Genomic DNA, 104,311 nt, shown 5'->3' on the forward strand with positions numbered 1-104,311 from the left:
GGCGAAGCCACCGCCGAGATCGACGACAGCGCGACCGAAATCGAACAGATCGCCGTCCACCAGTCGCGGCGCGGGCGCGGGATCGGCCGCGACCTCGTCGAAGCGGCCGCCGACCGTGCCGACGGCGTGCTTATCGCACGGTTCCCAGCAGGGGTCCGTCCCTTCTACGAATCGCTGGGGTTCGAGATTCGAGAAACCGACTGGGACGGGGATCGCCTGCTGGGTGTGCGGCAGTAACTCTGGAACTGTCGGCTCAAATCAACGGGGCGACGAGGTCTCGACCGGCCGAGAGCAGTGCGTCGGCGCGCTCCTGGCTCGCGGCCTCGGCGTAGACGCGCACGGCCGGTTCGGTGCCGGAGGGGCGTACAAGGAGCCACGAACCGTCCTCCAGGAGGAGTTTGAAGCCGTCGAGTGTGACGATCTCAGCGATCTCGCGGCCCGCGACCTGATCCGGGAGCGCGTCATCGAGTTCCTCGATCACGCGCGCTTTCTCGGAATCGGAGCACTCGAGGCTGATCTTCCCCGCGACGATGTCGCCGTGAGCGTCGAGCAGGCGGTCGACCCGCTCGTCCATCGGTTCGGCGGCCGCCGCGGCCGCGCCGAGGAGCCCCATCAGGACGCCGTCTTTCTCGCGGACATGCCCGCGGATCGAGAAGCCGCCGGACTCCTCGCCACCAATCAGGGCGTCGTGTTCAGCCAGTCCCTCGGCGACCCACTTGAACCCGACCGCCGTCTCGAAGACCGCCTCTCCGTGCGCCTCGGCGATGCGGTCGATCAGGAACGTCGTCGAGACGGTTCGGATCGCGGGCCCCGAATCAGATTCGAGAAGGTAATCGTAGGCCGCCGCGAAAAAGAGGTTCTCGTCGAGATGGCCGCGCTCTGGTGTGACGAACGCGACGCGGTCGGAGTCGCCGTCGTTGGCGACGCCGAGATCGGCGTCGTGCCTCTCGACAGCCCTGACGAGCGGTCCGAGATTCTCGGCGCTCGGTTCCGGCGGCGTCCCGCCGAACTCGGGGTCGCGGTCGTCGCGGACGCACACGACGTCCGCGCCCGCCGAGCGGAGCAGTTCGTCGGTGACGCCCCGGCCGGAACCGTGCATCGCGTCGTGTACCACGGTCAGTCCCGAGAGATCCGCATTGATCAACTCGCGGGCGTGTTCCGCGTGTGGCGTCGCGAGATCGATCCGCCGGACGGTGCCGCGTTCAGCCTGCGAGAGACGCTCGGGATCGGCGAGTCGGTCGGCGACGGCATCTGTCACCTCGGGGAGCGCGGGCGCGCCGTCCGCCGGGATGAACTTCACGCCGTTGTACTCCGCCGGGTTGTGCGACGCGGTAATCATCAGCGCGCCCGAGAGTCCCCGATCGACAATGGCGTGCGCCACGAGCGGAGTTGGGCAGTCCCGCTGAGGGAGGAGGACATCGAACCCGTTGCCCGTGAGGACGTCCGCCAGCGAGTCTGCGAACCCCTCTGAACTGGGGCGAGCGTCGTATCCAATCAGTACGGGCGCGTCGTGCCCCTCGTCGCGGAGGTAGTCCGCTACCGCCTGCCCGACGACCCGCACCCTGTCGTCGGTGAAAACGTCGAGTGTCGCACGCCATCCGTCCGTGCCGAAGGAGATTGCGTCCATACTTCTGGGTGTTCGTCATCGAACAAAAAGGTGCGGCGCGCCGTCGTGTTTTTCGCTCTCGGGGTGCGAGTACAGACGATGCTCACCGTCGCCGCCGTCAACGGAAGCCGCCGCGAACGGAGTTACACCAAGAAGTCGCTCCGGATCGCCCTCGACGCCGTCGCTGACGAGGCTGGTGTCGAGACTGACCTCCTCGATCTCAGCGCGGTCGACTTGCCGCTGTATCATCCCGACAGAGACGAACAGGGCGACTCCGCGGCCCTCCGAGAACGGGTTCGGGAGGCGGAAGCAGTCGTGATCGGTTCGCCCGTTTACCACGGTTCGTACTCCTCGACGTTCCGGAACTTCCACGACTACTGCTCGAAGGACGAGTACCGGAACACCGCCGTCGGACTCGTCGTCACCGCTGGCGGCGGGTCATACGGCCCGACGTTGGAACACCTCCGGAGCACGGTCCGCGGCGTCTACGGCCATACGGTCCCCGAACAGGTCGGCGTCCGGAACGCGTCGAGCAAGTACGACGGCGACAGGCTCATCGACGACGGGATCCGACGGCGACTCGAAGGACTAAGCGAAGCCGTCGTTGCCGAGGCGCGGCGGTTGCACCCGGAGGCCTGAGCAGCGCCGTCGTCGCCCCGACGAACCGGCGGCGAGACGACGCGGTCAGCCGAAGTCAGAGCCAGTCAGTCCAGGCCGACGAGTCGCGCCTTCGCCGCGCGGGAGAGTTGCTTGATCTCGTGCTCACGAGACATCGCTGCCGACTTCGAGTCGAAGGACTCGACGTAAACGAGTTTGACGGGCGTCCGGCCGCGGGTGTACTTCGCGCCCTCGCCGGCGTCGTGTTCGGCGACGCGCCGCTCGACGTCGGTGGTGTAGCCGGTGTACAGCGTCCCGTCGTCGCATTCGAGAACGTAGACGTGATGATCGGAGGACATCGGCGCGCGGCCGCTATTCAACACTGATGGTCTCGATGACGTCAGCGAGCGCCGCGCTGTCGGGCGACGCGTGTGTCACGGCGAGCGGGGAAACGCTGACCGCGGCGTCGACCATCGCGCGGCGGTCCGTGCCGACCGGGTAGCGGTCGCGGTGTTCGTCCGTCGGCGGGAAAGGGCTCTCCCAGCCGACGACGCCGGGCCACGTCTGGTCTTTGAGCCGTACGACGCGCTCGTCGGGGCCGATGTCCTCGGCTCCGACGCCGTCGAGTCCCAGTTCCGCCGGGAGCGCGCTGTCGGCCTCGGTGCCCCCGCTGTCCATCTCCTCGACATCCTGCTCGTAGTCGTGGTACGGTTCGGTGAGAATGACGGGCGGTGAGGGCGCGTCCACGGGCGCGTTGACGTTCAGGAGGTCCACGTCGTCGTAGACATCAGCGTCGAGTGCGCGGGCGACGAGTCGCCGGGCGATCCGCGCGGGGCGGGCGAAGTCGTACTCCTCGGGCGGCGAGAGGAAGAAGTCAGTCGAGTGGTAGCCCGAGATCGCGAGCGCCGGCGTGCCGAGAAACGCTGCCTCGATGCCCGCCCCGACTGTCCCGGAGCGACCGACGACGTAGTTGCCGGCGTTGGGGCCGTTGTTTACGCCGGAGACGACCACGTCGAAGTCCGTCCCCAGCCCTCGGAGTCCGTACGCGACGCAGTCCGCCGGCGTTCCGACGAGCGCGTGGCCCCAGGGGTGGTCGCGGATAACTGCCGCGTGACTGCGCGTCCGTCCGACACCGCTCTGGTTCGCGGCGGGCGCGACAACCGTGACGTCACCGAGCGCCGTGAGTTCGGTACGGAGCGTCGCGAGTCCCGGCGCGTCGATGCCGTCGTCGTTCGTCAGGAGGATCTTCGGGGACGGAGGGTCACTCATCGGGCGTGCGTTCGCCGAGAGGTCAGGTAGCCCTTCCGGTCTCGGTCAGTCGGCGTGACTGCGCTCGAGTGGGCAGTGCGACCGCTTTCGGGGGTGTGGAATTGAAGCGGTCGGGCGGCGGTTCACCCGCCCGACCTCAAACATCGGAACACGGCTTCGCGTGGTGGTCTGGATCCGCTTCAGTGGTCACGCTGTGCGGGTCCGCTGTCGTGCGACCTCCGCGATTCCTGCGTTCGCCGAGCAGTTTGGACAGGCGAGCAGTCGCCCGTGCTCATCGGCGAACACGCGTGCGAAACGGTCGGAGACGTGTGACCCGCAATGGTCACAACTTGGCATACGTGTTGCCGGCAGCCACCATTTGCCGGTACTCCTCCTACGAGCGTACCCCTTATATGGCTTCCCGCGCACGCGCGCGAGTCTCAATTTTGAACAAAAATAAGAGAGATAACGAAACGCGTGTTTGGCTATTCCGGTTTCGAAATCGAATAGCGCGTCACCGGGTACGTCACTCGGTCTGCGAGCGGGCGGCGCTGACGGCACGGGCGATCAAGCCCGCTTGTGTGCCGGCGACGAACCCGGCGTCGACGTTGACGACCGAGAGCACGGTACAAGACTGGAGCATCCCCGCGAGCGCCGCTTCACCGTCGCCGCCGTGGCCGTACCCGGAGGACACCGGGACACCGATCACAGGCGTGTCGACGAGGCCGGCGACGACAGTCGGGAGCGCTCCCTCTCGTCCGGCAGCGACGATCAACGCGTCGGCGTCGCGGAGTCGTTCCAGGTGGTCGAGAACGCGGCCGAGGTGGGCGACTCCCACATCGTCGACACGCTCGACAGTCGCCCCCATCGCGTCGAGGACCACCGTCGCTTCGCCGGCGACAGCCCCATCGGCGGTGCCGCCGGTCACGACTCCGACGGTAGCGTCGAGTTCGGGCGGGTCGTGGTCGGCCGTCTGCGCGAGGAGCGTCCGCGCTCGCTCGTCGTGATCGAACTCGATTGCGGCGTCAACGTCTTCTGCGGCAGCCTCGATGACTGCGTCGACATCGGCGTCAGATGTACGCGTGACGAGCGCGCGTCCGGTCGATTCGAGGGCTGCCGTCGCGAGCACCGCCACCTCTGCCGGCGTCTTGCCGGACGCCAGGATGCCTTCAGGGGCACCACGGCGTGACTCGCGGGCCGCGTCGAACCGTCCAGCACCGGTCGTGACGTAGCCTGCGAGTCGTGCCTCGGCCGCTTCAGGCGAGAGTTCACCGTCGGCGACTGCCTCGAGTAGGTCGCGCATAGCGCCGTTCGCTGGGCAGCAGAAACGAGTCTGTCGCTTCGGGGCCAGCGCGGGCCAGCCACTCGGGGCGGGATGTCAGGTACGACTGCCGCTTCACGGTGGTCTGACCGTCTAGAGCCGGGAATTTCGGTAGTCCTGCCAATGCGTCCCCCGGGTATATAAATTATTCCCATAGGAAACGCCACAGACACCGGCTACGGACGGAGACACGGACGATTTGGAAAATATTTTTATATAGTGCCGATATAGGACCACCTGTATGGCAGACCTTATTGTCAAGGCAGCCGTGAAGGAAGCGCTCCAGGAGAAGAACGTCGCTTCTGACTTCTACGACGCGCTCGACGACGAAGTCGAAGAACTGCTCGAAGACGCAGCCCGCCGCGCTGAAGAGAACGACCGCAAGACGGTCCAGCCGCGCGACCTGTAATTCCGGTACACTGACGCCGTTTTTTTGCAACTCCCTCCCGGCGAGCAGACGCCACCGCGGTCCTCGAGCGGCCTCAATCGGCCGTACGAACCTCGACGCCGTCGTCGGTACCGACGTATGCGGCGTCGGCGAGGTCGACGAACAACCCGTGCTCAACGACCCCTGGAACCGACGCGAGCGACGAGGCCAGTCCAGCGGGGTCGTCGATCGGACCGAACTCGCAGTCGAGGATCAAGTTTCCGTTGTCGGTGACGACTGGGCCGTCCTTGTGCTCGGCGCGGCGCAGCGTCGGTACCCCATCGAGATCCACGACGTCCCGTTCGACGGCGGGACGGGCGTCGGGCAGGATTTCGAGCGGAACCGACCGCGAGAGCGTCTCGGCGGACTTCGAGGGGTCGGCGACGAGAACGAGACGGTCGGCGACGGCGGCGACGACTTTCTCGCGGGCGTGGGCCGCGCCGCCGCCCTTGATCGCCGCCAGTTGCGTGTCGAACTGATCAGCCCCGTCGATCGCGAGGTCGATGCCGTCCACGCCCTCGAGCGAGCCTACCCGAACGCCGACCTCGCGCGCGAGATGCCGGGAATCGAACGACGTCGGGACGCCCACCACGTCGAGACCGTCGTCGACTGCCCGGCCGAGCGCGCGGATGGCGTAGGCGGCGGTGCTCCCCGTTCCAAGGCCGACTACGTCGCCGTCTTCGACCGCCTCGGCGGCGCGTTCGCCGGCCCGTCGCTTCTGGTCGTCAGTGCCGCCGGTCGTCTTCATACGCGGCGAGTCGACACGGGCACCCACAAAAGTTCCGTTCCGGGAGGGTCCCAGAGGGGTGTCTCATAGCCGTTCGAGAACCGCCTCGGCGTCGTATGCAAGCGACAGCGACCGCGAGCGACCGCGCCCCTCGACCTCGGTGTACGTGGCGTCGACGACACCGAGTTGATCGAGTTTGTTCACGATCTCCGAGTAGCGGGTGTAGCCGAGGTCGGTCTCCTCGTGGAACGCGTCGTAGACCGCACCGGCCCGATCGCCGTCGTGTTCGGCGATGACGCGGACGAGGTCGCGCTCGCGGTCCGAGAGGCCCCGGAGTTGCCGCGAGAGGTGGACGTACTTCGATTTCTCGTAGGCCGCCTCGACGTCCTCGTTCGAGACGGTTCGACTGGCGCGCATCTCCGCGTGGAGACCGGCGCGGCGAAGCAGATCGATTCCCACCCGCAGGTCGCCGCTCTCGGCGGTGAGTTCGGCCACGCGGTCGAGTTCGGGCGCGCCGACGACCCCCTCGTGGAAGCCCCGCTGGACCCGCTCGCGGAGGATGTCGACGATCTCGTCGACGTCGTAGACGGGGAAGTACACCTCCTCCGGCCGGAAGACGCTCTGGACCCGGCCGTCGAGTTCGTCGATAGCGTCGAGCGCCAGGTCCGAGGAGACAACGAGGACACCGATGCGGGCTCCCGAGTGAGCCTCGTGGGCTCTGAGAAGCGAGTAGAGCGTATCTGACGCCTCGTTCTCGTAGAAGAGGTAGTTCACGTCGTCGAGCGCGACTGCGAGGACCTCCTCCTCCTCGACGAGTCGGTCGGTGATCTGGCTGAACAGTTTCTTGAACGAGATGCCCGAGGAGGGCGGTTCGTACTCGAAGATATGCTCGAAGATCCGCGAGAACACCGCATACCGCGTCGAATCCACTTGGCAGTTCACCCGGACGGTCTGGACGCCGCTTTGCACGCCGAGTTCGCCGAAGAGTTTCTGGACCGCCGTGGTCTTTCCGGTGCCGGGCGGTCCGCGGACCATCGTGTTCAGCGGGCGCGACCCTCTGACGGCCGGACGAAGCGCGTATTTCAGGCTCTCGAGTTGGCTCTCGCGGTGCTCGAACGTCTCGGGGACGTAGTCGATCTCGAAGACGTGTTCGTCGCGGAAGACCGTCTCGTCCCACGAGAGCATCCCCTCCTCGGGGTCGTCCCTCATCGATTGAACTACTGCCAGGAATCTACTTAACCGTTCCCCAGCAGTCGGAAATGAGGCGAACGCCGCTTCGCTGGTCGTCGTCGCAGTCGGGCGATGTTCGAGTGTGGCGGTCACTCCGTCGCGAGGCGATACACGCGGAAGAGCGCGAACAACCCGACGGCGACCGCGAGGAGTCCGATACCGAGTGCCGACAGCGGCGCCGACCCGCGGAGGAACGGGCCGATCCCGCTGATTACGATAGAGACGGCAATCGCCGCGAGCAAGAGATAAAACAGGAGGAGCGTCGCAGTGCCCAAGACGTCCCAGAGCGCGTCGCGGGTCGCGCGGTACACCAGGTCGTATAGCGACTCGGGATCGATATCGTCTGGCAGGCGATCGCTCCGTCCGGAATCGTCTGGTGCGTCCAGGGCAGGAGAGCCGGCGGTGGTGTCGGTATCGGGGACCATACTGGACGATGAGCCAGTGACCACAAAAGGGTTGATAGCGACTCGGTAGCGGCCGCAGTCTGGACTCCTCGAAAGCAGACGTCCGACCCTCGCTATCCGTGGATCGATCGGGCACGATCGCCTGTCGATGGCTACAAACGGATCGCCGGTGATAATCGCATATGGACGGGACCGATCTCGAAGCCGAACTGCGCACCGACCACGAGACGGCCTTCTCCCGACTGGGTTCTTCGAAGGCGATGTACGCGCTCACCGCCGGCGAGATGGACGGTGACAGCGTCCGAACCGCGGCCGCCACCGACGCGTTGGCGCTCGCGTCGGTCCTCGAAGACTGGATCGATGACGCCGACGGCGACGAGACGTCGCTCTACGACGACCTCGCGGCGGCGGCCCGCGCACACGCCGACGACGTGACCGACGAACCGTCGCTCGACGCGATCCCGGAACTGTACGACCGCCTCGGCGAGCAGGAGTCCACGTCGGCCCGCCTCGGTGGACTCCTCGGGCGGTATCTGGTGTCAGTCGAATACGTCGGTCAGATGGTGGGCTTTTTTGTCGGCGACGCCGACCCGATGGCGGCCGATAGCTTCCGCGGACTCCGCTCGGATCTCGAAGCCGAGCGCGACCGTATCGTCGAGACACTCGACGCGGCGTGTGACGGTGACGACTGGGACGCCGCCCGCGACGCCGGCGACGCAGTGGTCGAGGCCGCCTACGACGACTACGTCGAGACGTTGCAGTCGATGGGGATCAAACCGAAGAACGTCTGTTGAGACCGGCTTCGACTCTCACCGGTGGGCGACCGTCCGCTCACGCAGTCGCCACGCCGAGTTATGTCGACGTGTCATAATCTCCAACCGAAACAGAGGGGCTCCGACGACGAGCCAGGCAGAAAACCGGGCGGCGAACTCAGACGCCCTCGACGCCCTCACGGAACGTCGAGATCTTCTCTTTAGCCTCCATAATCGCCTCGTGGGCCGTTCCCTCGGTCTCGTCGGCCAGTTCTTCGAGCGAGTTGGTGTGACGCGCGAGGCGCCCGTGGTCCGGGTCGCGATCGCGCGCTGCCAGCGACGCCAGCGCGTCGGACTGGTCGTAGATGCGTTTCTGTGCATCGCCGCTCGCGGCCTCCGCTGCGTCCCTGAGTCGCCCGCTCGCCTCTCGAAGCAGTTCTCGGGGCATAAACGACGGTTTTCCGCGGAGGGACAATGAATGTTTCATCGCCGCGCCGATCAATAGCGCTCCTCATCGGTGGTCTGTATCCAGAATCAGCAGAGGCAGCCGATACGAACCGCGGAGACGGCACCGGTCCTCAGAGCAGACCGAGTCCGACCCCCGCCGCGGCGCCGACGATCAGGGCGTTGGTCACGGGGCGCACGAGACTGGCCGTCCGCGCGTCGGTGCTGACGAGCCCGACCAGCGAACCGACGCCCGCTCCGACCAAACTCATCGTCTCGACGATGGCGACCGCGTACGCGCCGACCGGTGGTCGTTCCCGAGTTGATCGTCGCCCCCGACGGGGAGACCGTGAGCGAGTGGCTATTCGGCCGTCATTTCGACGCCCGTGATCTCGAATCGGGGCCCGCCCCGGGACCCGTCGATGACACTGATCTCCCACCCGTGCGCTTCCGCCACTCGTTTGACGATGCTCAGTCCGAAACCGGTCCCCTCCTGGTTGGTCGAGTAGCCGGCCGCGAACACGTCGTCGTGACTGTTCTTAGCGATTCCGGGCCCGTCGTCCTCGATATAGAACCCGTCGGCCATCGCACCGACAGTGACAGTCACGTCGTCGCCCCCGTGCTCGATCGCGTTTCGAAGGAGGTTCTCCAGGAGTTGTCGGAAGCGGTCGGTGTCGGCCTCGATGGTGAGCGTCGAGAGGTCGTTGTCCGGGAAGCGGAGGTCAGCTGCGCTCTCGGCGTCGGCCACGATGTCCCACACGGTGGTGACGACCTCCTGAACGGCGACAGAATCCATCGACCCGATGTCCCGGCCTTCGCGTGACAGTGTGAGCACGTCCTCGATGATGGAGTTCATCCGGTCGAGTGCGGTCTCGACCGTGTCGAGGTTGTCACTCCTGTGCTCCTCTTGAGCGAGTTCCAGTCGGCCCTCCGCGACGTTCAACGGCGTTCGAAGGTCGTGGCTGACGACGCTCGCGAACTCGTCGAGTCGATCCCGCTCCCGTTTGAGTGCCTTTTCGCGTTCCTTACGCTCGGTGATATCCCGGTTGTTCGTCACGATGCCGTTGATCGGGTCGTGATCGAGTCGGTTCGTCCCCCGCAATTCGAGCCAGCGCCACTCGTCGTCGGCCGTCCGGAATCGGCACTCGGCAGTCACCGTCGACCCGGGTTCGACGAGGAGTTCCGCGAACTTCTCGCGGACCGCAGTCACGTCGTCGGGGTGGATGAAGTCGAACCCGTTTTGACCGATGAACGCGTCCGGTCCGTAGCCCAGAACCCGCTCGACCGCAGGGCTCTGATACGTGATCGTCCCGTCCTCGGCGATGACCGTGACGATGTCAGAGGACTCCTCCAGATACGCCTCGTACCGCTGCAGTTCCCGTTCCCGGTTCTTACGTTCGGTGATATCGCGACCGGACATAAACACCGAAACGACAGCCCCCTCCTGGTCGGTCACGGGTCGGAAGACGCCCTCGAACGTGTGCGATTCACCGTTCGGTTGGTCGAGGTCAGCCTCGAACTCGACGTAGTCACCGCTTACAGCGCGGTCGATCCACTGTCTGGCCTCCTGACGAGTCTCGGCCGAGCGGTCGAACCACGGCGTCGTCCAGAGCGGATCGCCCACGACATCCGCCGGGTCGGCGTCGACGTACTCCATCGCCATCTGGTTGATTTCGAGGACAGTCCCGTCCGTATCGACGAATCCGACAAGCGTGTTCGGGTCGTTGAACACCGCCTGGTACCGGCGCTCTTTCCCCCGGAGATCCAGTTCCCGCCCCTTCCGTTCGGTCACATCACGCGTGATACCGACGGCCTGACGCGAGTCGTCGGCCGAATCGGTTTCCACGGAGACCGTGTCTCTGACCCAGCGGACGCTGCCGCGGTCGGGGTGCGTCCGGTATTCGAAAGTACCGCCGCCACGTTCGCCGTCGATCAGTTGCTCGTAGAACTTCCGGAACGGCTCTCGGTCCTCGGGATGGACCGTGCTGTCGAGATACGCTTCCCACGTCGTGATGTCCTCGGGGTCGAGTCTGAAGTACTCCTCGAAGGACCCGTGCCGGACGACCTCGCCGGTATCGAGGTCGAGGTCGAAGACGATCGACCGAGTATGATCGAGGGCGAGCCGCATCCGTTCTCGAGTGCGCTGGATTTCATACTCCCGTTGCCGGCGCTCGGTCACGTCGATAGCGATGCCGAGGACGGCCCGCTCGCCGTCGCCGAGGTCGAAGGGAAGCAACTGCGGTTCGAATAGGTGATCCTCCCCGTCCGCGTCGGTGACCACGACTTCCCGGAGGCGTGTTCGCGTCCCCGTTTCGATGACTTCGTCGAACGCCTGCTGGAGCCGGCTGGCAGCGCTCTCGTTGACCACCTCTCGCATATCCGTCCCTTCCAGTGCGTCGACTGTGGTCTCGTGAAAGGAAGCGAGCGCTTCACTGGCCAGCAGATACTGCCCGTCCGCGCTCACGACGTACAGCGGGTGCGGCAGGCCGTCGATGATCTCGCGAAGACGCTGTTCGCTCCGCTCGACCAGCTGCTGGGACCGGGAGTGCTCGATGGCGTTCGAGACCCGGTTCGCTAGGACCGTGTACTGATCGACCCCGTGCTCTTTCTGGAGGTAGTCGGTCACTCCGGCCGAGATGGCCTCGCTGGCGACTTCCTCGGATCCTTTCCCTGTGAACAGGATGAACGGAAGGTCTGGATAGTCCACACGAACCGCTTCGAGGAGTTCGATCCCGTTCAGGCCCGGCATATCGTAGTCCGAGACGATACAGTCGACGTCGGCCTCGGCGAGAACGTTTAGCGCCTCGTCTACGCTGGTCGCCGTGGTGACCTCAAAGCGGTCGTTCTCGCGTTCGAGATACGTCGCGGTCAGATCGGCGAAGTCGGGTTCGTCGTCGACGTGAATGACGTGGATGGACTCGGCCGGGGTGTCCACCAGCGACTGAAGGGCGTTCATTCACTGTCCCCCGTCGGACCCTGAACCGGTCAGTCGGTCGTCATCGGTTGAGACGGTCGCCTCATCGTCGGCTGAGACAGTCGCCCCGTCGTCGACTTTGGAGGGGAACTGTGAGTCGGAGACGACGGCTGCAGGAGTCGTCACATACAGCGTCGGTGCAGTACTGCTGTCGAATATGCGGCTTGGGTGAGTGTCAGACATCGTACTCAGGGGGGCGAAAGCAAAGTGTGGTCCGGCAGCGTTCGCATTTGGTGACCGGAACTCGCTAAACACGTGATTCTGTGTCTGTACGTGCGCCTCTCGTAAGAAAGTTACATCGTGAATCTCTGCGATGATATCAGCGGGCAGAGAACTGGTGCGGGTAGCGGGTCGGACGGGTGGGAGTGTCGCTCGAGACGCGAGACGGTTTCCGCTCGGTGGACAGCGTCAGTGGTGGTGTTGTGTCAGCCGTTGAGACTCACTGGAACCGCGCGATCAGCCACTTCCCGAGTAGCAGCCGAGCCCACTGCCCGCAGAGCCAGGCGAAGCCGTCGAGGATGGCCAGAACGAGGACGACCGCCAGGATGCCGCCGATCGACATCGCCACGGCATCGACGAGCGACGTGACCTGCCAGGAGGAGAGTCGGACCACGAACGAGACACCGACGAGCAGTTCGTTCCACGGGATGTACAGCGAGAGTTCCCGGGTCAACTCCGTCGGGAGAAAGACGCCGACGCGGACGCCGGGATTGTCGTAGTACAGTGGCGTGGCGACGACCGCGAACGCCGGAACCAGAAGTCCCACCAGGAGAGTGAACGCGATGACGCCGACGACGAGTTTCGTCGCGAGGAACCCGAGTCCGAGCCAGAGCGCCGGGTCGCTCACGAGGCGCTTCATTCCATCGAGGAGGCCGTCGGCGTCAACGACCCGCCACGGCGGAGACTCGATCTCGGTCCCGAGGAGCACTCTCGCCAGGCGGCGCTCGAAGGTCACGAACGCGATGCTCGTCGCCAACACGATCAAAAACAGCGGGATTCCGAGCAGGATGAAACTGAGGCCGATACTCACCGACAACCCGACCGAGAGAAATATGAAGTAGCCGAGTCCGAGCGGGAAGGCGAGGAGAAGATAGAGCAAATTCCCGTAGGTCCGGAGTCGGAACGGCGTGGTGACGACGGTGCGCAGGGAGGGTCGAGGGAGGGACGACCGGAGGCGGGCGACAGCGTCAGGCATACTACACGTTCGAATCACGGCCTCTGCGTCATAAGTATGCGGCCTGCGCGCGTTCGTGCGAGGTCGGACGGGTGACGGACGTGTCGGGGAGGCCACCATTTTTCACCGACGCACCGAAACGCGGAGACGATGCGTTCGGGTGACGGGCGTGGTGAGGACGAGGAAATCATCACCCTGATCGACGACGACTACGCCCGTCGAATTCTCATCGAGACGTACGGAGAGGCCCGTTCAGCCGAAGCGCTGAGCGACGCGTGCGACGCCTCCGAGTCGACGATCTACCGGCGCGTCGAACAACTTCGCGAACGCGATCTTCTGGAGGGCGTACAGCGACTCGATCCCGGCGGCCACCACCACGAGGAGTACGTCGCGCGGATGGAGCGCGTGACCGTCGAACTCACCGACGACGGATTCGTGGTGGACGTCGATCGAACAGAGAAGGAGGAAGCCGCCGACCGGTTCACGCGACTGTACGAGGAACTCTCGGGATGACTGAACACACAGAAACTGGACACGCGGCGGTGCGCGCAATCGGCGCGAGCGGCGACGTCGCACAGATCGACGTGGTCGGCGGCGCAGCGCCGACGGCGATCCTGGCGATTCTGGTGTTCTTCGTCGCCGTCGTCCTGTCGGTCCTCGTCACCTATCGGTACGCGGCGGGCTACCTGCAGACGCGAGAGCGCCCGTTGTTGTTCCTGACAGTCGGAATGCTCCTGCTCGCACCGGCGCCGATGTTCCTCCGACTCGTCCTCGGGAACGCCCCGGTTCTCGGCGCAACCGAGCGGGCGTTCGTCGTGAACGTGAGCAAACTGTGCGGCCTGCTCGTCATCCTCACGGTGGTTCATAAACAATGATTCCCGACCCCGTCACGACGGTTGTCGCCGCAGCCACCGCCATCGTGGGCGGATACGTCGCTTTCCTGGCGTATCGCGGGTACCGACGCAACGACAGCGAAACGATGCGCGTACTTGCCGTCGGTGTGCTGTTCATCGCCGTCGTGCCGTTCCTTGTCAGCCAGGTGCTCGCACCGGTGTTACGGTTCAGCGACGCCCAGGCGATTCTCGGCGTGACGGTCGCACACACCGTGGGGCTCGTCGCGATCTACCGGTCGTTCGATTGAAACTTGTATTTGAAACTTTTGGGGAGTCGCTCCCTCAGCGAGTCGGGTCCTATTTATACGGGATTCCCGCCCGTCGTCCCAGGTGGGACGATGAACCGAGCCCTCCGCACGGGACCCGGAACTGTTCTCAAGCAGTTCTTCGGCGTTCCGTTCCGCAAGCAGACGTATCGTAACATCGCATACCTCGCACTCGCCTTCCCACTCGGGTTGCTCTACTTCGTCGGCCTCTCGGTGGGGCTCTCGACGGGGTCGAGTCTCCTCGTCACCGTCGTCGGGGTGCCGCTCCTCGTGCTGACGCTCGTCGCGGCGGTTGGAGCCGCCGGCTTCGAGGCCAAACTGGCGAGGTGGCTGGTCGACGTCGACGCAACGCCGCCGGCAGCACTCGAGACGCTCGATTGGAACGTCGACAGCCTCGACGACCTCCTGACGACGACGAAGCAGTTCCTGACCGAACCTTCGACGTGGACCGGTCTGCTGCTCGTCGGGCTGAAGTTCGTGTTCGGGATTGTCGCGTTCACGGCGCTCGTCACGGCCGGAACGCTCGGCGCAGTGCTGCTCACCACGCCGGTGTTCTACGACGCCGCCGGCGTGAGCTACACGATTGGCCCATACCTCATCGACACGCTCGGTGAAGCCATCGCCGTCTCCGGCCTCGGGGTGTTCGTGGTCCTGGTTTCGCTGCACGTCCTCAACGGACTCGCGAAACTCGGCGGCTACACGACGGCGGTGCTGCTCGGAGCCGACGGCGAAACCGAATCCGAGGGCGCATAGAGGCGCTTAACCAATGGCACCCAACACCGGCTCCGACTCCACGGAGCCGTCTCGGTCGACCGGCAAGACGCTCAGCCGACGGTCGCTCCTCGGTGCGGCGGCCGCCATCGGCACCGCCGCTGTATCCGGCTGTACCGGGTCGTTCGTCCGGATAGAGAGTACCGAGACGACTGTCGAGCGTCAGTTCGAGGCGAGTGCGGTCGAACGGCTCGTCGTCTCTGACGCGACTGACGACGTGAGCGTGCAACGGGCCGACGGCGAGGTCGTCACGGTTCGCGTACACAAGCGAGCGCGAGGCGAGACGAGCCTCTCGGACCTCCAACTGCAGTCACAGATTGACAGCGGCGCCCTACAGATAGCCACAGAGGAGCCGGACGTCGTCGGGATCGGCGGCGGCAGTATCGCGCTGGAGGTCCACCTCCCCGCCTCGGTGCCCGTCGATCAGATCCGGACCACCGACGGAGACGTCTCCGTCAAGGGAACGGCCGGCGACGCGGTCATCGAGAGCGAGGACGGCGACCTCACCGCCAAGGACGTCACGGGCGGCGTCTCGGCAACGACGCAGGACGGAGCGATCAGTATCGACAGCGCCGGCGGCGTGGTCTCGGCGCGGTCGCGAGACGGTGATCTCTCCGTCGGCGGTCCTGAATCGATCCGAACCGTCCAGACGGACGACGGCGACGTCGTCGCCGAGGTCCCGGCAGTCACGGACTCCGCGACCGTTCAGTCGTCTAACGGCGACATCGTGGCCCGGATCGGCGAATCGCTCGACGCGACGATCGAGATCACTACCGACAACGGCGAGGTCGCCGTCGCCGATGCCCTCGGTGGACTCTCGATGACCTCCGAGCGACGCGTCGAGGCAACGCTGGGAGAAGGAACCAACGACCTGACGATCCACACCGGAGACGGCGACGTGACCGTCACGAGGATCTGACCGATGACGACGAACTCAGCGACGCCGCTGCCGCGCCAACCGACGGTCGAACACACGCCGCAGCCGGCGACGACCGTCGATGTCGATCCCGACGCGTCCACGGACGCACTCGACGCGTTGCGGTCCGAGACGGCGCGAGATATCGTCTCGGCGCTCGGCGACGGGCCGGCGACCGCGTCCGACCTCGCCGACCGCGTCGACACCTCGCTCCAGAACGCCTGTCACCACCTGCAATGCCTACAGGCGGCCGGACTCGTGACGGACGCTGGCTGCTGGTACTCCGCGAAGGGGACGGAGATGACCGTCTACGGCCTCACCAGCCGCCGACTCGAACTCCGACTCGGCTCGGGCGACTGAGTCGGTCGGGTTCGGCGGAGTCGCCGCCTCGGCGCTTATGAGTCGAACCGGATAACGAGTTCCGCAGTCAGCAGTCCGTACACGGTCATTTCTCTGCCTTTCGCCGAATACCACGTATCGACGGGTTCGACGAACCCGGCCTCACAGAGGCGTTCGATGTGGTATCGCGCGTTCTGGAGCGACGTCTCGGCGGCCGAGGCGATCTTGGAGACCGGTTTCGGACCGTCGCGAAGCGCCGCAAGAATCCGTCTGGCCGTCTCCGAGGAAAGCGCCGAGAGCGCCTGTCCGGAGTCGTCGCCGTCGACGACGACCTCTTTACGCGTCGATGCTGGTGAGGCGACCGACTGGCGGGTGGGGAGGAGACTCGCCATTGCTCACGAGCCACCGAGTCGGTCAGTCGCCCGTTCGAGGGCGAGGAGTCGCTCGGCTGCCGAAGCGCAGTCGGAGTCGGTCACTGCAGTGGAGGGGTCGCATCTCGCGTCGATCAAGGCCTTCGTGGGGACCATCGTGTTCGGTGGGACACACCACAGCAATAAGACATCGCCCGTGGAGTTTCTCACGGAGAACCCGCACCTGAAGATATAAGTGGCTGAGTGGGAGGCGGCGTCTGCAACCGCCGAGGGGGTCGATGAACGGGATCACTCTCGCGAGTGCAGGGAGTACGCGATGAGGACGACTCCGAGGAACTGCAGGCCGCGAGTCGCGAGCGTCAGCGGCTGCTGGTACTGCAGGCCGAGATAGCCCTCCCGCAGGAGGAGCGACCCGACGAACGCGAGGCCGAACGCGACGGTCGTGAGAAGCAGCAGGCCGAGCGACAGCGCCCGCATCGTCCGACTGTCGTGGCGGCGGTATCCGCGGTACGCCTGGTACCCGACGTAGCCACCGACCAGTGTCGAACCGAGCGCGAGCGCGAAGATCAGCCACTCGACGACGGCAACGCCCCCAGGCATCTCAGAGATTCTCCCACATCTTTGCGAAGCGATCTGCGGTGTCTGACTCCCGTTCCCCCGGGAACGCTTCCGGTTCGCGTCGCTGCACGTCGGCCTCGAAGGAACCCTCATCCAGTTCGATAGAGACCTCCGAGAGCGTCGCTGCGTAGACGCTGAAGTGGTTCCCGTCGTCTTGGATCTCCGTGCGCTCTTCGAGGAGGTCGTGCTCCTGTAGTCGTTCGACCCGCCGGTACACCGTCGGCTCGGACATCCCACACTCGTCGGCGAGTTGCTGTGCAGACATTGGTTTGACACTCGTTACAGCGAGGATCGACCGGGCGTACTCGTCGCTGAGGACGTCGAGAACGGCACCCGGATCCGGATCCTCACTCACGACTCGACTGAACGACCGGCGGCCGAATAAAAGCCGCCACGGCTTTCGAGTCCTGAAGCCGCGCCCGTATCGGGTCGTGAAGACCGGCGATCGACGCTCTCGGCGGCGTCGTAGCGAATCAACGAGGGCACAGGCGTCAAGGGTCGGGGCTGGAACCACGACAGGTTCCGGCAGTGGAGGGGCGAACACGTCAGCGGGGAGAGGGCGTTGGCCATACGGGCGGCGATGGACGAAACGACGTCGTAGACGGCGGTGCCGTCGAACTTCTGTGCGAGGCGTCCATCGCAGGTTGATTGAGGCACCGACGGATAATATACCGTCGGGCGGAGTTTCAGAGTCAGAAATTCCGGCCCCAACTATTGGTGGCCGCGAGGCAGTTGGGGCGAAAACGCTCGGAACTGCGCAGACAATCAGGAGGCCGGGCACCCGATCGACCGCCCAGTATCGACCAGTTGATCGATCTCGACGCCCGTGCCGCGGACTGTGTATCGGTACTGCTCACACGACCAGGACAACGAGGTCGTTGGGCCGCGATCGAGTGTCGCCGGCTGGCCGTCGATACTGAGGTCAGCCTCGCCCTCGTCCAGCGCATACGTGAAATTGTACTTGGCGGCGGTGAGTCGACGACCGTCAGCCGTGTACCGGAGCCCGACGCCCTGCACGCGGCCGGTAGTCCGGGTCGCGTACGTCAGCGAGAACGCCGGCGGCACCGACGGTTGCGGGACGGTGACTGTGGTCTGCTCGGTGAGCCGATCGACACTCCGGTACCACTCGGTGTCGGGCGTCTCCAGGCGGTTGATCGTCACGTTGGACCCGACGTCGGGACGGAAGGTACCCGCCGAAATCGACGTGTCGAAAGTGACGTTCGTGTAGGTGGTCGTCACCGAGCGACGGGTGCCGCTCTCGTTCCAGGTGGTCTGCGTGCGGAGCGGATAGAAGCGCTCCGTGTCGATCCAGAGCCGCTGTCGGTATCCGACGTCGCTGCGGTTCGTCGCCGGCGCGACGCTGAGGACGTACGCCGTTCGGTCGCCGACGGGGGCGGTTTCGACGTACTCGACGCGGTAGACACGAGTGGCCTCGGGACGGGGGTGTGACCCGCGCGGAACCACCGGCAGCGGCGCGACTGTCGGTTGCTGTGGTTGTCCGGCGGCGTCAGTCAGGCCGGCGGCCGCGACGAGTCGCTGGATCCGGGCGGGCATCACCGCGGTCGGCGTCCCGGCGAGTTCGACGACGGTCAGGTTCTGCCGGTCGCTGTCGTAGAGCCACAGGACAGAGCCGTTCGAGATCCGCCGTTCGTACCGGGCCGGCCCGCCGTCCCGGAACCGAATCCGTTCGCGATCCGTTCCCGGTATCAGCGTCACGTCCGCGACCGTGTGGGTCGTCGTCGCGTTCTCGCGGATCACGACTGATCGGGTCGCCGTGAGCGAATCGATCGACCGGTAGCGTTCACTCACGTTCGCGCTGACCTGTGGGTCGCCGCCAGGGATGGCTCCACCGGAAGGCCAAAAGACCAGCGAGAGGGCTATGGCGAGAAACAGAAGCACTACGACTGGGCGGCGGTCGAGGGGGAGGGCGTCGTCGATCATACCGGGGACGGCTACGGACGATTGAGTGCTACGGGTGCTGGCATGTAAACACCGGGGTATTGCGGCCGAGAGTCGGGTCGTAAGAGGCGGTGAGGGCTACACGGTATCTCCGCGACTGGGACGAGCGAGTCGTCGCGGCGGTGGGGGGTCGTGCCCCCCAACGGCGACACCACCGACTGTCTCAAGTGCGTGTATCCACTATCGTATTTCGATGAGTGACACCTCCGGGTCGAGTCCGCTCTCGCCCGATAGGCCGGCAGTGGATCGGGACTTCCGTGTCGCTGCGCCGTTCGATCCCGCGGGCGACCAGCCGGACGCCATCGGAGAACTGGTCGAGGGCTTCGAGTCGGGGATGACGAAGCAGACACTGCTCGGCGTCACCGGATCCGGGAAGACCAACACCGTCTCGTGGACCGTCGAGGAACTGCAACAACCCACCCTCGTTATTGCTCATAACAAGACTCTCGCCGCGCAACTGTACGAAGAGTTCCGGAACCTGTTCCCGGACAACGCGGTCGAGTACTTCGTCTCCTATTACGACTACTACCAGCCCGAAGCCTACGTCGAACAGACCGATACGTACATCGACAAGGATATGTCGATCAACGAGGAGATCGATCGGCTGCGCCACTCGGCGACACGGTCGCTTCTCACCCGCGACGACGTCATCGTCGTCGCGAGCGTGTCGGCCATCTACGGACTGGGCGATCCGACCAACTACACCGATATGGCGCTGCGGGTGGGACTGGGCGATCAGATCGACCGCGACGACCTGCTGGCGCGATTGGTCGATCTGAACTACGAGCGCAACGACGTCGACTTCCAGCAGGGGACGTTCCGCGTCCGCGGCGATACCGTCGAAGTGTACCCGATGTACGGCCGCTACGCCGCCCGGATCGAGTTCTGGGGCGACGAGGTCGACCGGATGACGAAACTGGATCCGCTGACCGGGGAGGTCGTCTCCGAGGAGCCTGCGGTCCTGATCCACCCGGCCGAGCACTACTCGATTCCCGAGGAGAAACTCGAACAGGCGATCGGCGAGATCGAGTCGCTGATGGAGGATCGCGTGAAGTACTTCGAACGACAGGGCGACCTCGTCGCCGCCCAGCGCATCGAGGAGCGGACCACGTTCGACATCGAGATGCTCAGAGAGACGGGATACTGCTCGGGCATCGAGAACTACTCGGTGCATATGTCCGACCGCAAGTCGGGCGAACCGCCGTATACCCTCTTGGACTACTTCCCGGACGACTTCCTCACGGTTGTCGACGAGTCCCACCAGACGCTCCCACAGATCCGCGGGCAGTTCGCCGGCGACAAGTCGCGGAAGGACTCGCTCGTCGAGAACGGGTTCCGCCTACCGACGGCGTACGACAACCGCCCGCTGACGTTCGAGGAGTTCCAGGAGAAGACCGACCGGACGCTCTACGTCTCGGCGACGCCCGGCGACTACGAGCGCGAGCACTCCGAACAGATCGTCGAACAGATCGTCAGGCCGACGCATCTCGTCGATCCCGAAATCGAGATCGAGGAGGCCACCGGTCAGGTCGACGACCTGCTGGACCGGGTGGACGAGCGGATCGAACGCGACGAGCGCGTGCTCGTCACGACGCTCACGAAGCGGATGGCCGAGGACCTGACCGAATTCCTCGAAGAGTCCGGCGTCGACGTCGCGTATATGCACGACGAGACCGACACACTGGAGCGGCACGAACTGATTCGCGACCTGCGATTGGGGAACATCGACGTGCTCGTCGGGATCAACCTTCTCAGAGAGGGACTCGACATTCCGGAGGTCTCGCTGGTAGCCATTCTCGACGCCGACCAGCAGGGCTTCCTCCGCTCGGAGACGACGCTGGTTCAGACGATGGGTCGAGCAGCGAGAAACGTCGCGGGCGAGGTCGTCCTCTACGCCGACGAAACCACCGATGCGATGCAGTCCGCCATCGAAGAGACACAGCGCCGCCGACGGATCCAGCGGGAGTACAACGAGGAGCACGGCCTCGAACCGACCACAATCGAGAAAGAGGTCGGCGAGACAAATCTCCCGGGCAGCGGTGAGAGCGGAACCGACGCGCCCGACGAGGAGCCGGACGACGAGGAGGAAGCGAGCGAGCGGATCGCCTACCTCGAAGGTCGGATGTCGGAGGCGGCCGAGAATCTGGAGTTCGAACTCGCCGCGGACATCCGCGACCGAATCCGCGAACTCAGACGGGAGTTCGGGATCCGCGACGGCGAGAGCGAGGAGGGTGTCGATCCCGGCGACGATCCGCTTGACGGCGTCCCAGTCGAGGATCCGATCGACGGCGTCCCGACGGGAGAGGAGACGTCCGACGTGGTCGGTCTGAACGAACCGGTACGGTCGGACGAGGATGTGGAGGGCGCGTCGGCCGACGCCGACGAGGACTGATCCCGCCGGAGCACCCGTTCGAGACGGTCACCGAGCGAAGTGACCGTGTATCCGGAGTCGGTAGCGTGCAGCGAAAGCGTCCTGCGGCACGGGCTAGAGAGAGGTGAGCTCTGACTCCGTCGAAATAAAAACTACACCGATGAGCCCCAGATCTCAAGACTTATTTTTCGGTCGTTGTTATGCAGCGGCTACGATGTGTCTGGATTCAGCGCGCCGCGGTGTCGGCCAACGTTACCGTCGCGATGCTCGTGGGGGATTCACCTAAATGCCCTCGCTCCCCGCGTTCTCACCGCTCGAATCGGCCGTCTTCGCTGCTGCCACAGACCGTAATCACGCTGTCGTCTCGCCCGTCCGACCGCCTGCCGCTCGTTCTCCCCGCCGGACGACTGAGCATCCGGATCGTAACTAACGCATACGCACCAATGAGTTCCGTCTCATACACCCGTGTCCAGCGATCGTTCCTCCGATATCAGCACGTTTTCGTCTTCCTCGCGCCACTCGTGTTCGTCTTCGGGGTGTTCTTCACCGCGCCGACGCCCGCAGGCGTCGAAATGAGTTACTGGCTCGAGTTCTGGTGGCTCTTCCCGGTGTTCTTGACCGGCGCGACGATCGTCAACACCGTCGGGATCAGCGGGTCGGCACTGTTCGTACCGTTTCTCATCTTCCTGTTTCCGCTCGCAGCCAACCCGCTGGAACCGGAGACGATCGTCAAGGTCGGACTGATAAGCGAGGCGTTCGGCCTGTCGAGTTCGGCCATCGCGTTCATCCAGTACGGCCTCGTGGATCGCCGGCTGGCGCTCACGCTGGTCGGAGGGTCGGTCCCCTTCGTCGTCGGCGGCGCGTTGCTCTCGTTCGTTATCCCGGAGCCGGTCTTCCACGGCCTCTTGGGGATCGCACTGCTTGCCGCGTCGTACCTCCTGTTCAAGACCGATCTGGATCACGAGGGGGCCAGCGATGAGCCGACTGAAGGCTCTGCGGACGAAGACCCCGCGGTGGACGGCGGCCGGGTCGACCTCCCGAACGACGCGGGAAAACTGGGGCCCGCGGGCGTCGATACCGATGAGGACGGGAACGTCACCCGCGTCGACCGCGAGGGCGACGACTACCGGTACACCCGCGGGGGCTACCTCCGCCGCTTCGCCAACTACAGCATCGGTGGGACGTTCCAGGGGCTCGCCGGATTCGGCATCGGTGAACTCGGCATCATCTCGATGCTCGGGACGACGGTGCCCGTCCGCATCGCCATTGGCACGAACCACATCGTGGTCGCGCTGACGGCCGTCCTCGCCTCGCTGGTCCACGTGTTCGGCGGCGGCCTCGTCGGGGGACACACGCTCAGCCTGGCGTCGACACCGTGGAATATGGTCATCTTCACAGTCCCGGCGACAGTCACGGGCGGCCAGATCGCCCCCTACGTCTCGAATGCACTCAGTACGTCGACGATCAAGACCTTCGTCGGCGGCCTCTTCGCGATTATCTCCGCGGCGCTGTTCCTGATGGCCGTGGGGGTGGCCTGAGATGTCCGGTCCTTATGCGAGGATCCTGCTGCCAACGGACGGCAGCGACGCGTCGCTCTCGGCGGCGGCCCACGCTGGAACACTCGCAGAGGCGTCCGAGGCGAAGGTTAACGTCGTTTCCATCGCAGACACCCGGAACCGCTTCGAGAGTCCGAGCAGCGGGCTGGCTCCCGAGGCCTGGGAGGAGGTCGAGCGCGAGCGCGCGGGAACCGCAATCGAGGAGACGGTCGCGCACCTCCCAGACGACATCGCAGTCGAGCGGACGATCGTGACCGGCATCCCGCAAAACGAAATCCTCAATCTAATCGAAGAACTCGGCGCCGACGTGGTCGTGATGGGAACGCACGGCCGCTCAGGACTGGATCGCTATCTCGTCGGGAGTGTGACCGAACGAACCGTCCGACACTCACCCGTGCCGGTTTTGACCGTCAGCACTACCCGAACCACCGACGAGTAGCAGTTTGACTCCCGGTACTGCGTCGCGGAGTCGACTGTCGCTACTACTCCCGGCGAGCCCGCACACGCATCTCGACGTACTGATCGGCCCACTCGAGGAAATGCTGTTTCAGCCGGTCGAGAACACGGTTTTCCGAATTCGGTGGCGTCTCCTCACCGCCCGAGACGGGCGGGCCGCGTTCGTGACTCATATCTGCAGGACGACCGGGACACAAAATAACTGTAACGATCGTTCGACTACTTTGCGGGGTCAGTCCTGCTCGTAGGCGTCCTCAACGTTCAGCTCGACGTCGGTATCGGCCGCGACGTCCTCTGATCGGTCGTCCAGGTCGCTGGCGTTTCCGATCCCGTCGACAGACTCGACGATCTCCTCTACGTCGTCGATGCCGAGCAGTTCGCGCGTCTCCGCGTCGAAGTCGAGACTGTCGAGCCCCGCCGACTCCTGAACGTCGGAGTCGGTGAGTTGCCGACCGTAGCGGCCGAAGAGACTCGTAAGTTCCTGCGGGAGGACGAACGTCGTCGACTCGCCCTGGCCGATCGTCTCGAGACTCTCCATCCCCCGCTCGACGATTGCGCGCTCACCCATCGACTCGGCGGACTTCGCCCGCAGTACGGTCGCGATCGCGTCGCCTTGTGCCCGGAGGACCGAGGCCTGCTTCGTCCCCTGTGCGCTGATGACGTTCGCCTGTTGCTCGCCCTGAGCCGATTCGATCGCCGAGCGGCGCTCGCCCTGCGCTTCGAGGATCATCGCCCGGCGGCGGCGCTCGGCGGAGGACTGTTGCTCCATCGCGCTCTGGACGTCGCGACTGGGCTTGACGGTGCGGACTTCGACGCTCTCGACGCGGATGCCCCACTCGTCGGTCGGTTCGTCGAGTTCCTCGTTAATCCGACGGTTTATTTTCTCCCGCTCCGAGAGCGTCTCGTCAAGTTCCATATCACCCATCACAGCCCGTAACGTGGTCTGTGCGAGGTTCGACACCGCGCGCTTGTAGTTGTCGACCTCGAGGAAGGCCCGTTTTGCGTCCATCACCCGGATGTAGACGACGGCGTCGGCGGTGACGGGTGAGTTGTCGCGGGTGATCGCCTCCTGTTCCGGCACGTCGATCGTCTGCGTCCGCATATCGAACGGGTAGGTCCGCGACACGAACGGCGGGATGACGTTGAAACCGGGTCCGAGGAGTTTGCGGTACTCTCCGAACACGGTCAGCGCTTCTTTCTCGTAGGCGTCAACGATCTCGACCGTGCTGTACACCGCCGCGGCCGCGAGCGCGAGCGCGACGATCCCGAGGACCGTCGTCGGATCGTTCCCGAAGAGGGCGAAGGTGATCGCGGCGATCAGCGCGACGCCGACTGCGGGACCAATCCAGTTGGGGATGCTACCGGCGGAGAGACGGCCAAGTTCCCGGAAGAGACTCGCCATACTGAACGTTGGGAACGTGTCACATTAAGGGTGTCCCGCACCGGGGCCCCGTCGGAACCGAACCGATCTCCTGGCTATCATATATCCGAAGGCACATGCCTGTGAATATCGACTCACGGACTATGCACCGACTGAGTCCCGACACCGACCGCGGAGCGCTGGATGTGGAGGATCTACTGCAGATCATCCTGAGCCTCGTGGTGGTGTGGCTGATCCTAGAGGTCATCGAAGGCGTGCTCGGCATCGTCGGATGGATTCTCGGCCCGCTGCAACCGCTTGTGGGACTCACCGTCATCGCCCTGATCGTGCTGTGGCTCCTCGATCGGATCTAGCCCAGTAGCGAGCGGGGCTAACTCACCCACGTCGGTTCCGGGGTGAATGTCACGACCCGGGGCAGTCGCGCTCGCTCACCGACTGTCGGTCAGCCCCCTGCTCGATCATTCGCGTCGCGCCCGACGCCAGATCGACGAGCAGCAGTCGGCCGCCGTACCCGTGCGTCTGATCGTGCCCGCGGACGACGACGCACGTCACCGACGACGGCACCTCGACGGTGTCCGATCGCGTGAACGGCTGGTCGGCGTGCGCGTGAAGCAACTCGCGCCTGCCGAGTCGCGTCCCGTCGAGGCGCTCGATCTGCCACCAGTTCGCGTAGCCGTCTTCGCCCTCGTCGTCGTGATACAGCGTAACGTCGAACGTGTAGCGTTCACCGTCGGCGTCGAACGCCACGCTGACGACGTTCGCCTCGCGGAGGTCGAGTTGCGGCCGGGGAGTCAGGCTGGCTTCGCTCGTGGCTGTTCCGATGTCGGCTGTCGTCGGATCGTCGTCGGCCGCCGTCAATGTGCTGCCGGTCGCTGACGGCTCGTCGGCCGCCGTCGCTGTCTGTTGGTCACCGGCCGCCGTCGAGCCCTCGGAGGTCCCGTTACAGCCCGCCACCAGCCCGATTGCGAACGTGCGCGACAGCCCCGAGAGCAGTCTCCGCCGGGTGGTCCAACGCCGGTTTCTCATACCTGAAGATCCCGGTCGCGACCAATAACTCTCGGGGAGCGGTGGCAGTCGTACGTCGCGACGGGAGTACTGATCAGAATGCGCAAGATGAGGGGGTTGAACCGGGCCTCCGACCGCTCCGCCCGCGCGGCCTCACCGCTTTCACACCCCCCGATGTCGTCCCGCGTCGGTTCCCGACGCCTTCTTGTCGGGCGAAGACCCACACGGGAGCGTGTTCAGCCTGAACGTCCCGGTTCCGGGGCGGGTCGATCGCCTCGCCGCCGACCTCCACCCCGAGCTCACGCGCTTCGAGCGGATCCGCGAGCGGCACACGCTCCTCGCCAAGCGCTTCGACACCGCGCTCGACGACGAGGCCGACTCGCTCCCGCGACTCCGTGAGCGACTGCGACCGCTGCTCCGGGGCGTGGATGAGATCGACCTCCGGATCTCGGGGCTCGACTGCTTCGAGATTCCGACTCGCGGCTCCGGCCCTGTGGTCTACCTCGACGTCGAGAGTGCGGATCTCCACACCCTTCACCGGCGGCTCTGCGAGGTATTCGGCACCGTCCCGGAGTTGGAGGGTGACGAGTACGTCCCGCACGTCACGCTCGCCCGTGGAGGCCGAATCGACGACGCGACTGATCTCATCGCGCGCCGCGAAATCGACCCGATCGAGTGGACCGCAGGCGAGTTGCAGATCTGGGACTCGCGTTACCGCGAGGCTGCCGCTCGCCTCCCGCTGAGGTGATCGAACGCACTCGACCCAAAGAACCGCCAGACCGTCTCAGTCCGCTCGCTCGCGGATCCGCATCCCGATCGGCTCGTCCGGGTGCATCGTCAGCGATCCGCGCAGCGGGGGGAGTTGATCCCGGACGGCCTCGAGTTCGTACGCCTGGGCGATCGTTCCGAGGATGAGTTTCGATTCGAGTAGCGCGAGGTGTTTGCCGATGCAGTGGCGCGGGCCGCCGCCAAAGGGGAAGTACGCAAACTGCGGACGCTCCGCGCGGCGCTTGGGGAGCCAGCGGTCGGGGTCGAACGCGTCGGGATCGTCGTACCAGCGGTCCGATCGGTGGACGACCCACTGCGGCATCATTATCGCCGTGCCCTTCGGAATCCGGTAGCCGGCCAGTCGAACGTCGACTTTTGGCTGTCGGAAGATGGCGTACACGGGCGGGTACAGCCGCATTCCCTCCTGCAACACCCGCTCGGTGTACTCGAACTCGCGGACGTCGGCCGGCGTCGGCGGGTCGTCGCCGCAGACAGCCGCTAGTTCGGCGTGAACGCGGCTCGCCGCCGACGGATGGGTCGAGAGTAAGTACCACGTGTACGAGAGCGCCAGGGCCGTCGTCTCGTGGCCGGCGAGCAGTATCGTCATCAGTTCGTCGCGGAGTTGGCCGTCGGTCTGCTCGCCGCGGTCACGCGCTCGGAGGAGAATCGAGACGAGGTCCGTCGGCTGGTCGCTCGGGCCGACTGCGTCGCTGGCGGAATCCACGCTCGGGTCGTGTTCCGTACCGGCCCGTTCGGCCAGAATCTCGTCGATCACGCCCTCTATCGTTCGGATCGACTCGCGGTAGTCACGGTTGTCCCGGGTCGGGGCCCAGTCGGGGACGAGCACCCGAACGGGGTCGGGTTCGAAGCGTCGCACGATCGGTTCGAGACTTTCCTGGATCCGCTCTATCCGGTCGTCGGTCAGCTCCGCGCCGAAGATCACCGAGACGATGATCCGGACGGTCACCTTCGTCATCTCCTCGTTGATGTCTCGGAGGTCGCCGGCCGCCCAGTCGTCGCACATCTCCCGGGCGTGGTGGGCGATCCGGTCGCCCAGCGCCTCGATCCGCTTGGGGTGGAACGCGGGCTGAGCGAGTTGGCGCTGTCGCTGCCACGTCTCGCCGTCGCCGATGAGCAGGCCGTCGCCGACGAGATCCCCCAGCGCACCTTCCTGGAAATCCGGTTTACCGAACTTGGCGTCCTGGCTCACGAGAACGCGTTCGATATCTTTCGGGTTCGTCAGGAGGTACGTTTCGAGCGGTCCGAGTTCGAAGCGTGCCACGTCTCCGTAGGCGTCGGCAACCTCGGTGAGGAAATCGAAGGGGCCTCGGGCGTACTGGCCGACGTTGCCGAGGAAGGGGACGCCCGACGGACCTGGAGGCTGTATGCGCATTATTTGGCAATTGGTTCGAAAGCCTATCAGCCGTTCGGCTGTCGAGTCCCACGGCCACCCCGCACTCACGGCTGTGGCGGTTCGCCGCCGTAGGCGTCGAGATCGGCGTAGAAGTTCAACATTGCGAACTTTAGTTTCTCCGGCGAGACGTCGACGAGTTCTGCGCTCTCCTCGCGGGGGAAACTCTCGCGGACGCCGTACTTGCCCATATCCGCGCTCGCCTGCGTGTAGCGCTTGTCGACCAGCAAGCGGACGCCGAAATCGTCCGGCGAGCGAATGACGCGTCCGAGGGCCTGTCGGGTCTTTCGGATGGTCGGAATCTCGACGGCGTAGCGCCAGCCTGCACCGTTTCTGTCCTCGTACGCGCGCTCGTAGGCGTCCTGGACCGCTTCCATTCGCTCGGAGAGGTGCGGATATGGAACGCCAACGACGGCGACCGTGCGGGCATCGTCGCCGTCGAAACTGACCCCCTCTGCGAGGGTACCCCACAGCGACGTGAACAGCGCGGCGTCGTCGCTGTCAACGAACCGCTGTCGGAGCGACTCGGTCTCCACGTCGGACCCATCGAGGAGGACCTCACCGTCGACGTCGGCGCGGCTCCGAAGCCGATCGTGGTAGCGCTCGGCCTCCGAGTACGAGGGGAAGAAGAACAGCGCGTTCCCCGGCGTAAATCGCGCCGCGTCCGTCAGGACGTCGGCCACGACCGACTGCGTCTCCGGATCGTTCCGTTCGGAACTGAACAGCGCCGGGGCCGCAACCGTGAGCGTCCGACGGCGCTCCTCGGGGTATTCGAGCCCATAGGCCATCGTCGCCGGGTCCGAGAGCCCCAGCACGTCCTCGGCGACGTCGAAGGGGCGGAGCGTCGCCGACATCAGGATGCTAGCGTGGACCTCCTCGAACAGTCCCTCGGTCACTTCGCGGGGGATGCAGGTGTACAGCTCCGCGCGCCCGTAGATCTCGTCGGTGCCGGCGTCGCGGCGAACCGAACACATCGGGTGTTGCCCCAGTTCGCCGCCGTCGGCCATCCACGTCGCGATAAACTCCGCGGCCTGGAGGGTCTGACACTCGGATCGGGTCGTCGCCTCGCCCTCACGATACGCGTCCTCGTAGGCCTGGTCGAGCGCGCGGCCCAACTGGAGCGCGAGATCGACCTCCGCGTCGATACCGCGACCCTCGTAGCGGTCTAAGAACGCGAGCGTGAGGTCGTCTCGTCGGTCGGCGTTCGCAATCGAGAGGTCGTACCACTCCTCACCCACCTGCTCTCGTTCGCCGAAGCCGAACGCGCCGTCGTACGTCTCCCGAAGCGCACCCAGGAACGCAGAAAGGACGTTCTCGGCCGGCCCTGCGCGTGAGTCGGCGGCGTCTTCCAACTCCCCGAGCGCCTCTTCGAGCGTGTTCTCGGTGAGCGTCCGACTGGCGTGATCGCGGGCGGCGGACTCGATGTTGTGCGCCTCGTCGAAGACGGTCACGACCTCCTCGGGGTCGCGGCCGAGCCACCGGAAGAACTGCTCGCGGATGTTCGGATCGAGCAGGTGGTGGTAGTTGCAGACGACCAGATCGACCGCCTCCATTCCCTCTTTGAGGAGTTCGTACCCGCAGAGTTGCCGCTGGTGAGCGTACTCGTAGATCTCTTCGGGCGTCCTGACGTCGCTGAAGAGCCACTCGAAGAACTCGTCGTTCGACCGTTCGAGGTTGTTGTAGTAGTGCTCACAGATGTTGCCCTCGCGGAGTTCCTCAAGTTCGTCTTCGATGTCGTCGAGTTCGTCAGTGACCGCGCTTCGAGCCTCGGCCGCGCCGTCTGCGCCCTCGCGGATCCGATCTAAGAGCGCCTCGGCCTGCTCGGTCAGTTCGGCCCGTTCCTCCTCTTTATCGACGAGCGTTCGGGTCGTATCGCGGAGCGTCTGACACTCCTGATACTCCACGTCGATGTGACACATCGAGGACTTGCCTTTGAACACCACGGCGCGGAGCGGTTCCTCGCGGGTGATCGCGCGGGCATCCTCGACGAACTGGCGCATCTGCTGGTGGACGTTCGTGGTGATGACGACTGTCTTGTCTGTCCGCCGCGCGTACTCCAGCGCGGGCACGAGCGCCGAGAGGGTCTTGCCAGTCCCCGGTGCGCCCTCCAAGAGCACGTCGCGCTCGTCGTCCAGCGCCGCAGCAATCTCCGCCATCGCCGAGCGCTGATTCGGATACGGCTCCTCGTAGGGGAAGAACCGTTCGTACTCGCCGGTCGTCGACACGGTTAATGCTCCGCCTTCCTCGGATTAAAAGGCTCGGACGAGAGCCGCGTTACTCGGTAATCGCCCGCTGCTCGATATAGAGGATCACGCTGAGGCTGACGAGTGTCAGCGTGTACGCCGTCGCGGCGAAGAGGGCATCTTGCGTCGACGCGTAGTCGGTCGTTCGGAAGATGATCAGTTTTCTGATGACGGCGATGATTCCCGTGTAGATGATCAGCCGAACGATCCGACGGGTATCGGTTCGTTGGGTGTACGCGATGACTGTCTGATACACCTCAACGATGATGAGCAGGAGCAACCCGGTGTCGATGATCTTGATGACGGCCCGTGGATTGGCGATTTCGCCGCTCTGAATCCGCTCGAGTATCTGTATGGCGAGGTCGATGACGCCGATCGCGAACAGAAGCGCGAAGATGGCAGCCGCTGCGATTTCGACGATATGGACGAAATCCTCGATGTGGCTCGCGGTGCGGTCGATCGTTACGTTGAATCGCCGTTCTGGACTCGCGGTGGTCTCCGAGTCCGTTTCGTCCTCGATTTCAGTGGTGATGGTTGACGTAATCGGCCCACGGGGATAAAAGCGATTGCCGTCCGGAGTGCGGGGCTCGGTGATCGATGGTCCGCGACGAGAACGGCGTGCTCAGGCGTCCAGCAGTTCGACGAGCAGTCCCTTCTGGGCGTGCAGGCGGTTCTCTGCTTGGTCCCATACGAGGGCCCGCTCGGACTCCAGCACCGCGTCGGTGATCTCTTCGCCCCGGTGGGCGGGCAGACAGTGCATCACCTGCGCGTCGGAGTCTGCGAGGAGTGCCTCGTTCACCTGATAACCCTCGAACGCCGCGAGTTTCTCCTCGCGCTGGTCCTCTTGCCCCATCGAGATCCACACGTCGGTGTAGACCACGTCGGCGTCGGCGACCGCCGCCTCGGGGTCGTCGACGACCGTCGGCGGATGGCCGATCTCTGCCGCCTGTTCGAGCACGGCGTCGTCCATCCCGTACCCCTCGGGCGTCGCGACTGTCAGGTCCAGGCCGACCATCGCCGCCCCGATGACGAACGACTGGCCGACGTTGTTGCCGTCGCCGACCCACGCGGCCTGAACGTCGTCGAAGCCGCCAAAGGCATCCCTGATCGTCAACAGATCCGCGAGCGTCTGACAGGGGTGGGCGTCGTCGGTGAGACCGTTGACGACGGGGACGTCGGCGTACTCGGCGATCTCCAGCAGATCCTCGTGGTCGAACAGCCGCGCCATCACGGCGTCGACGTAGCGCGAGAGGACCCGTGAGGTGTCCGAGAGCGGTTCACCGTGGCCGAGTTGGATGTCGTCGGGGCCGAGGAAGATGGCGTGGCCGCCCAACTGGGTCATTCCGGTCTCGAAAGAGATCCGGGTTCTGGTGCTGGGCTTCTCGAAGAGCATCCCGAGCGTCTGCTCAGACAGTCGGGCGTCGTCCTCGCCCGCCTCGATTGCCGCCGCACGGTCGAGGACCGCGTGCAGTTCGTCCGTCGAGAGGTCGTCGATGTCGAGGAAGTGGTCGGTTTCGAGCATCGGGAGGTCACTCCGTGTCCTGTTCCTGCAGGCGCTCGCAGACGGTCACGAGCACCTCGATCGAACTTTCGAACTCCGCGAGGTCGAGGTGTTCGTTCGGGGCGTGATCCAGGTCCGAATCGCCGGGGCCGTAGGTCGCCATCGGGCAGTCCCACCCGCCGGCGTAGATGTTCATATCGCTGGTGCCGGTCTTCCGCAGGAGGCGGGGTTTGCCGCCAGCCGACCGGATCGCGGCGCGGAACGCCCGGCCGACTTCGGTGCGGGGGCTGGTCATCACCGGCGGGATGGGTTTCTCCCAGTGGACGCCGCCGCGCGTGAGTTCGCCCTCGGCGACCTCCCGGATGTCGTCGATGGTGAACTTCGGCGGGACGCGGAACTGAACGTCGACTGTCGCCTCGACGGCGAGTCCGTCATCCGTCGGGCCGCCGTCGAAGTTGACTGGCTTGGTGGTGACGGTGTCGAAGACGCCGTCGGACTCATCGGTGTCGAAGAACTCCGCGACGCGCGACCACCAGTTCACGGCCGACTGGATGGCGTTGTCCGCCGGCCGCGAGGAGTGGCCGAGTTCGCTTGTCGAGACGTAGGTCCCCGAGAGAAAGCCCCGGTAACCGAGCGTGATGCCGTCCCACCCGGAGGGCTCGCCGTTGATCACCGCGTCGGGTTCCTCGCGGTCGTCGACGAGGTGCCACGCACCGGTCGAACTGGTCTCCTCCTGGACAACGCCGGCGAACGAGACACCGGCTCTGACGGCCGCGACGGCCATCGCCGCGAGCGGGCCGGTCGCGTCGACGCTGCCGCGACCCCACAGCACGTTGTTGTCGATCTCGACGGGCACATCGCCCGGGACGGTGTCGATGTGGGAGGTAAGCAGGACAGCGTCGTCAGCGGGAGCGCGGACGTTCCCGACCTCGTCGATCCACACCTTGCGGCCGTGTTTCTCGAAGAAGCTCTTCAGGCGCTCGGCCGCGGCGGCCTCCTCACCGGACGGCGAGGGGATCGAAACCAGATCGGCCAACAGCGTCTGCGCCTCGGTCAGCCCGTCGGTGAGTCCGTCTTGGACGTCGAAAACCTCGTGTTCGGTCGCGAAGGCCATCCCGCCGTCTCGAAGGAGTTTCGAGGCCCCGTCGGCGTCGAAATCGGCGTACATCGCTTCGGGATCCGCCGGAACGTCCGCGTTCTCGATCCGCGACTCGGCCGTCTTCTCGGGGTCGAGTTCGAGGGTCATCCGAGCACCTCCACGAACGAGTCGACGAACTGGTCGGCGTGGTCCTCGTCGATGATGAGCGGCGGCAGCAGGCGGACGACCGTTCGACCCGCCGGCAGCGCGAGCACCTGCTCGGAGAGCGCGAGGTTCTTCAGTACGCGGTTGGCCCCGCGTTTCACCTGCACACCGATCATCAGGCCCAGTCCCCGAATCTCCCGGACGGGTAGGTCGTGTTCCTCGGTGGCGACTTCGAGTTCGTGTTGCAGGTACTCGCCGACGTGTGCGGCGGTAGCCGGCACGTCTTCCTCGATGATAGTGTCGAGCGTGGCATTGGCGGCAGCGCAGACGACCGGGCCGCCCGAGTAAGTCGAGCCGTGATCGCCGGACTCCTCGGCGATCCAGTCTTTCACGAGCGTCGCGCCGAGCGGCAGGCCGTTAGCGATGCCCTTCGCGGAGGTGAGGATGTCGGGTTCGACACCGATGCCCTCACACGCCCAGAGGTCGCCGGTGCGCCCGACGCCCGTCTGGATCTCGTCGAAGACGAGCGCCGCACCGGCGTCCTCAGTCACTTCGCGGGCGTGTTCGAGATACGACGCCGACGCCGGGTGGATGCCGCCCTCGCCCTGAACCGGTTCCAAAAAGAGCGCAGCGGTCTCCTCGTCTACGGCCTCCGAGAGCGCCTCGGGATCGTCGTACGGGACGAACTCGATGCCGCCCGCCAGCGGCTCGAACGGCTCCTTGTACTTGTCTTTCCAGGTCATCGCGAGTGCACCGAGCGTCCGGCCGTGGAAGCCGCGCTTGGTCGCAACGATCTTTGAGCGGCCCGTCGCCGAGCGAGCGAACTTCATCGCGGCCTCGTTGGCCTCGGTGCCGGAGTTACAGAGCCAGACGTTCTCGATGTTGCCGGGCGCGAGCGCCGCCAGTTTCTGGTACAGTTCCGTCCGGGCGTCGACCGGATACGACGCCTGCACGTATGTCAGCGTCCCGATCTGATCCTGAACGGCCTCAGTCACGGCCGGGTGAGCGTGTCCGAGGGCGGCGACCGCGTACGACGCCCCGAAGTCGAGGAACTCGGTGCCGTCCTCGCCGTAGAGGTACGCACCCTTCCCCGACTCGATCGGGATCGGTTTCTCGGAGAAGACGAATCCGCCAGTCATCCTGTCGCCTCCACGTCCTCGGCGTTCGTCTGCGCGTCGCCGATCGCGCTCGCCTCGATGTGCGTCCCGCCGCCATCGAGTGCCGACAGGATCGGATCGTCGGCGTTCGCGTCAGCGACGATGACGGTCGTCGCGCCACCGTCGAGCGCCTCATTGGCTGCCATCACTTTCTTACTCATAAATCCTTCCGCAGCGTTCTTTAGCGCGTCGAATTCTTCCGGCGTCTCCACCGATCCGATCAGCGTCGACTCGTCGTCGGGGTCGGCGTAAACGCCGGCCACGTCCGTGAGGACGACCAGTTTGCCGCCGAGTGCGCCGGCGACGGCTGCGGCCGCCCGGTCGGCGTCGGCATTGACCGCGACGCCGTCGTCGGCCAACATCGGGACCGTGACGACCGGCGTGTACCCCTGTGTCAGGAGCAGGTCCAGCAGATCGCCGTCCACGCCGGTGATCTTCCCCGAGTGGTCGCCGCGTTTGATCTTCTTCTTCCCGTCCTCGATCACCCGCACGGCCGACTTCCGCGGGCCGGTCAACAGCCCGCCGTCCACGCCTGAGAGGCCGAGGGCGTCGACGCCGGCGTTCTGGAGAGTGACGGTGAGGTCGGTGTTGAGTTTCCCGGGCATCACCATCGAGAAGACTTCCATCGCGCGTTCGTCGGTGAAGCGGCCGACGACGCCGTCCGGTGTCTCCACGTACGTCGGCTCCTCGCCGAGCACTTCGAGCGTGTCGTCGACGGCGGTCGAACCGCCGTGGACGACGACGACCTCACGACCGGACTCGACGAGCGCTGCGACGTCTGCGACCGCACCGGCGGGATCCACCGCCCGTGCGCCACCGACCTTCACGACGACCGGCGGGCCTGACGCGTTGCTCTCGTCGCCTCGCGCACCTCCGTCGGTTCGGAGTCGCAGACCGCTCGCGCGGTCGCGGCTCTGCGTTTGGCGGGCGTCGCGTGCGTCGTGTGGGTGAGCGTCGTGCGTCATCGTCGAAAGTGGTGTGTGATCGAACCGCGTGTCGTCCGGTCAGGGCGCGCCGACGGGGTGGAGACCAGTGAACGACAGGCCGGCAGTCTCCTCGATCCCGAGCGCGACGTTCGCGGCGTGGACGGCCTGTCCGGCCGAGCCTTTCATCATATTGTCGATTGCCGAGAAGACGACCAGTCTTCTGTTTCCGGGGTCGATCTCGAAGCCGACCTCGCCGTAGTTGGTGCCGGCGACCGCCTTCGGTTCGGGATAGCGGTAGACACCGCCCCCGCCGGCGACGGTCCGCATAAACGGCTCGTCGGCGTACGCGTCGCGGTAGGCGCCCCAGAGGTCACCTTTCGAGACCGGCGCGTTCGGGAAGAGGTGACAGGTCGCACTCGCACCACGGGTCATCTCGACCGCGTGAACGGTGAACGAAACGGAGAGACCGAGGAACGCTTCGATTTCGGCCTCGTGGCGGTGGCCGGTCGGGGCGTACGGGCGGACGATGCCTGAGCGCTCCGGGTGACTAGAGGCGTCGCCGCCGCCGGCACCGCCCTCCGAAGAGCCGACCTTCACGTCGATGACGGCCTGTTCATCGCCATCGAGGATCCCGGCGTCGAACAGCGGTTTCAGGCCCAGGATCGTCGCTGTGGCGTTGCAGCCGCCGGAGGCGATCAGGTCTGCGCCGGGGAGGTTCGCTCTGTTTATTTCGGGCAGCGCGTACTCGGCCTCCGCCAAGTACTCGGGGCAGACGTGGCCGTCGTACCACTCGTCGTACTGTGCTTCGCTACTCAGCCGGAAGTCCGCCGAGAGGTCGACGACGGTGCCAGCGGCCTCGCGGAACCGGTCGATGTGCTCCATCGAGACGCCGTGAGGCGTCGCCGTAAAGAGCACGTCCACCGATTCGAGTTCCTCGGGCGAGGTGAACCGAAGGTCCATCTCCCGGAGGTTCGGGTGGACGTGCCCCACCGTCTTCCGCTCTTTCGAGCGACTCGTTGCCTGCACGACGTCGAACTCGGGGTGTTGATACAGGAGCCTGAGGAGTTCGCCGCCGGTGAAGCCCGACCCGCCGACGACGCCGGCAGTGAACTCGGGGTCGGTTTCGGCGCTCATATCGCTGCCTCCGTCTCCGTGTTCGCTTTCCTTTCGAGCCAGTCGACGACTGCGCTCGGTACGTCGACGTCGACGGCGTCGTTCAGGGCTTTGAACTCGACGGTGTGGTTGATCTCGTGGACCGTGTAGTCGTCTCCCGTCTCCATCAGGTCGATACCGAGGAGTCCGCCGCCGACCGCAGCGGACGCGGCTTCGACAAGTTCGAGCGCGCGGTCGTCGACCTCGAAGGCCGCGACCTCGCCGCCCTTCGCGGCGTTGGTCAGCCAGTGGTCCGACGAGCGCGTCATTGCGGCGATTGGCTCGCCGTCGACGGCCACGACGCGGATGTCGCGGCCGGGCTTCTCGACGAACTCTTGCACGTAGAACACTTTGTGCTGGTAGTGGCCGAGCGTCGCCTTGTGTTCGAGAATGGCCTCTGCGGCCGAGCGCGAGTCGACCTTCGCCATCAGCCGCCCCCACGAGCCCACGACGGGTTTGATCACGCAGGGGTAGCCGAACCGTTCGACCGTCTCTAGCGCGCTGTCCGTCGTGAAGGCCACCTCCGTGTTCGGCGTCGGGACGCCGGCCGCCTCCAGCGCGAGGCTGTTTTTCACCTTGTCCGCGCAGACGTCAGCCGTCTCCGCCGCGTTGACCACCGGGATGTCGTAGGATTCGAGGAACTGCGTGATGTAGAGGCTCCGACTCGTGGCCAGACACCGGTCGACGACGATGTCTAGTCCCTCGAAGACGTCGGGTGCCTGTGAAATGTTGAACTGCTCCGTCCGGACGTCGACTTTCGTCACCTCGTGGCCGCGCTCGCGGAGCTCCGAGAGGAGGAGCTTCTCGTCTCTCCGGATCCGGGAGTAGAGCAGCCCAACCTTCATTTCACTCGCCCCAGTCCTCTTCGAGCTCCGGGGCTTCCTCCAGTGTGATCGGATCGGTCGAGACGACTTCCAGTTCCGCGCCCGTGGCGGGGCTATCGACGATCTCGCCGACCTCGACGTCGGCGGGGATTTCGATCTCTTCTCCACTCAGCGGATCTTCTGCGGTGATGGTCTCTGCCATATCAGTCGGTGGGCAAGGAAGCGACTTAAACCCATCGAAGTTATCGGATAAATTACCCAAGCGGCATAACCACTAACGGCGTAAAACAGACGGTCAATCCGTACGTGTGAAATCTATGTCTGATTTCATATGGTATTGTCCCCGGGAGGGGACCGTCGCAGAACCGACCGCGACGGCGGGTCAGGCGGACCCCGGGGCACCTCGGAGTCGGGCCGCCGCGCGGGTCGCGGCTCAGACATACGTCTCCACCGCCGCCGCCAGCGTCGATGTGGCTTCGTCGAGCATCTCGCGGCGCGACGTGAGTGCCGTGCTGTCGGTGTCGATGCCGGCCCCGGCAGCGTCGAGTTGCGACGCGACCGCCTCGGGCGCGGGGCCACCGGGGGAGTCGCGACTCCGGACGCTCTCGGCGGGATCGAGCGCGGCCTCGACGTGCTCGCGGCTCACGTATTCGAACAGCGACGCGCCGAGTACATCTACTGCGACCTCGTCAAGTGTTGCGACGGTCGGCGTCTCGCCGCCGCTGCGTTCGGCCGCCTCCGCCAGCACTTCGTGGGCGGTGCGGAACGGCACGCCGGCCATTGCGAGCGCGTCCGCAACGCCTGTCGCCGTCGAGAAACCCGTCCCAGCCGCCGCCGCCAGCGTCTCCACGGGCCACTCAGCGGTTCCGACTGCGCCCGCTGCGACGGCCGCCGCTTCTGACACCGCGTCCACGGTCTCCCAGGCGTGCGGGGTCGCGCGCTGAAGATCGCGGTTGTACGCACGCGGCAGCCCTTTCAGCGTCGTCAGCAGTCCCGTCAGGCCGCCGACGGCGTCGCCGGCGACCGCGCGAACGAGTTCGAGCGTGTCCGGGTTCACTTTCTGGGGCATAATCGACGACGTCGAGGAGTACTCGTCTGCGAGGTCGACGTAGCCCCTGTTCGCAAAGAGCACCAGGTCTTCGGCGAGGCCCGACAGCGTGGTGGCGTGGGTTGCGAGCGCCGCTGTCGACTCCGCGAGGAAATCTCGCCCCGCAGAGGCGTCCATCGAGTTCTCGATCACGCCGTCGAAGCCGAGCAGGTCGGCCGTCCGCTGGCGGTCGACGTCGAAAGGCGTCCCCGCGAACGCCGCCGCACCGAGGGGTGAGCGATTCGCCCGGTCGTGGGCGTCCAGCAGGCGCGCCGTGTCGCGGGCGGCCGCCGACTCGTACGAGAGCAGGAAGTGCGCGACCGTCGTCGGCTGGGCCGGCTGGAGGTGCGTGTAGCCCGGCATCACCGTGTCGACGTGCTCGGCAGCGGTGTCGAGAAGCGCCTCCCGAAGCGCGATAATCGCCTCGATCGAGTCGAGGAGATCCTCGCGCAGGCGGTAGCGGATGCAGGCCGCCACCTCGTCGTTGCGGCTCCGAGCGGTGTGCATCTTGCCGCCGTCGGGCCCGACTCGCTCGACGACGGCCGTCTCGATCGCCTCGTGGACGTCTTCGCCGTCGGGGAGCGCGCCGTGGCCCGCCGACTCGACTGCGTCGAGGGCGGTCAGGATTTCGCCCGCGACGTCGTCGGCGACGATTCCTTGCTCGGCGAGCATCACGACGTGCGCACGGTCGACCGCGAGGTCCGCGGCGAAGATCCGTTCGTCGGCCGCGAGGCTGGACAGAAAACCGCGTGCTGGCCCGCCGCTGAAGCGGTCCCGGCGAACGACGCCCGGTCCGTCGCCGTCGGCCGCGCTCTCGCCGTCCTGCGACCCCGAACCGTCGCTGTGATCCTCGCCGTCGGTCATCTCACTCCCCGTCGCCTTCGTCGTCGCTCTCGGCGGCTTCGGCCGCGGCGTTGGCGAGCCGCGACTGGAAGCCGTGGTACTTCGCGACGCCCGTCGCGTCCTGCTGGGTGATGTCACCGACGCCGGAGGTGTTGAACGAGGCGGCGTCTTCGGAGTAGACCGCGTACTCCGATTCGCGGCCGACAGCGCGGGCCTGGCCGCCCTCGAATTTCACCGTAACGGATCCGGTGACGCGGGTTTGCGTCTCCGCGATGAAGCCGTCCAGGGCGTCGATGAGTGGGTGCTCGACGAGACCCTGATAGCCCTTCTGGGCCCACTCGTCGTCGATCGCACGCTTGAATTCGCGCTCGTCTTGCGTGAGCACGAGTTGCTCCAGCGCCTCGTGAGCGGTGAGTAGCGTCGTCGCCGCCGGATGCTCGTAGTTCTCACGAACTTTCAGCCCGAGCATCCGGTCTTCCATCATATCCGTCCGGCCGACGCCGTGATTTCCTGCCTGCTCGTTCAGCGTCTCGATGAGTTCGGCCGGCGAGAGGGCTTCACCGTTCAGCGCGATCGGATATCCGTTCTCGAACCCGATCTCCACCAGTTCGGTCTCGGTCGCGTTCGCGGGATCCCGGGTCCACTCGTAGATGTCCTCCGGCGGGACGTAGTTGGGATCTTCCAACTGGCCGCCCTCGACGGAGCGACTCCAGAGGTTGGTGTCGATCGACCAGACGCCCGAATTCCCCGACTGCACGGGAAGATCGTGTTCCTCGGCGTACTGCTGTTCCCACTCGCGGGTGAGTTCCAGTTCGCGAACGGGCGCGATCACGTCGAGGTCGGAGGCGCGCCAGACGACCTCGAAGCGGAGTTGGTCGTTCCCTTTGCCGGTACACCCGTGCGCGAGGGCGTCACAGCCCTCTTTCTCGGCGACGTCGAGGATTGCGTTGGCGATGACCGGACGCGCCAGCGCCGTCCCGAGCGGGTAGCCCTGATACGTCGCGTTCGCGCGCACCGAGTCGAAACAGAGGTCCGCGAACTGGTCTTTCGCGTCGACCACGTGCAGATCCAGCCCGTGGGCGTCTGCCGTCTCCTGTGCCTCCTCGAACTCCGACTGTGGCTGCCCGACGTCGACCGTGACGCCGACCACTTCGTCGTATCCGTACTCCTCCTGCAACAGGGACACGCACACCGTCGTGTCGAGCCCGCCGGAGAACGCGAGTGCCACGCTTGTCATATCTCCGAGTCAGGCGCTCTTCCGTATAAATTACACGGTTTTAGTTGAAGAAACAAAACCGCAGCAATGTCTATACGGACGCTTGTCGCTTGTCGGTACCTTCGATGTGACGTGGAGGTGGGATACTGGTGGGCCTAACAGGCCCGTCGTCGTCGGCGTCGCGCGGCGGCGGCGACCGGCGCGAGGCGGTCCGAGACGGCTAAGGAAGCGACTCTCGGAAAAAAGCGGACGTGCCTCCGAGAGCAGTAGGTCATCACATCAGGGAACTCAGGCGTCGCACTAAACGCTTTCGGGATGCGAGCGGGTCAGACCTCGAAGCCGGGATAGTAGATCCGCGGTTCCGTCGCCCCCGGATCGGCGGGGACCGTTGCTAGCGGTGATTCGCGCGCCGCGACGGCGAGCACCATCGAATCAAGCACGTCGTCCCGGCCGACCTCGGTCCGGGGATACCGCTCCAGCGCGTCCTCGTATGCGGCGTCACAGCCGGGGAGCACCGCTGACAGCAGCGATCGGCGGAGGCGACGGCCGCGCTCGCCGGACTTCGAGTACGCGATGGGCTGGCCGTTCAGCGAGGCGAAACAGAGTTCGGGGTGGGCCTCCCTGATCCTCCCGTCGTAGCGGTCGCTCGCTTCGGTGCCGCCCCCGGTATCGACTGTCTGCTTGACGACGCCTGCAACGTCCCGGATCGAGTCGCTGATGTGAAACGCCTGCCGCGAGAGGCCGTGGCCGACGTGTTCCCGGTGAGCGTCGCTGGCGGCGTCGTAGTCGTCGCAGTCCATCGCCGCCTCGCTGGGCGGGTAGAACACCGAGATGCCGCGGCACCCGAGCAGGTCGCTGGCGTGCTCGTCACACCGTCGCCGGCCGTCGGTCGGCAGCCCGATCGGGATGTCGACGAGGATGCGCGCCGCGTCAGCGTACGTCCCGGCCAGTTCGTCGAACCGTTCGTACGCCTCGACGCGTACGTCGTCGCCGTCGCGGACCGTCGTAATCCAGCCTGCGGAACAGGCGTCTGCGCCGACGACGAGAGAATCATCAGTCATCGCTGTCGGTACTGACGCCAGTGGCCTAAAACGCTCGGCCGATCGGGGCTCGCATCCGGGCGCACCCCCCCCCCGCGTTCCCGGGAACTCACTGCGTCGTATCGAGGTGTTTCTGGACGCCGTCGTGGACCGCCGTGAGGTCCACCGCTTCGGTTTCGACGGTTCTGAGCGCGTCTACGAGGGTCGGATCCAACTTCGGGCCTCGAATGAAGAACGCACCGCCGGTGGCGGTCGCTCGCAGAAGCCATCGGGTCGCGGCGAGAATCGGTGGGGCGTCGAGATCAGTTCTGACGACGGCGATGCGCCACGCCTGCTCGCGCCCCTCCGTCATCGAGAGCAGGGAGAGCCGCTCGTCGAGTCGACCGAACGCGGTGTCGATTCCTCGATGCCTGACGCGTAGAGTTCGGCGAGAGCCCGCTGTTGGGCGTCCACAAGACGGGTCAGGATATCGTCGATCCGCTGGTGGTCGGCGTACTTCTGCGATCGGTTCGGATCGATGCCGACGTCGTCGATCGTGAGGCCGAGGTCGTAATTGATGTGCGCGTTCACGCCGAGAAAGGCGTCCTGTACGACGAGGGCGTCGCCGCGGATCGCCGTCCCGAACGCGATACGCCAGGGGTCGGGAACCAGATCGAGGTTCCCACGCTCGAAGGCTAAGAACGCCCGTCGCTAGTAGTCCGCGAACGCGAGGAGGTACTCCTGGATCCAGGCCGGATCGGCGAAGGTTCCCCGTTAGATTCCGGCGTGGACCGCCTGCGTCATCCGCACGTAGACCGTCAAGAACACGGCGCGTCGGTCTTCCCGGTCTCGCAGTCTGGCTCCGAGTTGCGACAGCCGCTCGGAAACGTCTGCGGTCGACTCGAAAGGCCGCTCCACGAGGGCAACGAGACGCGGGTCGGGATCGGCGGGCGGTGCGAACGACTCGAGGTCGCCCTGGAACGCGTGCCGTACCGCGTCAAGGGTGGCGGCGTTGGTCAATCGACCGGCTGCGGCGTATCCCGCCATCTGTCTGGGAGTAGGTGCTGGTACTCCGGGCGGTGGTAAAAATGCCGCCACCGTTCCTTATTATTAGTTGACATTACCACGGATGCCATAGTCGTCGTCGTATGAACATCCGCCGCTGGACGCCGCTCACGTTCGTCACACCCGCCCGCTGCGTCGACCGCGACGACTGGTGGGAATCGTTCGACATCGAGGAGTGGTCCGATTCGGAGTACGTCTGGACGCAGGACGAGTGGAACGGCTTCCGGGATTTCGCCGCGCGTCCGCGCGAGTGTGTCGAGGCGGGCCGCGGCGACTGTGAGGATTACGCGCTCGTCAGTCTCTCGTGGGCGGCCGCCAACGACCGCACCGGACTGGGAATCGGGTTCTGCTGGGACCCGCCGTATCCCTGGCCGCGGCACGTGATCGCGTTCGACGAGGAACGCGTTTACTCCTCCGGCGAAATTTCTGAGGAGAGCGTCGCGGAGTGGCAAGCGAACTCGACGTACGCGTACGTGCTCGAACGCCGCGTGCGAATCCGTTCGTGAGAGGTCCCAGCGAACCGACGGCCGCATCGACGGACGGGGCGTCAGAAGTGCCGTTCGACGATTCGCTCGCCCGTGCGGGCCGCCACCGCCTGTCCCGTGTTGGTTGGGTTCGCACCGCCGACGCCGTTCGCCAGCGCAGAATGGTCGGCAACGAAAAGTCGGTCGACGTCGTACGCTTCGCAGGCCTCGTCGACGACCTTTCCCATCCGCACCGTGCCCTGGACGTGGAGGGCGGTCGGTGTGGAGTCGGACCGCTGGACGTGGACGGCACCAGCCTCGCGGAGGATGTCTGCGGCGATCCGCGCGAGTTCGTCACGACGCTTTCTGTCGCCCTCGCTCGGTTCGTAGTTGACGAGCGGGATCGGTCCGTGTTCGTCCGATATCGCCGACTCGACGGTGACGCCGTTTCGCTGGTGCGGCCGGTCGTCGGTCACGGCGAGGATCTGCACCATTCGGCGGTAGTCCGAGAGCAACCGTTTGAGTTCGGTGCCGGCCAGTCGCCCCATCGTATCCCAGGGTTCGTCGGCGGCGTCGTTCTGGAAGGCGAACCCCGACGCGCTCGCCCCGAACCCCAGGATCGCCCCGATTCCGGGCGCAGTGCCGACTGTCTGGAGCATCCCCACGCCGGGGTAGTCGAACCGAGCGGCGATGTCATAGCCTCCGTGTTGGTCAACCGTCTCGGAGCCGAGTCGTGCGCGCAGTTCGTCGGCCTCCCAGAGGCCCATCACGTTGTCTCCGAAGTGGATCGTCAGTCCGCGGCCGACCCACTCGTTGGCCGGCAGGTCTGCGTTCAGCCAGAGCCGCGGCGTCTCGATCGCCCCGGCCGCCAGAACCACCGCTTCAGCGTCGACACGCTCCGTCGCGCCCGACCACGTGTCACGGAACTCGATCCCGGTCGCGGTCGGATCGTCGCCCAGCGGCGTCTCGGTGCGGATATCTGTGACGAACGCGTTGGGACGGATCGTCACGTTGCCGGTCCGGAGTGCGGGCGGGACGAAACTGACGTTGCTGGCCCGCTTTGCCTTCTCCTCGTACGGGGCCCCGCGGGGGTGCGGGTTGCCGGCGATTTCGCCGAGCGCGAGGGTGTCGCCCTCAACGCCGGGGTAAATAAAATCACCATCGTATCCCGCGTCGACGTGGAGTGTCTCGTCGTCAATCGATCGGTCCCGGAGATCGAAGCGCAACTCGGGGCGTACAGTGTCGCGCCGAACTGGGAGTTCCCCTACCACGAGCGGGGCGAAGACCTGAATCTCGCTCGCGTGATCTACGAAGACAAGACAGTCAACGGAAAGAACTACCACTGGTGGCAGACGCACGTCCGGGGCTGGCGCAACGACGACGGTCAGATCGAATTTCACGCCCACTGGGAACTCGGACCGACCGAAAATGGGAACGCCCACATCGACGGCGTCGGCTTCGCGTTCGACCGCGGAATGTCCCTCCTCGGATCGCATCTCGACGACGCTGGGATCGATTACGAGCGAACGACAGTCGAGACGGGGAGCAATCACTGACGACGCCGCGGCGGACTCGGCCTCACTGATCGCGGCGGCCCGGGCATCCCGTGGGATCCGCTGTCCTATATCGCACCCACGGCGGTAGCCCGGTTCATCAGCGTGACCAATCGAATCCGGGGGCGGAATCGCCGCTATCCGAACACCGGCGCGGCGCGAGTCGCCGCGAGGACGGCAGCGGCGCCGACCGACGATACTGGCGGGATCGAGAGGTTGTCGTCGACGACGTAGCCCGCGAGCACGGGCTTGAAGCCGTCCGCCACGGTCGCGCCTAGCGCAGCCGCCACCGCGGCAACGCCGCCGGCGACGACGCCCGCAGCGGGGACGAGAAACGGCAGCGACACGAGCAGGCAGACCGCGAACATCGCTCCGAGCGTCCGCAGCCGTTTCGACTCACCGGCTTCGCGGGTCGTCCCGAGCAGTCCCGAGATCGGATCGCCGATTGTCAGCATCAGGGCCGCCGGCGCGGCGACGTGTGGCGCGAAGACGAGGACGACGGCTGTTGTGCTGAACATATACAGCGCGTAGCCGGCGACGTTCGTCTCCTCGTACGGGCGGGTGAGTCGGTCGTAGATCTCCCAGTCGAGTCCGACGAACAGCCGCACGAACTCCAGCAGGGCGGCGACGCCGGAGACGAAGAGCATCACCACTCCGAACTGCGCCCACGTTACGAAGCCCAGAACGAAGAGCAGCGGAAGCCCGGTCCCGCTCGCGTGGACGAGTCGCCGCTGTAGTTCGCGCTTCGAAACGTGGGCGAGGACCATCTACGCGTCCGTGGGGGACTCGACAAGTTCGTACCGATCGGCGAGGTCGTCGAACGGCTGATCGCCGCGTTCGACCGCACGCAGTTCCGCAACGAGGTCGTCGACGGGCACGCGGACCTGCCGCGCGGTGTCGCGTTCACGGATGGTCACGGTGTCGGGGCCGTCACTCTCGAGTCCGTCGCGATCGACAGTGACACACAGCGGCGTCCCGACTTCGTCCTGCCGTCTGTATCTGCGCCCGATGCTCCCCGAGTCGTCGTAGACGACGCTGAAGCCCGACTCGCGGAGATCAGCGACGATGTCCTCGGCGCGGTCGACGAGGTCCTCGACGTTCGAGACCAGCGGGAAGACGCCGACGTCGGTCGGCGCGACGTCGGGTGACAGCGAGAGGTACGTCCGCGTCTCGTCGCCGACCTCGTCCTCTTCGTAGGCGTGCGCCAGGAGCGTGTACACGGTCCGATCGACGCCAAACGAGGGCTCGATGACGTGCGGCGTGATGTGCTCTCCAGATACGGTCTGCGTTTCGACCCGGAAGTTCGCCACGTCGATGTCGACCCCGTGAGTCTCGCCGTCGACCTCGACCGTCACCGTCTCGTCTTCGAACGCGTCGGGGTCGCGCTCAGCGAGGGCTTCGAGTGCCGATTTTACCTCGCCCGCCGCCTCGCCGAACTCCGGGCCAAGAACGCTCATATCCGGCTCGACGACAGCCGTTTCTACCGTCTTCGGCTCGTCGAACTGCCGGAAGATGGTGAACTCGTCGTCGCTGTACTCGCTGTGTTTCGAGAGGTCGTAGTCGCCCCGGTAGGCGAAGCCGGCGATCTCGATCCAGTCGCCGTCGACCTCGCTCTCGGCGTCCCAGCAGTCGGCGGCGTAGTGAGCGCGCTCGCCGGCGAGGTGTTGTCGGAAGCGGAAACGGTCCATATCGACGCCGATCCGCCCGTACCACTCCTGGGCGATGCCGAGGAAGTATCCGATCCACGCGTCGCCGACGATTCCCTCCTCGACGGCCGCGCCGATCGTCGTCTCGACGTAGTCGCCGTCGTCGGCCTCCTGTTCGGCCGCAGGGTACAGCGTCACTGTGACGTCTGCAACCGATTCGAGGGCCGGTTCGTCGCGTTCAGGATCGACGAACTGCTCTAACTCCGCCTGGGTGAACTCTCGGGTGCGGACGATGCTCTTGCGCGGCGAGATCTCGTTGCGGTAGGCCCGCCCGATCTGCGTCGCGCCGAACGGGAGGCTGTTACGGGCGTACTCTTTGATCCGCGGGAACTCCACGAAGATACCCTGTGCGGTTTCCGGCCGGAGATACCCCGGCGTCGACGATCCTGGCCCGATGTTCGTCTCGAACATCAGATTGAAACTGTCGACGGACTCGCCCGCGAGGTGGGCTCCGCACGTCGGACACTGCAGGTCGTGGTCGGCGATTAGGGATTCGACCTTGGGGATGGGCAGAGTCTCTGCCTCCTCGATGTCCGTCGCGTCCTCGATCAGGTGATCGGCGCGGTGGGACTCGCCGCACTCGGGACACTCGACGAGCATATCGTCGAAGCCGTCGAGGTGACCAGAGGCCTCGAAGACCGGTTCGGGCATAATCGTCGGCGCCTCGACCTCGAAGTTCCCCTCCTGGACGGTGAAGCGGTCGCGCCAGGCGTCCTCGACGTTCGATTTCAGCGACGCGCCCTGCGGCCCGAACGTGTAGAAGCCGGCGGCCCCGCCGTACGCACCGCTCGCACCGAAAAAGTAGCCGCGGCGCTTAGCGAGTTCGGCGAGGCGCTCGCCCTCCGTCTCCGCACTCATTACAGCGCCCCCAGCAGATCGCTATCGCGGACGACGCCGATAAGTTGGTCTCCGGAGACGAGCGGAATCTGTTCGATGTCCTCAGTGATCAGCGCCTGCGCGACTTCGATAACGGGCTTGCTCTCCGGCACGGTCACGAGATCCTCGGACATAAACATCGAGACCGGTTCGGCCGGAATCTCGACGTTCCGGGTCGGGATGTAGCGCTTGCCGACGGCTTTGATCCCCTCCCACATCCACTCGTCGTCCTGTCCGGCCACGGAGTCACCGGTGTCGTCTTCGCCCTCGACGACGCGGGCGACCTCGATAATGTCCACCTCGGTCAGGATGCCGTTCATTGACCCGGAGTCGTCGAGGCAGATGGCGTAGGGGGCGTTCGCGTAGTAGAGTTCGCGCTCGGCCACCGGCAGCGGCGTCTCCTCGTAGGTCGTGTTCACGTCGCGGGTCGCAATCTCGCCGGCGGTGGCGTCGAGTTCGACCTCGCTGCGGGCGATTGCGTGGATGACGTCGGTGACGGTGATGATGCCTTCGAGCACGCCGTCGACGACGGGGACCCGACGCGTTCCGGCCTCGATCATCAGTCGCGCCGCGTCGACGACGCTCTCGTCGGCTGTGACGGTCGGAACCTCACGCATCAGCACCGCGAGTTGGTCCTCGTCGGGACGCTCGATCAGCTCCTCACGGGAGACGAGCCCGCGGTACTCCTCGCTGTCGTCGGTCTGCTTGACCACGGGAACCGAAGAGAAGCCGCGCTCCTGAAGGTATTCCAACACGTCGTCGCGGGTCCCCGGAAGTTCTACGACCACCACGTCTTCGCGGGGGGTCATCGCGTCGGCAACGTTCATACGCCGCTTTACTGCGCCACACCTCTTGTACTCTTTGAAGCCCCGTTTGTCGTTCGCGCCCCGTTCGTGACGGGGTCGTCCGGTTGCCATCGCGCAACTGGACGGGACCGTCGCCTATGTCGTCGATCGCTGCTTGTGGTGAGCCAAAGTTTGAAACGAGAAAGCATAACACACTCAGAGGATGAATAGATGCGGTTCAAACCGGGGTAAAGAACTTCATACGTCGAATATTTAGCCATATATAGTCCTGCTTTCGTCGTTTCTCTCGGTGAAATACACATATTCGTGTGGTATTATTGGCGTGGATCCGACGGTTTTATATATGATTGACACGTAGTAGCATATATGACGCCGAATGCGACGGCAGCGTCCGACGCGTCGCGCGCCGAGGTGATGGCCTCGGTAGACTCCACTTCCGGCAAGTCGGAGTTCATTATCGCCGACATTACTTGTGACGACGCGTGGCTTTCGATGCGAGTATCCGACGCACCGTCGCTCGACGAGTGGATTTAGGCGGGCGTCGTCGCCGTATCCACTTCGAGATCCGGTTTTTTACGACGAGTACCGATGTGACCCCGATGAGCGTCCGAAACGCTGATCTTCGTCGATGCTGACGTCAGCGTGTGGACCGAAACCTCGCCTTTGCGCTGCTCGCTGGCGCGGTCGTCGGCCTGGGCTTCTACGAGTTTCTCGTCACCGACTGGTTCGTCGCACTCGGGACCGCGGCAGTCTACACCGGCACGGCGTATCTATACCTCGCGTTCGACGGCTCCCTCCTTGGAGCGCAGTTCCAGTTCGAAGACCGGACCGATCGAGTCGGTCACGCGGTCGGCGTGTTCGGCGTGAGCGTGAGTCCGCTCGCCTTCGCGCAGCACTACGGCGGCGACGGGGCGACAGTTGTCTTCGTCACGTGGTTCACGGGCGTGATCGCGTTCTTTCTGCTCGCATCGGCGGCGAGTGGGCGTCGGTGATCAGCGTTCGTCGAGGCACGGTTTGGCGTGGCGGGTCCGCCGGCGGCGAGCGAGGACACCGTAGGTTTTTGTCCGACTCCCACAAGAGGGTGGGTATGCACTACCGCGAGGTCGAATCGACCCGGGAGTTCCTGCTTCGACTCGAAACAGGGGCCGACTGGCGCACGGAGATCGAGGAGTTCGCCGACCTCGAAGGCATCGACGCGGCGTGGTTTCAGGCGATGGGGGCCGTTCAGGACGCCGAAGTATGGTTCTACGATCAGGATGACCAGGAGTACCAGTCGGTGACGTTCGACGAACCCCTGGAGGTCGCCGCCTGCGTCGGTAACGTCGCCGACCTCGACGGCGAGCGCTTTGCGCACACTCACGCTGTGCTCTCGCGGCGGAGCGGTCAGGCGCTCGCGGGCCACCTCAGTTCGGCGACGGTCTTCGCAGGTGAAGTCCACCTCCGCGCGTTCGACGAACCGCTTGAACGGGCCCACCACGAACCGACTGATCTAGACCTCTGGCTGTAATGCGCGGCGACGACGAGCAGTACTTCGAGCGGATCGAATCCCGTCTCGACCAGGCGTTCGAGCGGGCAGCGCGAGCGAAGGCGCAGGGGCGAGATCCCGAACCTGCAGTCGAAATCCCGATCGCGAAAGATATGGCCGACCGGGTAGAGAACATCCTCGGGATCGACGGCGTCGCCGAGCGCGTTCGGGAGTTGGAGGGCGAGATGTCCCGCGAGGAGGCCGCGCTGGACCTCGTCACCGACTTCGTCGACGGCACTGTCGGGGACTACGAGGGCCGCGCCGGGAAGATCGAGGGCGCGGTCCGGACCGCTGTGGCGCTACTCACCGAGGGCGTCGTCGCCGCACCGATCGAGGGCATCGACCGCGTCGAGATTCTGGAAAACGACGACGGCACTGAGTTCGTGAACGTCTATTACGCGGGCCCGATCCGCTCTGCGGGTGGGACCGCCCAGGCCCTTTCTGTGCTGGTCGCCGACTACGCTCGTTCACTGCTCGACATCGAGGAGTACTCAGCCCGTTCCGACGAGGTCGAGCGCTACGCGGAGGAGATCGGCCTCTACGACAAAGAGACGGGCCTCCAGTACTCGCCGAAAGACAAGGAAACGAGGTTCATCGCCGGGCATATGCCGATTATGCTGGACGGCGAGGCCACCGGCGACGAGGAGGTTTCGGGCTTTCGGGATCTCGAGCGCGTCGACACCAACGCCGCCCGCGGCGGGATGTGTCTCGTTCTCGCGGAGGGGATCGCACTCAAAGCCCCGAAGATCCAGCGCTACACCAGAGGTCTGGACGAAGTCGACTGGCCGTGGCTACAGGACCTCATCGACGGGACGATCGGTTCGGACGCAGAAGGGGCAGACGGGAACGCCGACGACAACGAGCAGTCCGACGGCGGCAACGCGCCTGCAGACGAGGATAGCGAGGGTGCCGAGGGCGCAGGCGACGTCTCCGATCCCGATGCTCCGACCGGATCACCGCGGCCGGATCCGTCGACGAAGTACCTCCGAGACCTGATCGCCGGTCGTCCGGTCTTCGGCCATCCGAGCGCTGACGGTGGCTTTCGCCTCCGCTACGGCCGCGCTCGCAACCACGGCTTCGCGACCGCCGGCGTCCACCCCGCGACGATGCACCTCGTCGACGACTTCCTCGCGACCGGCACCCAGATCAAGACCGAACGGCCCGGAAAGGCCGCCGGCGTCATCCCGGTCGACTCCATCGAGGGGCCGACGGTGAGACTGGCGAACGGCGACGTGCGGCAGATCGACGACCCCGCGGAGGCGCTCGAAGTCCGGAACGGCGTCGAGAAGATCATCGACCTCGGCGAGTATCTCGTCAACTACGGCGAGTTCGTCGAGAACAACCACCCGCTCGCGCCGGCCTCGTACGTCTACGAGTGGTGGATCCAAGAGTTCGAGGCGGCCGGCGGACCAGTCCAGGCGCTCGCGGACGATCCGAGCGTGGATCTCGACCACCCGACGCCCGAGGAGGCGGCCGAGTGGGCGACCGCCTACGACTGCCCACTTCACCCGGATTACACGTACCTCTGGCACGACATCTCGCTCAACGAGTTCGAGGCCCTCGCCGATGCCGTCCAAGACGGCCGGATCGTCGCTGCCGAGGCCGACGGCGGACTCGTCGACGCCCCGACGGATCGAGATGACACTCCACGCACGTCCAGTGGCGACGACGCACTCGTCGTCGAACGTTCCGATGCGATCGCACGCACGCTTGAACGCCTGCTCGTCGAACACACCCAGAGCGGGGATACCATCGAGGTACCCGAGTGGCGGGTCCTGGTTCGATCGCTCGGCTTCCGAATCGACGGGGGGGCGCTCGAGCGGACCTGGACCGCGAGCGACCTCTCCCCGCAGGCCCACGAGTGGGACGACGGCGAGAACGCGCTCGAAGCCGTCAACGAGGTCGCGCCCTTCAGGATCCGGGAGCGCGCGCCGACCCGCATCGGCAACCGGATGGGCCGCCCCGAGAAGTCCGAGTCCCGTGACCTCTCGCCGGCCGTCCACACGCTCTTCCCGATCGGTGAGGCCGGGGGGAGCCAGCGCGACGTCGGCGAGGCGGCGCGGGCCCGGGACGACGAGGGGAAGAAAGGCATCGTCGACGTTCGCGTGGGTGACCGACTCTGTCCCGAGTGCGACACCCACACGTATCGAACGCGCTGTCCCAACTGCGAGATGCACACCGAACCGCACTACGAGTGCGAGGAGTGCGGCCAGGTGATCGAACCAGACGACTCCGGGCGCGTCCACTGCGACCGCTGTGAGCGGGACGTCGAGAGCCCCGAGTGGTTCTCGATCGACGTCGGCGAGGAGTACCGCGAGGCGCTCGAACGCGTGGGTGAACGCGAGTCGGCCTACGACATTCTAAAAGGCGTTCAGGGACTCACCTCGTCGGACAAGACGCCCGAACCGATGGGGAAGGGCGTGCTCCGGGCGAAGAACGGCGTCACCTCGTTCAAAGACGGCACGGTCCGATACGATATGACAGACCTTCCGGTCACGGCGGTTCGCCCCTCGGAACTCGACGTGACCGCCGAGGACTTCCGCGACCTCGGGTACGAGACCGACATCGACGGCGAGCCGCTGGAGTTCGACGACCAGCTCGTCGAATTGAAAGTACAGGACATTGTCCTCTCTGACGGCGCGGCCGAGCATATGCTCAAGACCGCGGACTTCGTCGACGACCTGCTCGAACAGTTCTACGGCTTGCCCCCCTTCTATGAGGTCGAAAAGCGCGAGGATCTGATCGGCGAACTCGTCTTCGGGATGGCCCCGCACACGTCCGCTGCTGTGGTCGGCCGGGTTGTCGGCTTCACCTCCGCGGCCGTCGGCTACGCGCATCCGTACTTTCACGCCGCGAAGCGGCGTAATTGCTTCCATCCCGAGACGAAGGTCTGGTACCGCGACGAGGAGGACGAGTGGCACCACGAGCCGATTCGCGGTCTCGTCGAGCCGCGACTCGACGACCCCGACGAGGACGACTTCGGCACGCTCGTCCAGGAACTCGACGGCGACGTGTACGTCCCGTCGATAACCGAGGACGGCGAGGAGGTCCCGAAACCGGTCGAGGCGGTCTCGAAACACGTCGCGCCGGAGCATCTCGTACGCGTAGAGACGCGGAGCGGGCGGGAGATCACAGTTACTCCCGATCATCGACTCTGTCGGAGGGACGGCGGCGTAGAGAAGATTGAGGTGACGGAGTTGGCTCCGGGCGACTGCCTCGCAGTCCCGGGAGATCCACCAATCGGCGACGTCGCAGCCGCTGATACAGCAGAGCCGGCATATGCCGACGGCGGACGTGAGACGGACGCCATCGCGACGATCGAGTACGTCGAACGCGACGTCGATCACACGTACTGTCTGACTGTCCAGGATACGCACACATTATTGTCAAATTCTATTTATTCAGGTCAATGCGACGGCGACGAAGACTGCGTGATGCTTCTTATGGATGGCCTGCTGAACTTCTCGAAGTCCTATCTCCCCGACAAGCGCGGTGGAAGCGTCTCAGCGGGCGCTCGGCTCGTCGCGGTCGCTCCCGATGGAGAGGTCCACTTCACCACGTTCGACGAGTTCTGGAATGAACTCGATAGTCCCGTCGAACACGACGGGAAGTTCCGGAAGAAGACCTGCGTTTCCGAGGGGTGGCAAACGTACGCCTTCGACAAAAACCACGAAGCGTCTCTAAAGCCCATTCAAAAAGCGATTCGGTACCGAGCCGACTCCGACGAGTCGCTTGTCCGAGTCGAGACACAGTTCGGCCGTTCGCTCGACCTCACCGAGCATCATAGCCTCTTCCGGTACGATGAGGGGATCGAAGAGGTAGCGGGAGCCGACCTCGAACCCGGTGATCTCGTTCTTGCACCGCAGACTCTCGGGATTGAGCCGACGGAGACCACGATCGACGCGCTCGACGCCGTTGAAGACCCGTACGTCTTTCTCGACGACTCGATCGAGGCGTTTCTGACCGACGTGTGGAACGACGCGGAGCGAAGGGACTCGACCCGCGTCGCGTTCGACGGGGGACTCTCATATCGGTTGTCGAAGCCGAAACTGTCCAAGGGAACGATCGATTCGGTCGATAAGGCGTCCGGATCGAATGTTCCGGAGGACGTCGAAGTCGGTCTGAAGGGATCATCTGACGGAATCGAACGATTCATCGATGTCGATGAGGACTTCGCCTGGCTCCTCGGTATGTTCGTCGCCGAGGGATCGCTGTCCGGAGTCAGACCGACGATTCATAATAGCGAGAAAACCCTCGTCGATCGAGTCGTCGGCGCGAGCAAATCCGCCCTCGGCGCGACGCCGAGCGTTCGGTGGTCGAACAGAGCCTACGAGATTGCCTTTCCTGCGGTGTTCCGCGAGGTTCTCTACGATATCGGATTCGAAGACGCCGACTCGTCCGATTCGAGCGAGAAGGTGGTCCCGGACTGTATCCTCCGTGCGGCGGACGACGTTGCGCTCGCGTTCCTGCGAGGGTTCATAGCAGGGGACGGAAGCGAAACGGCGGACGGGAATGTGACAACAGTCGCGTGTTACACGACGAGTGAAGACGTCAAGGACGGACTCGTCTTCCTCCTCCATCGGTTCGGGATCGTCGCAAACGTCTCACACAGGGAACGCGACGAGTCCCGACAACCCATCTATACAGTCTCCGTTTCTGGTGGTGCGTCCGACAACCAACTCCAACGCATCTTCGACGGCGACGAGCCGTATCAACCCAAGAGTCTCGTTGTCTCGATTCCGGAGGCGCTGTTCGAGATTCGGGAGATGGACATCGAGGGCATCAAGCAACTGATCCCGGAGTATCTGAAGCGTCGAAAGAACGTCTCTCTCGAAAAACTACGGGAAATAGTGGCGGCGATCGAGGGTCGCGATCTCCCTGAAAGCGCACGTTCGAAGCTCGATTCGATCCGTCCGCTAGTGGATGGAGACCTCTCGTACCTCAGGGTGAAAACCGTCGATCGAATCGACTACGACGGATATCTCTACGACCTACAGGTCGGAGGGGATCCGGTCTTCACCGCCAACTGGCTCTATGCACACAACTCGATGGACGCACCATTGGTGATGTCCTCGCGGATCGACCCCAGCGAAATCGACGACGAAGCGCACAATATGGACATCGTCCGGCGGTATCCCCTGGAGTTCTACGAGGCGACTCGCGAGATGGCCGATCCGGGTGCGGTCGAAGACATCATCCAGTTGGGCGAGGACACACTCGGCACCGATGATGAGTACCGCGGCTTCGACCACACCCACGATACCACGGACATCGCACTGGGCCCAGACCTCTCGGCGTACAAGACGCTCGGATCGATGATGGACAAGATGGACGCGCAGCTGGAACTCTCCCGCAAACTGCGGGCCGTCGACGAAACTGACGTCGCCGAGCGCGTCATCGAATACCACTTCCTCCCCGACCTGATCGGAAACCTCCGAGCGTTCTCCAGACAGGAGACCAGATGTCTCGACTGCGGCGAAAAGTACCGACGGATGCCGCTGACCGGCGACTGTCGAGAGTGCGGCGGTCGCGTCAACCTGACAGTCCACGAGGGGTCCGTGAACAAATATATGGACACTGCCATCCACGTCGCCGAGGAGTTCGGCTGTCGGGAGTACACCAAGCAACGACTCGAAGTGCTGGAACGGAGTCTCGAATCGGTGTTCGAAAACGACAAGAACAAGCAGTCCGGGTTTGCGGACTTTATGTAGAATCAGGCGTTCGTCCCCGTCTCACTCTCATACTCCGGTAAATGTGGGTTATTGCACAGGCGAAATGCGCTATCGACAACCAGATAAATCGACGGGGAGCCGCCTTCTCGACAATCGCCTGTCTCTCAGTCCATAGGCGGCACTCTGTGGCCATAGTGCCGTTGATCCACCAGGAAAGACGCCCGCTCTGCGTGTGCGACGTTTGGGTTGCGGCATCGAGAGCGTCCCACCGCAGAGCACGCTCTGTCAGCACCTCAGTTGTATCATCTGACAGAAATCGTGGGCTTCGTGATACTCCCGCTTGGAGGCCTCAGACGCCGTCCCACCCGGGCCGAGTCAAAGTATATGTTATCAGCCCAGAAATAGGCGCGCTATGTCCGGGCATAAAAGGAAGGAGCGGTCCGGTGGGTCGAGTCGGCGGCGCGTCCTTGGCGCCTTCGCCGCAGGCGTGTTGGCCGGTGGGGGCGCGGCGACAGCGTGGTTCCAGACACGCCCGGACGAGCAACCGACCGAGCCGGGACCGACACCTGAGCCGACGCCAGCGCCCACTCCCACCGACGCGCCGGAGCCGACAGCCCCGACCATCGTGCGGCGGTACGCGCCAGACCTGTACTTCGGCCGGCTTGAACAGTGGTACCCGACCGACCCCACTGAGTTACTCGGCGCCGGCGATAGCGTTCTGGATGGGTTCGACGCGCTCGATAACTACGCCGCGGCCTTCACCAACTCCAGGTCGCCGCCGTGGCCGACGGTGTTTTACAACGTGGTCGAGGACGCCGGGAGTCCGGGTATCGACGCCATCCAGTACTGGATGTACTCGGCGTTCGATCAGTTCACGGTGAACTTCCACTGGCACGACTGGGAACTGCTCCAAGTGTTCGTCGACCGTGAGACGGGAGCGCCCCTGCTGCTGTCGGCGAGCGCTCACTCCCGGACGGTGCCCAACAACGAGTATGCCAACCCGCCTACCCCGGAGGAGCGTCGGCCCGGGGTCCTGTTGGAGGTCGGCTCTCACTCCAGTGCCAGCGAGACAAACGCCGTCGTCCCGACGTTCGAACGGGTCCCGTCCAGTGACTGGGGTTCCGACATCACAAACGATGCCGTCAGTATCTCGACGCGGGTCCGTGCCCCATTCGCCTACGGCCTGCCACGCGACGAGGGGGCACGGCTGCCGTTCGTACTGCCGGAACTCGACGGCCAGCCGCTGGACGAACATCCGGACCTGTCGGTCGACCGCGGGGATTTCATCGACGAGTGAGTCACCGTCAGTTCGTGGAACGGCCTCCCGCGGCCACCCGCGGACATCCCAACTCGGGAGTCGGGGCTCGTGCTGACCAGTTCCGAGAGCCAGACCGACGGCGACGTCGCGTACGCGCTCAAACCGATGGCGCGGGTCCGTGCGGCCGTCGGCGACTTCGTGGGTCCACAGTTGAGCTTCGAGTTCGCCGTGCCGGGCTTTGCCGAGGACCGACTCGCTAGCCACATCACGTCGGTCGGCACCCCGTGGGAGCAGCCACGCTTTACTGACCCATTGACCGATGTGACCGACCCGGACCACCGCCGCAGTATCGCCGGCGAGGTGTCCGGTGGGCTCACCAATCGTGTCGTCGGCAGAGTGCGACAGCTCCGGGCGGGCGCCGAAGGAACCGTACCGCAGGTGAGCGACGACGCCCGATCGGCCCTGGCAGACCAGATTCCCGTCTCGCTGTTCGGGGTGCCGGTCGAGGCCGCCGTCAGGTTGGCCAGTCCGGACCCGGTCGCGACAGTCACCCGCGGCGGCGTCTTCGGCCTGCTGCGCGTCGAGCAGGGCGACCACCTGCTGGTGGTCAACGGCCCTGGCTACGCGCCGGTCGCCGAGCGGTTCGACCACGATGGCGGACTGGTCCGTGCCGGCGCTGGCGGGGAACTCACCGTCGTCGCCAGCGAGGACGCCGCGACGATTCGGGGCGACGGCCGCGCCGCGAACGGTGTCGAGCGCGTGCGAGTCATCGAGGACTACGCCGGCACGGTGTACGACGGTCGCCCGGTCGAGCCGGACCGGTACAAGATTCCGGTCCACCGCGCGGGGACCTACACGGTTGCGGTGGTTGACGGGAACGGGCGGCGTGGCGCCTACCGCGTCACTCCTGCCGACTTCGGTGATGCCGACGACACCATCAGAGAGGTCGTCACAGCGGGCAAGGGGTCGCTAGTCCGCTCACTGGCGGCGTTTCTGAGAGACCTGCGCGACCTCGCGGGACGTCTTGCAGAAGAAGATGGGGCGAGGGGACAGGTGATCGAACTGCTATCGAGTGCGCTGACGGCCGTCGAGGACGCGGTCGCCGCTACCGAGGAGGGTGCGGCCGTGCGGTCGAACGACCGACTCCGTGCGGCCGTCGATGCCCTCCAGCGCGCCCAGGAAACCCTCCAGAGTGACAACGAAGACGGCTACACCGACAGTTCAGTGGCTGCGCTCGACCCCCGTATCGGTCGCGCCATCGAAGACGCCCAGGTGACCATCGAGACGCCGATCGGCTAACTGCGCTCACCCGAGATGTGTTCGCCCGCGAGTCCGATTCCGAATCCGGCCTTCCGCCCGGAGCGTCGCCCAACTGGACGGCCGGTTTCACTCTCGTTCGTGAAGAACGAACAGTCCGGGGTTGCGGACTTTTCGGAGCACCTTTTTCTGCCGGGAGATGCCGCTATGCTCGTAGTCGCGCGCCTCGCGGTGCAACAGCGGATACGGCCGACCCGCAATCGCACTGCACCCGAAACACAAGAGCGACGAATCACATCCGCCGTGTGTCGTGCGACAACTTTTGTGGAGCGATATACCGCGCCAGCGGGGACCAGGTTCGAACGGGGAACAGGGAGTAGACGGCCGTCAGAACACCCGCTCGGAGGCGAGTTCCGCGCCTTCGACGAGTGACTCGAGTTTCTTCCAGGCAATCTCCGGGTGTACCGCGCCGAACCCGGCAAAGGTCCCGAGGCCGCAGTCCGCGCCGGCGACGATTCGCGTCGGGTCACCGATCGCGTCGACGAAGCGCTCGATGCGGTCGGCGATGACGGCCGGCGGTTCGACGTAGTTGACGGTCACGTCGATGACGCCGGGGACGAGCGTCCAGTCGTCAGGGAGTGAGTGCTCGGCCAGCAGGTGGTAGTCGTGCTGGTGGCACGGGTTTGCCTGTTCGAGGAGCAGTCCACCGACGTCGGCGTCCGTGAGATGCGGGAGCACCTTGGCGAGTGGGATGTCGTGGTGGTGCGGCCCCTCATAGTTCCCCCAGCAGGCGTGGATCCGGACCTGGTCTCGGGGGATCCCCTCCAGTGCATCGTTGAGCGCGTCGATGTGGGTTTTCGCGACATCGACGAACTCCGCCTCGGACCGATCCTTGAATTTCAGATGCCGGCCACCCAGGAGGTCGGGAGCGTCGATCTGCAGGGTTGCACCGGTCTCGGCGATGAGTTCGTACTCCTGTCGGATCGCACCGGCGATCGCCTCGGTGAAGGCCTCGTGGCTCTCGTAGTGCTCGTTTCCGAGATACGAGGCGACAGCCCCGGGCGAGGCGGCGGTCACGAACGTGTCCTCGAAGTCGGCGTCGACTGATTCGATCGCCTGCTCGAAGTGTTCGTACTCGTTGCGTGTCTCGGCCTCGCCGTCGTACTCAATCGGGCCCGTCACGGCGGGAATCGTCGCTCCCGGTTCGGACCACTCGCTGAACGTCGGCACCTCGCGAGCGTACTCCGGGAATGCTTCGAGGTCGGCCCACTGAATCGCCGGCGACTCGCCGTCGAATCCGGCAAGACGGTCGACGACGTAAGTCACGAACGAGAGGCGGTTCTGCTCGCCGCCGGAGGCGACGTCGATCCCGATTTCGTCCTGGCGACGGACGACTGATTCGGTCGCCTCCCGAACCGCCTCGTCGAAGGCGTCGCTGTCGATCGATTCACCGGCCTGTCGTTGCTGGAAGAATTTCAGGAGCGATTCCGGACGGGGCAGGCTCCCGACGTGCGTCGTGAGGATTCTGTCGTTATTGGCAGTCATCTGACGTTCACAGACGTACCGAGGGCCTCGATCGGTTTTATATTAGTTATAGCACATAATTTTGCCACTAAATATACTTGGAGGTAATTTCGTGACAGAAGAACTGTCCGATGCGACGAGGGCAGTGACTTCCGGTAGGCTGGGCATCAGCAACGTAGTCGGCCGCAGCAGGGATTGATCGGAACTACGTCGCGTGGCCAGAATCGGAGGAGTGGTACGGGTATCCCGTCACCCGACCTCGTCGAACCATCGGGTTGGGTCCGAACGGGTGGGCGGCTCAGAGACGCGCCCCGACGCTACGGTTATTAGTGTATACAGAAATCAGAAGCGTACAGAAGATAATGAGTAAGATCAAGGTCAGTTTTCGGATCCCTACGGAACTTGTCGAGAAGACCAGCGTTGCCGCCAAGGTTACACAAAAAAGCCGGGGAGAGATCGTCACGGAGGCGCTCCGAGAGCATCTTGCAGAGATCGAAGACGAGGACTCGTTCACGGAGGACGTGTTCGACCTCTATCTCGATGGAGAGGTCAGTTTCGGGACGCTCGACCAGTTTCTCGGCCGGCAGGACACCGAATCGGTCCGCGTCTCGAAGACGCTGCTCGATCAGGGGCAACCGCCCGCTGACGAGCGAGCAGACGAGGAGTAGGTCGCGATAGTCGTGTTACTCATCACGACGACGCACCGACCGTCTCACCGGTTCACCCTGAGCGCACCCAGGACTAACACCAACCCGACGATTTTCGAGAGTTGATTGATCGCACTGGCCCCGATTTCGCTCCCGATACCGGCAAAGACGACAACTCTCCGAGCAATACTGCGCGCAGGTCCGTTCTCGGGCGTCGGCCTCCCGGTGTCGGGTGATACGGGGAGTCGGAAGGGACAGGAACTGCAGTGCCGGGTCGTGGTACCGCGACCCTCGCAAGGGTTATGCCCAAAACCGGGTTACCTTTGTATGCAATGGCACACGGCAAGGTTGATTTCTTCAACGACACAGGCGGTTACGGGTTCATCTCGACTGACGACGGCGACCTCGACGACGACGAAGACGTCTTCTTCCATATGGAAGATGTCGGCGGCGAGGACCTCACGGAAGGTACCGAAGTGGAGTTCGACATCGAGTCCTCACCGAAGGGCCCGCGTGCAGCGAACGTCGTCCGACAGTAACGTTCAGACACATTCGTCGCGTCAGCAGTGACCGGCGATTTGACTTTTCCAACAGCTGTATGCTGAGCCGAGGGTATCTCAGTTCCATCTCCACGTCATATATACTTCCTCCGCCCAGTGCTGCTGTGGTTACTCCAGGTATCCGAGTTGGCGGAGGCGCTTCTGGGCGTCGTCGTCCATTTCCTCGACAGTCTCGTCGGAGACGTCGTCGTCCAGCGCATCGGTCCACGCGCCGCCGACCGCAGACTCGAACTCCGAGAGCGTGTCCGCGACCTCAGCGATGGCTGGGTCGTCCGCGCCCGCGAGGTCGTCGGTCTCGTCGGGGTCGGCGTCCAGCCGGTAGGCCTCGTCGTTGATCCGATCGATCCTGACGTACTTCGCGTCGGTCCGGCGCGCGGCTCGCATCCGCGAGTAGAAGCGTGAGTTCTCGGGGAGCGAGATGCCGGCGTCGGCAGCCTTCTCCTCCAGTTGCTTGAGTTCGACGACCGGACGGGAGTACTCGATGAACGCGCACGCCCCATCGCCGCGCTGGCCGGGGTCGCGGTCCGCTCCGGGGACGTACTCGAACTCGCGGTATGAGCCTGCGAGCAGCGACCGCGTCCGATCGAGCGCGACGGCTTCCTCACCTGCTGCTGCGGGCGTTCCGCCGTCGACGTCGAGCGCGTCGAGAACCGTGTGATACAGGTCGATGAGTTCGACCTGATCGTCGCGCCGATCCGCTTCGAGAGCGGGGTGTTTGACCAACAGCGGGACGTTCACCAGCGGGTCATACAGGCAGAACTCGTGCCCGTAGAGGTCGTGTTCGCCGTGGAGTTCGCCGTGGTCGGCGCAGACGACGACCATCGTGTCGTCCCACTGTCCTTCGGCTTTCAGCCAGTCGAATAGCCGCCCCAGTTGGGCGTCGATGTGTGCAATCTCGGCGTCGTAGAGGTTTCGGATGTCCGTCCACTCGGACTCGTCGATGTCGCGAGCGCCCGAGTTGTACTCTTTGGAGTTCTGACAGACGGCCATAGAGTCGACGCCGGGAGCGAACTCCGCGGCGAACTCGTCGGGTGGGTGATACGGTAGGTGCGCGTCCATCAGGTTGATGAAAGCGAACGAGCGGTCGCTGTCGGCGATGAACGCCTGCGTCTGGTCGATCACGGCAGGCGTCTTCGAGTCCGCCCCCTCCCCGCCAGCGAAGTACTCGTGTGCCGTGTTCCCGAGGCTGACGAGTTTGTCCGCAACCGCGCGGAGCGCCTCGTAGTCGTTCATCGTCTTCCAGGCGCGCGCGAGCGGCCCCGAGAGGAAGTCGCCGGGCATCACCTCGAAGAAGTTGTCCTGCTCGTCGAAGCCATCGGTGAGGTGGGTGTACGGGGTGATCCACGCGTTCGAGGAGTAGCACGCGGTGTCGTAGCCCGCGCGTGACAGCGTCTGTGCGAGCGTCGTCGCACCTTCCAGATACGGGTTCTCCTGGTCTGCGCCGTGCTGTGAGGGGTACATCCCCGTGAACAGCGAGGCGTGCACCGGCAGCGTCCACGGTGCGGGTGCGACCGCCTGCTCGAAGACTGTCGCTTCGTCGGCGAAAGCGTCGAGATTCGGGGTCGTGTTGCGGTCGTACCCGTAGGGGGTGAGGCGGTCCTTTCGGACCGTATCCATCACCACGAAGAGGACGTTCTCGGGCGATTCAGTAGACATATCCACCTCTCGCGGCCTGGGCGTCAAAGAATCACCGGTCCCGGGCTGGGAGTCGAGTGGGTTATTTAGAATGGGGCCTGCGGGCCTTCGTTGCTATCACCCTCGTCGTCCGACGTCTCGCCGGGGAAGGAGGGAGACGTTCCGCCCTCGTGGCCACCGCCGCCCATACCGGTGTCGGCGTGGACGGTTTCGATTTCGGGGATCTCCTTGACCATCCGGCTCTTGATCGCCTGGATGGTCATCGGGGAGATGCCACAGCCCGAACACGCCCCACCGAGTTGGATCGACACTTCGCCGCTCTCGCGGTCGAGGTGCTGAATGGCGGCCGAGCCACCGTGCATCTGAATCTGCGGGAAGTTCCGGCGCAGGAAGTTCGTGACACGCTCTTTCAGGTCGTCGTCGCCGCCTGCAGCGTCCGTGCTCATAGAATCAGGTTCGGTACCGATGGGCTTAGGCCTTTGGTTCGGTGCACTCGGCGACCCACTTGCGGCTGTCGGGACTGTCTGTGTAAGAAATGGAAGGTTGGTCCGCCGTACGATTCAGTCGCCTCGTGGCGAGTTCAGATGACGCGGTTCTGGAGGTAGTCGAGGTGCTTCGCGTTGTAGACGATCTGGACTTCGTCGGCGGCCGGCGACCCGATGCAGGTCAGACGGACGTTCTTCTCAGAGACCTCCTCGTCGGAGAGAATCTGTTGCATATCCATATCGATTTCGCCCTCTTTGAGGATCGATGCGCAGTTCGCACAGGCACCCGCGCGGCACGAGAAGGGCCAGTCGTAGCCCTGCGCCTCTGCGGCTTCGAGAATGTATTCGCCCTGGTTGACTTCGAGCGAGCCGTAATCCTCGTTGTCGAGGCCTGCGTCGGCGGCCTTGTCGAAGAGTTCGTCGTCGTCCATCTCCCAGCCGTGATCGTCCAGCACTTCGTAGTTGAGGTATTCTACGGTAGGCATCTCAACTGAAGGTTAGGATGCCACCCAATTAGACTTTGCTGTTCAGTGTTCAACCCGATACCGCCAGCGTCCAATAGTTAGGGGGTCGATAGCAGCTATTTCCCACTTGTGTCGACACGGGTCCACCGGGATCGCATCCGTCACAGCGGAACGGCAGCGAACAGAACGTACGAGGCCGCGGCAGACAGACTGGGGGTGAGGATCCAGAAGAAGATCACCCGGCCAGTCGTCCCCGGATCGAACAGGTCTGTCCCGGCGAGGTCGCCGGAGGATTCCTCGCCCATCGCGGGCACTTCCTCGGCCGTTTCGGTGGTCAGCGCATCGACAGAGAACTCCGGGGTGTCGCCGCCGAGCGCCTCTCCGAACGTCACCGTCCGGGTCGCTCGCCCCCAGCCCAACCCGACGATACACATCGTCGCCGAGACGGCGAGACTCGCCGGGATTCCGAGATACGACAGCATCGTTATCAGCGACGCCGACACCGTCTCGACGACGAGTGCCGCGAGGATGGGCAGTTCGGTGAGATCGTTGCCAACGGTGTCCAGCGTCCGCCGCGCGATAGTGAACGCCCCGACACCGATCGCGCCGACCGCGAGAAAGATCCCGTTGTCTATCGACAACGCGCCGTTTCCGACGAGCGGCGCAACCGCGTTGGCCGCGTTCGATGCACCTGCGGAGTAGGCCATATAGCAGGCGATGAGCACGACCAGGGCGACGCTGCCGAGTTCCCGCAACGTCGTGTTCGGTCCGAGTTGCGGACGCGGCACGGCACCCCCGTTATCGAACAACAAGATCGGCCCCGGCGAGCGGTCGAGTTTCAGTTTGGCGTCGAGATAGGGGTAGACGTACCGGCCGATCACAGCGCAGACCCAGAAGGCAATCACCGGCGCGACAATCCACCACGAGACGATTTCGAGCATCACGGCCTCGTTCAGGGTCCCGGAGGCGATCCCCAGGCCCGCAATCGCGCCGACGGCCGTCATCGACGTCGATGCGGGAACGCCGAACGTATTCGAGATCAGAAGCGCGAGTCCGACAAAAAAGAGCACCGCCACGCTCGCTGCAAGGGAGAACTGGCTCTGGGGGACGATCTGGCCTCCCATCGTCTCGATCACCTCGCGGCCGGCCGTCCACGCGCCGAAGAGGGCGAATCCGGTCATCAACGCGGCGGCACCCAGTTTCGAGACGAGGCCGCTCCCGACCGCAGGGCCGAATGCGACGCCGGTCGAGGAACCGCCGATGTTGAATCCGACGAACACCGCGACGAAGAGGCCGAGGAACAGAAGCGGTTCGATCACACACGTCGTTCAGCGGACGAGGAAAAAAACGTCACCATTGAGCGCGACGCACCGAGCGCCGGAGGTGTCTCAGTTCGTCGCGGACACGAGCGCCTGATCGAGGTCCGCGATGATGTCGTCGACGTCTTCGATGCCGACCGACAGGCGGACCATATCTGGGGTGACGCCGGCGGCGGCCTGTTCTTTTTCGGTCAACTGCTGGTGCGTCGTCGATGCGGGGTGGATCACGAGCGTCTTCGCGTCGCCGACATTGGCGAGTAGCGAGGCGAGTTCGACGTTGTCGACGGTGTCGCGGGCGGCGTCGTAGCCCGCTTCGAGACCGAAGGTGATCATCCCGCCGTAGCCTCCGTCCAGATACTCGGAGGCCTCCCCGTGGGTCTCGTGGTCTTCCAGGCCGGGGTAGTTGATCCAGGAGACCTCGTCGTGGGCCTCGAGGAACTCCGCGACGGCCATCGCGTTCTCACAGTGACGTTCCATCCGCATCGGCAGCGATTCGAGTTTTTCGAGCGTGTTCCACGCGTCGAACGGCGACTGTGCGTTGCCGAGGTCGCGGAGGCCGCGCGCGATGGCGGCGTAGGTGAACGCTGCGTCGCCGAACCGTTCGGCGAAGTTGACGCCGTGATACGCCGGGTTGGCAGCGCCGATCTCGGGATACTTCTCGGCGTTTTCGGCCCACGGGAACGATCCGCCGTCGACGAGGACCCCACCGATCGTCGTCCCCGCACCGTGGATCCACTTGGTCGTCGAGTCCCACACGAGGTCCGCGCCGTGCTCGATCGGCCGGCAGAGGTACGGCGTCGCGAACGTGTTGTCGACGAACAGCGGAACGTCGTGATCGTGGGCGATCTCGGCGACCCGCTGGATGTCGGGCGTCACGAGCGCCGGGTTCCCGATCGTCTCGAGATGGACGTAGGCGGTGTCCTCGTTGATGGCCTCCGCGTAAGCCTCGTAGTCGAGGGTGTCGACGAACTTCGTCGTGATCCCCCGCCGTTCGACGGTGTGGGTGAAGTACGTGTAGGTGCCGCCGTACAGCGACGACGCTGTGACAATGTTGTCGCCGGCGGACGCGAGGAGGAACGTCGCCAGGTCGAGCGCGGCCATCCCGGAGGCGGTCGCCGCGGCACCGATACCCCCCTCGAGCGAGGCCAGACGCTCCTGCAGCGTCGCGACTGTGGGGTTCATCAGGCGACTGTAGATGAAGCCCTCCTTCTCCAAGGCGAACTGCCCCGCAGCGTCTTCGGCGTCGTCGAAGACGTACGAGGTGGTCTGATAGATCGGCTGTGCCCGCGCGCCGGTGGCCGGGTCGACCTCCTGTCCTGCGTGGAGGCTTCGCGTCCCGAACCCGAGTGGCTTTTCGCTGTCGTCGTCTGTCATACCGCGTTCTTCTCGGAGCGGTGTCCTAACCGACGGGACGTGTGCAATTTCCGCCGCTATCTGCGACGCTGTCAGCCGATCAGGTGGTCACCGAATTCATATCGGCTATCGGACAGGGAAGCCGCGTCGTGAAAAGCGGCCGATATAGAGAGCCGTCGTGCGGAGAAGCAACCGTACAGAGCGCCTGTTAATCGGGTCTCGTATAGTGCGGATCCCTCTCCGTGTAGATTCGTCCCGATGTAGACCCGTCGCTGTACGGATCAAATACCACTCAGACCGACCGCACGCCGACTGATGCACCCGCGAGGAACGCGGCGGCCGCCACAGTGCCGATCCCGAGCGCGTTCACGGGCGTGTGACTGCCGACGGCGATCAGGCCGACCGCGACAACGAGCGCGACCCCGCCCACGGAGACTACGATCGGCCGGCCTCGATCGACGAACACGGCAGCACCCGCGAGGACGAATGCGACGCCGAGGATTCCGACCACGGTGCCGACGTCGCCACGGGCGAGTAGTTCGACATCGGGCGCGCCGGTCGTGGGCGCGAGCAGGCCGGACCACGCGAGGAAGCCGCCAGCGACGGCGATGAGAAGGCCGACGAACCGGGCGACGAGGTCGGTGGGGCTCATAGATACGAGGAGGTGGCAGACTCAAAAGTGCGTTCGGGTCCGACGCTCATTGGCTGAACAGCGAGGCGTGGACGGGCGCGAAGTCGCTGCTGGTCTCCGTCTCGCCGGCGTCGGTGTCGTGGACAGCGCGTCCCTCGATGCCGGCGTCGAGGAAGTCCCGGAGCGGCGGGCCGACCTTCTCCGGTTCGACGAGGAAGGCGTCGTGGCCGTGATCCGATTCGACCACGTGGTGGGCGACCGGCGTATTGTTCTCGCGGAACGCGCTCGCGACGGTTTCGGACTGCTCGGTCGTGAAGTGCCAGTCGCCAGTGAACGAGAGCAAGAGCGCCTCACCCTCGTAGGCGGCGAGTGCGCGGGCGTCGTCCTCGTAGCCCTCCGCGAGGTCGTAGTCGTCCATCGCGCGGGTGAGATACAGATAGGAGTTGGGGTCGAAGCGGTCGACGAACTTCTCGGCCTGGTAGTCGAGATACGACTCCACGTCGCGGTACGGGAAGTAGGCCGCCGCCGGATCCGACGGGAAGGAGTCTCGGCGGGCGTCGCGGCCGGCGGCGCGGCGCCCGAATTTGCCCTCCATCGAGGACTTCGAGAGGTACATCACGTGCCCGATCTGCCGCGCGAGTGCGAGTCCGTCCGTCGGCGATCCCTCCGTGTCGTAGTATTCGCCGCCGTTCCAGGCCGGATCAGTCGTGATCGCGCGTCGGGCGATGGCGTCGAGCGCGAGACACTGAGCGTCCAGGCGCGCGGCGGCCGCCACGGAGACGACGTAGCGGACGTCGTCGGGGTAGCGCTTCGCCCAGTCGAGGACGTTCATCCCGCCGACACTGCCGCCGACGACCGCGTGAAGTCGGCCGACGCCGAGTTCGTCGAGGAGGAGGCGCTGTGCGCGCGTCCAGTCGGCGACGGTTACGGGCGGGAAGTCGGGACCGTACACCTCGCCCTCGGGGTCCTCGGAGGCCGGTCCCGTCGTACCGTAGCACGACCCCGGGACGTTCGCGCAGACGACGTAGTATTCGTTGGTGTCGATCGCCTTCCCCGGGCCGACGATGTCGTTCCACCACGCGCGGGCTTGCCCGGTGGTCTCCGAACCGTATCCGGCGACGTTCTGACTGCCGGTGAGCGCGTGGCAGATCAAGACTGCGTTGCTGGCGGACGGCGTCCGGTCGGTCGCGGCGCTCGGCTCCACACCGCCGCCGTCGAACTCGCCGTACGATTCGTAGGCGACTTCGAGGTTCTCGATCTCGTCGCCGGAGGCGAAATCGAACCGCCCGAGTTCGACGGTTCCGCTGTCTGTCTTCATTTGCTTTCCCCCGAGTTCGTACGCTCAAGCGAAACGCTTTCGGTCGCCGTTCGGATGGCGCGATCGAGATCCGCGATGACGTCGTCGGTGTCCTCGATCCCCACCGACAGGCGGAGCATATCGGGACTGAGGCCCGCAGCGCGCTGTTCATCCTCGGTCAACTGGGCGTGCGTCGTCGAGGCGGGGTGGATCACGAGCGTCTTCGCGTCGCCGATGTTCGCCAGGAAGGACGCGAGATCGGTCTCCTCGCAGGTCCGCTTGGCCGCCTCGAAGCCGGCGTCGAGACCGAACGTGACCATCCCGCCGTAGTCGTTGCTTCCGCCCTCCTCGGGACCCAGATACCGCGTCGCGTTCTCGTGGGTCGGGTGCGACTCAAATCCCGGATACGACACCCACGCGACGTCGTCGTGGTCGCGCAGGAACTCGGCGACGGCGCGAGCGTTCTCACAGTGTCGCTGCATTCGAAGGGGAAGCGTCTCCAGTCCCTGGATCGTCTGCCAGGCGTCGAACGGTGACTGCTGGTTGCCGAGGGTCCGGAGCGCGCGCTGGCGGACCGCGTTAGCAAAGGCCGCCTCGCCGTACCGCTCGACGAAGTCGATGCCGAACGCGGGGTTCTCGCCGGAGAGTTCGTCGTAATCGGCGTGCTGCCAGGGGAAGGTTCCGCCGTCGATCAGAATCCCGCCGACGGTCGTCCCGGATCCGTGGATCCACTTCGTCGTCGACTCCCAGACGAGGTCCGCGCCGTGTTCGATCGGTCGGCAGAGATGGGGCGTTGCGAAGGTGTTGTCGACGAACAGCGGCGCGGCTGCGGCGTGCGCCACGTCCGCGAGGCGCTCGAAGTCGGGTGTCTTGAGCGATGGGTTCGCGATCGTCTCGACGTGGACGTACGCGGTGTCCTCGTCGATCTCGTCGGCGAAAGCCTCGTAATCGAGGGTTTCGACGACCCGGACGTCGATGCCGCGGCGCGTCGCCATCTTAGTCAGATAGGTCGCGGTCCCGCCATACATATCGGCGGCGGCGACGACGTTGTCGCCCGCGCTCGCGAGAACGCTGGTTGCCGAGTCGAGCGCGGCCATCCCGGAGGCGGTCGCGACTGCGGCGACGCCACCCGCGAGCGCCGCGAGGCGCTCTTCGAGCATCCGCGTCGTCGGGTTCGAGATCCGCGAATAGACGTCGCCGTCGGCCTCCAGCGCGTAGAGGTCCGCCGCGTGGTCGGCGTCCTCGAAGGCGTAGGAGGTCGTCTGATAGATCGGCGGCGCGCGAGCGCCCGTCGTCTCGTCCGGCTCCTGACCGGCGTGGAGACTCCGGGTGTGGAACCCATCGACCATACTATGTATATTATGCATATTCTTTTGAGGTCTTATAACCGTCGGTTACGGCCGGAGCGTGTGCGGATCGGTTGCATCCATTACGGCCGGTACTCCCTTCGAAAGAACCTATCCGGTTCCGCGATGGCCAGCGCGTATGGATGCCGAGCGCGAGAAGATGCTTCGCGGGGAGTTGTACGACGCCAACAACGCCGACTTGATCGCCGCCCGGAACGAGACACGGGATCTCACAGATGAGTACAACCGGACGGCGGCAACGGAGACGGATCGCCGCCGGGAACTGCTCGAGGAACTCCTCGGCGCTGTCGGGGAGGAATGTCGCATCGAACCGCCGTTCCGCTGCGACTACGGCGACAACATCTACCTCGGGGAGTCGTTCTACGCGAACTTCGACTGTGTCGTTCTGGACGTGTGCCCAGTGACAATCGGCGATGGCTGCCTCCTCGGTCCGGGCGTCCACATCTACACTGCGACCCACCCGCTGGATCCAAAAAAGCGGGCCGAGGGGCTCGAACACGGAAGTCCGGTCACTATCGGCGACAACGTCTGGATCGGTGGGCAGGCGGTACTCAACCCCGGCATCACCGTCGGCGACGGCAGTGTCGTCGGGTCGGGCGCGGTCGTGACGACAGACGTCCCGGAGGACGTGGTCGTTCGGGGGAACCCAGCGACGGTGATAAAAAGCCTGTCGGCAGACGACTGAGCGGTCCCTGAACCGTTCGCTCGGAGGATGAGACTCGGACTCCAGTCGAAAGGGACCTGCGCGGCCGCTCAGTCGTCCGCCGAGGCCGGTTCGGCCACGTCGAGTTCGCTGCGTGCGGCCGCGATTCCGGCGTCGACGTCGACGTCGACGCCCGCGTCGTCCATCGCCTCGCCCACAGTCCGGACGCCGCGGAGAATCGCGCGGTCCGGAAGGCCGCCCATATTGCTCACGCGGAAGATGGTCCCACCGAGGTGTGCCTGACCGCCGGAGATGCTGACGTTCCGCTCGGCGACGCCGTCGAAGAACGCATCGGCGTCGTCGCCACGGACCGGTTCCGGAAGTGAGACTGCGGTGACGGTGTTCGAGAGGACAGTCACGTCCTGCGCGTCGGCGAAGAGTTCCAGACCCATCGCGGTGAAGCCGGCGCGGAAGGCTTCGGCCTGCTTCCAGTGCCGCTTGATGCGGGCCGCCATCGTCTCCTCGACGATGTCCTCGACGGCGACTGCCATCGCGCGAAACAACGGCACGGCGCTCGTGAACGGCGTCTGGTGGGAGTCGGCCTTGCGAAGGTGCCAGTCCAGATCCTCGTAGAACGGCGCGGACTCGCCGTCGAGGGCATCTTCGACCTCCTCGGTGACGTACATCGCGCTGATGCCCGGGGGAGCCGCCAGCGCCTTCTGGGCGTCGGTAACGGCGATGTCGACGTTCCAGGCGTCCAGGCAGAAGACGTCGCCACCGATCGAGGTGACGCCGTCGAGGACGAAGCGGGCGTCGTGCTCGGACGCGATGCGACCGACGGCAGCGGCAGGGTTGAGGAGGCCCGTACTGGTCTCGTTGTGGACCATCGTCACGACGTCGGTGTCGTCGGTGATGGCCGCCCTGACGTCAGCGAGCGGGATCGACTCGCCCCACGGCACCTCGACGCGGGTCACGTCCGTGTACCGCTCGGCAATGCGAGCGAACCGCCGGCCGAACTTCCCGTTGACGAGCGCGACCACGTGGCCGCCGTCCCCAACGAGGTTGGCGACGGCGGCTTCCATCCCCATCGTGGCCGTCCCGTTGAGGAGGAGCGTCGTCCCGCCCCCGGCGGTCGCGGTGGACGTGCCGTCGGGAGTGGACTCCTCGAAGATGTAGTCGAGACCGTCCTGTGCTCGCTCGTAGACCGCCTCGAACGCCGCGGACCGGTGCGACACCATCGGCTCGTCCATCGCCGCCGACACCTCGTCGGTGACGGGCACCGGACCCGGGTTGAGGAGCAGGAAGTCCTCTTCCATACGCGCCGATTGCAGCGCGCCGGGATAAGCGATACGGGTTTCCGCCGGCACAGTGGGCGCTCGCCGGGCGCTTCACCTGAAATTTCGGACTCGTATTCGTGAATCCATCCGCGTGCGTGTATCCCCCCTCGCGCTTGTCGTGGTCCACGACGCGTGGTTCTCGTCTCGGCGCGTGACTCCCGCCAAACGCGTGGTTCGCACTCCGACGCGTGGCTCCTCCCCCGGCGCGTAACGCCGACGAAGCATCTAACTCCGCGCCGGTCTCTCTTCGAACCACGATGAGCGACGAAGCGCCGGACGCAGTCGCGGCGGAGCCGACAGTCGGCAACGCGGTCGAGTTCGCGTACGCCGACCCCGACAACCCCTATCTCCGCGACCCCGACACCGACTTCGCGCCGGTCGAGGAACTGACGCGCGAGACGGCCGAATCGCAGGCAGTGGCGCTCCGGGAGGCGATCCGCGAGCACGATCATCGCTACTACGTGCAGGCTGACCCCCTGATCGCCGACCGGACGTACGACGCCCTGTTCGAGCGCCTCCGGGAGCTGGAGGAGGTGTTCGATCTCGACCGGGAGGCGAGTCCCACCCGGCGCGTCGGCGGCCAGCCGCTGGACGAACTCGATACCGTGGCGCACGTCGCGCCGATGCTCTCAATCGAGCAGTCGACCGACCCCGACGAACTCAGGGAGTTCGATCGCCGCGTCCGCGAGGAAGTCGGCGACGTCGAGTACGTCTGCGAGCCGAAGTTCGACGGACTCTCCGTGGAAATCGTCTACGAAGACGGGGCGTTCGTCCGCGCGGCGACCCGCGGGGACGGCGAGGTCGGCGATGTCGTCACCGAACAGGTGCGGACGATTCGCTCCGTTCCCCTCCAACTCGGCGGGGACCCCCCGGAGACCCTCGCCGTCCGCGGTGAGGTGTTTATGCCCCGCGACGCGTTCCGCGAGCACAACCGCGAGCGCGTCGAGCGCGGCGACGACCCGTTCGCGAACCCGCGGAACGCCGCGGCGGGCACGCTCCGACAACTCGACCCCTCGGTCGTCGCCGACCGGCCGCTCGATTGCTTCTTCTACGACGTGCTCGACGCCAGCCGAGTGCCAGCCAGTCAGCACGAGACGCTCGACCGATTGCGGGCGTGGGGCCTCCACGTGAACGAGCGCGTCGACGTCGTCAGTTCGATTGAGGGGGCGATCGCGTACCGCGACGACCTCCTCGCCGACAGAGAGGGGCTGAATTACGAGATCGACGGGACCGTGATCAAGGTCGACGCCCGCGACGCCCGCGAGCAGTTGGGCGCGACGAGCCGTGCGGTCCGCTGGGCGTTCGCCTACAAGTTCCCGGCGCGGGCGGAGATCACCCGCGTCACCGACGTCGTCGTCCAGGTCGGTCGGACCGGTCGGCTCACCCCAGTCGCGCTTCTCGATCCGGTCGACGTCGGCGGCGTCACCGTCTCTCGGGCGTCGCTCCACAACCCCGAAGAGATCGAGCGCCTCGGCGTCGGCGTCGGCGACGAGGTCCGAGTCCGTCGCGCGGGCGACGTCATTCCGGAGGTCGCCGAGGTTACCGAGAAGCGAGCGGACAGCACGATCGACTTCCCGGAGACCTGTCCCGTCTGCGACAGCCCCGTCGAACGCGACGGCCCGCTGGCGTTCTGCACCGGCGGCCTCACCTGTGATGCGCAACTCGTCCGCGCCATCGTCCACTACGGGAGCCGACAGGCGCTCGACATCGACGGCCTCGGCGAGGAGCGGGTCGAACAGCTGGTCGACGCCGGTCTCGTGTCGTCGCTTTCGGACCTCTATCGGCTCGACCGCGACGAACTCGCCGCCCTCGAGGGCTGGGGCGAGACGAGCGCACAGAACCTCATCGACGCCGTCAGCGCGACTACGTCGCCGCCCCTCGCTGACTTCCTCGTCGCGCTCGGAATCCCCGAGATCGGGGAGCACACCGCGGGGAATCTCGCCCGGGCGTTCGGGACGCTCGACGCGGTGATGGACGCGAACGCGGACGAACTGGAAGCCGTCGACGACGTGGGGCCGACAGTTGCGACGCACGTCGCGGAGTTCTTCGCAAACGAGGGCAACCGCGCGGTCGTCGACGAACTCCGCGAACTCGGCGTCGAACCGGAGCCCGTCGACACCGACGAGAGGAGCGGCGTGTTCGACGGGCTGACGTTCGTCTTCACCGGGTCACTCTCGGTCACCCGCGACGCCGCCCGGACACTCGTCGAGCGCCACGGCGCGAGCGCGACGGGAAGCGTCTCGGGAAACACGGACTACCTGGTCGTCGGCGAGAACCCGGGCCGATCGAAGCGCGACGACGCCGACGCCAACGGCGTACCGACGCTCGACGAGGAGGCGTTCGCCGACCTCCTGGCGGAGAACGGCATCGAGTACCCGCCCGCGGAGTGACGCGCCCGCAGAGTCAGGAGTTCAGGCCGTGACGGAGGGGGATTCATACGCCGGGTCGACGAAGCGAACCTGTGCCATCCGCCACCGCCGAGACGACTGCACTGCTCCGGTCGATCCGTCGACTGCTGCTGGGAATCGCGTTCCTGCTCGGGATCGGTCTCGTCGTGCTCGCCGACACCGGCTATCTGACCGCCGGCTACCAGGACGGTCTGCTTTTCGGCGTCGGTGGAGTCGCAGGCGGGATCGTTGCGCTCGCGTCAGCGCTCGCGTGGCTCGGGAGTTGGCGTCGGAATCCCGAGACGACGTGACCGCCGGCGATCAGATGTCGGTTCGTTCGAACGACCAGTAGCCGACCGCCGCGGGGATCACGATCCACGCTATGAGGACGAGCAGGAGGAACCATCCCGTGAAATAAAACGGGAGCGAACCCTCCAGAACGGGCGCGATGATCGTTCGTTCGCCGAAGGTGGTGCTGACGAGTCGCGCCTGGGTTGACCCGTAGTACAGTTGTGCCGCCAGCGTTTCGTACGTCTTCAGCGGATTCAGATACTTCAGGAAGACGCCGATCTTCACCCTGGTGACCTGGGCGAGACTCATCCCGACTTGCGTACCGGCGTAGTTCAGGAGCTTCGGGATCCCCTCGGCGATCGAGCCCCAGAGGACCGCAAAGACCAGATACAGCCCCATCGTGGCCAGGGTGGCCTCCCGGTTCGAGTCCGCGAGCGCCGAGAGACTGAGGCCAACGGAGACGAACGCGGCGCCCAGAAGCGCCGTGAGTGCGGCCTGGGGAACGAACGAGCCGAGTTCCAGACGCGATCCGGTCGCGAGGAGAACGATGAACGTCACGAGGAAGCCGACAAGCAGCGCGGCGACCACGACGGCCGAGCGGCCGAGCAGTTTGCCGATCATCACGTCGAGCCGCGAGTTCGGCAGCGACAGGAGGAGTTTCACCGAGCCGGTCTCGCGCTCTTCGGTGATGGACCCGTATGACGTCGAGAGCGCGATGAACCCGAGGACAAGTGCGAGCAGGCCGGGGAAAGAGAAACTGAACACTCCAAGGCTCGCGAAGAAGCCGAAGAGGTTCGACACCTGCCGGCTCTCAGGGCCGAGTAGGACGCCGAAGAACAGCGCGGAGGCGCCGCCGAGAAAGAGCGCGAAGAACAGCGTCGAGCCGTGCAGCCACCGCGAGCGGATCGCGTCGCGGAACTCCTTGCGGGCGACGGCCTGCCAACTCATCGCTGTACCTCCTCTTCGACGGCCCCGGCACCGGCGTCCGGCACACCCGTATCGGACTCTTTTTCATCCGATTCATCGGTCTCGGAATCGTCTACGGGGGCGTTGCCGTCGGCGGCGACCGCGTCCGGGACAGCCGACGCGTCGGGGGCTGTCGGTGCGTCACGCTCGCCCTCGGTGTACGCGAGGAACAGATCTTCGAGTGACGCCTCCTCGGTCGTGAAGTCCGTGACGGTGATGCCCTGGTCCTCCAGCGCGGTCACGACGCCGGTCTTTGCATCGCTGTCGCAGCCGACTCGGAGGCCGCCGTCGCTCTCGCGCTCAACGTGTTGGACCCCGTTGAGCGCACGAATCGATGCAAGCACGTCGTCGTCGACGGGATCGCCGACGGCGACGCTGAGTGTGGCATCCGCGTCCGACGCCTCGCGGAGTCCCGCGATGGAGTCGACCGCGACCAGTTCGCCATCGCGGAGAATGCCGACGCGGTCGCAGACGGCCTCAACCTGTTCGAGGATGTGACTCGAAAAGAACACGGTCGTGCCGCGTTCCGCCTCCGTGAGGACGATCTCGCGCATCTCCTTCGCGCCGGCCGGATCGAGGCCCGAGGAGGGCTCGTCGAGGATCAGCAGGTCGGGGTCGCCGATCAGCGCCATCGCGAGCGCGAGGCGCTGGCGCATCCCTTTCGAGTAGCCGCCGGCCTGCCGGTCGGCGGCCTCGTCGAGCCCGACGCGAGAGAGAACCTCGTCGGGGTCCGCGTCGGCCTCCTTCGAGTCGATAGCAAATTCGACGTGCGCGCGACCCGTCAGCCGGTCGTACACGTCGAATCCTTCCGGAAGGACGCCGGTCCGCTCGCGGACCGGGACACTCTCCGCTCGGGAGTCGTGTCCGAGGACCGTCACGGTGCCCGTCGTCGGGCGGACGAAGTCGAGGAGGAGATTGATCGTGGTCGACTTCCCCGCGCCGTTGGGGCCGAGAAAGCCGAAGACCTCTCCGTCTTCGACCGTCAGCGAGAGGTCCGAGACGGCGGTGACATCCTCGAACCGTTTCGTCACCCCGTCGAGTTCGATAGCAGCCATAGGCGACGGTTGGCAGGTTCGCGCTTAAAGCGTTTGGTGCGAAAATCAGGTCTGAAATCGGTCTGCCGCCGTACGGTGGTGATTCGGGGCGACCACGAGTCAGACCTCGTCATCGGGAGCGTACTGTCCGCGCATCCGCTCGGCCTCCGTCGCGTACCGCTCGCGCGTATCCTGGTCGTCGACCGGTTCGAGGTCGTCGGCATCGACTGTTACGGCGGCCGTCGCTTCGGTGCCGCGCTGGCGCATAATCGTCGTCGAGACCTGCTTCCGCCGGACGGCAGTGCCGTCGGGCGTCGCGTACACCATATCCACCAGGCCGCGGTCCGTGTACGTCCGTTCGACGAGCCAGCAGCGGACGGAGTCGCCGTGGCTTCCGCTCTCGTCTTCGTCCATACCAGATGATCGTCGAGGCGTGGTTTGTACCTGCCGTCTCGCGCAGTCAGCGACGGGAGCGCTATCGTCCGGGCCGTCGCGTCACGCTCAAGCCGTTCGCGCCGCTACGCTGGAGCGATGGAGCGCAGCGACCTCCGCGATCGAGCCGCGGAGTTGCCAACCGGTCCGGGCGTCTATCAGTTTCTCGACGGTGAGGACGTCCTCTACGTCGGCAAGGCCGTCGACCTCCGCGACCGCGTGCGGTCGTACGCCGATCCCCGCGGCGAGCGGATCCGCCAAATGGTCGAACGCGCACGGTCGATCGACGTCGCCGTCACCGACACCGAGACGCAGGCGCTGCTGCTCGAAGCGAACCTGATCAAGCGTCACCAGCCCCGATACAACGTCCGACTGAAGGACGACAAGTCCTATCCGCTGGTCCAACTCACGGACCACGCCGTTCCCCGGATCGAGGTGACGCGGGACCCCGAACCCGGAGCGACGGTGTTCGGGCCGTTCACCGACAAAGGGCGGGTCGAGACCGCTGTGAAAGCGCTCAGAGAGACGTACGGACTCCGCGGCTGCTCGGATCACAAGTACGCCGGCCGCGACCGGCCCTGTCTCGACTACGAGGTGGGGCTCTGCAGCGCCCCGTGTACCGGCGAGATCGACATCGAGGCTTACGGGAACGACGTCGAATCGGTAGTCCGGTTCTTTGAGGGCGAGACGGGCGTCCTGGCGGACCCACTTCGACGCGAGATGGCGGCCGCTGCCGAGGCGCAGGAGTTCGAGCGGGCGGCGAACCTACGGGACCGACTCGACGCGGTGGAGTCGTTCCACGGCGAGGGCGAGGAAGCGGTCGCAACGCAGTCCGACGAGCGCGCCGTCGACGTGCTCGGAGTGGCCGTCGAGGGCGACACTGCGACCGTCGCCAGACTGCACAGCGAGCGTGGACAGTTGGTCGACCGCTCGCGGCACCGCCTCGACGCGCCTGACGGTGGCGAGCGCTCTGCGGCCGTCCTCACGGCGTTTCTCACCCAGTTCTACGCCGAGCGCGATCTCCCTGACGCGGTTCTCTGCTCGGAGCGTCCCGACGACGCGGACGTGACAGCGTGGCTGAACGCCGAGGGCGTCGACGTTCGCGTTCCCGGAGCGGGTCGAGAGGCGAAACTCATCGACCTCGCGCTCAAGAACGCCCGAAGCGGCCCTGACCGCGGCGACGAGTTGGGGACGCTCGCCGACGGGCTGGGGGTGGATTCGGTCTCCAGAATCGAGGGCTTCGACGTGAGCCACGCGCAGGGGAAGGCTGTCGTCGGCAGCAACGTTTGCTTCGTCGACGGCGCCGCGGAGAAGTCGGCGTACCGCCGGAAGCGACTCGCCGACGGCAACGACGACTACGCGCGGATGCGCGAACTCGTTCGTTGGCGGGCCGAACGGGCGATCGACGGTCGCGACGACCGCCCCGATCCGGACCTGTTGCTGATCGACGGCGGCCAGGGACAACTCGGAGCGGCGACCGACGCGCTCGCCGAGACTGGGTGGGACGTGGCGGCAGTCGCGCTCGCAAAGGAGCAGGAACTGGTCGTCACGCCCGACGGCGTCCACGACTGGGACGACGACCACCCAGGACTCCACGTGCTTCAGCGTGTCCGCGACGAGGCGCACCGCTTTGCCGTCCAGTATCACCAGACGCTCCGCGACGAGGTGAGCACGGTGCTCGAAGACGTGCCGGGCGTCGGCGAACAGACGCGGGAGGCGTTGCTCAGGCGGTTCGGGAGCGTCGAGAACGTCCGTGCGGCCTCCACCGCGGACCTGACCGACGTGCCGGGCGTCGGCGAACAGACGGCGGAGACGATCCGGGAGCGGTTGTGAGGGGCCACAAGAGCCATATGCACGGTCGTGAGCAGTCGCACAGTGCGGGCGAACAGTCGGCACCGAGTCCCCGAGTTGCATCCCGCGCCGGCGTGCCGAACAACCGCAACCCGGCGCGGGGCGTCGGTTACATCACAGCGGTGCTGGTCCCGTGATCGGATATAAGTACTCGTACCGATCGAGAGACCCCACCGGATTCACCGGCTACAGAATTCTTAATAGTCGTTAATCAGGTATGTGATGGTATGGACGATATTTTCGTTGCACGCGTGATGTCCTCGCCGGTACAGACTGTGACCCCGGACACGCTGGTCGAAGACGCCGCGGAAAAGCTGCTCGAAGAGGAGATCGGATCGGTCGTCGTGGTCGACGACGGCCACCTCGTCGGGATACTCACGAACACTGACTTCGTGCAGATCGTTGCCGAGCGGCAGCCGAAAGACCGGACGCCGGTCTCGGAGCATATGTCCGATACCGCCGTGACGACGACGGCCCAGATCCCGATCGCACAGGTCGCCGAGTCGATGATCGAACACGGGATCCACCACGTCCCCGTCGTCGACGAGGAGGGTGCCGTCATCGGGATGGTCACGACGACTGATCTGGCCTCGTACGTCTCCGATCTGCAACCGGCGCGGGCGTAGACTCGAAACGGCCATCGGTGCAGGAGGACAAGACGTATTTGACTCATCGTCGAACACGCATCCGTGACTGGTCCCTCCATCTCCCGCCGTTCTCTCCTCCGGGCCGGGGGCGCCGTGGGCGTCGCCGGGCTCCTCAGCGTCGGGGCCGTTGCCGCAAGTGGCCCCGCTGCTATCCCGTACCCGGACGGCGTATCTTCCCAAGATATCGCGCTCATCAGCCCCGAACACCGGAACTCGGCGATCGAGCACCTCCGCGAACTCACGACCCGAGCAAAGCCGATCGTTAAAGAGGCCCGTGCAGCCGGGGCCCTGGACGACGAGCGTTTCTTCGGTGTCCAAGGGAGCGTCGCCGACGCCGAAAAGTTTCTCCAGGAGTCGCACCCACCGTCGTTCGATACGATTAGCGAGGCACGGTACCACGTCAAATACGTTGCCCGGGCGCTCGGAGCCGCAGCCGCGACCCTCCCGAACGTCTCGATCGGTTCCGACAACCCGGCACAGACGGGAGCGGCCTCTGGTCTCGAAGACCTCCGGTCCGCGCTCAGTTACCGGGCCGATGCGCCCGCCGAGGCGATGGTCTGGATCGACCTGATCGAGTCGCGACTCCATATTGCGATGATCGCCGGAAAGAACGCGCGTATCGACCGATCCGAACTGGACAAGAAACCGACCCGCATCCGCGAACGGGCGATAGCCCGGGCGGTCGCTGACCACGAGCGCTCGGTCCGCCACCTCGACGACGCTCGCCAGTTTTACCGGACCTTCCAAGCGCGACAATCAGTGCCGGTGCAGGTCGATCTCGCATCTGCTCGCGAGACGTACCGGTCGCGAGTGGAGGACGTCTCTCACGACGAGGGGTGGTACGACGGTCGACGTGTGTCCGAGGAGACGCCACGGGCCACCGCCTGGAATCGACTGATCACTCTTGCACCGGGTGAGAGATCCCTCGACGACGCGCGGTGGGCCCGGCAGGACGGTCTGGCCGGCCTGGAGACGACTACGCTCGCGACCGCGCTCGCCGCGTTCCGGGGGTTCCCAACTGGGAAAGAAGCTATCGAGCGCCTCCGCGGCCGCTCGTCGGTTCCGGGGTCGCTACTCCTCGATGTGAAACGTCGCGCCGTCGACGGAGTCTATCGGATCGCAGCGACGGGTAACGCCTTCGAGCAGTGGCTCCTCCGGGCGGCGGCGTACTACTTCTCGAAGGGAGACGGCTACCTCACAGAGACGGACATCCTGGATACCTGGCCGCGAGCACACGCGCTGGCGGCCTACGGCATTGCACTCGGTACCGTCGACGCGATCCCGTCGGTCGCATCCGTCGTGACTGAGTGAGACGGCCGGACCGAAGCGACCCCACGCTCACGCGATTTCGTCGTACTGGTCGGCGAGTTTCTCGGCCGCGTCGTCCATCAGTTCCACCTCGTAGTCGTCGAGATCCCATTCGACGACCTCCTCGACGCCGTCAGACCCGAGTTTCACCGGTACGCCGAAGGCAGTGTCCTCGTAGCCGTACTCCCCGTCGAGGACAATCGAACCGGGGAGCACCTCGCCGGTGTCGTGGAGGACGGCCTCGACCGTGTGAGCGACGCCGGTCGCCGGGCCCCACTGGGTCGCTCCCTTCCGTTCGATGACGTCCATCGCGGACTCCTGGAGATCGCCGAGAATCTCCTCGCGCTCGTCGGCGGAGAACGCGGGATCCGCGCCGTCGACGCGCACCTTCGAGAAGACCGGGACCTGCGCGTCGCCGTGTTCACCGAGGATCGTCGCCTCCACGTTCCGTACGGGGACATCGAAGCGCTGGCTGAGGACGTAGCGGAACCGCGCGGAGTCCAGTCGGCCGCCGAAGCCGATCACCTTGTGCCGGCCGCGGTCGCCGGACTCATAGAGGTGGCGGTTCAGCAGATCGACGGGGTTCGAGGTCGTCACCGAGACGAAGTCGTCGTTGTATTCGGCGAGCGAGGACCCGATGTCGGCCATAATGGGGGCGTTGTCGCCCGCGAGGTCAGTCCGGGTCTGGCCGGGTTGCCGGGGGATCCCAGCGGTGATGACGACGACATCCGACCCCGCGGTGTCCTCGTAGGTGCCCTGGACGACCTCGGTGTTCGAGTCGTAGGCGACCCCGTGATTCGTGTCTGCGGCCTGTCCGACCGTCTCGTTCTCCTTGTCTGGGATGTCGACGAAAACGAGTTCGTCTACCACGTCACGGAGCGCGAGATTGTACCCGGCGGCGGCGCCGACCGTCCCGGCGGCACCGACGATGCTGACTTTCGCCATATCGGATGGGAAAGGCGGCGGAATTCGATTAAACGCTTCGGAAGCGCGACGAGAGCGCGGCGTCAGATGGATTTGTCGCCGCGTTCGATCGTCGTCTGTGTTCGGACGTCGCCAGCGGAGCGACCGATCTCAACGACGTACTCGCCGGCGTCGACGCACCAGCCGTCGTGCGGATCGTAGCGGCCGACGGCCAACTCATCAAGCGGGATCCGAACGCGGCGGGACTCGCCCCCGGCGAGTTCGACGGTCTCGAACCCGGCCAACTCGCGCGGTGGGCGCTCCGCCGCCACGTGCGCGGGCGGTGTGACGTACGCTTGGACGACCTCTCGCCCGCGACGGTCTGAGACGTTCTCGACGGTCACTGCCACCGACGCCTCGTCCACTGTACTCGCTTGACCGTACCGAAACGCGGCGTATGACTCGCCGTGGCCGAACGGATAGCTCGGCGTCGTGTCGACCGCATCGAAGTGGCGATATCCGATCAAGAGCCCCTCGTCGTACCGGGCCTCCCCGTCGGTACCCGGGAAGCGGCGTCGATCGGCCGTCGGGAACTGATCCGCTGCCGCGAAGGAAACCGGGAGCCGTCCGGACGGGTCGACGTCGCCGAACAGCACCGCGGCGATCGCGTCACCGTCAGCCTGTCCCGGATACCACGCCTCGACGATCGCGTCGACCGACTCCCGCCACGGCATCGCCACGGGGCCGCCCGAGTTGACTACGACGACCGCCTCGTCGGCAGCGTCTGCGACGACCGAGACGAGTGCATCCTGTTCGCCCGGCAACGTCAGGTCGCCACGGTCGCTCCCTTCGGTTGTCACGTCCTGAACGAACACGACCGCAACGTCGGCTTTCGAGGCTGCCTCGCGGGCGTGTTCGAGCCGCGGCGTCGGATCCGGGTGGGTGTCGGCCTCGCGCTCGGTCGCGTTCTCTCGGGTTCCGTCGTCTGTCACACTCCCATCGTCGTCGCCTCCGAACGGGAGGTCATCGAAGAGCGATACCTCCTCGATAGGGTCGATTCCGTGGGCGATCGACACTTCGCCTGTGGCACGCGCGGTGATGCCCTCGGCGGGACTCGTCTGCTGTCTGGGTGTCGTCTCGGAGGATCCGCCGCCGCCGAGTTTCGCGACAGTGACGTTCGGGCCGATCACGGCGAGGGGGGCCTCGTCGGTGACCGGTAAGACCCCATCGTTTTCGAGCAGTACGGTCCCACGGACGGCGAGACGCTCGGCCAGGTCGTCGTGCGTCACGGTCCCGTCCTGTCCACCTTGCACGTCCCGCCCGTGCTGACCACGGTCGTCTCCGCCGTCGAGCAGGTCGAACCGGTCCATCTGCGTCAGGATCCGACGCACCATATCGTCGAGTCGAGCCTCCTCGACCGTCCCGGCGTCGACGGCCGCAGCGAGCGGATCGCCGAACGAACCGGCGCTGGTGATGTCTGGGAACCCTTCCGGGAGGTCGAACGACTCGGGGAGTCCTTCGTCGAACGCCTCACTGGCCGAAACGCCCGGCATCTCCAGGTCGACTCCCGCAGTGGCCGACTCTACGGTCTGGTCGATGGCGTGCCAGTCGGACATAACGAACCCCGAGAAGCCCCACTCCCGCTTGAGAACCTCCGTCAACAGTCGGCGGTGCTCCACCATCGGGGTCCCGTTGACCCCGTTGTACGCCGCCATCACCGATCCAACGCCGGCATCGACGGCCGCGCGAAACGGCCGGAGATAGAGTTCTCGGAGCGTCCGTTCCTCGACCGCTGCGCTCACTGCACATCGGTCGGTCTCCTGGTTGTTCGCCACGAAGTGTTTCACGGTCGCGATCACTCCGACGGACTGGATCCCATCGACGACGGCGGCCGCCACGTCGCTGGCGAGAACCGGGTCTTCGGAGAAGTACTCGAAGTTCCGCCCACCCCGTGGGACGCGGAGCAGATTCGTGCCGGGCGCGAGCACCACGTCCTGACCGTGCGCCGTTGCCTCGCGACCGAGTGCCGCACCGAACGCCTCCGCGAGAGCCGTGTCGAACGAGGCCGCGAGCGCGATCGAGGCCGGGAACGCGGTCGCCGTGCGGGTGTTCGTTCGAATGCCGAGCGGGCCGTCGACGAGTCGTAAGGGCGGGATGCCGACCCGGTCGACGCCGGGGACGAACCCGGTCGCCTCCCCCTCGGGATCCGTCGCTCCGTGCACGAGTCGGACCTTCTCCGCACGCGAGAGGGAGTCGACGAGGGCTGGTACCGACTTCTCTGAGTTCATACGCGACCCATACTGAGAGTGGCCATTTGAACGTTTGCCGTTCTGTGGGTCGTCTGCGCGTCCTGCGAGCAGGACTCCTGTGCACGCTGACCGATGGGAGATTAGCAAACGAACGAAATTGCCGATACCACAGACGAGGGCAAGTGCAGGGTCATCGCGTGAGTGAACTTGCCGAAGGCCAGGCAGATGCAACGGGACTCTCACGGACGGAAGCGAGTGGGTAATGAGGAGACCGAAGTTACCAGAGGCCCGAGACGCGCGACGGGACTCCCACGAGTGCCAGCGAGTGGGATGATTACACAAACACAGTTACCAGAGGCCCGAGACGCGCGACGGGACTCCCACGAGTGCCAGCGAGTGGGATGATTACACAAACACAGTTACCAGAGGCCCGAGACGCGCGACGGGATTCGAACCCGCGACCATCGGATTAGAAGTCCGACGCTCTGTCCGACTGAGCTACGCGCCCTCATAACGTGGGAGTCCGTGGTCGGTAAAAAGGGATGTGGGTTGGCGTCGTTGCGGGCGAGCGGAACGCGTAAGGTCGGGTGTCGTGAATTGGCGCGTAATGAAGGTCATCGGCACCGTCGGACTGCCCGGGAGCGGCAAGGGCGAAGCCGCCGCTGTCGCCCGGGAGGCCGACGTTCCGGTCGTTACGATGGGCGACGTGATCCGCAAGGCCTGTCGCGAGCGGGGTTTCGATCCTGCCGAACACCACGGCGAGATGGCGCGAACGCTCCGCGAAGAGAACGGTCCCGCGGCGATTGCTGAGCGCTCGCTTCCGTTGATCGAATCCGAACTGCAGGATACCGACTCGGTCCTCGTCGACGGCCTCCGCTCGGACGTCGAACTCGATCGTTTCCGCGAGGTGTTCGACGAGAACTTCCTGCTCGTGAGCATCGAAGCGCCGTTCGAGATCCGGGCCGAGCGCCTCCTCGGTCGCGCCCGCGACGACTCCGATCTCGACCGTGAGGCGCTCCGCGACCGCGAGAAACGCGAACTCGGCTTCGGGATGGGCGAAGTGATGGACCGCGCGGACGTGGTCGTGCGAAACACCGACACGCTGGCAGCGTTCCGCGACCGCATCCGGGCGATTCTGGACGGCGAGCTTGCGGACGTCGCGGGGGACGAACACGTCGACGTCGCGACCGAGACAGTGGACGCCGGGGACGACCACGCGCTCGGCTCGAAGGCGGGTGATTCAGCGTGATCTACCGCATCGACGCCCGTGTCGTCGCACCGGTTCGCGACACCGAAGTTACCGCCCGCGTCGAGGACGCCGTCCGCAACCTCTTCCCGAACGTCGAGTTCGAACGCCGGGAGGCTGCGCTCGTCGGGACGACGCACTCGCTCGAGCGGTTCTCCGAGCGACTGCACGAACAGGAGATCCTCGACACCGCGCGCCGCGAGTTCGGCAAGCACGCCGACACCGACGGCTTCTCGTTCGCGCTGAAGAAACAGGCGGCGTTCAAGAGTACGATCAACTTCGCCGTCGGGAACCCCGACGAACTCGGTGACATCGAGATCCACGTCACCGTCCACGAACCCGACGTGGAGTCCTACATCGACTATGTTGCGCCGCCGACGGAAGACGGAAAGCCGGTCGATTTCGACGATTCTGCGTGAGGCTCGACGGCTCTCGATAACGATCCCGGCTGCGCATCGACGCGCTCGATCCATCGCGCTCAGACGGGCACGAGCAACACGGCCAGTGCCGCGGTAATGAAGACGACTTTCAGCGCCGTGTTCACCGCGATCACCTTCGAGCCGAAGGTCGGTCCCCAGATGCCGTACTGGAACGGGATCGAGCGCTTGAACGTCGACACCGCAAAGGAGATGATCCCGCCGAGGAGCATCGTCGCCACCGCCGTCCGCGGCGTGAACGTCGGCCCGATCATCGGCGCAATGGTGGCCGCGCCGGCGGTGGTGTCGAACGCGAACACGGCCACGACCGGCAGCGACGCCCCCGGGAGGCCGAGCAGCGTCGTCAGGGGTTCCGCGACGCCCGTGATCGCGCGGAGGTCCTGCGTCCGGACCAGAAGCGTCACCGCCACGTAGATGATCGCGAGCCGCGGGATGATCCGCGTGAGTTTCGGCCACGTCTTCTCGGCAGCGGTACGGACGATCGCCGCAGGCGAGTCGTCGTCGCTGTCGGGCGGCGTGGGCGAGCGTTCCGCTCCGCCATCGGTCGCCTCGACGCCGCCGTCGACGGCCGCCGTTTCGGATCGATCGGTCGCCGATCCCCGGGAGAGCAACACGGCACCGGCGAAGACACCCGTGATGGTGATGCCGAGCGCAATCGCGGCGCGCGCGCCGACGTAGAGCAGGCCGACTTCGAGCCCCAGGATGGGGATCAACACCGGCGCGTAGAAGGTGAAAATGTGCTGGACGAAGCCGAAGAACGTGTTCATCGTGACGGCGATCAGCGTCTCGGCGTCAGTCAATCGCTCTGACTCGCGGAAGTCCGCGAGCATCCCGTACCCTGCCGTTGTCGAGGCCGCAGTCGTGACGATTGCGGTCCCGACCTCGTCCGGGAGGTTCGCCGGGCGAGTGAGGTACTTCGAGAAGGCCGCGATCTTTTCGACCAAGCCGAAGCCGACGGCAACGTTCGCCAGGAAGACGCCCACACCGATGAACATCGCGATGCGGACCACTCGCGGCGCTACCTCGACGAGGACCGGCCAGACCGTGTGGACGAGCGCTCCCAGTTGCACACCCGCATATCGGTGCCCGGCCGACTAATCGGCGTCGGTTCACCGGTTCGCGACGGGCCGTCGCGCGGTCGCCCTCGGTTATACGAGCAACTGGACGGTGGCGAAGAGTACGACGACGCCCAGCACGTCACAGGTGTTGGTGACGACCGGAATCACCACGTCGTCCGGGTCGAGTTGAAACTGGTAGGCGACGTACGTCACCGCCACAGTCACCGTGATCGCCAACACCGCCAGCGCGATGCCCGAGACGAGCGAGATGGCGACGACCGTGCCCGGAGCCAGTCGGACCCCGCTCACGATCGCGGTGAGTCCCCAGGCGCCTGCGCCGACGACGGGGAAGATCGAGACCGCGAGTCCGAGCGTCGCGACCGCGTTGCCCACGAGGTTCTCGTCGCGCGGGTCGAACGAGAGCGTCCCGAGGTGAAACGCCGTCGAGAGCCGTGCGGCCAGGATGCTCCCCAGATTGCCGGCCGTGCCGATCGTGACCGGCACGAGCGCGAGCAGGGTCGGGTACCGGAGCAGTTCCGCCTCGAAACTCCCGAGAACCAGTCCGCTCCCGATTTCGACGATCGTCAGCACGAGGAGCACGGGGAGCATCGCGCGCGTGATCGCCCGGAGGGTCCAGTCGGTCGCCACTCAGATCACCCCGACGACGAACAGGACGAGTCTGACAGCCACGAGAAGAAACAGCATCCCGAAAAGGTCGCCCGTCGTCGTCACGAGCGGCCCCACGAGGGTGTCGGGGTCGCGCCCCCGACGATAGCCGGCGAACACGGCGGTGACGACAACCCCGGCGAGGGCAACGCCGGAGAACAGGCCGGAGAGCATCGCGGTCGCAACGAGGACCGGAAGCGGCGCGGTGGAGTCACCGAGAACCGTGAGGATCGAGAACGCCGCGACAGCCGCGAACGTGGAGACGAGCAGTCCGTTTGCGAGCGCCGCCGACACCGCCGCACGGAGACGCTCGTCGCCGCCGCGGACTCGGGGTTCGATCAGCCCCTGGTGCAGGGCGGTCGAGATCCGTGCGCCGAGCGAGCCGTAGACGTTGCCCCGGGTCGCCAGCAACGCTGGGACGAGAACGAGAAGCCCGGGCACCGCGCGGAGTTCCGCTCGCATACCGCTGAGCACGACGCCCGCGAAGAGGCCGCCGACGAGGCTCGCGGCGAGCGCTGGGAGGGCCTCGCGGTAAGCGTCGCGAGCCACGTCCCGGACAGTCATACGACTGCCGACGGAGGCGGGGGTGAAAAATCGGACGTGTCGTGGCCGACCGCAGATGGAGGCCCCGTCAACCGAACGGGCCGAGGCCGCCACCGCCGCCGAGACCGCCCATACCGCCGCCACCGCCGCCCTGGTTCTGGAGTTTCTTCATCATCCGCTGCATATCGCCATCGCCCATCCCCTGGAACTGCTGGATGGTCTGTTCCATCATTTTGTGCTGCTGTAGGAGTTCCTGGACGGTCTCCTCGTCCTTGCCGGAACCGCGGGCGATGCGGCGGACGCGGGACGCCCCGACCGAGCGGGGATTCTCCAGTTCGTCGTCAGTCATCGAGCCCATAATCACGTCGAAGGCGCGCATCCGGTCTTGGGTGACGTCCATCGCGTCGTCAGGGAGTTCGTCTTTGAAACCGCCACCGAGTCCCGGAATCATATCCATCACCTGATCGAGCGGCCCCATCCGGTTCATCGCCTCCATCTGCTTCTGCATATCCTTGAGGGTGAACGACCCCTGCATAATGTCCTCGGGTTCCCAGTCGTCGTCTTCCTCCTGGGTCTCAGCCATCGCGCGTTCGACGCGCTCTGAGAGCTGTTTGAGATCGCCCATCCCCAGAAGTCGGGAGATGAAGCCGTTGGGCTCGAAGCGCTCGATGTCCTGAACGGTCTCGCCCGTCCCGAGGAAGGCGATCGAGGAGCCGGTCTCGTTGACGGCGGTCAGCGCTCCGCCGCCTTTCGCCGTCCCGTCGAGTTTGGTGACGACGACGCCCCCGATGCCGATCGCGGCGTCGAACTCGCGGGCCTGATCCTTCGCTCCCTGCCCGATCGCGGCGTCCAGTACCAGAAGCGACCGGTCCGGTTCGACGACGTCCTCGATCGCTTCGATCTCCGCGATCAGGTCCTCTTCCAGCGCGTGGCGACCGGCGGTATCGACGATGTGGACGTCGGCCTCCTCGGTGGCTTCGAGGCCGTCGCGAGCGATCCTGACCGGATCGGACTCGTCGGGGTCGCCGTAGAATTCGACCTCCGCGCGCTCGCACATCTGTTCGGCCTGGTCGTACGCGCCGGGACGGAACGTGTCCGTCTGGATGACGGCGGGGCGGAGCCCCTTCTTCGAGAACCACCACGCTATCTTGGCGGCGCTCGTGGTCTTCCCCGATCCCTGGAGTCCGGCGAGCAGGATCGTCTGCGACTCCAAGGGCAACTCCGTCGACTCTCCGACGAGATCGACCAGTTCCTCGTAGACGATCTTGAGGACGTGATCCCGAGCCGACGTGCCTGCGGGCGGTTCCTCCTCGATCGCGCGCTCTTCGATCGACGAGGAGAGGTCCATCACGAGGGTCACGTCGACGTCGGCAGAGAGCAGCGACCGCTGGATCTCCTTGACGATCTCCTCGACGTCCTCCTCGTCGAGGCGGGATTTCCCCTGCAGTTTATCCAGACTGCTGCGAAGGGAACTCCCGAGATTATCGAGTACCATTACTCATCTCTACGCCACCAGTCGTGTAAAGGCTTTTTCTGCAGGGCCGACGACGCTGCCAGTGATGGCGCTCGTCCCGGACCTCGCCACGTACGTCGCATTCTGCGCGGCCGCCGTCGCGCTTATCCTCACACCCGGCCCCGACACGTTGTACGTTCTCGCGCGGGGAATCCAGAGCCGCGACGCCGGCGTCCGCTCGGCGTTCGGGATCGCAACGGGCGTGCTGTGTCACACCGCCGCGGCGACGCTCGGACTCGCCGCGTTGCTCCGTGCCGCGCCCGCCGCCTACCGCATCGTGACGTACGCCGGCGCGGTCTACCTCGTCTACCTCGGCGTGCAGGCGATCCGGAACGACGAATTCGGCAACGCCGACGACGCGGGACGCATCGCTGCCACGGACGCCGCGGGGAGTTTCCGGCGGGGCGTCTTGGTCAACGTCCTCAACCCGAAGGTGGCGCTCTTCTTTCTCGCCTTTCTCCCGGGATTCGCGGGATCGGCCCCCGGAGCCACGGGTCGGATGCTCGTTCTCGGCGCGACGTACGCCGCCCTGACGGCGGCGTATCTGGGCATCGTCGCGGTCGCCTCCGGACGCGTGGGCTCTTTCCTCACCTCCTCAACCGCGACCTCCCGGCTGAGTTGGTTCGGCGGCGGCGCGATGATCACGCTCGGACTGGCGCTCGCAGTGGAGTGAGGGCCGTTGGTTCCGCGCTCCCGCTTCCGGCGACCTCGCGGAAAATGTAGTATATAGTTATTGTCGCTGGCGGCGTACAACTGGCGTGACAGAATCGATCAAACGCAATCGAATCGGCACCGTCTTCGACGCACTCGAGTATCCGCTCTCGCCGCAGCACGTCGCTGGAGAGTGCGGTGACGTGACGGTGCGCCTCGCCGAGGGATCAGTCAGCGTCGGCAACATGCTCGAACGGTCGGGAGCTGACCGGTTCACCTCGCGCGACGGCCTCGAACTAGAGTTCCTGAGCCTCCTCCCCGGGTCGGCAGTCGGCGAGCCGTTCCAATCGGGCGGCGACGCGTAGTCTGAGATCCGACGAGACGGAAGCGCGTAGTCTAACTCGACGAGGCGGGAACGCGTAGTCAAGCACCCGACAAGACGGCGATGCCTCTGCAGAGACCTGGTGGCGACACCCACGCAGAAACAGAGCGGGACCGCTACGACCCGTCAGCGTCGACAAGTCGGTCGACCATCCGCTCGGGATCGAACCGTTCGAGGTCGTCGTAGCCCTGGCCAGTCCCGAGAAAGAGAATCGGCTTGCCCGTGACGTACGCAATCGAGATGGCTGCACCGCCGTTGGAGTCGGCATCGGCCTTCGTCAGGACCGCGCCGTCGATTTCGGCGGCGTCGTTGAACTGCTTCGCACGCTCGACGGCGTCCTGCCCGGCGACGGCCTCATCGACGAACAACGTCATATCGGGATCGACGACGCGGTCGATCTTCTCCAACTGGGCCATCAGGTCGTTCGACGTATGGAGGCGACCGGCCGTATCGCCGAGCACGACGTCGACGCCGTTGGCCTCGGCATACTCGACGGCGTCGTACAGGACTGCCGCGGGATCACCGCCCTGCTCGTGGGAGATGAGTCTCTGGTCGAGGTTGTCGGCGTGCTTCTGGAGTTGTTCGTTCGCACCGGCGCGGTAGGTGTCGCCGTTCGCGAGAACGACAGAGCGGTCTCGCGCCTCGAAGTAGCGTGCCATCTTCGCGATGCTCGTGGTCTTTCCGACGCCGTTGACGCCGGTGAAGACGATGGTGACCGGCTTGTCGGCCTCGGCGACGCGCTCGTCGAAGTCGAATTGGCCGACGCTGATAACGTCGTAGAGCGCGTCGTGCAGCGCGCTCTCAACGAGTTCGCCCGTCGTCTGGACCTGTGCACGGGTCTCGCCGACCATCTTCTCGCGGACGGTGTCGAGAATCTCCTCGGCGACGTTCATCTCGACGTCGCTCTCTAAGAGCGCCATCTCGAGGTTCCACAGTGGGTCCGCAAGATCGTCTTCCTCAATGATGATCTTCCCGGTGGCGAACGCCGCGGCGCGTTGGAGCCGACTGGGACCGCTCTCGTCTTCGGTCTCTTCTTCGAGCGCGGCCGCCGCCTCCTCGGCTGCGAGGCCGTCTCCGGCGGTCGCTTGCGCCGCGTCGCCGCCGGATTCGTCGCCCTCTGAGGGGTGGGCTCCCGCAGACGAGCCGGCCTCGTTGGACTGGCCGGCGTCACCGAGTTCGCCCGAGGCGTCGCCGGCGTCACTCGACGCGGCCGCGTCGCTCTCGGTCGGTGTCTGGCCGTCGGCCGCATCGGACGCCGGGTCGTCGGCATCGCGGTCCGACTCGGCCGCGTCTTTCTCTTCGGCGGTCTCCTCGACGTCCTCGCGGAAACTGTTGAGTTTGTTCTTCAGTCCGTCGAACATAGTGGTCTACCGATAGTGGGTCGCTGCTGTCGGCGCGATCGGACGGGAGACGGCGATAGCAGTCGGTCCCGTCGTTCGTGGGTTACTCGTCTTCGTCGCCCTGCATCTGCTGCATCTGCTGCATCTGCTGCTGCTGCATCTGCTGTTGCATCTGCTGGGCCTGCTGTTCGAGTTGAGAACTCTCGTCTTCGAGTTCGTCGATGTCCTCGCGGACTTCCTCGATGCGGTCGTCGAGCGCGTCGCGCTTCGTCTCCAGGGCCGCGATGGCGTCCTCGGCGGGCTGCTCGGCCGCGAAGTCGGCGCCGAGACCGACGATGACCTCGTCGATGTCCTGAACCTCTGCGCGGACGTACGCGCCGCCGCCGAGCGGTACCTGCACCGTGGAGCCGCTCTCGAGGGTCTGGATTGCCTCGACGGCCTCGCCGATCTCGGACTGCTCGGTCTGGAGGCTTTCGACCTCGGACCGCAACGCCTCGATCTCCTCGTCGATCGCCTGCAGTTCCTGTGAAAGTTGCTGAAGTTGCTGCTGCCCGCCACCGCCGCCGCCACCACCGCCCATCATACTGCGGCCTCCTCGGCTGCGGCGACGTCGTCAATTTCGATCTGGGTCCGCTTCAGCCCGTGCTGGCTCCCGAAGTTGGTGTAGACGCGTTCGGCGGCGACGTCCTCGTTGGGCGCGTCTACAACCGTGTTGAACTCGCTGAGTCCGTCGCGGCTCTGGAACCGGCCGCTCACTGCGAATTTACTCATACACTCGCTTATCCGAGCGACGGGGAAGTATCTTCCTACTCGAGCCTCGAAAGCCGTCGCGAGACGCGGCGAGAGAGCAACTCTCAGGCCGCTCGGCAGAATCGGTCGGAAACCGACTTTACTCCAGGTAACCGAGCGCGTCCTCGATTCGGCTCAGTTCCGGCCCGGTCGTGTCCTCGCCGGCGACGTAGCCGGCTGCGTTGCCGACGAGTCCGGAGCCAACGAGCGGCGCACCGTAGTTGACGGTCCCAATGTCGGCGCGGACGTCGAGGTGGTCTTCGAGCGCCTCCAGTTCGGGTTCTCTAGATTTGGGATGACACAGCGCGCCGTCGTTAGTCACGACGGCGGCCGTACCGACGGTCTGGACGTCCGCGAGTTGGCCGTCCGCCACCGGGACGTCGAGCGCCGACTCGACGGCCTCGACGGCGGCGTCAGAGAGATCAGGGTGAACGTAGGCTCCGTAGTCGTTCGCGAGGACGACGTTACCGGCGGCGTTGATCGTCCCCGGAAGTTCGGCGACAGGGAGATCAGCAGCCGATTCGATCACCTCCTTCTCCCGCTCGGTCGCTTGACTCGTCAACAGGATCCCGTTCTCGTTGCCGGCGGCGAGTGCGCCGACGGTGCCGGATCCGCCGACCGTCGTTGCCACTGCCGGAACGTCGAGTTCCTCGGCCATCGCGTCGACGACGTCTTCGTCGGCGTCCGAACGAACGATGAGGATGTGATCCGTCGCGCGGGCGAAGACACCGACGTACGGCGACCCGGCGAAGGAGGCGCGGAGCACGTTATTCGGCCGGCTCCGCCTCGACGATGGACTCGCCGTCCTCGTCGAATCGGGCGGCGCGAACACGGAGCTTGCTCGGGGGCTTCTGGCTGCCCTTCGCCCACACCGTCTCGTTGATCGCGGGGTCCAGACGAACGGCGTCTTCGGCCACCTTGAAGTGCTGTGCGAGGTGCTCGCGGATCAGGGACATCGCGCGTCCCGCCTGTTCGTGGGCGGGAACGGCGTTGACGTCCCGGAGCGGGACCGTGATGACGCGCTCTTCGAAGTCGCTTGCGCTCATCCTTACTCGTCCGTGTCACTTCGCCGCCAGTTGCGGCGCTTGGGGTTCCGCGTCACTTCCATATCCGTCTTCATCATCACCCAGGCCGGAACACGCGAGTTCTGACGCTCCAGTTTGCCGAGGCGCTTCTTTTTGGCCTTCGATTTCTTACCCATAGTGCCCGTTTCTACCCCCGGACCGCATAAAATCTTGTTCCTTCGACGCCGCGCCCGCGCGACTGCCTGACAGTCGCAGTGCCGGTCACGACCCGGGTTCGTTTCGAGTGATTCAACACCGACGGCCACCTCGAAAGCAGCAATGGACACTCGGACGGTCGCTGCATTCTTTCTTCTCGCTGCACTCTGGGGGACGGCGTTTATGTTAACGAAAGCCGGCTTGGCGTGGATTCCGCCGGTGCTCTTTGCGGCCTACCGGTTTGACGTCGCGGCCGTCGTCCTCTTCGGACTGGCGCTGTGGCGCGATGAGCGACTCCGGCCGACCGGTCCGGAGTGGCGGCCGGTCCTACTCGGCGGCGTTCTGCTCGTCGGCGTCCACCACGCGTTCCTGTTCGCCGGACAGTTGTACGTCACCAGTGCCGTCGCCGCCGTCCTTCTGGGGCTGATCCCGGTGCTCACGCCCGCGCTCGTCCGTCTCTCCGCGTCGGCAGAGCGGCTCTCCCCGGTCGGATTACTTGGCGTCAGCCTCGGGTTCGCCGGCGTGGCGACCATCGCGAATCCCGACCTGGCGAACCTGGCGACTGCCGATCTCCGCGGCGTGGCGCTCGTCCTGGGATCGGCCATCACGTTCGCGGTCGGTGCGGTCGGCACCCACGACGCACCGACGACGATGCCGACAGTCTCCGAACAGGCGTGGATGATGTTCGTCGGCGCGGTCACGCTCCACGCGACGAGCGCCGCGCTTCCAACCGAGTCGCTCGCCGATCCGATCTGGACCCCGACCGCGGTCGTCTCGCTGGGATATCTCGCGGTCGTCGCCGGAGCCGGGGGCTTCGCGCTGTACTTCTGGCTGCTTCGTCGGGTGGGACCGATTCAGGTGAGCCTCTTGGAGTACGTCATTCCGATCTTCGCCGCAGTTTCAGGGTGGCTCGCGCTCGGGGAAGGGCTCTCCCGGCAGACCGTACTCGGTTTCGGGATCATCGTCGTCGGGTTCGTCCTGGTGAAGCGGCGCGCGCTCCGCGCCGAGCTGCGGCGATGGCGCGACGACCGGATCGGCCCGTCCGGGACGGAATGAGGCCCGAAGCGGCCGACGGCGTGGACGCATACTGGGTACGCTCGCCTCTTACCGCCGGGCACTATCAACGGGGGAGCGCTTGTCGGTGAAAATGAGAGTACCCAGTATCAGAGTTCGAACGCGGCGACGGTGTCGTATTCCGGTCCGGCGTCGGTGAGCGTGCTCTCTTTCAGCCGGATCTCGGTCGCCTCGAACGCCCCGATGTCGGGATCGGTGTCGCGGACGACGTCCTGGACGAGCCCCTTCCCGCGGGCGTCGTCCATCCGCGCCAGCGTCACGTGCGGGGTGAACTCGTGCTCGTCGTCCTCGAAGCCCAGCGCGGTGAGTTCGTCCGCGACGGCGGCGTTGAGTCGGGTCGTCTCCGCTGCGCCGCTGCCCTCGCGGACACCGGCCCACACGACGCTGATGTATTCGAGGGCGGGGAAGACACCGAAGCCGCCGACGCGGAGTTCGAACGGCTTCACCTCGGTATCGGCGACGGCGCGGTCGAGCGCCGCCTCCACGCTGTCGAGGCGGTCGAGGTCCGTGTCGCCGAGGAAGAACAGCGTCAGGTGCGCCTGCTCGGGGGCGACGAATCGGAGGCCGTCGGCGTCGGCGAACGGCGCTTGTGCGTCGGCGACCGCTTCGGCGAGGCGACCCGGGAGGTCGATGCTGACGAAGAGGCGCATACGCACGCGTACGGAACCGCAGATCAAGAAGGTCGTGACGTAGTGCTTAACCGTCCAGACCGTGAATCAGTCGGTATGACAGACGGCGAGCGCGACGATCACGAGTTCTCCTCGGGCCAGGGATTCGACGAGGACTACGAGGACTTCACGCTGGATCCGCCCGAGTTGAAGATCGATCCGGCGAAGGTCGATCCCGTGGACACCCGCGTCGTCACCGACGAACTCGACCGGCGAAACATCGCCTCCGACGAGGTCGACGTCGAGCAACTCATCGACGTCGGGTTGTCGTATATGCAGATCAATCGCTTCGAGGAGGCGACCGAGACGTTCGAGCGTGCGGGGCAGTTCGCCGACGATGACTCATTAGAAGCGCAGGAGGCCTGGGTAAACAAGGGCGCGGCTCACGCTGAACTCGAAGAGTGGGACGAGGCCATCGGCTCGTACCGCGAGGCGCTCCGCATCGACGACGACTCCGAGCACGCTGCCTCAGCGGAAACCAACCTGGCGTACTCGCTGTGGAACGCCGGCGAGATCGAAGCGGCACTGCGCCACGCCGAGCGCGCGGTGGAGATCGATCCACGCTTCCCGCAGGCGTGGTACAATCGTGGGTTCTTCCTCCGGGAGCGCGGGCTCGAAGAGGACGCCGTCAACGCTTTCGACAACGCCATCCGCCTCGGGATGCGTACCGCCGACGTGCTCGAAGAGAAGGCCCGCGCCCTCGAGGAACTCGGCCGCGACGAGGAGGCCGAACAGGCCCAAGAGCAGGCCAACGAACTGCGTCAGGAGCGTGAACAGGAGCTGATCGAGCAAGGCCAGCAGGGCCACCAGCGCGGCGAGGGTCAGCAACGCGGCGGCGGCCAACGGCGGCAAGGCGGAGGGTCGCCCCTGGACCGCCAGCGAGAGCGGTGATGTTACTCCGCGAGCGACAGACGCCGGAAGGGGTACTCGTCTCCGTCTGCGACTCCGAGTGCCTCGGTGAGACCTACGCCGAGGGCGAGGTCTCTCTGGAAGTGACGGAAGCGTTCTACGGCGGCGAGGAGGCCGACGAGGTGGACGAAGCGACCGTAATCGAGAGTCTCACCCGCGCCAGCGTCGCCAACATCGTCGGCGAGCAGGCCGTCTCGGTCGCCGTCGAGGCCGGCATCGTCGACGAGGATCGGGTCCTCGTCGTCGACGGCACGCACCACGCGCAGTTGCTGTGGATGTGACGGGATCCGATTCGTCTCCCCGCCGAACGTAACGACGACTGTTTGCACCGGGTCCTGCGGACCGAAGCCGTGTTAGTGCTGGGGCTGTTATACGTCAGTAATGGGAACTCAGGAAACGCAGCCGCTCGACGTGGCGTCGATTCGGGAGGACTTCCCGATTCTCGACCGGATGGTCGGTGGGGAGATCGAAACGCCCGGCGAAGGGCCTGCAGATACCCGACCGCTCGTCTATCTCGACAACGCGGCGACCAGTCAGACGCCGGAGTCCGTCGTCGAGTCCATCGTTGATTACTACTACGGCTACAACTCCAACGTCCACCGAGGCATCCACCATCTGAGCCAGGAGGCCTCCGTGGCCTACGAGAACGCACACGACCGCGTCGCGGAGTTCATCGGCGCCGACGGACGCGAGGAGATCATCTTCACGAAGAATACGACCGAATCGATGAATCTCGTCGCCTACGCGTGGGGCCTCGCGGAACTCGAGCCCGGTGATACCATCATCCTGACCGAGATGGAACACCACGCCTCGCTCGTCACCTGGCAGCAGATCGCCAAGAAGACGGGCGCGAGCGTCGAGTACGTTCAGGTCGACGACGACGGCCGACTGGATATGGACCACGCTGCAGACCTGATCGACGACTCGACCGCAATGGTCTCCGCAGTCCACGTCTCGAACACGCTCGGGACGATCATCCCCGCCCGCGAGCTGGCCGACCTGGCGCACGACCGCGACGCGCACGTCTTCATCGACGGCGCGCAGTCGGCCCCGACTCGCCCCGTCGACGTCGGCGAGATGGACACCGACTTCTTCGCCTTCTCGGGCCACAAGATGCTCGGACCCACCGGGATCGGTGTCCTCTACGGGAAAGAACACCTGCTCGAGGAGATGAATCCGTACCTCTACGGCGGCGAGATGATCCGGAGTGTCACCTACGACGACTCAACGTGGGAGGACCTCCCCTGGAAGTTCGAAGCCGGCACGCCCGTCATCGCCCAGGGAATCGCGCTCGAAGCGGCGATTGATTATCTCGAAGAGGTCGGGATGTCGAACGTTCAGGCCCACGAGGAACTGCTCGCGGAGTACGCTTACGACCGGCTGAGCGAGTTCGACGATATCGAGATCTACGGGCCGCCGGGCGACGACCGCGGCGGTCTGGTCGCGTTCAATCTCGAGGGCGTCCACGCGCACGACCTCTCCAGCATCCTGAACGATCACGGCGTGGCGATCCGCGCGGGCGACCACTGTACCCAGCCGCTACACGACAAGCTTGGGGTGCCCGCCTCGACGCGCGCCTCGTTCTATATCTACAACACGACGGCGGAGATCGACGCGCTCGTCGATGCCGTCGAGGACGCGCGCCAACTCTTCGCCTGAGACGGGTCAACGCCGCGTTCGGTCGGGCGCTCCCGAAATTCTTCGTGGTTGACTCGTGATGGACTGATATCGATGGCCACTGTCGCCCGATTCATCTCCGAGACGGTCGAGCGGACACTCACCGAGTTCGCGGCCGGTCTGCAGGAGGCCGCGCTGAAACTCCTGACCGGAGTCGTCTTCCTCGCGCTCGCGTACTTCTGGATCCGACCGGTCACCCGGGTGCTCTGTCAGACGCTCAGTGCCGTCGATCTCTCCGAAGGGGGGTTGAGTGTCGACCTCGGGGTGGCAATCGTGAGCGTCTGTGGTTCGGCGTCGCGCTCACGCTGCTGGAGACCTTCGGAATGGGCGAGATCGCCGCGAGCCTCGGCACTGCCGCTGGATTCATCTCGCTCGGCGGCTCCTACGCGCTGTCGAATATGATCGCCGACACCGTCGCCGGGGTCTACAGTAGCGTTTGCAACTGATTGCACAGCAGATCGCACGCAGTCGTGCGATCGAGTGACCGAAGACGTGCAAACGCTACTATATTTCCTCCGGGATCCCGACTTCAACCCCGGCGACGAGGTGAAACCCGATCCCGTGACCGAGACGGTCGAGACGATCGAACTCCGAAAGACGCGCTTCCGGAACGTCGACGGCGACGTCGTGGGCGTCGCGAACCGTGACGTCGAAAAGAAGTGGACGCAGGTCGGGACGACGGCCGAAGCCGAATCGTCGGCCCGAGTGGCGGATGCGGTTGAAAACCCTCAGGGTTCGCCAGCTAGTTTAATACCATAGTGACCGTACTATCGTGTATGAAATCGCAGTCTCGATGGATCGGTGCCCTCTTGGCCCTACTCGTTATCACGAGTGGTGTCGCAACTGCACAGTCAGGCCAGTCTTCACAACCCGACTGGGCCGACAAGGCCTACGATGAGTTCAGTGGGATGGTCGCCACGTACAACGAATCGATCACGCAGGTTGACTTAGGGATCGCGGGGGATCAGTTGTCGAACGAGCGGGTGAATCTCGTCGTGACCGACGCCGATGGCGAAACGGCGACGTTCTCCTTCCGGATGGACAACCAGTTGCGGATGACCGAACTCGATCAGGGGCCGCGCTCGGACGCGACGTTGCGAATGTCGACTGACAGAGAGACGTTCAACGAGACGCTCACCGCCGATAACCCCGCAGCCGCCTTCCGTGACGCCGTCGCCAGCGGTGAGATCAGGTTCTCCGGCATCGGAACCGGGAACGCGATCAAGTGGACCGTGATCAACTCGGCGGCGGACATCGCGCGCTCGCTCGGGTTGTTCTGAGTCGCGTCCACACGCGGTACACGCCCATCCAGCGCCCGTTTCGGGTCGTTCTGCCCGCCCGATCAGCGGAACTCTTTTGCGCCAGTCCGTCGTATTAAAGATAACTATGGGTATGGGCTCGGATATGTATCGGCAGCAGATCTTGGATCACTACAAGAACCCTCGGAACAAGGGCGAGATGCCGGAGCCGGACTTCACACACACCGGGGAGAATCCCTCCTGCGGCGATACGATCACGATGAACGTCAAACTCGAAGACGACGAGGAGACAATCGAGTACGTGACGTTCACCGGGAACGGCTGCGCGATCAGTCAGGCGTCCGCGAGTATGCTCTCTGAGGAACTTCGCGGAATGACGCTGTCGGAACTCGATTCGATGGACACCGACGACATCACTGGAATGCTCGGCGTCGACATCTCCCCGATGCGGATCAAGTGCGCCGTTCTTGCCCGACAGGTGGCGCAAGACGGCGCGGCCATCCACGAGGGCGACATCGACCTCGAAGAGACGACAACGGAGCAGTAAGCGGTTCTGTGCCTCAGGGGGACCGCTCTCTGGAGGAGTTAGATCAGCGGGTAAATTTTGTCTACATAGCGTCGCACTCGTTCGACACGGAAAGATCGTATCGAGCGAAAGGGCCTCGTTACAGCTATTACACTCCACGTGGGCCCGGTTCAGTACGGACGGCCGCGGTAATCGACGTTACTCGTCGGCAGCCGCTATTTCGTCCCACCGCTGAACGGCGGCCTCTGCAACGTCACGGTCCTGGCTGACTTCGCCACCGGATGCACCGACGGCGCCGACGACCTCGCCGTCGTTCTCCAGCGGATACCCGCCTCCGAAAATGACGATTTTGTTGTCGTCAGTCGTCTGGAGCCCGTAGAGGGAGTTGCCGGGCTCGCTCGCTTCTGCGAGTTCGTGTGTCGGCATATCCAGCGCTGCTGCCGTGTAGGCTTTGTTTCGCGAGATAGAGACGGATGCGAGCCACGCGTCGTCCATCCGGTGTTGAGCGATGAGATTGCCTTCGCTGTTGGCGACGGTGACGACCATCGGCTGGCCGATCTCCTCGGCTCGCTCCTCGGCGGCTTCGATCACGTCTTTTGCTGCGTCGAGCGGAATTTCCTCAGACATCGTAGTGACGGTGTCGTTTCCGCACAAAAAAGTGACTATATTGTGATATATAGACGCGTGGCGCAAACCTCGCCCCAGTACCGGGGTAACTGTCAGTAAGTACGGCCCAATCGGTATGCGCGCTCGTGTGGATTTTGATATTTTGTGGTGAGCCGGTGTCCTGGATCGAAGTAGCGTAGTAGAGCGTGTCGGAGAAATCTCCGTACGTTCTGTCTGTCTATACGTGATCAGGACTCGGGTGGAGGGATACCCGTGTACCGATCAACCAACGACCGGCATCCGGTGTCTCGTTGGATCGGTCACTGCAGAACAGCAGAACGGGTGCGTGACGGGCTCAAAGCAGAAGTCCCGGTTACTCTCCGTGGCAGGAGTTCTGAGCAAACGAGGCACTATTGACCGAATCCAGTCCGATCCTGATTTCGCTCTCGGGGTCGTCGGACCCCGTACAGTCCGGAGTATACGTGTACTGTTCGATTACGCCCTTCGGCGGCAACTCCACGTGAGCGAGCGCGTTCTGAGCTTTGAACCCGTCGGTCGACGTGGCCGAGTTTTCTTCCGTTCCAAACGCCCGAAGAGTAAGGTGCTGATTGAACAGGTGCGCTTCCGTGAGGCCGATGTGGATGGACGTCGGGACGACGGTAACTTGGATAGTCCGCTCCTCCGATGTACTGTTCCAAACCGAGGCTGTCACCACTGGCGTCGGCTAGCTTGTGGTTGTTTCGGCACAACCGGCCGCACTCCCAGCCACGCCCGCCCCGAGCAGGTCAAATATAGTAGCGTTTGCACGTCTTCGCTCACCCGATCGCACGACTGCGTGCGATCTGTTGTGCAATCAGTTGCAAACGCTACTATACCGTCCGGCGTTTGAACGGCATACGTTGAGCTTGTATGGCTGAGTATCTATGGTTTGTTTGCCCGTTGCCTGCACTGTACGCATACTCGGCGAACGTGCGCCCTTCCTGCTGAATGCATCCGCTGTATACAGCACCACGTTTCCGACAGCGACCAGTGGGAGTAACAGCGTTGCTGTGGCGGGGCGCGAACTCAGCGGTCAAGCGACTGCGTGAGCAGTCGCTACGCTCGTCCGTTTAGCGGACAGACGAAGTAGTTCGGTGGGCCGAAGCCGGGGCGGCCGAGGGTGACCTCGATGTAGTCTTTGTCCAAGATCTCGCTCGCACTTGTCAGCGGCGCATCGTCGGTAAACGCTTCAACATCCGTCACCGCTGCCGAGAAGTGAGTCCACTGACCACCGTTCCAGTCCCGGTCGCCGGGGGCTGACTCGGAGACGAACGGTGAGAGTTGCTCGTCGCTTGCGCTCTCGTTAGCCACGATCGGCTGTTTCCCATCGTGGAGGAAGTAGATCTTGTCTTCAGGATCGGGACGGTCGTCGAGAACCTTGACGACGTTCGTTCGCCACAGCACGTCGTTCGCGTAGACGCGTCTGAACTCTTTCCCGTCTCCGTTCCCCGGGTTCGCTGCGGCTGTCCCGGGGACGGATAGGCCGACAGCCGCGGCACCGAGGGTTGCTCCCGTCCGGAGAACTCGTCGTCTGGTCGATTGTCTGTTTTCGATCATTGCTTTCGGAGGCCCTCTCTGCCTCCGGAAGGTACGTCTGCGAGAGGCGACAAGAGTATTTTTCAGTTTTTATACACGATCCGTTCAAACTGTCTTCCAACTCTGTATAATTTCACCAGTGATTGACGAAGCAGGCGCTCGATACGCCCTCGACATCCTGTCCTGGCCTCCGTAATCACCACTATCTCGATTGCTGTACCGTGCAACGCAGCGGATCGGCTGTGGATGATTCTGTAATGCGCTGGCAGCAGGCTGTTCGGCCATCTGCGCTACCAGATGGCGGCCGAGTCTTGCCAGCGTTCCCGCCGGGCGCCCAGGACCGGAGGGAGACACAGCAATGGATCGTTCCGGCACCGACTGGTATCGTCACTATGCACCGTGATGAGTAGGGGGCCACGTGAGCGCGCTTGCTGGCCCGCCTACGGGGTGAGTCCACTCTCGCGAGAGGTGGTCACGGTTCGCCGATCCGACGCAACAGAGAGGTGCCTGTGCCTATTCGGGCTTCAGGCCGCTGTCCTGAACGCGCATCACGGCTTCGCCGTCGGCGAGGTTCGGCGCGTCGACCAGACGGACGATCCGCTTGTCGCCCTTCGACTTCCGGAGGTACATCCGGAACGTCGAGGTGTGACCGAGGATGTTACCACCGATGGGCTGGGTCGGGTCGCCAAAGTACGAGTCGGGATTGGCGGCGACCTGATTGGTCACCAGCACAGCCGTGTTGTAGAGGTCGCCGATCCGCATCAGGTCGTGGAGGTGCTTGTTCAGTTTCTGCTGGCGCTCGGCGAGTTCGCCACGGCCGACGTACTCCGCGCGGAAGTGCGCCGTGAGCGAGTCGACACAGAGGAGTCGAACCGGAAACTCCGCCTCCTCGTTGTCGCGGGCGAGTTCTTTGGCTTTCTCCGCGAGGAGGATCTGGTGATTGGAATTGAACGCCTTTGCGACGTGGATGTATTCGAGGAAGGAGTTGAGGAGCGCGTCCATCGCCTCGTCGTCGCCCGGGGTCCCCTCGATTTCGCGGCGTTCGAGCAGGTCCTCGATGACTTCGTCGTCGAGTCCACGAATCATATCGTCGATTCGCTCCGGGCGGAACGTGTCCTCGGAGTCGATGAAGATACAGGACCCGCCGAGTCCACCGTGTTCGGGCGGGAGTTGCACGTTGACCGCCATCTGGTGGGTCACCTGGGACTTCCCGGCCCCGAACTCGCCGTACACCTCAGTGATGGACTGCGTCTCGATTCCGCCGCCCAACAGGTCGTCGACCTCGTCGATCCGCCACGAGAGCTTGCCGATCTTCTCGCGTCGTTCGAGGACGGTCGAACCCGTCTCGAAGCCACCGATGTCGGCGGCGTCGCGGGCGGCGTTGATAATGTCGGCCGCCGTCGACTCGCCGACGTCGGCGGTGTTGGACATCTCACCCGGACTGGCGACGGCGATCGCCTGGTAACTCTCGAACCCCGCGTCCGTGAGTTTGTCCGATGTCGCTGGCCCCACACCCGGTAGACTTTCGAGATCGTCTTCTGGCATCGTGTCCGATTCTGGGTCCCACTCGCACATAAATCCTCGTTAACACTAAAGTGAAAGTGAAACCGTATCACAGGAGCGTGATAGCGGATGCTCCCGTCCGTGAATTTTTATCGGAAGCCGACGGCTCAGCAGGTCGGAGTCGACTACGACTTCCGAAGAGCGCCCGCCGCGTCGGCGCTGACGCGCGGCACTACTCGGCACGTCACGGCTCCGATGACGTACTCTTGCGCGTCGTACGCGACCGAACTGAGGGTGGTGGTGCCGGACTCCCGCGCGAAGCGCTCGTCGGTCTGTCGGATCCTGTTCGCGAACCTCGGCAACAGTTCGCGGACGAGCAGTCGGCCGGGGTCGGCGTTCTGTGCGCTCTCGACGGCCGAAATCGCGTCCGACCGGAACGCCGAGATGTCGTCGACGCTCTCGACAGCGAGGTCGTCTCCACTGGCGATCCGCTCGCGGAGCGCCTCAAACGCACGGACGTGTACCAGCGCATCGGCCGCCTCGACGACCTCGTTCGCGAGGTACGGCCCATCGGCGGCGGCAATGGCCTCTTCGGCCCGATAGGTCGCTTCCGAGCCCAGGCGGACGAGCGCTCGCACACCCGCGGTCTCCCCGACGTCCCGATCGACGAGTGACGTCGGATCGTCGATGTCTTGCGACGGAAGGGCGTCCTGACGGTCGCGGATCCGGGAGCGGAGTTCCTCGCGAGCCGCCTCGAAGCGTGGACGCTGGTCTGTGGTCGCGTCGAGACGCCCACGGAAGCGGTCGAACACGTAGGCCGCGACCGTGGCGCTCGTCCGCGCGCGCTCGAGGTCCTCGGCGAGGTCGGCCACGTCGAGTGCGGTCCCTCCGCTGCGCTCTGGGCTGTTTCGTGAGGAGACCCAGTTTCGAGCAGCCCGGATCTTGCTCTCGAACTCTTCGTGGACGACGACCGCGCGGACGGGGTCGTCACCGACGTGGGACCAGCGCTGCACGGTGCTGTCGATCCGCCCCTCGATGGACGGAACCGACTCCCGGAGTGCTGCCAGCGTCAGGTCGTCGTCGATTGCGCGCCACGCCGAGCGGACCTCGTGCGCCGAGACTTGTGCGCGGTTCGCCCGCTCGAGGCGTTCGTACGGCACCTCGGCCTCGTCGATCCGGGCGAGCGATTCGGTCGCCGATTCGTGCATATCGTTCAAGCGTCCCCGAATCACGCCGTTCGGAATCGCTTCACGATCGAACGGAGCGGGGACGCGGTCGAGGTCGGACTTGGCGATCGACCGCTGTTCGGCCACGAACGACGCCTCGATGTCGACCGGGAGCGTCTCCGATACCCTCGGCGCCTCCCCGGCGACTATCTGAGAGAGCGCGTCAGCGTCGACGGTCGGCTCGCTCTGCCCGGGGAAGATGCCGGAACAGCCGGCGACCCCGGCCAGCGTCCCAGCGCCGGATAGCGCGAGCAGTTGCCGACGGGTGACGCCCGGGCGGCGGTCAGGTCGGGTCACGAGGTGTTGCCCTCCCGCGTGGTGTTGTCCGGTCGCGGACAGGGGCCGCCGCCGCTGCCGGACCCATAGCTGTTGATCTGTCCGGGCTCGAGTGTGACCGGGAGTCGAATGAGATACGTCACTGCCATCTGGGCGTTGGCCTCGCAGGCGAAGTCGGCGTCGCGAAGGAGCCGAGCGTAGTCGGTCTCGACTTCGCTCTCGGTCCAGCGAACCCAGCAGAGCCGATGGCGAAAGCACTCGTCGACCAGATGTCGTTCGACGTAGATAGTTTGTGAACTGAAGTCGGTCGCGTCGAGGAACGACCGAGCGTCGTCGGCGCCGTCGACGTCGGCGAACGTGAGTGCCGACGCATCCTCGGTCCTAGCGATGAGATAGTGGGCCCAGTCATCGATGGTGCCAGTTTCTGTCTGGCCGTCGCCCGACGAGGTGGTCTCGCTC

Annotated in this window: 108 protein-coding genes, 1 tRNA gene and 4 pseudogenes; 42 read left to right on the plus strand and 71 right to left on the minus strand. The window is 65.2% G+C overall.

All coding sequences use genetic code 11. The features are described from left to right. Positions 1–237 (plus strand): GNAT family N-acetyltransferase (locus ABEI27_RS02095; protein ID WP_375797764.1); only part of this gene is annotated, 237 nt, incomplete at its 5' end. A 16-nt stretch (positions 238–253) separates the two neighbouring features. Here ABEI27_RS02095 and ABEI27_RS02100 read toward each other — a convergent pair. Next, positions 254–1,627 carry a phosphoglucomutase/phosphomannomutase family protein gene (locus tag ABEI27_RS02100; RefSeq protein WP_375797765.1) on the minus strand — a complete coding sequence of 458 codons (1,374 nt, stop codon included), beginning with the start codon at positions 1,625–1,627 and terminating at the stop codon, positions 254–256. 78 nt (positions 1,628–1,705) lie between these two features. Between ABEI27_RS02100 and ABEI27_RS02105 the strand changes: the two genes are divergently transcribed. Continuing rightward, a complete protein-coding gene (locus tag ABEI27_RS02105) occupies positions 1,706–2,245 on the plus strand; it encodes an NADPH-dependent FMN reductase (protein WP_375797766.1) in 540 nt (179 codons plus the stop codon). A gap of 65 nt (positions 2,246–2,310) precedes the next feature. On the opposite strand, the gene ABEI27_RS02110 is transcribed toward ABEI27_RS02105, so the two are convergent. From ABEI27_RS02110 to larB, 3 genes are all read right to left on the minus strand, one after another. Beyond that, positions 2,311–2,562 (minus strand): GIY-YIG nuclease family protein, encoded by a 252-nt coding sequence (locus ABEI27_RS02110; RefSeq protein WP_375797767.1) that lies wholly within the window; start codon positions 2,560–2,562, stop codon positions 2,311–2,313. A gap of 13 nt (positions 2,563–2,575) precedes the next feature. Next, positions 2,576–3,472: a 5'/3'-nucleotidase SurE gene (gene surE, locus ABEI27_RS02115; protein WP_375797768.1), complete on the minus strand. Its 897-nt coding sequence runs from the start codon at positions 3,470–3,472 to the stop codon at positions 2,576–2,578. A gap of 505 nt (positions 3,473–3,977) precedes the next feature. Next, positions 3,978–4,754, minus strand: a complete 777-nt coding sequence (gene larB, locus ABEI27_RS02120) for a nickel pincer cofactor biosynthesis protein LarB (protein WP_375797769.1) — start codon at positions 4,752–4,754, stop codon at positions 3,978–3,980. Between the two features lie 259 nt (positions 4,755–5,013). On the opposite strand from larB, the gene ABEI27_RS02125 reads away from it, so the two are divergent. Further along, the gene (locus tag ABEI27_RS02125; RefSeq protein ID WP_089765831.1) at positions 5,014–5,181 is read left to right on the plus strand and encodes a DUF1931 family protein; all 168 of its coding nucleotides are present in this window, start codon (positions 5,014–5,016) and stop codon (positions 5,179–5,181) included. A 73-nt stretch (positions 5,182–5,254) separates the two neighbouring features. Here ABEI27_RS02125 and rpiA read toward each other — a convergent pair whose 3' ends face one another. From rpiA to ABEI27_RS02140, 3 genes are all read right to left on the minus strand, one after another. Next, a complete protein-coding gene (gene rpiA / locus ABEI27_RS02130; protein WP_375797770.1) occupies positions 5,255–5,947 on the minus strand; it encodes a ribose-5-phosphate isomerase RpiA in 693 nt (230 codons plus the stop codon). 63 nt (positions 5,948–6,010) lie between these two features. Next, a complete protein-coding gene (locus ABEI27_RS02135; protein WP_375797771.1) occupies positions 6,011–7,135 on the minus strand; it encodes an ORC1-type DNA replication protein in 1,125 nt (374 codons plus the stop codon). Positions 7,136–7,245: 110 nt separating this feature from the next. After that, positions 7,246–7,581: a hypothetical protein gene (locus ABEI27_RS02140; RefSeq protein WP_375797772.1), complete on the minus strand. Its 336-nt coding sequence runs from the start codon at positions 7,579–7,581 to the stop codon at positions 7,246–7,248. Between the two features lie 161 nt (positions 7,582–7,742). On the opposite strand from ABEI27_RS02140, the gene ABEI27_RS02145 reads away from it, so the two are divergent. Next, positions 7,743–8,354: a transcription antitermination protein gene (locus ABEI27_RS02145; protein ID WP_375797773.1), complete on the plus strand. Its 612-nt coding sequence runs from the start codon at positions 7,743–7,745 to the stop codon at positions 8,352–8,354. Positions 8,355–8,490: 136 nt separating this feature from the next. On the opposite strand, the gene ABEI27_RS02150 is transcribed toward ABEI27_RS02145, so the two are convergent. The 5 genes from ABEI27_RS02150 to ABEI27_RS02170 form a co-directional block, all read right to left on the minus strand. Beyond that, on the minus strand, positions 8,491–8,760 hold the full coding sequence (locus ABEI27_RS02150; RefSeq protein ID WP_375797774.1) for a hypothetical protein: 270 nt from the start codon (positions 8,758–8,760) through the stop codon (positions 8,491–8,493). Positions 8,761–8,890: 130 nt separating this feature from the next. Beyond that, positions 8,891–9,028, minus strand: a complete 138-nt coding sequence (locus ABEI27_RS02155; RefSeq protein WP_375797775.1) for a hypothetical protein — start codon at positions 9,026–9,028, stop codon at positions 8,891–8,893. Positions 9,029–9,117: 89 nt separating this feature from the next. Further along, on the minus strand, positions 9,118–11,712 hold the full coding sequence (locus ABEI27_RS02160; protein WP_375797776.1) for a PAS domain S-box protein: 2,595 nt from the start codon (positions 11,710–11,712) through the stop codon (positions 9,118–9,120). Then, entirely contained in the window at positions 11,713–11,856 is a 144-nt protein-coding gene (locus tag ABEI27_RS02165) for a hypothetical protein (RefSeq protein ID WP_375797777.1), read from the minus strand. Positions 11,857–12,169: 313 nt separating this feature from the next. Next, on the minus strand, positions 12,170–12,925 hold the full coding sequence (locus tag ABEI27_RS02170) for a sensor domain-containing protein (protein WP_375797778.1): 756 nt from the start codon (positions 12,923–12,925) through the stop codon (positions 12,170–12,172). A 129-nt stretch (positions 12,926–13,054) separates the two neighbouring features. Here ABEI27_RS02170 and ABEI27_RS02175 point away from each other — a divergent pair, with 129 nt between their 5' ends. The 6 genes from ABEI27_RS02175 to ABEI27_RS02200 all read left to right on the plus strand — a co-directional run bounded on the left by ABEI27_RS02175 (position 13,055) and on the right by ABEI27_RS02200 (position 16,110). After that, complete coding sequence (locus ABEI27_RS02175; protein WP_375797779.1) at positions 13,055–13,417, plus strand: helix-turn-helix domain-containing protein; 363 nt, start codon at positions 13,055–13,057, stop codon at positions 13,415–13,417. Then, on the plus strand, positions 13,414–13,779 hold the full coding sequence (locus ABEI27_RS02180) for a hypothetical protein (RefSeq protein ID WP_375797780.1): 366 nt from the start codon (positions 13,414–13,416) through the stop codon (positions 13,777–13,779). The genes ABEI27_RS02175 and ABEI27_RS02180 overlap by 4 nt, the downstream gene beginning before the upstream one ends. After that, the gene (locus ABEI27_RS02185) at positions 13,776–14,045 is read left to right on the plus strand and encodes a hypothetical protein (RefSeq protein ID WP_375797781.1); all 270 of its coding nucleotides are present in this window, start codon (positions 13,776–13,778) and stop codon (positions 14,043–14,045) included. The genes ABEI27_RS02180 and ABEI27_RS02185 overlap by 4 nt, the downstream gene beginning before the upstream one ends. Before the next feature lie 90 nt (positions 14,046–14,135). After that, complete coding sequence (locus ABEI27_RS02190; RefSeq protein WP_375797782.1) at positions 14,136–14,816, plus strand: sensor domain-containing protein; 681 nt, start codon at positions 14,136–14,138, stop codon at positions 14,814–14,816. Positions 14,817–14,829: 13 nt separating this feature from the next. Beyond that, positions 14,830–15,753 (plus strand): DUF4097 family beta strand repeat-containing protein, encoded by a 924-nt coding sequence (locus tag ABEI27_RS02195; RefSeq protein ID WP_375797783.1) that lies wholly within the window; start codon positions 14,830–14,832, stop codon positions 15,751–15,753. A gap of 3 nt (positions 15,754–15,756) precedes the next feature. Continuing rightward, positions 15,757–16,110, plus strand: a complete 354-nt coding sequence (locus ABEI27_RS02200) for an ArsR/SmtB family transcription factor (RefSeq protein ID WP_375797784.1) — start codon at positions 15,757–15,759, stop codon at positions 16,108–16,110. Between the two features lie 35 nt (positions 16,111–16,145). Here the strand turns inward: ABEI27_RS02200 and ABEI27_RS02205 are convergent, their stop codons facing one another. The 5 genes from ABEI27_RS02205 to ABEI27_RS02225 all read right to left on the minus strand — a co-directional run bounded on the left by ABEI27_RS02205 (position 16,146) and on the right by ABEI27_RS02225 (position 19,019). Next, positions 16,146–16,481 (minus strand): ArsR/SmtB family transcription factor, encoded by a 336-nt coding sequence (locus ABEI27_RS02205; RefSeq protein WP_375797785.1) that lies wholly within the window; start codon positions 16,479–16,481, stop codon positions 16,146–16,148. Positions 16,482–16,484: 3 nt separating this feature from the next. Beyond that, on the minus strand, positions 16,485–16,616 hold the full coding sequence (locus tag ABEI27_RS02210; RefSeq protein WP_375797786.1) for a hypothetical protein: 132 nt from the start codon (positions 16,614–16,616) through the stop codon (positions 16,485–16,487). A gap of 132 nt (positions 16,617–16,748) precedes the next feature. Then, a complete protein-coding gene (locus ABEI27_RS02215) occupies positions 16,749–17,060 on the minus strand; it encodes a hypothetical protein (protein ID WP_375797787.1) in 312 nt (103 codons plus the stop codon). 1 nt (position 17,061) lies between these two features. Beyond that, the gene (locus ABEI27_RS02220) at positions 17,062–17,433 is read right to left on the minus strand and encodes an ArsR/SmtB family transcription factor (RefSeq protein ID WP_375797788.1); all 372 of its coding nucleotides are present in this window, start codon (positions 17,431–17,433) and stop codon (positions 17,062–17,064) included. Between the two features lie 410 nt (positions 17,434–17,843). Next, positions 17,844–19,019: an outer membrane lipoprotein carrier protein LolA gene (locus ABEI27_RS02225; protein ID WP_375797789.1), complete on the minus strand. Its 1,176-nt coding sequence runs from the start codon at positions 19,017–19,019 to the stop codon at positions 17,844–17,846. A gap of 211 nt (positions 19,020–19,230) precedes the next feature. Here ABEI27_RS02225 and uvrB point away from each other — a divergent pair. From uvrB to ABEI27_RS02240, 3 genes and pseudogenes are all read left to right on the plus strand, one after another. After that, positions 19,231–21,288 (plus strand): annotated as a pseudogene (uvrB, locus tag ABEI27_RS02230) (excinuclease ABC subunit UvrB); the annotation flags it as partial. Positions 21,289–21,851: 563 nt separating this feature from the next. Continuing rightward, positions 21,852–22,946, plus strand: coding sequence for a sulfite exporter TauE/SafE family protein (locus tag ABEI27_RS02235; protein ID WP_375797790.1), 1,095 nt, complete (start codon positions 21,852–21,854; stop codon positions 22,944–22,946). Between the two features lies 1 nt (position 22,947). After that, positions 22,948–23,403 carry a universal stress protein gene (locus ABEI27_RS02240; protein WP_375797791.1) on the plus strand — a complete coding sequence of 152 codons (456 nt, stop codon included), beginning with the start codon at positions 22,948–22,950 and terminating at the stop codon, positions 23,401–23,403. 43 nt (positions 23,404–23,446) lie between these two features. Here the strand turns inward: ABEI27_RS02240 and ABEI27_RS02245 are convergent, their stop codons facing one another. Both ABEI27_RS02245 and ABEI27_RS02250 read right to left on the minus strand, forming a co-directional pair. Then, positions 23,447–23,593: a hypothetical protein gene (locus ABEI27_RS02245; RefSeq protein ID WP_375797792.1), complete on the minus strand. Its 147-nt coding sequence runs from the start codon at positions 23,591–23,593 to the stop codon at positions 23,447–23,449. Positions 23,594–23,652: 59 nt separating this feature from the next. Then, positions 23,653–24,822 carry an SPFH domain-containing protein gene (locus ABEI27_RS02250; RefSeq protein WP_375797793.1) on the minus strand — a complete coding sequence of 390 codons (1,170 nt, stop codon included), beginning with the start codon at positions 24,820–24,822 and terminating at the stop codon, positions 23,653–23,655. A gap of 122 nt (positions 24,823–24,944) precedes the next feature. On the opposite strand from ABEI27_RS02250, the gene ABEI27_RS02255 reads away from it, so the two are divergent. After that, positions 24,945–25,154 (plus strand): hypothetical protein, encoded by a 210-nt coding sequence (locus tag ABEI27_RS02255; protein WP_375797794.1) that lies wholly within the window; start codon positions 24,945–24,947, stop codon positions 25,152–25,154. Between the two features lie 49 nt (positions 25,155–25,203). Here the strand turns inward: ABEI27_RS02255 and ABEI27_RS02260 are convergent, their stop codons facing one another. Further along, a complete protein-coding gene (locus tag ABEI27_RS02260) occupies positions 25,204–25,827 on the minus strand; it encodes a hypothetical protein (RefSeq protein WP_375797795.1) in 624 nt (207 codons plus the stop codon). A 211-nt stretch (positions 25,828–26,038) separates the two neighbouring features. Between ABEI27_RS02260 and ABEI27_RS02265 the strand changes: the two genes are divergently transcribed. Continuing rightward, a complete protein-coding gene (locus tag ABEI27_RS02265) occupies positions 26,039–26,554 on the plus strand; it encodes a 2'-5' RNA ligase family protein (RefSeq protein WP_375797796.1) in 516 nt (171 codons plus the stop codon). Between the two features lie 36 nt (positions 26,555–26,590). Here ABEI27_RS02265 and ABEI27_RS02270 read toward each other — a convergent pair whose 3' ends face one another. The 15 genes and pseudogenes from ABEI27_RS02270 to ABEI27_RS02340 form a co-directional block, all read right to left on the minus strand. Continuing rightward, positions 26,591–27,967 (minus strand): cytochrome P450, encoded by a 1,377-nt coding sequence (locus tag ABEI27_RS02270; RefSeq protein ID WP_375797797.1) that lies wholly within the window; start codon positions 27,965–27,967, stop codon positions 26,591–26,593. A 65-nt stretch (positions 27,968–28,032) separates the two neighbouring features. Beyond that, positions 28,033–30,210 (minus strand): ATP-dependent DNA helicase, encoded by a 2,178-nt coding sequence (locus tag ABEI27_RS02275; protein ID WP_375797798.1) that lies wholly within the window; start codon positions 30,208–30,210, stop codon positions 28,033–28,035. Between the two features lie 49 nt (positions 30,211–30,259). Continuing rightward, positions 30,260–30,823 (minus strand): phosphate-starvation-inducible PsiE family protein, encoded by a 564-nt coding sequence (locus tag ABEI27_RS02280; RefSeq protein ID WP_375797932.1) that lies wholly within the window; start codon positions 30,821–30,823, stop codon positions 30,260–30,262. A 27-nt stretch (positions 30,824–30,850) separates the two neighbouring features. Next, positions 30,851–31,750, minus strand: coding sequence for an ornithine carbamoyltransferase (gene argF / locus ABEI27_RS02285; protein ID WP_375797799.1), 900 nt, complete (start codon positions 31,748–31,750; stop codon positions 30,851–30,853). 7 nt (positions 31,751–31,757) lie between these two features. Beyond that, the gene (locus tag ABEI27_RS02290) at positions 31,758–32,843 is read right to left on the minus strand and encodes a [LysW]-lysine hydrolase (protein WP_375797933.1); all 1,086 of its coding nucleotides are present in this window, start codon (positions 32,841–32,843) and stop codon (positions 31,758–31,760) included. Between the two features lie 128 nt (positions 32,844–32,971). Then, complete coding sequence (locus ABEI27_RS02295; protein ID WP_375797800.1) at positions 32,972–34,111, minus strand: aspartate aminotransferase family protein; 1,140 nt, start codon at positions 34,109–34,111, stop codon at positions 32,972–32,974. After that, positions 34,108–35,094 (minus strand): acetylglutamate/acetylaminoadipate kinase, encoded by a 987-nt coding sequence (locus ABEI27_RS02300; protein WP_375797801.1) that lies wholly within the window; start codon positions 35,092–35,094, stop codon positions 34,108–34,110. The genes ABEI27_RS02295 and ABEI27_RS02300 overlap by 4 nt, the downstream gene beginning before the upstream one ends. Before the next feature lie 39 nt (positions 35,095–35,133). Beyond that, positions 35,134–36,189, minus strand: a complete 1,056-nt coding sequence (argC, locus tag ABEI27_RS02305) for an N-acetyl-gamma-glutamyl-phosphate reductase (protein WP_375797802.1) — start codon at positions 36,187–36,189, stop codon at positions 35,134–35,136. Beyond that, the gene (gene lysX / locus ABEI27_RS02310) at positions 36,186–37,052 is read right to left on the minus strand and encodes a lysine biosynthesis protein LysX (RefSeq protein ID WP_375797803.1); all 867 of its coding nucleotides are present in this window, start codon (positions 37,050–37,052) and stop codon (positions 36,186–36,188) included. The genes argC and lysX overlap by 4 nt, the downstream gene beginning before the upstream one ends. A 1-nt stretch (position 37,053) precedes the next feature. Next, positions 37,054–37,233 (minus strand): lysine biosynthesis protein LysW, encoded by a 180-nt coding sequence (gene lysW / locus ABEI27_RS02315; RefSeq protein WP_375797804.1) that lies wholly within the window; start codon positions 37,231–37,233, stop codon positions 37,054–37,056. Between the two features lie 231 nt (positions 37,234–37,464). Further along, positions 37,465–38,982: an argininosuccinate lyase gene (argH, locus tag ABEI27_RS02320; RefSeq protein ID WP_375797805.1), complete on the minus strand. Its 1,518-nt coding sequence runs from the start codon at positions 38,980–38,982 to the stop codon at positions 37,465–37,467. A 1-nt stretch (position 38,983) separates the two neighbouring features. Next, the gene (locus tag ABEI27_RS02325; RefSeq protein WP_375797806.1) at positions 38,984–40,198 is read right to left on the minus strand and encodes an argininosuccinate synthase; all 1,215 of its coding nucleotides are present in this window, start codon (positions 40,196–40,198) and stop codon (positions 38,984–38,986) included. Between the two features lie 305 nt (positions 40,199–40,503). Continuing rightward, the gene (locus ABEI27_RS02330) at positions 40,504–41,238 is read right to left on the minus strand and encodes a DUF429 domain-containing protein (RefSeq protein ID WP_375797807.1); all 735 of its coding nucleotides are present in this window, start codon (positions 41,236–41,238) and stop codon (positions 40,504–40,506) included. Between the two features lie 88 nt (positions 41,239–41,326). Then, positions 41,327–41,569: a hypothetical protein gene (locus tag ABEI27_RS02335; RefSeq protein WP_375797808.1), complete on the minus strand. Its 243-nt coding sequence runs from the start codon at positions 41,567–41,569 to the stop codon at positions 41,327–41,329. Beyond that, a pseudogene (locus tag ABEI27_RS02340) lies at positions 41,566–42,243 on the minus strand (DUF5995 family protein). Before ABEI27_RS02340 ends, ABEI27_RS02335 begins: the two are co-directional and overlap by 4 nt. A gap of 101 nt (positions 42,244–42,344) precedes the next feature. Between ABEI27_RS02340 and ABEI27_RS02345 the strand changes: the two are divergent. Continuing rightward, entirely contained in the window at positions 42,345–42,767 is a 423-nt protein-coding gene (locus tag ABEI27_RS02345; RefSeq protein ID WP_375797809.1) for a hypothetical protein, read from the plus strand. 41 nt (positions 42,768–42,808) lie between these two features. On the opposite strand, the gene ABEI27_RS02350 is transcribed toward ABEI27_RS02345, so the two are convergent. Then, the gene (locus tag ABEI27_RS02350; protein ID WP_375797810.1) at positions 42,809–43,951 is read right to left on the minus strand and encodes a GMC oxidoreductase; all 1,143 of its coding nucleotides are present in this window, start codon (positions 43,949–43,951) and stop codon (positions 42,809–42,811) included. Between ABEI27_RS02350 and ABEI27_RS02355 the strand changes: the two genes are divergently transcribed. Further along, on the plus strand, positions 43,904–44,281 hold the full coding sequence (locus ABEI27_RS02355) for a hypothetical protein (RefSeq protein WP_375797811.1): 378 nt from the start codon (positions 43,904–43,906) through the stop codon (positions 44,279–44,281). The genes ABEI27_RS02350 and ABEI27_RS02355 overlap by 48 nt on opposite strands. A 134-nt stretch (positions 44,282–44,415) precedes the next feature. Here ABEI27_RS02355 and ABEI27_RS02360 read toward each other — a convergent pair whose 3' ends face one another. Genes ABEI27_RS02360 through ABEI27_RS02370 form a run of 3 tightly spaced genes read right to left on the minus strand, consistent with a single transcriptional unit; the run spans position 44,416 to position 47,687 of the window. Next, the gene (locus ABEI27_RS02360) at positions 44,416–45,045 is read right to left on the minus strand and encodes a dolichol kinase (RefSeq protein ID WP_375797812.1); all 630 of its coding nucleotides are present in this window, start codon (positions 45,043–45,045) and stop codon (positions 44,416–44,418) included. Beyond that, positions 45,046–46,842, minus strand: coding sequence for a glycine--tRNA ligase (glyS, locus tag ABEI27_RS02365; protein WP_375797813.1), 1,797 nt, complete (start codon positions 46,840–46,842; stop codon positions 45,046–45,048). Then, complete coding sequence (locus tag ABEI27_RS02370; protein WP_375797814.1) at positions 46,842–47,687, minus strand: CBS domain-containing protein; 846 nt, start codon at positions 47,685–47,687, stop codon at positions 46,842–46,844. Before ABEI27_RS02370 ends, glyS begins: the two co-directional genes overlap by 1 nt. A 345-nt stretch (positions 47,688–48,032) precedes the next feature. On the opposite strand from ABEI27_RS02370, the gene ABEI27_RS02375 reads away from it, so the two are divergent. The 6 genes from ABEI27_RS02375 (at position 48,033) to ABEI27_RS02400 (ending at position 57,420) form a co-directional block, all read left to right on the plus strand. Further along, the gene (locus tag ABEI27_RS02375) at positions 48,033–48,200 is read left to right on the plus strand and encodes a hypothetical protein (protein WP_375797815.1); all 168 of its coding nucleotides are present in this window, start codon (positions 48,033–48,035) and stop codon (positions 48,198–48,200) included. A gap of 110 nt (positions 48,201–48,310) precedes the next feature. Beyond that, on the plus strand, positions 48,311–48,658 hold the full coding sequence (locus ABEI27_RS02380; RefSeq protein WP_375797816.1) for a hypothetical protein: 348 nt from the start codon (positions 48,311–48,313) through the stop codon (positions 48,656–48,658). Positions 48,659–48,753: 95 nt separating this feature from the next. Next, on the plus strand, positions 48,754–49,173 hold the full coding sequence (locus ABEI27_RS02385; RefSeq protein WP_375797817.1) for a PPC domain-containing DNA-binding protein: 420 nt from the start codon (positions 48,754–48,756) through the stop codon (positions 49,171–49,173). Further along, entirely contained in the window at positions 49,173–54,902 is a 5,730-nt protein-coding gene (polC, locus tag ABEI27_RS02390) for a DNA polymerase II large subunit (protein WP_375797818.1), read from the plus strand. The genes ABEI27_RS02385 and polC overlap by 1 nt, the downstream gene beginning before the upstream one ends. 373 nt (positions 54,903–55,275) lie before the next feature. After that, positions 55,276–56,160 (plus strand): hypothetical protein, encoded by an 885-nt coding sequence (locus tag ABEI27_RS02395; RefSeq protein ID WP_375797819.1) that lies wholly within the window; start codon positions 55,276–55,278, stop codon positions 56,158–56,160. 69 nt (positions 56,161–56,229) lie between these two features. Then, positions 56,230–57,420 carry a hypothetical protein gene (locus ABEI27_RS02400; RefSeq protein WP_375797820.1) on the plus strand — a complete coding sequence of 397 codons (1,191 nt, stop codon included), beginning with the start codon at positions 56,230–56,232 and terminating at the stop codon, positions 57,418–57,420. A 345-nt stretch (positions 57,421–57,765) separates the two neighbouring features. Here the strand turns inward: ABEI27_RS02400 and ABEI27_RS02405 are convergent, their stop codons facing one another. Continuing rightward, positions 57,766–58,923, minus strand: a complete 1,158-nt coding sequence (locus tag ABEI27_RS02405) for a cobalamin-independent methionine synthase II family protein (RefSeq protein ID WP_375797821.1) — start codon at positions 58,921–58,923, stop codon at positions 57,766–57,768. 341 nt (positions 58,924–59,264) lie between these two features. Here ABEI27_RS02405 and ABEI27_RS02410 point away from each other — a divergent pair, with 341 nt between their 5' ends. Together ABEI27_RS02410 and ABEI27_RS02415 are read left to right on the plus strand one after the other, a co-directional pair. Next, positions 59,265–59,570, plus strand: a complete 306-nt coding sequence (locus tag ABEI27_RS02410; protein ID WP_375797822.1) for a ribbon-helix-helix protein, CopG family — start codon at positions 59,265–59,267, stop codon at positions 59,568–59,570. A gap of 311 nt (positions 59,571–59,881) precedes the next feature. After that, the gene (locus tag ABEI27_RS02415) at positions 59,882–60,088 is read left to right on the plus strand and encodes a cold-shock protein (protein WP_004978121.1); all 207 of its coding nucleotides are present in this window, start codon (positions 59,882–59,884) and stop codon (positions 60,086–60,088) included. A gap of 129 nt (positions 60,089–60,217) precedes the next feature. Here ABEI27_RS02415 and ABEI27_RS02420 read toward each other — a convergent pair whose 3' ends face one another. From ABEI27_RS02420 to ABEI27_RS02455, 8 genes are all read right to left on the minus strand, one after another. Beyond that, a complete protein-coding gene (locus ABEI27_RS02420) occupies positions 60,218–61,765 on the minus strand; it encodes a sulfatase (protein ID WP_375797823.1) in 1,548 nt (515 codons plus the stop codon). 65 nt (positions 61,766–61,830) lie between these two features. Further along, the gene (locus ABEI27_RS02425; protein WP_375797824.1) at positions 61,831–62,190 is read right to left on the minus strand and encodes a NifU family protein; all 360 of its coding nucleotides are present in this window, start codon (positions 62,188–62,190) and stop codon (positions 61,831–61,833) included. Positions 62,191–62,324: 134 nt separating this feature from the next. After that, entirely contained in the window at positions 62,325–62,714 is a 390-nt protein-coding gene (fer, locus tag ABEI27_RS02430; protein WP_375797825.1) for a ferredoxin Fer, read from the minus strand. A 140-nt stretch (positions 62,715–62,854) separates the two neighbouring features. After that, complete coding sequence (locus tag ABEI27_RS02435; RefSeq protein WP_375797826.1) at positions 62,855–64,012, minus strand: anion permease; 1,158 nt, start codon at positions 64,010–64,012, stop codon at positions 62,855–62,857. Between the two features lie 69 nt (positions 64,013–64,081). Next, a complete protein-coding gene (locus ABEI27_RS02440) occupies positions 64,082–65,386 on the minus strand; it encodes an O-acetylhomoserine aminocarboxypropyltransferase/cysteine synthase family protein (protein WP_375797827.1) in 1,305 nt (434 codons plus the stop codon). A 271-nt stretch (positions 65,387–65,657) separates the two neighbouring features. Further along, positions 65,658–66,017 carry a hypothetical protein gene (locus ABEI27_RS02445; protein ID WP_375797828.1) on the minus strand — a complete coding sequence of 120 codons (360 nt, stop codon included), beginning with the start codon at positions 66,015–66,017 and terminating at the stop codon, positions 65,658–65,660. A gap of 46 nt (positions 66,018–66,063) precedes the next feature. Next, positions 66,064–67,314, minus strand: a complete 1,251-nt coding sequence (locus ABEI27_RS02450) for a homoserine O-acetyltransferase (RefSeq protein WP_375797829.1) — start codon at positions 67,312–67,314, stop codon at positions 66,064–66,066. After that, the gene (locus tag ABEI27_RS02455) at positions 67,311–68,642 is read right to left on the minus strand and encodes an O-acetylhomoserine aminocarboxypropyltransferase/cysteine synthase family protein (RefSeq protein WP_375797830.1); all 1,332 of its coding nucleotides are present in this window, start codon (positions 68,640–68,642) and stop codon (positions 67,311–67,313) included. Before ABEI27_RS02455 ends, ABEI27_RS02450 begins: the two co-directional genes overlap by 4 nt. A 136-nt stretch (positions 68,643–68,778) precedes the next feature. Here ABEI27_RS02455 and ABEI27_RS02460 point away from each other — a divergent pair, with 136 nt between their 5' ends. After that, complete coding sequence (locus ABEI27_RS02460) at positions 68,779–69,345, plus strand: sugar O-acetyltransferase (protein WP_375797831.1); 567 nt, start codon at positions 68,779–68,781, stop codon at positions 69,343–69,345. Between the two features lie 68 nt (positions 69,346–69,413). Here the strand turns inward: ABEI27_RS02460 and ABEI27_RS02465 are convergent, their stop codons facing one another. Continuing rightward, complete coding sequence (locus ABEI27_RS02465; protein WP_375797832.1) at positions 69,414–70,619, minus strand: pyridoxal-phosphate-dependent aminotransferase family protein; 1,206 nt, start codon at positions 70,617–70,619, stop codon at positions 69,414–69,416. Positions 70,620–70,897: 278 nt separating this feature from the next. On the opposite strand from ABEI27_RS02465, the gene ligA reads away from it, so the two are divergent. Both ligA and ABEI27_RS02475 read left to right on the plus strand, forming a co-directional pair. Then, a complete protein-coding gene (gene ligA, locus ABEI27_RS02470) occupies positions 70,898–73,030 on the plus strand; it encodes an NAD-dependent DNA ligase LigA (protein WP_375797833.1) in 2,133 nt (710 codons plus the stop codon). A gap of 71 nt (positions 73,031–73,101) precedes the next feature. Continuing rightward, positions 73,102–73,338 (plus strand): hypothetical protein, encoded by a 237-nt coding sequence (locus ABEI27_RS02475; protein WP_375797834.1) that lies wholly within the window; start codon positions 73,102–73,104, stop codon positions 73,336–73,338. A gap of 10 nt (positions 73,339–73,348) precedes the next feature. On the opposite strand, the gene ABEI27_RS02480 is transcribed toward ABEI27_RS02475, so the two are convergent. The 3 genes from ABEI27_RS02480 to ABEI27_RS02490 form a co-directional block, all read right to left on the minus strand. Further along, a complete protein-coding gene (locus tag ABEI27_RS02480; protein WP_375797835.1) occupies positions 73,349–74,266 on the minus strand; it encodes an ABC transporter permease in 918 nt (305 codons plus the stop codon). Then, the gene (locus tag ABEI27_RS02485) at positions 74,263–75,339 is read right to left on the minus strand and encodes an ABC transporter ATP-binding protein (RefSeq protein ID WP_375797836.1); all 1,077 of its coding nucleotides are present in this window, start codon (positions 75,337–75,339) and stop codon (positions 74,263–74,265) included. Before ABEI27_RS02485 ends, ABEI27_RS02480 begins: the two co-directional genes overlap by 4 nt. A gap of 99 nt (positions 75,340–75,438) precedes the next feature. Beyond that, positions 75,439–75,732 carry a hypothetical protein gene (locus tag ABEI27_RS02490; protein WP_375797837.1) on the minus strand — a complete coding sequence of 98 codons (294 nt, stop codon included), beginning with the start codon at positions 75,730–75,732 and terminating at the stop codon, positions 75,439–75,441. 117 nt (positions 75,733–75,849) lie between these two features. Here ABEI27_RS02490 and ABEI27_RS02495 point away from each other — a divergent pair, with 117 nt between their 5' ends. The 3 genes from ABEI27_RS02495 (at position 75,850) to ABEI27_RS02505 (ending at position 79,559) form a co-directional block, all read left to right on the plus strand. Then, on the plus strand, positions 75,850–77,583 hold the full coding sequence (locus tag ABEI27_RS02495; RefSeq protein WP_375797838.1) for an excinuclease ABC subunit C: 1,734 nt from the start codon (positions 75,850–75,852) through the stop codon (positions 77,581–77,583). 245 nt (positions 77,584–77,828) lie between these two features. Continuing rightward, complete coding sequence (locus ABEI27_RS02500) at positions 77,829–78,227, plus strand: CBS domain-containing protein (RefSeq protein WP_375797839.1); 399 nt, start codon at positions 77,829–77,831, stop codon at positions 78,225–78,227. A 63-nt stretch (positions 78,228–78,290) separates the two neighbouring features. After that, complete coding sequence (locus tag ABEI27_RS02505; RefSeq protein WP_375797840.1) at positions 78,291–79,559, plus strand: hypothetical protein; 1,269 nt, start codon at positions 78,291–78,293, stop codon at positions 79,557–79,559. Between the two features lie 27 nt (positions 79,560–79,586). Here the strand turns inward: ABEI27_RS02505 and mdh are convergent, their stop codons facing one another. From mdh to ABEI27_RS02520, 3 genes are all read right to left on the minus strand, one after another. Continuing rightward, positions 79,587–80,501 carry a malate dehydrogenase gene (mdh, locus tag ABEI27_RS02510; protein WP_375797841.1) on the minus strand — a complete coding sequence of 305 codons (915 nt, stop codon included), beginning with the start codon at positions 80,499–80,501 and terminating at the stop codon, positions 79,587–79,589. A gap of 62 nt (positions 80,502–80,563) precedes the next feature. Continuing rightward, on the minus strand, positions 80,564–82,747 hold the full coding sequence (locus tag ABEI27_RS02515; protein WP_375797842.1) for a beta-glucosidase: 2,184 nt from the start codon (positions 82,745–82,747) through the stop codon (positions 80,564–80,566). A 393-nt stretch (positions 82,748–83,140) separates the two neighbouring features. Then, positions 83,141–83,216, minus strand: a tRNA-Arg gene (locus tag ABEI27_RS02520). A 99-nt stretch (positions 83,217–83,315) separates the two neighbouring features. On the opposite strand from ABEI27_RS02520, the gene ABEI27_RS02525 reads away from it, so the two are divergent. Beyond that, positions 83,316–83,957: an AAA family ATPase gene (locus ABEI27_RS02525; protein WP_375797843.1), complete on the plus strand. Its 642-nt coding sequence runs from the start codon at positions 83,316–83,318 to the stop codon at positions 83,955–83,957. Further along, positions 83,954–84,373: a coaE operon protein gene (locus ABEI27_RS02530; protein ID WP_375797844.1), complete on the plus strand. Its 420-nt coding sequence runs from the start codon at positions 83,954–83,956 to the stop codon at positions 84,371–84,373. Before ABEI27_RS02525 ends, ABEI27_RS02530 begins: the two co-directional genes overlap by 4 nt. A gap of 59 nt (positions 84,374–84,432) precedes the next feature. On the opposite strand, the gene ABEI27_RS02535 is transcribed toward ABEI27_RS02530, so the two are convergent. The 4 genes from ABEI27_RS02535 to ABEI27_RS02550 form a co-directional block, all read right to left on the minus strand. Next, a complete protein-coding gene (locus ABEI27_RS02535; RefSeq protein WP_375797934.1) occupies positions 84,433–85,386 on the minus strand; it encodes a nucleoside recognition protein in 954 nt (317 codons plus the stop codon). A 153-nt stretch (positions 85,387–85,539) separates the two neighbouring features. Next, on the minus strand, positions 85,540–86,097 hold the full coding sequence (locus ABEI27_RS02540; protein WP_375797845.1) for a magnesium transporter: 558 nt from the start codon (positions 86,095–86,097) through the stop codon (positions 85,540–85,542). Then, entirely contained in the window at positions 86,098–86,679 is a 582-nt protein-coding gene (locus ABEI27_RS02545) for a magnesium transporter (RefSeq protein WP_375797846.1), read from the minus strand. A 67-nt stretch (positions 86,680–86,746) separates the two neighbouring features. Continuing rightward, complete coding sequence (locus ABEI27_RS02550; RefSeq protein WP_375797847.1) at positions 86,747–88,153, minus strand: signal recognition particle protein Srp54; 1,407 nt, start codon at positions 88,151–88,153, stop codon at positions 86,747–86,749. Between the two features lie 55 nt (positions 88,154–88,208). On the opposite strand from ABEI27_RS02550, the gene ABEI27_RS02555 reads away from it, so the two are divergent. Next, positions 88,209–88,844, plus strand: coding sequence for a LysE family translocator (locus ABEI27_RS02555; protein ID WP_375797935.1), 636 nt, complete (start codon positions 88,209–88,211; stop codon positions 88,842–88,844). An 85-nt stretch (positions 88,845–88,929) separates the two neighbouring features. Continuing rightward, complete coding sequence (locus ABEI27_RS02560; protein ID WP_375797848.1) at positions 88,930–89,187, plus strand: hypothetical protein; 258 nt, start codon at positions 88,930–88,932, stop codon at positions 89,185–89,187. Positions 89,188–89,320: 133 nt separating this feature from the next. On the opposite strand, the gene ftsY is transcribed toward ABEI27_RS02560, so the two are convergent. From ftsY to ABEI27_RS02590, 6 genes are all read right to left on the minus strand, one after another. Then, a complete protein-coding gene (gene ftsY, locus ABEI27_RS02565) occupies positions 89,321–90,565 on the minus strand; it encodes a signal recognition particle-docking protein FtsY (RefSeq protein WP_375797849.1) in 1,245 nt (414 codons plus the stop codon). 82 nt (positions 90,566–90,647) lie between these two features. Then, entirely contained in the window at positions 90,648–91,124 is a 477-nt protein-coding gene (pfdA, locus tag ABEI27_RS02570; protein WP_375797936.1) for a prefoldin subunit alpha, read from the minus strand. After that, entirely contained in the window at positions 91,124–91,315 is a 192-nt protein-coding gene (gene rpl18a, locus ABEI27_RS02575) for a 50S ribosomal protein L18Ae (RefSeq protein WP_375797850.1), read from the minus strand. Before rpl18a ends, pfdA begins: the two co-directional genes overlap by 1 nt. Before the next feature lie 118 nt (positions 91,316–91,433). After that, a complete protein-coding gene (locus tag ABEI27_RS02580) occupies positions 91,434–92,099 on the minus strand; it encodes a translation initiation factor IF-6 (protein ID WP_375797851.1) in 666 nt (221 codons plus the stop codon). Between the two features lies 1 nt (position 92,100). Then, complete coding sequence (locus ABEI27_RS02585; RefSeq protein ID WP_375797852.1) at positions 92,101–92,379, minus strand: 50S ribosomal protein L31e; 279 nt, start codon at positions 92,377–92,379, stop codon at positions 92,101–92,103. Positions 92,380–92,381: 2 nt separating this feature from the next. After that, the gene (locus ABEI27_RS02590) at positions 92,382–92,534 is read right to left on the minus strand and encodes a 50S ribosomal protein L39e (RefSeq protein WP_089765660.1); all 153 of its coding nucleotides are present in this window, start codon (positions 92,532–92,534) and stop codon (positions 92,382–92,384) included. Between the two features lie 142 nt (positions 92,535–92,676). Between ABEI27_RS02590 and ABEI27_RS02595 the strand changes: the two genes are divergently transcribed. Then, on the plus strand, positions 92,677–93,609 hold the full coding sequence (locus tag ABEI27_RS02595) for a DMT family transporter (RefSeq protein ID WP_375797853.1): 933 nt from the start codon (positions 92,677–92,679) through the stop codon (positions 93,607–93,609). Between the two features lie 107 nt (positions 93,610–93,716). On the opposite strand, the gene thpR is transcribed toward ABEI27_RS02595, so the two are convergent. After that, positions 93,717–94,277, minus strand: coding sequence for an RNA 2',3'-cyclic phosphodiesterase (gene thpR / locus ABEI27_RS02600; RefSeq protein WP_375797854.1), 561 nt, complete (start codon positions 94,275–94,277; stop codon positions 93,717–93,719). A 75-nt stretch (positions 94,278–94,352) separates the two neighbouring features. Here thpR and ABEI27_RS02605 point away from each other — a divergent pair, with 75 nt between their 5' ends. The 6 genes and pseudogenes from ABEI27_RS02605 to sufU all read left to right on the plus strand — a co-directional run bounded on the left by ABEI27_RS02605 (position 94,353) and on the right by sufU (position 98,687). Beyond that, a complete protein-coding gene (locus tag ABEI27_RS02605) occupies positions 94,353–95,186 on the plus strand; it encodes a tetratricopeptide repeat protein (protein WP_375797855.1) in 834 nt (277 codons plus the stop codon). After that, on the plus strand, positions 95,186–95,485 hold the full coding sequence (locus ABEI27_RS02610) for a DUF424 domain-containing protein (protein ID WP_375797856.1): 300 nt from the start codon (positions 95,186–95,188) through the stop codon (positions 95,483–95,485). The genes ABEI27_RS02605 and ABEI27_RS02610 overlap by 1 nt, the downstream gene beginning before the upstream one ends. A 100-nt stretch (positions 95,486–95,585) precedes the next feature. Beyond that, positions 95,586–96,863 carry an aminotransferase class V-fold PLP-dependent enzyme gene (locus ABEI27_RS02615; RefSeq protein ID WP_375797857.1) on the plus strand — a complete coding sequence of 426 codons (1,278 nt, stop codon included), beginning with the start codon at positions 95,586–95,588 and terminating at the stop codon, positions 96,861–96,863. Between the two features lie 72 nt (positions 96,864–96,935). After that, positions 96,936–97,640 (plus strand): annotated as a pseudogene (locus ABEI27_RS02620) (mechanosensitive ion channel protein MscS). Positions 97,641–97,657: 17 nt separating this feature from the next. Continuing rightward, a complete protein-coding gene (locus ABEI27_RS02625) occupies positions 97,658–98,161 on the plus strand; it encodes a hypothetical protein (RefSeq protein WP_375797858.1) in 504 nt (167 codons plus the stop codon). A gap of 106 nt (positions 98,162–98,267) precedes the next feature. Continuing rightward, on the plus strand, positions 98,268–98,687 hold the full coding sequence (gene sufU, locus ABEI27_RS02630; protein ID WP_375797859.1) for a Fe-S cluster assembly sulfur transfer protein SufU: 420 nt from the start codon (positions 98,268–98,270) through the stop codon (positions 98,685–98,687). 177 nt (positions 98,688–98,864) lie between these two features. On the opposite strand, the gene ABEI27_RS02635 is transcribed toward sufU, so the two are convergent. From ABEI27_RS02635 to ABEI27_RS02655, 5 genes and pseudogenes are all read right to left on the minus strand, one after another. Further along, entirely contained in the window at positions 98,865–99,293 is a 429-nt protein-coding gene (locus ABEI27_RS02635) for a heme-binding protein (protein WP_375797860.1), read from the minus strand. A 1,074-nt stretch (positions 99,294–100,367) separates the two neighbouring features. Continuing rightward, on the minus strand, positions 100,368–100,868 hold the full coding sequence (locus tag ABEI27_RS02640; protein WP_375797861.1) for a hypothetical protein: 501 nt from the start codon (positions 100,866–100,868) through the stop codon (positions 100,368–100,370). 492 nt (positions 100,869–101,360) lie between these two features. Further along, positions 101,361–102,392, minus strand: coding sequence for a DNA repair and recombination protein RadA (radA, locus tag ABEI27_RS02645; RefSeq protein WP_375797862.1), 1,032 nt, complete (start codon positions 102,390–102,392; stop codon positions 101,361–101,363). Positions 102,393–102,535: 143 nt separating this feature from the next. Continuing rightward, the gene (locus ABEI27_RS02650) at positions 102,536–103,873 is read right to left on the minus strand and encodes a hypothetical protein (RefSeq protein WP_375797863.1); all 1,338 of its coding nucleotides are present in this window, start codon (positions 103,871–103,873) and stop codon (positions 102,536–102,538) included. Next, positions 103,870–104,311, minus strand: a pseudogene (locus tag ABEI27_RS02655) (hypothetical protein); the annotation flags it as partial. The gene ABEI27_RS02650 and the pseudogene ABEI27_RS02655, both read right to left, overlap by 4 nt.

Origin of the sequence: Halobellus sp. (assembly GCF_042218505.1) — an archaeon.
Classification (GTDB): domain Archaea; phylum Halobacteriota; class Halobacteria; order Halobacteriales; family Haloferacaceae; genus Haloquadratum.

Excerpts from the sequence above, each read along its gene's own strand:
- ABEI27_RS02185 (WP_375797781.1), top strand. The coding sequence starts at position 13,776 with ATGATTCCCGACCCCGTCACGACGGTTGTCGCCGCAGCCACCGCCATC.
- ABEI27_RS02405 (WP_375797821.1), bottom strand. The coding sequence starts at position 58,923 with ATGACTGCCAATAACGACAGAATCCTCACGACGCACGTCGGGAGCCTG.
- ABEI27_RS02425 (WP_375797824.1), bottom strand. The coding sequence starts at position 62,190 with ATGAGCACGGACGCTGCAGGCGGCGACGACGACCTGAAAGAGCGTGTC.
- ABEI27_RS02450 (WP_375797829.1), bottom strand. The coding sequence starts at position 67,314 with ATGAAGACAGACAGCGGAACCGTCGAACTCGGGCGGTTCGATTTCGCC.
- ABEI27_RS02330 (WP_375797807.1), bottom strand. The coding sequence starts at position 41,238 with ATGACTGATGATTCTCTCGTCGTCGGCGCAGACGCCTGTTCCGCAGGC.
- ABEI27_RS02240 (WP_375797791.1), top strand. The coding sequence starts at position 22,948 with ATGTCCGGTCCTTATGCGAGGATCCTGCTGCCAACGGACGGCAGCGAC.
- ABEI27_RS02140 (WP_375797772.1), bottom strand. The coding sequence starts at position 7,581 with ATGGTCCCCGATACCGACACCACCGCCGGCTCTCCTGCCCTGGACGCA.
- ABEI27_RS02440 (WP_375797827.1), bottom strand. The coding sequence starts at position 65,386 with ATGACAGACGACGACAGCGAAAAGCCACTCGGGTTCGGGACGCGAAGC.
- fer (WP_375797825.1), bottom strand. The coding sequence starts at position 62,714 with ATGCCTACCGTAGAATACCTCAACTACGAAGTGCTGGACGATCACGGC.
- ftsY (WP_375797849.1), bottom strand. The coding sequence starts at position 90,565 with ATGTTCGACGGACTGAAGAACAAACTCAACAGTTTCCGCGAGGACGTC.
- ABEI27_RS02105 (WP_375797766.1), top strand. The coding sequence starts at position 1,706 with ATGCTCACCGTCGCCGCCGTCAACGGAAGCCGCCGCGAACGGAGTTAC.
- lysW (WP_375797804.1), bottom strand. The coding sequence starts at position 37,233 with ATGGCAGAGACCATCACCGCAGAAGATCCGCTGAGTGGAGAAGAGATC.
- ABEI27_RS02200 (WP_375797784.1), top strand. The coding sequence starts at position 15,757 with ATGACGACGAACTCAGCGACGCCGCTGCCGCGCCAACCGACGGTCGAA.
- ABEI27_RS02345 (WP_375797809.1), top strand. The coding sequence starts at position 42,345 with ATGAACATCCGCCGCTGGACGCCGCTCACGTTCGTCACACCCGCCCGC.
- ABEI27_RS02170 (WP_375797778.1), bottom strand. The coding sequence starts at position 12,925 with ATGCCTGACGCTGTCGCCCGCCTCCGGTCGTCCCTCCCTCGACCCTCC.
- ABEI27_RS02550 (WP_375797847.1), bottom strand. The coding sequence starts at position 88,153 with ATGGTACTCGATAATCTCGGGAGTTCCCTTCGCAGCAGTCTGGATAAA.
- ABEI27_RS02225 (WP_375797789.1), bottom strand. The coding sequence starts at position 19,019 with ATGATCGACGACGCCCTCCCCCTCGACCGCCGCCCAGTCGTAGTGCTT.
- ABEI27_RS02485 (WP_375797836.1), bottom strand. The coding sequence starts at position 75,339 with ATGGCTGCTATCGAACTCGACGGGGTGACGAAACGGTTCGAGGATGTC.
- argH (WP_375797805.1), bottom strand. The coding sequence starts at position 38,982 with ATGACCGACGGCGAGGATCACAGCGACGGTTCGGGGTCGCAGGACGGC.
- ABEI27_RS02585 (WP_375797852.1), bottom strand. The coding sequence starts at position 92,379 with ATGAGCGCAAGCGACTTCGAAGAGCGCGTCATCACGGTCCCGCTCCGG.
- lysX (WP_375797803.1), bottom strand. The coding sequence starts at position 37,052 with ATGAAGGTTGGGCTGCTCTACTCCCGGATCCGGAGAGACGAGAAGCTC.
- ABEI27_RS02375 (WP_375797815.1), top strand. The coding sequence starts at position 48,033 with ATGACGCCGAATGCGACGGCAGCGTCCGACGCGTCGCGCGCCGAGGTG.
- rpl18a (WP_375797850.1), bottom strand. The coding sequence starts at position 91,315 with ATGAGTAAATTCGCAGTGAGCGGCCGGTTCCAGAGCCGCGACGGACTC.
- ABEI27_RS02145 (WP_375797773.1), top strand. The coding sequence starts at position 7,743 with ATGGACGGGACCGATCTCGAAGCCGAACTGCGCACCGACCACGAGACG.
- ABEI27_RS02590 (WP_089765660.1), bottom strand. The coding sequence starts at position 92,534 with ATGGGTAAGAAATCGAAGGCCAAAAAGAAGCGCCTCGGCAAACTGGAG.
- argF (WP_375797799.1), bottom strand. The coding sequence starts at position 31,750 with ATGCTCGAAACCGACCACTTCCTCGACATCGACGACCTCTCGACGGAC.
- ABEI27_RS02615 (WP_375797857.1), top strand. The coding sequence starts at position 95,586 with ATGGGAACTCAGGAAACGCAGCCGCTCGACGTGGCGTCGATTCGGGAG.
- ABEI27_RS02205 (WP_375797785.1), bottom strand. The coding sequence starts at position 16,481 with ATGGCGAGTCTCCTCCCCACCCGCCAGTCGGTCGCCTCACCAGCATCG.
- ABEI27_RS02325 (WP_375797806.1), bottom strand. The coding sequence starts at position 40,198 with ATGACAAGCGTGGCACTCGCGTTCTCCGGCGGGCTCGACACGACGGTG.
- ABEI27_RS02190 (WP_375797782.1), top strand. The coding sequence starts at position 14,136 with ATGAACCGAGCCCTCCGCACGGGACCCGGAACTGTTCTCAAGCAGTTC.
- ABEI27_RS02535 (WP_375797934.1), bottom strand. The coding sequence starts at position 85,386 with ATGTTCATCGGTGTGGGCGTCTTCCTGGCGAACGTTGCCGTCGGCTTC.
- ABEI27_RS02500 (WP_375797839.1), top strand. The coding sequence starts at position 77,829 with ATGGACGATATTTTCGTTGCACGCGTGATGTCCTCGCCGGTACAGACT.
- thpR (WP_375797854.1), bottom strand. The coding sequence starts at position 94,277 with ATGCGCCTCTTCGTCAGCATCGACCTCCCGGGTCGCCTCGCCGAAGCG.
- radA (WP_375797862.1), bottom strand. The coding sequence starts at position 102,392 with ATGCCAGAAGACGATCTCGAAAGTCTACCGGGTGTGGGGCCAGCGACA.
- ABEI27_RS02525 (WP_375797843.1), top strand. The coding sequence starts at position 83,316 with ATGAAGGTCATCGGCACCGTCGGACTGCCCGGGAGCGGCAAGGGCGAA.
- ABEI27_RS02640 (WP_375797861.1), bottom strand. The coding sequence starts at position 100,868 with ATGATCGAAAACAGACAATCGACCAGACGACGAGTTCTCCGGACGGGA.
- ABEI27_RS02545 (WP_375797846.1), bottom strand. The coding sequence starts at position 86,679 with ATGACTGTCCGGGACGTGGCTCGCGACGCTTACCGCGAGGCCCTCCCA.
- ABEI27_RS02260 (WP_375797795.1), bottom strand. The coding sequence starts at position 25,827 with ATGAGAAACCGGCGTTGGACCACCCGGCGGAGACTGCTCTCGGGGCTG.
- ABEI27_RS02360 (WP_375797812.1), bottom strand. The coding sequence starts at position 45,045 with ATGGTCCTCGCCCACGTTTCGAAGCGCGAACTACAGCGGCGACTCGTC.
- ABEI27_RS02370 (WP_375797814.1), bottom strand. The coding sequence starts at position 47,687 with ATGAACGTTGCCGACGCGATGACCCCCCGCGAAGACGTGGTGGTCGTA.
- ABEI27_RS02410 (WP_375797822.1), top strand. The coding sequence starts at position 59,265 with ATGAGTAAGATCAAGGTCAGTTTTCGGATCCCTACGGAACTTGTCGAG.
- ABEI27_RS02625 (WP_375797858.1), top strand. The coding sequence starts at position 97,658 with ATGAAATCGCAGTCTCGATGGATCGGTGCCCTCTTGGCCCTACTCGTT.
- ABEI27_RS02460 (WP_375797831.1), top strand. The coding sequence starts at position 68,779 with ATGGATGCCGAGCGCGAGAAGATGCTTCGCGGGGAGTTGTACGACGCC.
- ABEI27_RS02235 (WP_375797790.1), top strand. The coding sequence starts at position 21,852 with ATGAGTTCCGTCTCATACACCCGTGTCCAGCGATCGTTCCTCCGATAT.
- ABEI27_RS02150 (WP_375797774.1), bottom strand. The coding sequence starts at position 8,760 with ATGCCCCGAGAACTGCTTCGAGAGGCGAGCGGGCGACTCAGGGACGCA.
- ABEI27_RS02290 (WP_375797933.1), bottom strand. The coding sequence starts at position 32,843 with ATGGCCTTCGCGACCGAACACGAGGTTTTCGACGTCCAAGACGGACTC.
- ABEI27_RS02605 (WP_375797855.1), top strand. The coding sequence starts at position 94,353 with ATGACAGACGGCGAGCGCGACGATCACGAGTTCTCCTCGGGCCAGGGA.
- ABEI27_RS02125 (WP_089765831.1), top strand. The coding sequence starts at position 5,014 with ATGGCAGACCTTATTGTCAAGGCAGCCGTGAAGGAAGCGCTCCAGGAG.
- ABEI27_RS02295 (WP_375797800.1), bottom strand. The coding sequence starts at position 34,111 with ATGACTGGCGGATTCGTCTTCTCCGAGAAACCGATCCCGATCGAGTCG.
- rpiA (WP_375797770.1), bottom strand. The coding sequence starts at position 5,947 with ATGAAGACGACCGGCGGCACTGACGACCAGAAGCGACGGGCCGGCGAA.
- ABEI27_RS02175 (WP_375797779.1), top strand. The coding sequence starts at position 13,055 with ATGCGTTCGGGTGACGGGCGTGGTGAGGACGAGGAAATCATCACCCTG.
- glyS (WP_375797813.1), bottom strand. The coding sequence starts at position 46,842 with ATGAGTGCGGAGACGGAGGGCGAGCGCCTCGCCGAACTCGCTAAGCGC.
- ABEI27_RS02110 (WP_375797767.1), bottom strand. The coding sequence starts at position 2,562 with ATGTCCTCCGATCATCACGTCTACGTTCTCGAATGCGACGACGGGACG.
- ABEI27_RS02395 (WP_375797819.1), top strand. The coding sequence starts at position 55,276 with ATGTCCGGGCATAAAAGGAAGGAGCGGTCCGGTGGGTCGAGTCGGCGG.
- ABEI27_RS02385 (WP_375797817.1), top strand. The coding sequence starts at position 48,754 with ATGCACTACCGCGAGGTCGAATCGACCCGGGAGTTCCTGCTTCGACTC.
- ABEI27_RS02215 (WP_375797787.1), bottom strand. The coding sequence starts at position 17,060 with ATGCCTGGGGGCGTTGCCGTCGTCGAGTGGCTGATCTTCGCGCTCGCG.
- ABEI27_RS02455 (WP_375797830.1), bottom strand. The coding sequence starts at position 68,642 with ATGGTCGATGGGTTCCACACCCGGAGTCTCCACGCCGGTCAGGAGCCG.
- ABEI27_RS02515 (WP_375797842.1), bottom strand. The coding sequence starts at position 82,747 with ATGAACTCAGAGAAGTCGGTACCAGCCCTCGTCGACTCCCTCTCGCGT.
- ligA (WP_375797833.1), top strand. The coding sequence starts at position 70,898 with ATGAGCGACGAAGCGCCGGACGCAGTCGCGGCGGAGCCGACAGTCGGC.
- ABEI27_RS02610 (WP_375797856.1), top strand. The coding sequence starts at position 95,186 with ATGTTACTCCGCGAGCGACAGACGCCGGAAGGGGTACTCGTCTCCGTC.
- ABEI27_RS02210 (WP_375797786.1), bottom strand. The coding sequence starts at position 16,616 with ATGGTCCCCACGAAGGCCTTGATCGACGCGAGATGCGACCCCTCCACT.
- mdh (WP_375797841.1), bottom strand. The coding sequence starts at position 80,501 with ATGGCGAAAGTCAGCATCGTCGGTGCCGCCGGGACGGTCGGCGCCGCC.
- pfdA (WP_375797936.1), bottom strand. The coding sequence starts at position 91,124 with ATGGGCGGTGGTGGCGGCGGCGGTGGCGGGCAGCAGCAACTTCAGCAA.
- larB (WP_375797769.1), bottom strand. The coding sequence starts at position 4,754 with ATGCGCGACCTACTCGAGGCAGTCGCCGACGGTGAACTCTCGCCTGAA.
- ABEI27_RS02300 (WP_375797801.1), bottom strand. The coding sequence starts at position 35,094 with ATGACGCACGACGCTCACCCACACGACGCACGCGACGCCCGCCAAACG.
- polC (WP_375797818.1), top strand. The coding sequence starts at position 49,173 with ATGCGCGGCGACGACGAGCAGTACTTCGAGCGGATCGAATCCCGTCTC.
- ABEI27_RS02250 (WP_375797793.1), bottom strand. The coding sequence starts at position 24,822 with ATGGCGAGTCTCTTCCGGGAACTTGGCCGTCTCTCCGCCGGTAGCATC.
- ABEI27_RS02195 (WP_375797783.1), top strand. The coding sequence starts at position 14,830 with ATGGCACCCAACACCGGCTCCGACTCCACGGAGCCGTCTCGGTCGACC.
- ABEI27_RS02135 (WP_375797771.1), bottom strand. The coding sequence starts at position 7,135 with ATGAGGGACGACCCCGAGGAGGGGATGCTCTCGTGGGACGAGACGGTC.
- ABEI27_RS02495 (WP_375797838.1), top strand. The coding sequence starts at position 75,850 with ATGGAGCGCAGCGACCTCCGCGATCGAGCCGCGGAGTTGCCAACCGGT.
- ABEI27_RS02155 (WP_375797775.1), bottom strand. The coding sequence starts at position 9,028 with ATGAGTTTGGTCGGAGCGGGCGTCGGTTCGCTGGTCGGGCTCGTCAGC.
- ABEI27_RS02160 (WP_375797776.1), bottom strand. The coding sequence starts at position 11,712 with ATGAACGCCCTTCAGTCGCTGGTGGACACCCCGGCCGAGTCCATCCAC.
- ABEI27_RS02255 (WP_375797794.1), top strand. The coding sequence starts at position 24,945 with ATGCACCGACTGAGTCCCGACACCGACCGCGGAGCGCTGGATGTGGAG.
- ABEI27_RS02490 (WP_375797837.1), bottom strand. The coding sequence starts at position 75,732 with ATGGACGAAGACGAGAGCGGAAGCCACGGCGACTCCGTCCGCTGCTGG.
- ABEI27_RS02420 (WP_375797823.1), bottom strand. The coding sequence starts at position 61,765 with ATGTCTACTGAATCGCCCGAGAACGTCCTCTTCGTGGTGATGGATACG.
- ABEI27_RS02595 (WP_375797853.1), top strand. The coding sequence starts at position 92,677 with ATGGACACTCGGACGGTCGCTGCATTCTTTCTTCTCGCTGCACTCTGG.
- ABEI27_RS02635 (WP_375797860.1), bottom strand. The coding sequence starts at position 99,293 with ATGTCTGAGGAAATTCCGCTCGACGCAGCAAAAGACGTGATCGAAGCC.
- ABEI27_RS02480 (WP_375797835.1), bottom strand. The coding sequence starts at position 74,266 with ATGAGTTGGCAGGCCGTCGCCCGCAAGGAGTTCCGCGACGCGATCCGC.
- sufU (WP_375797859.1), top strand. The coding sequence starts at position 98,268 with ATGGGTATGGGCTCGGATATGTATCGGCAGCAGATCTTGGATCACTAC.
- argC (WP_375797802.1), bottom strand. The coding sequence starts at position 36,189 with ATGAGCGCCGAAACCGACCCCGAGTTCACTGCCGGCGTCGTCGGCGGG.
- surE (WP_375797768.1), bottom strand. The coding sequence starts at position 3,472 with ATGAGTGACCCTCCGTCCCCGAAGATCCTCCTGACGAACGACGACGGC.
- ABEI27_RS02445 (WP_375797828.1), bottom strand. The coding sequence starts at position 66,017 with ATGAGCCCCACCGACCTCGTCGCCCGGTTCGTCGGCCTTCTCATCGCC.
- ABEI27_RS02100 (WP_375797765.1), bottom strand. The coding sequence starts at position 1,627 with ATGGACGCAATCTCCTTCGGCACGGACGGATGGCGTGCGACACTCGAC.
- ABEI27_RS02245 (WP_375797792.1), bottom strand. The coding sequence starts at position 23,593 with ATGAGTCACGAACGCGGCCCGCCCGTCTCGGGCGGTGAGGAGACGCCA.
- ABEI27_RS02415 (WP_004978121.1), top strand. The coding sequence starts at position 59,882 with ATGGCACACGGCAAGGTTGATTTCTTCAACGACACAGGCGGTTACGGG.
- ABEI27_RS02335 (WP_375797808.1), bottom strand. The coding sequence starts at position 41,569 with ATGACGGAGGGGCGCGAGCAGGCGTGGCGCATCGCCGTCGTCAGAACT.
- ABEI27_RS02465 (WP_375797832.1), bottom strand. The coding sequence starts at position 70,619 with ATGGAAGAGGACTTCCTGCTCCTCAACCCGGGTCCGGTGCCCGTCACC.
- ABEI27_RS02180 (WP_375797780.1), top strand. The coding sequence starts at position 13,414 with ATGACTGAACACACAGAAACTGGACACGCGGCGGTGCGCGCAATCGGC.
- ABEI27_RS02270 (WP_375797797.1), bottom strand. The coding sequence starts at position 27,967 with ATGCGCATACAGCCTCCAGGTCCGTCGGGCGTCCCCTTCCTCGGCAAC.